We start from the raw sequence: 112,724 nt of genomic DNA on the forward strand, positions 1-112,724 counted from the left end.
GCCGAACTCACCAGCGCTCCCGTGGGCACGACAGGCACCAGGGATCCGAAGGCGACGAGCAGGAAGAGCGTGGGGCGTCGCCGTCGACGGTCCGGGGGCGACGCCTCAGTCGAACACCGACCAGCAGATCTCGTTCCGCAGCCGCTGGTCATCGCGTACGAGCTCGCGCACCGCCTCCGGGAGTTGGTCACGCTGCCACTGGCACTCGATTCGCCCTGCGGTTTCGCTCTCGCCCTCCGGCGCGGCAGCACGTACGGCCTTGATCGCATAGGCGGCCGCGCCGAGTTCGTGCGCGGCGACGTGTGCGACGGCCCCGGCCTGGCCGGCTGCGTACGCGGCATGCCGTGCCGCACCGCGGAGATCTCTGGCCGCACCCATGGCATGACCGCCCGCCGCGCGCGCCTCCATCATCCCGACCTCGCCGCGTACCCAGGCGCGGGCGTGCTCGATCGCCTGACGCGGCCGCAGGTCGTCCGGCTGATCCGACTCGAAGAGGTCGAGTACGTGCTCCGCGCATGACGCCGCCCAGAGAGCGAGGAGGTGGTGATGCGCATCCGTGAGCGTTCCGCCGCGGCGGATCGTCACGAACCGGGGGTCCCGGACCTTCGGGAGGATCATGGTGGGGACTCCTTCGCTTTGGGGGTGCAGGCCTCGCGGACGTATCGGGGCATCCCTCTCCTCTCACGGCAACTCGCGCCGGTGCGGCGGAAGTTCTTCTGCCCGAAGCGTTGACGAAACATTGGCACGGCCTTAGCTTCAACGCGTCGTACTTCGTACGTCATATATGAGACGCGATACGCCAGATCTGAGAGCGCTGATGACCTTTGCCCCGAGTCCGATCCCCTCACGGACCCAGTACGTGCAGGATGCGATCAAGCACGCGATCCTCACCGCACAGCTGGTACCGGGGCAGGCCCTTGTCGAGACCGAGCTGGCCGCCCAGTTCGGGGTCTCCAAGACGCCTGTGCGTGAGGCGCTGAAGACCCTGGCGGGGACCGGGCTCGTCGTGATGAGCCAGTACAAGGGCGTCACCGTGCGGATGGTCGACGCCGACATGGCGCGTGAGGTCTATGACGTACGGCTGCTCCTCGAACCCGAGGCGCTGCGCCGCTCCATCACCCGCAAGGCCTCCCTCGAAGCCGCCCAGGAGGCGCTCTCGCGGTCCGACTCGGCCGAGGACAAGGCCGACCGGTCCCTCGCCAACCGTGACTTCCACCGGGCGCTCTACCTCCCCTGCGGGAATCCGCTGCTGGCCCGGATGCTCGACGAGATCCGCGACCAGGCCGCCCTGGTGTCCACCGTCGCCTGGGCCGCGATCCCCTCCTGGGAGCGGGAGGCCGCCGAGCACCGGGAGATCCTGCGGCTCGCGCTCGCCGACGACGCGGAGGGTGCGGCCCGCGCACTGCACGACCACATCGCCTCGTTCGTCGCCCGGGCCTTCCCGGCCGAGGCGGACGGTGATGCGGAATGACGCACCAACAGCACATTGATGAAAGGTCGGTCCGCATGGACTCCTCACCGCTCAAGGCGGCCCTCGCAGACGTCGTGGCGATCCCCGTGACCCCGTTCGGCCCGGACGGGACCATCGACGAGACCGCCCATCGTGCGCTGCTGAGAAGGCTCCTGGATGGCGGGGTGCGGATCCTTACCCCCAACGGCAACACCGGCGAGTTCTACGCCCTCACCCCTGAAGAGCGGCGCACCGTCACCGAGTTGACCATCGACGAGGCGGGGGACCGGGCCGTCGTCCTGGTCGGCGTCGGCCACGACGTGCCCACCGCCGTCGCCGCCGCCGAGCACGCCAGGGACGCCGGCGCGCAGATGGTGATGGTGCATCAGCCCGTCCACCCGTACGTCTCCGACGAGGGCTGGGTCGACTACCACCGCGCCATCGCCTCCGCCGTGCCCGAGCTCGGCGTCGTCCCCTACATCCGCAATGCTCTCCTGCCCGGCGCGCGCCTCACCGAACTCGCCGACGCCTGCCCCAACGTCATCGGCGTCAAGTACGCGGTCCCCGACGCCTCCCGCTTCGCCGCCTTCGCGCGGGACGCGGGGCTGGAGCGCTTCGTGTGGGTCGCCGGACTCGCCGAGCCGTACGCGCCCTCGTACTTCTCCGCCGGCGCCACCGGCTTCACCTCAGGGCTCGTGAACGTCGCGCCCTCCGTTTCGCTGAACATGATCGAAGCGCTTCGATCGGGCGACTACCCGGCCGCCATGAAGGTCTGGGAGCAGATCCGCCGCTTCGAGGAACTGCGCGGCGCCAACAGCTCAGCCAACAACGTCACCGTCGTCAAAGAGGCCCTCGCCTCGCTCGGCCTGTGCCGCCGCGACGTACGACCGCCCAGCAAGCAGCTGCCCGAGTCGCAGCGCGCCGAGGTCGCGGAGATCGCCGCGGGGTGGGCGATATGACCAAATCCCCTACACAGCTTCGTAGTTATCAGTGGTACGGAACCGACGGGCTCCGCTCCTTCAGCCACCGCGCCCGCACCCGGCAGCTCGGCTACCTCCCCGAGGAGCACCTGGGCAAGCCCGTCATCGCCATCCTCAACACGTGGTCCGACATCAACCCCTGCCACGTCCACCTCCGCGACCGCGCCCAGGCCGTCAAGCGCGGCGTCTGGCAGGCCGGCGGCTTCCCGCTCGAATTCCCGGTCTCCACCCTCTCCGAGACCTTCCAGAAGCCGACCCCGATGCTCTACCGCAACCTCCTCGCCATGGAGACCGAAGAGCTCCTGCGCTCCTACCCCGTCGACGGCGCCGTCCTGATGGGCGGCTGCGACAAGTCCACCCCCGCCCTCCTCATGGGCGCCGCCACCGTCGACCTGCCCACCGTCTTCGTGCCCGCCGGACCGATGCTGCCCGGCCACTGGCGCAACGAAGTCCTCGGCTCAGGCACCGACATGTGGAAGTACTGGGACGACAAGCGCGCCGGGCTCATCGGCGACTGCGAGATGGCCGAGCTGGAGAACGGCCTCGCCCGCTCACCCGGCCACTGCATGACGATGGGCACCGCCTCCACGCTCACCGCCGCCGCCGAGACCCTCGGTGTCACCGTCCCCGGCGCCTCCTCCATCCCCGCCGTCGACTCCGGGCACGACCGGATGGCCGCCGCCTCCGGACTGCGCATCGTCGACATGGTGTGGAACGACCTCAAGCTCTCGCAGCTGCTCACACCCGCCGCGTACGAAGACGCGGTCGCCACCGTCCTGGCCCTCGGCGGCTCCACCAACGCCGTCATCCACCTCATCGCGATGGCAGGCCGCTCCGGAGTCACCCTCACCCTCGACGACTTCGACCGCATCGCCCGCACCGTCCCCGTCCTCGCCAACCTCCGCCCCGGCGGCCGGTATCTGATGGAGGACTTCCACTTCGCGGGCGGACTCCCGGCCTTCCTCGCCGAGCTGAAGGACTCGCTCCACCTGGACCGGCCCACCGTCTCGTACGGCACGATGCGCGAGCAGCTCGAAGGCGCCCAGGTCCACAACCCCGACGTCATCCGCCCCCGCACCAACCCCCTCGCCGCCGAGGGCGGCGTCGCCGTCCTGCGCGGCAACCTCTGCCCCGACGGCGCCGTCATCAAGCACATCGCCGCCGAGCCGCACCTGCTCAAGCACACCGGACCCGCCGTCGTCTTCGACGACTACAGGACCATGCAGCGCACCATCAACGACCCGGACCTCGGCATCACCGCCGAACACGTCCTGGTCCTGCGCAACGCCGGCCCCAAGGGCGGGCCCGGCATGCCCGAGTACGGCATGCTCCCCATCCCCGACCACCTCCTCAAGCAGGGGGTGCGCGACATGGTCCGTATCTCCGACGCCCGGATGAGCGGCACCAGTTACGGGGCCTGCGTGCTCCACATCGCACCCGAGAGTTACGTCGGCGGGCCCCTCGCCCTGGTCCGCACCGGCGACCGCATCACCCTCGACGTCGAGGCCCGCACCCTCCATCTCGACGTCACCGACGAGGAGTTGGAGACCCGGCGCGCCGCCTGGACCCCGCCGCCCACCCGCTACGAGCGCGGCTACGGCGCCCTCTACAACGAGCAGATCACCCAGGCCGACACCGGCTGCGACTTCGCCTTCCTGGCCAGGCCCGGAGAAGTTCCCGACCCCTACGCGGGCTGAACCCACCCTCCTGCCACCGCCCCATCTGCTCGCCGCCGCGTCCGAGGTCCCGAACACCGTTCCGCAAGCGCTTGCACCAGCAGATTCACAGAGATCGGAGAAGAGTCATGGCACAAGCCGCAGCCGTGGCCACACCCAAGAAGCCGCCCCGGCGCCGCCGCTCGGCGACGCCCCGCCGCCTCCCGTATCTGCTGATCGCGCCCGCGGGCCTGCTGATGGTGGGCTTCATCGCGTACCCCGTGATCAGCGTCTTCTACTACAGCCTGCAGAACTACAACGTCACCAAGCCCTGGCGGAACGGCTTCGCGGGCCTCGACAACTTCAAGAAGATCTTCACCGAGGACGACCAGTTCTGGACGACGCTCGCCTTCAGCGGGCAGTGGGTCGTCACCCAGATCGGACTCCAGCTCGCCCTCGGGCTCGGCCTCGCGCTGATCGTCAACCAGACGTTCATCGGACTCGGCATCTCGCGCGCCATGGTCTTCTCGCCGTGGGCCGTCTCCGGCGTGCTGACCTCCACCATCTGGATCCTGCTCTACAACTCCTCGACAGGCTTCAGCCGTTACCTCGCGGACGCCGGCATCGGCTCGTACGGCACCTCGGTGCTCTCCGACACCGGCACCGTCTTCTGGGCCGCGACCGTCGCCGAACTCTGGCGCGGAGTCCCCTTCTTCGCGATCCTCATCCTCGCCGACCTGCAGTCCGTCTCCAAGGAGCTGTACGAGGCGGCCTCCGTCGACGGCGCGGGACGGATGCGCCAGTTCTTCCACATCACGCTCCCGCACCTCAAGGACGCGATCATCCTGGCGACCCTGCTGCGCGGCGTCTGGGAGTTCAACAACGTCGACCTCCTCTACACCCTGACCGGCGGCGGCCCGGCGGGCGAGACCACCACGCTCCCGCTCTATGTCGCCAACACCGGGATCGAGGGCCATGACTTCGGTTACGCCTCCGCGCTGACCACCGTCGCCTTCGTGATCCTCCTCTTCTGCTCGATCGTCTATCTCCGCCTGAGCAAGTTCGGAGGCGAAAAGTGACCGCCGCACTCGCCGAGGAGCGCACGGACGCCCGCGCGTCCGACGCCCTCCAACCGCCGCCTCCCGTACGCCGCAAGAAGCGCGAGCGCGCCTTCGACGACGTACCGCGCTGGCAGATCTACCTCCCGCTCGGGCTGTATCTGCTGTTCACGCTCATCCCCTTCTACTGGATGGTGCTCTTCGCCGTCCGCCCGGCGAAATCCACCTCGCTGGTGCCCTGGCCGATCACCTTCGACCACTTCGACAAGGTCTGGAACGAGCGCAGTTTCGCCGTCTTCTTCCAGAACAGCATGGTCGTCGGCGTCTCCACCCTGGTGGCGACCACGGCGGTGGCGCTGGCCGGCGGGTACGCCCTGGCGCGCTTCAACTTCCGTATCAAGGGCGGCTTCATGCTGGCCCTGCTCTGCTCGCAGTTCATCCCGGGCGCGCTGATGCTGGTGCCGCTCTTCGAGATCTTCAAGAACCTCCAGCTGATCAACTCCCTGGTGAGCGTGATCATCGCGGAGACCGTCTTCCAGCTGCCACTCTCCATCATCCTGATCAGCGGCTTCATCAAGAACGTGCCGGTCTCGTTGGAGGAGGCCGCCTGGGTCGACGGCTGCGGGCGGTTCCGCGCCTTCTGCGCGGTGGTGCTCCCGCTGCTGCGGCCCGGACTGATCGCGGTCGGCTCCTTCGCCTTCGTGCACAGCTGGAACCACTTCCTGTTCGCCCTGATGTTCCTCAGCGAACAGGACAAGCAGACGATCCCCGTCGGCCTCAACACCCTCATCGGCGCGGACAGCGTCGATCTGGGCGCCCTCGCGGCGGGCGGCGTCATCGCGGCCGTACCGGTCGTGATCGTCTTCGCCTTCATCCAGAAGTGGCTGGTCACCGGCTTCAGCGCAGGGGCGGTGAAGGGATGAGCACCTCACCTGTCTCACCGACGGCACCGACCGCACAGCCTCCGCTGCCCGTCGTCCTCGCGGGTGCCCGCGGCCACGGCCGCTGGCACCTGGAGAACATCCGCAGACTGCAGTCGCTCGGCCTGGTCACCCTGGCCGGCGTCTGCGAGCTGAATCCGCTGAGCGAGGAGGAACTCGACGGCTTCGGCTCCCCGCAGCAGGCGGCCGACTTCGGTGCGCTCCTCGACTCCACCGGCGCCGCCATCGCCGTCGTCTGCACCCCGATCCCCACCCACACCGACCTCGCGCTGGCCGCCGCCGAACGCGGCGTGCACGTCCTCCTGGAGAAGCCGCCCGCCCCTTCCTACGCGGAGTTCCGGCGGATGGCCGACGGGGTGCGCGCGGCGGGCGTCCACTGCCAGATCGGCTTCCAGTCGCTGGGCTCCAAGGCCCTGGACGCGATACGGGAACTCATCGCGGCCGGCACCATCGGCGAGGTCCTGGGCATCGGCGGGGCCGGCGCCTGGGTGCGCGACGAGGCGTACTTCCGCAGGGCGCCCTGGGCGGGCCGCCGGCGCATCGGCGACACGGATGTCGTCGACGGCGTACTGACCAATCCCCTCGCGCACGCGGTCGCCACCGCCCTCGCGCTGGACGGGAGTTCACGCGCCGAGGACATCGACTCCATCGAGGCCGAGCTGTTCCGGGCCAACGACATCGAGGCCGACGACACCTCGTGCGTACGGATCACGACGCGGCGCGGGACCCCGGTCGTCATCTCCGTCACCCTGTGCGCGGACCAGCCCGACGATCCGTATCTCCTCATCCACGGCACCAGCGGCCGCATCACCTTCTGGTACAAGGACGACCGGATCCTGGTGCAGCGCGCGGGCCAGGGACCCGAGGAGTCCGTCCACGGCAGGACCGACCTCCTGGAGAACCTCCTCGCCCACCTCGCGGGGAGCGCCGAACTCCTGGTCCCGCCCGATGCGACCGGCGCCTTCATGCGGGTCGTCGAAACGGTTCGCACCGCCCCCGAGCCCACCCCGATCCCCGCCTCCGCATGGAGCGAGACCGAGGACACCGACGGGGTACGCCGCCGCACCGTCCAAGGCATCGACGGCCTGGTCGCCGCGGGCGCCGACACCCTCACCCTCTTCTCCGAACTGGGCGTTCCCTGGGCGCTCCCCAGCGAGGTGCATTCCTCATGAACGAATCGCTCCTGCTGCGCTGCGCCGGCCGCCCCGTCGGCCGCTACCTCTTCAGGCCCGAGCTGGAGGCGCGGCTCTCCCCGCGCCCGTACCTCCATCCGCTCACCACGCTCGGCGGGGTGCGCGTCACCGAGGAGATGCCCGGCGACCACCTCCACCACCTGGGCGCCGGCGTCGCCGTACCCGACGTGGCGGGCCGCAACTTCTGGGGCGGGCGCACCTACGTACGCGGACAGGGCTCCACCGAACTCGACAACCACGGCGTCCAGCGCCACACCGGCTGGAAGCTGCGCGACCCCGACGGCTTCGTCGAGGAGCTGGCCTGGACGGCGGGCCCCGGCGAGCTGCTGCGCGAGCACCGTACGGTCTCCGCCACCGAACTCTCCCCCGGCGCCTGGGCGTTGGACTTCACCTTCTCGCTGACCAACACCACGGGCGAGGACCTGTCCATCGGCTCCCCGGCCACCAACGGCAGACCGGGCGCGGGCTACGGCGGCTTCTTCTGGCGTGCCCCCAAGGAGGCCGGGCGGCCCGCCGTCTTCACCGCGGACGCGGACGGCGAGGACGCGGTCCACGGGCATACGGCGCCGTGGGTGGCCCTGGCCGGCGACGGCTGGACGCTGGTCTTCGCGGGGGCCAACGAGGAGACCCGGCGCGACCCCTGGTTCGTACGGACCGAGGAGTACCCCGGGGTCGGATCCTCGCTCGCCTGGGACGAGCGGGTGCCGGTGGCCGCAGGCCGGACGCTGGTACGGCGCATCCTCACCGTCGTCGCGGACGGGCGCCTGGAGCGCGATGCGGCAGCCGCGCTGGTGCGGAAGGCGGTCAGCGCATGAGCGAGGAGACGGCCACCTACCGGAACCCGATCCTGCACGCGGACTGGTCCGACCCCGACGTCGTACGCGTCGGCGACGACTACTACCTCACCGCATCCAGCTTCGGCCGCGTCCCCGGGCTGCCCCTGCTGCACTCCCGCGACCTGGTCAACTGGACCCTGATCGGCCATGCCCTCGACCGTCTGGAGCCCGCCTCCGCCTTCGCGTCGCCGCGCCACGACTGCGGGGTCTGGGCGCCCTCGATCCGCCACCACGACGGCCGCTTCTGGATCTTCTGGGGCGACCCCGACCACGGCATCTACCAGGTCAACTCCCGTGACATACGCGGCCCGTGGAGCGCCCCGCACCTCGTCAAGCCGGGAAAGGGCCTGATCGACGCCTGCCCGCTGTGGGACGAGGAGAACGGCGAGGCGTATCTGGTGCACGCCTGGGCGCGGTCCAGGTCCGGGGTGAAGAACCGCCTCACGGGACACCGCATGTCGACGGACGGCCGCGAACTCCTCGATGAGGGAAAGGTGATCGTCGACGCGGACCTGCTGCCCGGCTGGTTCACCCTGGAGGGCCCCAAGCTCTACCTCCGCGACGGCTGGTTCTGGATCCTCGCCCCTGCGGGCAGCGTCGAGACGGGCTGGCAGGGCGCGTTCCGCTCCCGCGACTTCTTCGGCCCCTACGTGGAGAAGGTCGTCCTGGAGCAGGGGGAGACCGAGATCAACGGGCCGCATCAGGGCGGTCTGGTCACCACCCTGGCGGGGGAGGACTGGTTCCTGCACTTCCAGTCCAAGGGTGCTTACGGACGGGTGCTGCATCTGCAGCCCGTGCACTGGCCGGAGGACGGCTGGCCGGTGATGGGCGACGCGGGCGAACCCGTACGCGTCCATGCCAGGCCCGGACTGCCGCCGCAGCCCGTCGAATCGCCCGCGACCGACGACGGTTTTCCCGGCGGGCGGTACGGCCGCCAGTGGCAGTGGACGGCCAACCCGCGGCCCGGCTGGACGGTCGCGCACGGCGGGGACGGGCTCCGGCTGACCTGTGTGCGGACGCCGTACGCGGACGATGTGCGCCGGCTGCCGAACGCCCTGACGCAGCGGATGCCCGCCGAGTCCTTCCGCGTCGAGGTCGAACTCGCCCTGGACAGCGAGGAGGTGGGCGCGAAGGCGGGCCTGGCCGTGCTGGGTGACGCCTTCAGCTGGATCGGCCTGGAGCGGACCGCAGACGGGGTGCGCCTGGTCCATCGGTACGCCGAGGCGGTCGCCGACCGCGAACGGGACGCCGCGCACGGGCGGGCGGCGCCCGAGGGCCGCGCCCGCCTCCGTATCGACGTCTCACCCGGAGCGCGCTGCCGCTTCTCCGCCGACACAGGAGAAGGCTTCCGCCCCTCCGGCCACGTTTTTGCCGCCACCCCCTGGCGCTGGGTCGGAGCGCTGCTCGGCCTCTTCGCCACCGCACCCGAGGGCACGGGGCCCGCCGGGACCGCGAGCTTCACCACGTTTTCGATCAGAGACAGCCAGACCACACCAAGCCAGACCACACCAAGAGAGACGAGCCGGCCATGACGAAGTTCTCGAAGTCCTTCGGGAGCGCGGTCGCACTGACCGCGGTCCTCGCACTGACGGCGACCGCCTGCGGCGACGACGGCAGCGGCGGCAGCGGTGACGAGGGGAAGGGGAGCGGCACGATCACCTTCTGGGACAACAACGGCGGTGTCCGTACCGCCGTCTGGACCGAGATCATCAAGGACTTCGAGAAGAAGAACCCGGACATCAAGGTCAAGTACGTTCCGATCCCGATCACCGACGTCCAGTCGAAGTACGACACGGCCATCGCCGGCGGCGGGCTGCCCGACGTGGGCGGCGTCGGGGCGGCGTACCTCTCCAACATCGTCGCGCAGAACGCCCTGGAGCCGGTCGGCGACCGGATCAAGAGCTCCTCGCTCAACGGCAAGCTGGTCCCCTCGATGGTGGACAGCGTGAAGGTCGCGGGCGGCAAGGGCGGCGAGATGTACACGGTGCCGACCTCCGCGAACAACGGCACGCTCTGGTACCGGACCGACCTCTTCAAGTCCGCCGGCCTGGACGCACCGACCACCTGGACGAAGTTCTACGCGGCCGCCGACAAGCTCACGGACGCGAAGAACAACAAGTTCGGCTACACGATCCGCGGCGGCGCGGGCTCGATCGCGCAGGCGATCGACGCGTCCTACGGCCAGTCGGGTCTCACCGACTTCTGGAACGGCGACACCACCACGCTGAACGACCCGAAGAACGTGGCGGCGCTGCAGAAGTACATCGGCCTGTTCAAGAAGGACACCCCGTCCGCCGACCTCAACAACGACTTCACCAAGATGGTCGCCCAGTGGGACTCGGGGACCATCGGGATGCTGAGCCACAACCTCGGCTCGTACCAGGACCACGTGAAGGCGCTGGGCGAGGAGAAGTTCGCCGGCATCCCCAACCCGACGCTGGACGACGGGACGCGGGTGCAGGTCTCCAACCCGGTGGACGGGCTCGGCCTGTTCAAGGGCAGCAAGAACAAGGCGGCCGCCTGGAAGTTCATCGAGTTCGCCGCCTCGCACGAGGAGAACAGCAAGTGGAACAGGTCCGCGGGCGCCATTCCGGCCAACACCGAGGCGGCCAAGGACTCGTGGATCACTGACGTGGAGCCGACGAAGCTCGCGGCCGCGGCGCTGACCGACGGCTCGACGAAGGTCGTGCAGCTGCCGTACTACCTGCCCGACTGGAACAAGATCACCAAGGCCGACAACGAGCCGGAGTTCCAGAAGCTGCTGCTCGGCAAGGTCACCGCGAAGGACTTCCTGGACAAGATGGCCAAGGAGCTCAACGCGGCGCAGGCGGAGTGGAAGCAGCAGAACAAGAGCTGACACCCGCTGATGTACGGGGTCCGGTGCGCAGGGGCGACCGCGCGCCGGACCCGTAACTCCCCTTCCTCTTCAGGACTTTCAGGAGCCGCAATGCGTACACAGAAGTGTCATGGCCGCGTCACAGGAATCATGGTCGGCTGCACCGCGCTGGTGCTCGGCATCACCGGAGCCGCCTCCGCCTCGCCCTCTCACCCGTCCTCCCACGACCTGGGCAGAGGCGTCCTCGCCGCGAAGGACGGCTGGGCGGCCGAAGGGTCGGGAACCACAGGCGGATCGGCCGCCACGCCCGACCACGTGTACACCGTCTCGACCCGCGCCCAACTGGTCGCCGCCTTCAAGGACGCCGGGGACGCCCCCAAGATCATCAAGATCAAGGGGACGCTCGACTTCAACGTGAACGACGCGGGCGCACCGCTGAGCTGCGCCGACTACGCGGCCCCCGGCTACGACTTCACCCAGTACCTCAAGGACTACGACCCGGCGACCTGGGGTTACGACACCAACCTCGACAAGGAGCCCGACGCCAGCCAGGAGGGCCTGCGCCGCACCTCGGCCGCCGCGCAACTGCTGCGGGTCGAGGTGCCGGTCCCCGCCAACACCACCGTCGTCGGCATCGGCAAGGACGCCAAGATCCTCTCCGGCGACCTGCAGATCAAGAACGTCGACAACGTCATCGTCCGCAACCTCACCTTCGAGGACGCCTTCGACTGCTTCCCGCAGTGGGACCCCACGGACGGCGACACCGGCAACTGGAACTCCGAGTACGACAACCTCGTCGTCACCGGCGCCACCCATGTCTGGGTCGACCACAACACGTTCACCGACGGGCGCCGCCCCGACAGCGCTCAGCCCTCGTACTACGGCCGGATCTACCAGCAGCACGACGGCGAGCTCGACGTGGTGAAGGGTGCCAACTACGTCACCGCGTCCTGGAACGCTTTCACCAACCATGACAAGACGCTGCTCTTCGGCAACAGCGACAGCGCGACCGCGACGGACGCGGGCAAGCTGAAGATCACCCTGCACCACAACCTGTTCAGGGGGATCACCGAGCGGGCGCCGCGGGTGCGCTTCGGCCAGGTCGACACGTACAACAACCACTTCGTGGTCACCGCGGACCAGGAGTACACGTACAGCATCGGTGTCGGCGTGAACTCGCAGATCGTGGCGGAGGCCAACGCCTTCACCCTGCCCGCGGGCATCGGCGCCGACCGGGTGATCTACAAGTGGAAGGGCACGGGCCTGACCGCGTCGGGCAACTACGTCAACGGCCGCGCGACGGACGTGCTGGCCGCGTACAACGCCGCGAACCCGACAGCCCTGCTGGGCGCCGACGCGGGCTGGGTCCCGACGCTGCGGACCAAGGTCGACAGCGCGAAGAACGTCCCGTGCACGGTGGACAAGGGCGCGGGCGCAGGCAAGCTCCGCTGAAGAAAACAAGCCTCTCCCGCGATCGAGGAGCGGGGGACCGGGGGCAGCGCCCCCGAAACCCCCGCTCCGGCCCGCACCTCACCCCGCACGCGCCACAGCGAAGGAGCATCACCATGCCCTCGCACCACCCCCAGGCACCGCACCCCGCCCGCCGCTCCCTCCTCCTGGCCGGAGCCACCGCCTTCACCTTCGGCTTCGGCCTGGGCCGCGCCCCCGAAGCAGAGGCTGCCGGCCGCACTCCCTTCGGCCGGTACGGATCACCGTCCCGCCGCCTCAATACCCGGACCCTGTACGTCGACGCGCACGGCCGCGGCGACCACACCACCGTCCAGGCGGCGGTCACCGCCGTACCCGGCGACGGCTGGACGATCGTCCTCGCCCCCGCGACCTACCGCGAGACCGTCCTCGTCCCGGCCGCGGCGACCGGCCTGACCCTGCTCGGTGCGGCCACCGACCCGCGCTCCACCGTCATCGTGTACGACAACGCGGCCGGCACCCCCAAGCCCACCGGCGGTACGTACGGAACCACAGGCTCCGCCACCGTCACCGTCCAGGCCGCCGGCTTCACCGCCCGCTCGCTCACCTTCGCCAACGACTGGCTGCGCGCGGACCACCCGGAGATCACCGGCACCCAGGCCGTCGCCCTCAAGGTCCAGGGCGACCGCTCGGCCTTCCACGCCTGCCGCTTCCTGGGCCACCAGGACACGCTCTACGCCGACACGATGGGCCTCGCCCTCTTCGCCCGCCAGTACTTCGCCGACTGCTACGTCGAGGGCGACGTCGACTTCGTCTTCGGCCGCGCCACCGCCGTCTACGACCACTGCCACTTCCACACCCTGGACCGCACCGACCTGGCCGCCGCCCCCTACGGCTTCGTCTTCGCGCCCTCCACCGCAGTCGCCAACCCGCACGGCTACCTGGTCCACGACTCCCTGGTCACCAGCGGCGCCCCGGACGCGCACTACAAACTGGCCCGCCCCTGGGTGCCGAGCTCGGACACCACGGCGCGCCCCATGCTGACGGTCCGCGAGACCCGGATGGGCGCGGGCATCGATGCCGCAGCGCCGTACACGAACATGTCGGACGCCTACCCCTGGCAGTCCCAGCGCTTCGCCGAATACCGCGACACGGGCCCGGGCGCGAGAACCGCCGACCCGTCCTCGCGCCCCCAACTCACACCCACAGAAGCCGAGTTGCACACCCGCTCCACCTATCTGGGTGACTGGACCCCCTGGAAGGGATGCTGAGATGCGCCGCCGCACGCTCCTCACCGCACTGGCGACAGGCGCCGCGCTGGCCGTCACCGGCACTCCAGCGCTCGCCTCTTCGCGCCGCACCCTGTACGTCCGCCCCGGCCGATCCGTCCAGGCGGCGGTCGACGCGGTGCGAGGCGACGGCTGGACGATCGTCGTCGCCCCCGGCACGTACCGCGAAACGGTGACCGTCCCCGCGACGGCCACCAACCTCACCCTGCGCGGCGAGACGGGCGACCCGCACTCCACCGTGATCGTGTACGACAACGCCAACGGAACGCCCAGACCCGACGGCACCACCTACGGAACGGCGGGCTCGGCCACCTTCACGTCGACGGCCGCCGGCCTCACCGTCCGCGACCTGACGATCGCCAACGACTGGCTGCGCGCGGACCACCCGGAGATCACCGGCACCCAGGCGGTGGCCGTCTACGCCACGGGCGACCGCACCTTCTTCGACCACTGCCGCCTCCTCGCCCACCAGGACACACTCTTCGCGGACACCACGGCCCTCACCACCTTCGACCGCCACTACTACCGCGACTGCCACATCGAGGGCGACGTCGACTTCGTCTTCGGCCGCGCGACGGCGGTCTTCGAGTCGACGCAGTTCCACACCCTCGCCAGGGACGTCGACTTCACCCCCAAGGGCATGGTCTTCGCCCCCTCGACCGCCCGCGCCAACCCCCGCGGCTTCCTGGCGACCCGCTGCCGCATCACCTCGTCGGCGGGTACGGGGGAGTACTGCCTGGCCCGCCCCTGGGTCCCGTCGTACGAGACGACCGCCCACCCCATGCTCACGGTGCGCGACACCTGGATGGGCCCGGGCATCCGAGCGTCCGAGCCGTACACCAACATGCGCGACGCCTACCCCTGGCAGACGATGCGCTTCACGGAGTACGCGAACATCGGCACCGGCGCGGACACGGCGATCCCGGCCAACCGCCCCCAACTCAACGCCACCGAAGCCGAGTCGCACACCACGGCCACCTATCTGGGTGACTGGCAGCCCTACGCCCGTCCCCGCACGACAGGCCCCACCACCCACCGCCCGTTCCGCATCTTCGCGACCGGCGACTCGACCGCCTCGGTCTACGCCACCGACACCGCACCCCGCACAGGCTGGGCCCAGGCACTCCCCGTCTTCGCCGGCCACGGGGTCACGGTCGTCGACCGGGCCCTGTCCGGCGCGAGCACCAAGAGCTACGAGGACTCCGGCCTCCTCGACGCGGTCCTGCGCGACATCCGCCCAGGCGACCGGCTCCTGGTCTCCTTCGGCCACAACGACGAGAAGATCACCGACCCGGCCCGGGGCACCGACCCGTACACGACCTACCAGACCTACCTCCGCACCTTCCTGGACGGCGCCCGCGCCCGGGGCGCCCACCCGGTGCTCGTCACCCCCGTCGAACGCCGCCGCTTCGACGCGGACGGCCATGCGAAGGCGTCGCACGGCGAGTACCCGGCGGCGATGCGGGCCCTCGCGGCGGCGGAGCACGTCCCGCTGATCGACCTCCAGGCCCTCAGCCTCGCCCTCTGGGACAAGCTCGGCGCCGAGGACACCAAGGCCTGCTTCCTCTACGCGGACGCGGGCACCAACCCCAACTACCCCACAGGCGTTGCCGACAACACCCACTTCCAGGCGCACGGCGCGATCGAGGTGGCCCGACTGGTCGCCACGGCCCTGCACGCCGAACGGCTGCTGCCCGCCGGGACGTGGCACGGCCTGGACCGCGACGTCCCCGACTCCGCCATCGTCTTCCCGGCCGGACTCCCGGACCTGACGTGAGACGTGCGGAGTGCCGGTCTCCGTGAAGTGCGTTGTCAGTGGGCGTAGTTAGGCTCTGGGCATGACCGATGAGACGAGCGGTGCGACGGGTGAGAGCGCGGACGACGAAGTGCTGCCCAAGTGGGGCACTGCCGAGCTCACCCTGCGCTTTCCTCCCTTTCCCGAGCCGGGCGCGCTGAGCGATCCGTATTTCGCCCCGCACGATCCGGTCCGGGCCCGGGCGGTCGTCGAGGCTCTGGGGACCGTCGCGGAGGTGCTGGAGGAGCTGCCCGACCGCCCGGAGGTGGGGGACGTGTCGAGCACCGCGGTACGGGCCGATCTCGAACTGGTCGCCGTCGGCTGCTGGGGCAATGTCGTGCATGTCCTCGACCCCGCACTGGTCGGGGACCTCCTCGCCGACCCGATGGACACCGAGGTGCTGAGACAGCGTCAACTGCACCCGGAGGCACGGATCGCCGGGTCGGTGGAGGTGGACTACGGGAACTCCTACCTTCAGGACCTGGTGGTTCTGCCGGGCGGTGAGGAGATGAACGTCTTCGGCTGGGACTGCGACGACGACTGGGACTATGTGGGCGACCCGGAGGCGGTGCTCCGCGCCCTGGGGATCGGCCGTGAAGCGGCGGCTGCGGCCGAGTTCGATCTCGACGAGGAGCCGCGCGACCGTGACTGGTCCGCTCTCGGCACCCTGGCCATATGGGGGGTGGCCACCGGCCACCACGCCGTCGACCGCCAAGTCTCCGTCTTCCGCGTCCGCCGTACGGAGAACGCCGCATTCGATCTGGAGGAGATCTGGTTCGGGCGCAGCTGATTAATGGCTGTCGCTCCGTGCGGAGCGTGGCTAGCCTTCAAGTTCTTCGTGAGTCATGAGGAGTGGAGAGTCGAGATGCCCGGTCGCCCGGGCACGCGCTGACGTCGTAGGCCGGATTCGGCCCGTCATCGCGTGCCGCCACCGATCCGCGGCACAGCGATCCTTTTCTCCGCCCGGTATCCGGGCTCTGTCCTCAGTGACTCAAGGACCTGCCGTGCCTCGTACCGTCCTCATGCGCGACCCCGCCTTCCGTCGGCTCTGGGCGGGGCAGACCGCCTCGCAGTTCGGCGCCCAGAGCAGCCAGGTCGTGCTGCCGCTGCTCGCCGTGGTGTCGCTCCATGCCGACGCCGTCCAACTCGGCGCCCTGCGCGCCGTACAGCAGGTGCCGATCCTGCTCTTCTCGCTCCTCGTCGGCGTGTGGGTGGACCGGTGGCGCAGCCGCGGCGTGATGGTCCTGGCGGACTTCGGGCGGGCTCTGGGGCTCGCCGCGATCTCGGTCGCGGCGCTTCTCGGCGTGCTGGGCATGCCGGTGCTGCTCGCCGTCGGCTTTCTCGTCGGGGCTCTCTCCGTCTGCTTCGACGTGGGCTATCAGGCTTCCCTCGTACGGCTGGTGCGGCGCGATCAGCTGGCGCGGGGCAACAGCGCGCTCGAAGGCAGCAGGTCGGCGGCGCAGATCGGCGGTCCGGCGCTGGGCGGCGCGATGGTGTCGCTTCTCTCGGCGCCGCTCGCCGCCGCCGCGAGCGGGTTCTTCTTCCTCGTGTCCGCGCTGTCGCTCCGGGGGATGCGCGGTGCCGATTCCGTAGCGCAGCATGCCGGGCGGTCCCCGCGCCTGGGACGGCAGATGCGGGAAGGGTTTCAACTGGTCTTCCACAACGCATCGTTGAGGTCCGTCGCCATCGCGAGCGGCATCTTTCAGTTCTCCTTCGCCGCCCTGATGACCGTCTATCTGCTCTTCCTGCCCCGCACGCTCCAGCTGTCGGGGGCTGCCGTCGGACTGGTCCTCGCGGCCATGGGCCCGGGCGCGTTGCTGGGATCGCTGCTCGCCTCCCGCCTGCCGGAACGATTCGGGTACGGGACCGTGATGGTCACCTCGGCGGTGCTCGCGGACGGGGCGATGCTGTGCGTTCCCGCCCTGCACGGCCCCTCCGCCACCACCGTCGCGCTGCTCATGGCGGTCAACTTCGCCTTCGGCGTCTTCAGCCAGCTCGTCGACATCACCGTCACGACCGTCCGGCAGGCGATCACCCCGGTCGGGATCCAGGGCCGGGTGGTCGCCACCATCAACTTCGCCGGCATGGGGCTGACCCCGCTCGGGTCGCTGCTCGGCGGCTGGCTGGCGGGCAGGTGGGGACTGCGTACGGGACTGCTGCTCACCGCGGTTGCTCTCGCGCTGTCCCCGGTGTTCATGGCGTCCTCCCCGCTGGCACGCCTGGGAAAGCGGCTCACGTAAAGTCCGCCGCACGATCAGAAGCGCATCACCGGGGGGGCCCGCATGTCGTCGTGGTCGGAGCATCGCCTTGTCCGTGACGGGGTGCGTCTCGTCTGCCGTGACCGGGGCGGCCCGGGGCAGCCGCTGGTGCTGCTGCACGGGCTCGCCGGGAGTGCGGGGGAGTGGGACGGGATCGCGGGACGGCTGAGCTCCCGCTACCGCGTCGTCGCCGTCGACCTGCGCGGGCACGGGGACAGCGAGCGGCGGCCCGGCGATGTGTCGCGGGCCGCCCATGTCGCCGATGTTCTCGCCGTACTCGATGCGCTGGAGCTCGAACCGGCCGTCCTGGTGGGCCAGTCGCTCGGCGGTCATACGGCCATGCTCACCGCCGCCGCGCATCCCGGGCGGGTCCGCGGGCTCGTACTCGTCGAGGCGGGTGCGGGAGGGCCGAGCCCGGATGTGGGCGCCGAGGTCGGCGGGTGGCTCGACTCGTGGCCCACGCCGTTCGCGACCAGGGAGAGCGCCGCACGGTTCCTGGGCGGGGGGCCGGTGGGCGAAGGCTGGGCGGCCGGTCTGGAGGAGCGCGACGGCGGCTGGTGGCCGCGGTTCGACACCGACATCATGGTCGGCTCCCTGGCGGAGCTCGGCCGGCGCGCGTTCTGGGACGAGTGGGAACGGGTGACCAGTCCGGTCCTGGTGGTCCTGGCGCAGTCCGGATTCATCCCGCCGGCGGAGGTCGACGAGATGTTCCTGCGCCGCCCGGCCACGGTGGGCGTGAGCGTCCCGGGGGCCGGACACGACCTGCATCTGGAACAGCCCGACACGCTGTGCGCCCGGATCGTCGACTTCGTCGAGGGGCTGGGGACGACAGAATGACACCGAACCCGAAGGGAGTTGGCGATGGCAGTGGGCCGCGTGGTACCGAATATCCAGATCCGGCAGGAGGCGGAGGCCATGGAGGAGAGCAGGGGCTTCTACGGCCTGCTCGGCTTCGAGGAGGTCATGAACCACGGGTGGATCATGACGCTCGCCTCCCCGTCCCAGCCGGCGGCGCAGATCAGCCTCATGACCGATGACAGGACAGCGCCGGTCGCACCCGACCTGAGCGTGCAGGTGGACGACGTGGACGCGGCGCACGCGGCCATGGTGGCCGCGGGCGCGGAGATCGTGCATCCGCTGCAGGACGAGGAGTGGGGCGTGCGCCGCTTCTTCGTCCGGGATCCCAACGGACGTGTGATCAACGTGCTGAGTCACCGGTGACGGACTTCGCGCTCAACGGGCCGCCGCTCGAAGGCGATCGCGTACGCCTCGAACCGCTCGACCACCGCCACGCACCGGATCTGGCCGCGGCGGCGGGGGAGGACCGGGCGTCGTACGGCTTCACCCTGGTGCCCGATCCGGCGGCGATCGGGCCGTACATCGACGCGCAGCTCGCGCGGGCGGCGGCGGGCAGGCTCGCACCGTACGCACAGATCGACAGGGCCTCGGGGCGGGCCGTGGGGACCACGGCCTTCTGGGAGCCGCGGCTGTGGCCGACGACCGGCCGGCTGCGGGCGGTGGAGCTCGGCTTCACGTGGCTCGCGACGTCGGCCCAGGGCACCGGCCTGAACGTGGAGTCCAAACTCCTGCTGTTCCGCCACGCGTTCGAGAACTGGGGCGCGGGCCGCGTCGATCTGCACACGGACGCACGCAACAGCCGCTCGCGCGCCGCGATCGAGAAGGTGGGCGCACGCTTCGAGGGCGTGCTGCGCAACTGGGCGCCGTCATCCGCCCCGGGCGAGGAGGGCCTGCTCCGCGACTCCGCGATGTACTCGATCATCGCGCAGGAGTGGCCGGAGCGGCGGGCCCTCCTGGAGGAACGCCTGGCGCGGTACCGGCCGGGGGCGGGCCTGTGAGTCGTACAACGGATGGGCAAAGAGGCTTGTGCGGTTGATGTGATGCGCGTAGATATCCAGTCACCTGCGATCCCTCCCCGGTCGGAAGACCAGAAGCGGAGTCATCCCTCCATGCGTATATCCCTGAGAGTGGCGGGGCTCGCCACCGCCACCGCCTGCGCCGTCGCCGGAACGGTCCTGTACGGAGTCGGCACGGCCGGCGCCGGCAGCGCCCAGTCCGAACACACCGCGGAGCCCCACAACATCGGCTCGCTCGTCACCGAGATCTCCCAGTACTACGGTGCCGCCAAGGACAGCGCCGGTGTGTGGCAGGCCTCGTCGAGCAGCGCGTACGCGAAGGACCTCGCACGCGTCGAGGCCAAGGCCAAGCGCACGATCGCCGACGCGGCCCGGCACGGCGGAAAGGGCAAGAAGCCGGCGGTCGTCTTCGACATCGACGACACGCTGCTGCTCAGCCTCGACTACGAGATCAAGACCAACTACACGTACAACAGCGCCACATGGGCGGCGTACGTTGCCCAGGCGGACCGCCCGGCCGTGTTCGGCACGCCGGAACTGATCGACTACGCCACCGAGAAGGGCGTGACGGTCTTCTACAACTCCGGCCTCAAGGAGTCGCAGCGGGCCGACGCGGTCGCGAACCTGAAGAAGGTCGGGATCGACGTCAACCTCGACGCCGACCACATCTTCCTGAAGGACGCGGCCAACCCGCCGGCGTACCTGAGCGACTGCGCGACGGCCACGGCCTGGACCTGCACCACCGTGCAGTACAAGTCGGGGACCCGTAAGCACATCGAGTCCGAGGGCTACAACATCGTCGCCAACTTCGGGGACCAGTTCTCCGACCTCCAGGGCGGCTACGCGGACAAGACGTTCAAGTTCCCGAACCCGACGTACTTCGTCCAGTAGAACCCCCGCACCACGCCGCCGCCCGCCGGGCCCCGAGCCCGCGGGCGGCGGAGCGGATATCGTGCGGCGGTGACCGGACCTTCGCCGCTGCCGCTTCCGCTGCCGCTTCCGCTGCCGCTGCTCTTCCTCGACGTCGACGGACCGCTCATCCCGTTCGGGGCGACACCGCAGCAACTCCCGGACGGCTACCCGGTGTACGAGCACCCCGACCGGGACGGCAATCCGCTGCTGTCGCGGCTCGATCCCCGGCTCGGCGCCCGGCTCGCGGCGCTCCCCTGCGAACTGGTGTGGGCCACCACCTGGATGTCCGAGGCGAACGAGTGCATCGCCCCGCGGCTCGGGCTGCCGTCCCTGCCCGTCGTGGACTGGCCCGATCCGTCGGACGACGACACGCACGGCGTGCCCGGCGGGCTCCACTGGAAGACGCGGACGCTCGTCGCCCGGGCCGGCGGGCGCCCCTTCGTCTGGGTCGACGACGAGATCACCGGCGCCGATCGTGCCTGGGTCGCCGCGTATCACCCCGTACGGGCGCTGCTCCACCGCGTCGACCCCGCCCTCGGGCTCACCGGTGCGGACTTCGGCGCTCTGGAGGAGTGGCTTCGTGCGGGGTGAGCCGTGCGGCCCAACTCCCTTCTGCCGGAAGCGATCACAGCGAAACAGAAAGCGCATACCATGCGGCGCAGCTACTCCATCGCTTCCGGATGAGGGGACATCGCATGCGCAGCAAGGCCCTGCCCGCACTGATGTGCGCGGCACTGATATCGGGGACCGCGGTTCTCACCGGCGCCTCTCCCGCGTCCGCAGTAAGCGCGTACTCCGCCAGTGACGACATCAGTGAGCAGCTGGCGCTGATACCCGGGCTCAGCGTCGTCTCCGTCGCCGACAAGGGCGGATTCCCGTACTACACGCTCACGTTGACCCAGCCCATCGACCACAGACACCCGGGCAAGGGCACCTTCCAGCAGCGGTTCACGCTCTGGCACAAGGCCGCAGCCAAGCCGATGGTCCTCTACACGGGCGGCTACACCCTCGCGACCTCCACCCGCGAGATCACCACCCTGCTCGACTCCAACCAGGTCAGTGTCGAGCACCGCTTCTTCGCGGAGTCCCGGCCCGCCGCCGTCGACTGGAAGGACCTCACCGTCTGGCAGGAGGCGAGCGACGAACACGCCATCGTCCAGGCCCTGAAGAGCATCTACACTGGCAAATGGCTCGGCACCGGCGCCAGCAAGGGTGGGATGACGCAGGTCTACCACGAGCGTTACTACCCGCACGACCTCGACGCCGTCGTCGCCTACGTCGCGCCGAACGACGCGAACAACAAGGACGACAGCGGATACGAGAAGTTCTTCAAGACGGTCGGCACCCAGGAGTGCCGCGACGCGCTCGACGCCGTGCAGCGCGAGATGCTCGTACGCCGCCCGGCCATGCTCCAGCGCTTCGAGGCCACGTCCGCGGAGCAGGGCCTCACCTTCCAGTACCTCGGATCCGCCGACCGGGCCTTCGAGTTCTCCGTACTCGACCAGGTCTGGAACTTCTGGCAGAGCGGATCGGCCGCCAACTGTCCCACCATCCCCGACGCCGCGACCGCCACCGACGACGAGCTCTACACCTGGTCGCTCGGCCACGGCCTGTCGATCTACTCCGACCAGGGCAACGGCGCCGAGGGAACCGGCCCGTACTACCGCCAGGCAGCCGCCCAACTCGGCTGGGCGGACCTGAAGTTCAAGCACCTCAAGGATGTCCGTCACTACCCGGACATCTACCAGCCCAACTCGGTCCTGCCCGCCTCCATGCGTACCTCGTACGACGGGCAGGCGATCTCCTCCACCGACCGCTGGGTCTCCACCCGCGGCGAACGGATGATGTTCATCTACGGCCAGAACGACCCGTGGAGCGCCGAGCGCTTCAAGCCGAGCAAGCACGACTCACGGCTGTACGAGGCCCCGGGCTCCAACCACGGCGCCCTGATCTCCAAGCTGACGCCCGCGGACCGGGCGGCCGCCGAGGCGACCGTGAAGAGGTGGGCCGGGCAGCAGTAACCGGTACTCGGCAACCGGCAACCAGCAGCCGGCAGCCTGCCAACCGGTGGGTCAACTCCGCCTGCGGCGGCGCCGTACCACCAGCAGCACCACGACAGTCGTCCCCGCGGCGGCCGCCAGCACCACAGTGCGGTTGCCGCGGGTCTGCCGTGCGGCCCTGACCGCCGTCTCCTTCACCGGTTCGGGCAGCTTGTCCTGGACCTGGTGCGCCACATCGGCGGCCATGGTCCTGAGCTCCCCGGCCTTGGCTGCCGCCTGCCGGGTGACCTCGGTGGCCTTCTCCTGGGCGCGCGCCTTGACGTCGGCCTTGGCGGCCAGCGCCTGCACCGTCCGCCCGAGGTCCTCGCGGGTGTGCTCGATCTGCTCGCGCAGTTCCTGCTGGTCGTGGTGTCGTTCGGTCATCGGTGCGCACTCCTCTTGATCTCGGCCACATCGGCCTTCACGTTCTCGACGGTCTCCGCGGGGGTGGGCGGGGCGGCCCGGGTCACCTGCTTCTTGCCGGTCAGCGCCAGTACCGTGGCGATCGCCGCCAGTACCGCGGTCATGATCAGTGCGCCCGCCCATACGGGAAGGGCCACCGCCAGCGCCGCGACGGCGGTGGCCACCGCGGCCTGGGCGGCCAGGAACCCGGCGAGTCCCGCACCGCCGAACATTCCGCCGCCCTTGCCGTACCGCCTGCCCTTGGACTTCATCTCCGCCTGCGCGAGCCTGAGTTCACCGCGCACCAGTTCCGTCAGCTGTTGCGAGGCCCGCTGCACCAGTTCGCTCACGGGTGCGTTCACCGGCTCCGTGTCCACGACGATCACCTCCTGTCTCCGTGTCCGTCCGGCGCGGGTACCCCCGATCGGCCGTTTCAGGGCGGAACATCCGAGAACAACCTGTTCACGCGACCTTCACAAGCCCCGCCGGTGCCTGCGGCGGTGAGGGGCACCCGGGGCGTGTCGTGTGGTGCTGTTCGCTGCGGAGGGCCCCGGGATCATGATCGTCGTCGCGTTTCTGCTGCTGCCGGGAATGGCCGTGCTGCTGTACGGGCTGGACCGCATGGAGGACTGGCTGTTCACGAGGGAGCACCAGACTTCGGCGTCCGGAATCGTGCCAGGGCTCGGCCGGAACCACGCTCCGAGCAGCAGCCGAACATCCGGGAGAGACGGCCTAACTCTCTTCGACCTCCCCTAGCCTGCGCCGGTCCTCCTCGTCCCATTTCCTCGTGTCGCGCGGCTCGACGTACAGCTCCGCGTCGGCAGGCAGCCCGCCGGCGATCGCCCGCTGCCGGGCGGTCTCCGCGTCGAATTCGAGCCCCAGAAGGATCGCCAGATTGCTGATCCACAGCCACACCAGGAAGACGATGACGCCGGCCATCGTTCCGTAGGTCTTGTTGTACGAGGCGAATCCGGCGACGTAGACCGCGAAGCCTCCCGAGGCGGCCAGCCAGATCAGCAGCGCCAGCAGGCTGCCCGGGGCGATCCACCGGAGGCCCCGCACCTTCGCGTTCGGGCTCGCCCAGTACAGCAGTCCGATCATGACGGTGACCAGCACGACCAGTACGGGCCACTTGGCGATCGACCACACCAGCAGGGCGCTGTCCCCGATGCCGAGCGCGGCGCCCGCCTCCCTGGCCAGACCGCCGGTGAAGACCACGATCAGGGCGCTGACCACCGCGAGGATCATCAGTACGACCGTCAGCCCGACCCGTACGGGCAAGGTCTTCCACATGGGTCGGCCTTCGGGCATGTCGTAGACGGCGTTCGCGGCCCGGATGAACGCCGCGACATATCCGGACGCCGACCACACCGCCAGGACGAGGCCGACGACGACCATGACCGAGCCGAGGCCGCTGCTGTTCTGCAGCTGCTCGACGGCCTGGGTGATGATGGTCCTGGCCGATCCGGGGGTGAGCTTCGTGAGGTGTTCCAGCACCGTGTCCGTGGCCGACCTGCCGGCGAGGCCCAGGACCGAGACCAGGACCAGCAGCGCCGGGAACAGCGACAGCATTCCGTAGTACGTGAGTGCCGCCGCGCGGTCGCTCAGCTCATCGGCCTTGAACTCCCGCACGCTGCCCCGCAGTACGGCACCCCAGGCCCGCATCGGAAGCTTCGTCGGCGAATCCGGGGCCGTCGGGCCCAGTCCGCCGAGCGTGCCGTTCTGCGCTGGAACATGTGACTTCGCCATACGGGCCGGGTACCCGCGGCCTCCCCTCGTACGCGGCACAGCGAACCGGCGGCAACCTTTTCGCGGCGGGGCGGCGACTACCGCCCGTAAGCATCGCCGAGGAAAGGAACGGCTGCTGTGAGCAGCACGACCGGACGCCATCGCAGGACCCGCACGCTCTCCATCGCCGCCGCTGTCGCCGTCGCGGCCGGCGCAGGCGGTGCCTGGCTGGGGCTCGCGCCCAAGGACGCCGGTGCGGCCGGCTCCACCGTGGTCGTCTCGACGACAGCGGCGCTGCAGAGCGCGGTCGCGAGCGCGACGGCCGGAACCACCATCCAGGTGCGCGCCGGTACGTACTACCCGACCGCCACCCTGAAGTCGACCGCCGACGGCACGTCCGCCGCCCGCATCACCCTCGCCGCGTACGGCAGCGAGAAGGTGAAGATCGACGGCTCCAAGCTGCCCGCCGGATCCTGGCTGGCCGGAATCTACGGCGACCACTGGACCGTGCAGAATCTCACCTTCCAGAGCTCGCCCGCACAGGGCTTCGTCGCCACCTCCTCCGTCGGAGGCATCTTCAAGAACCTCGTCACCGCGAACAACGGCGACTCGGGATTCACCCTGCGCGGCGACGGCACGACGGACAACCTGGTCCAGAACCTGGACAGTTACGGCAACTACGACGCGGCGACCCACGGCCAGAACGCCGACGGGCTCGCCATCAAGTTCGGCTCGGGCACCGGGAACAAGGTCACCGGCGCCCGCCTCTACAACAACTCTGACGACGGCATGGACCTGTGGCAGTGGGCCAGCCCCGTCACCATCGAGCACAACTGGTCGTTCGGCAACGGCAGGAACCGCTGGTCCGACACCGCCTTCGAGGGCAACGGCAACGGCTTCAAGCTCGGCGGAGGCGGCGCCAGCGCGGCGCACGCCGTCAACAACAACGCCGCCTGGGACAACACGCTCCACGGCTTCACCGAGAACAGCAACCCGGGCGCGATCATCCTCAACCGCAACACCGCCTACGCCAATACCGACGACGGGTTCTACTTCGCCACCTCCAAGGCGCGCCTGGCCCGCAACCTCGCCGTCTCCAACGGCACCGGCAAGGCGCAGCTCGGCTCCTCGACGGTCTCGGCCGCCAACAACTGGGACACCGGGATCGCGACTCCCGCCTTCGTCTCGACCAGCGCCACCACGGCGTACGGCGCCCGGAGCAGCAGCGGTGCGCTCCCCGCGACCACCTTCCTCACCACGGGATCCACCACCATCGGTGCGACGATGAACTAACGTACTTTGCACGCGAGTTGGCCCCCGCCGGATCCGGCGGGGGCCAACTCGCGTCCCTCACCTCACGCCAGCAGCTCGACCGTGTCGAAGGCGGTGCCGGGACTCAGGAAGCCCGACCCCGTCGAACCGCTCACCACGCTGATCTTCAGCACGTTGTAGGCGCCGGTGTCCGTCTTCCACGCCGTCGCGGGCACGGTGTAGACGAAGGTGTGGTTGTTCCCCCGGTACGACCCCGTCGTCAGCGAACGGGTCGCAGGCTGCGCGGGCGGCGAGGGAATCGGCGACACCCAGTCGTTGACCGTGATCTGCGGACGGCCGTTGATGTACGCGGTCGTCACCCCGATTCGTACCGCGTGCGCGGCCGCAGCCTGGGCGGCGGTCAGCTTGAAGTAGACCAGGATGCCGTCGTTGACGTCCTTCCAGAGGTAGCAGGGAAAGGCGGCGGCCTCGTTCCCGCTGCCGATGACGACATTGCCCGTCCAGGCGGCGGCCCTGGTGTCGGACGGATGCGCGTACGTCATGAGCTCGGCGTTCTTGAACTCACCCGGTGTGCCGTCCCAGTTCCCGATCCGCCAGATCGTGCTCGCGCTGCTGGGATCGGACGCGACGGCCAGCGTGTGCAGCGCGGTCGTGCCGCCCGCCGTCACCGTCACCGTGTCGCTGTGGACGCCGAGTTCACCCTTGTACACGGTCATCGTGTACGTTCCCGGGAGCATTCCGGGGCAGGAGAAGGCGCCCGTCGACGCGGCGGCGGACGCCCAGTACTGCGCATCGGCGTTCGCGAAGCCCACCGTGTACGCGTACGAGGTGTCGCGCCCCGAGATCCCGACGCCGGCCACCTTCCCGCGCCCGCCCGCACCGACCCAGCCCGCGATGCCCAGGCCGTCCACCCACGAGGTGTCGCGGTTCCTGGCGAAGAGCGAGGCGGCGGGCGCGCCGCCGTCGGTGAAGCCCAGGATGTAGGGCCCCTGCAGACCGAACCGCTCGGCCTCGGTCTGGCTCTGGTTGTAGTGCAGGATCTCGTACAGGCCCACGCCGCCGTCGTTGGAGTGACGGAGCAGCGAGCGGTAGAAGGGGCCGCCGGACGCCTTCTCGTGGTTGGAGCGGACCATCCACAGGCCGGTCGATCCGGTGGTGAACCCGACGTAGTCGTAGTCCATCACCCGCACGCCCGAGTAGTGCTTGGAGTGCGTCTGGCCGCCCGACCTCACCCAGACGTCGCCCGCCTCGATGATCGTGTCCGAGGCCTCGATCCAGGAATCGGCACCGGTGTTGGGGAAGATGCCGGCCTTGATCCGGGCGATGTAGCGGGTGGCGGTGAAGGAGGCGTCCGCTTTGTTCGTCCACATGTAGACGTTGTTCTGGCCGCTCCGCGCCGCGTAGTAGTGCTTCAGCGTGCCGTGCACGACGGTCACCAGGATCGTCGTCCCCGACTGGGCGATGGTGACGGTGGAGGCGCCGAGACCGGACTCGACGTGCGAGTGCTTGCCGCCGTACCCCTCGTACTCGGTCGACTTGTGGACCAGCGACGTCAGATCGCCGGTCGACTTGCCGACCTTGAAGACGAGGCTCGCGCCCGTGTCGATCACATAGTTGCTGCCGTCGTCCGTGAACCCGAACGTGGCGGCGGACGCCGAGGAGAGCAGACCGGAGCCGGTGACGACGGCCGCTCCGGTCGCGGCGACGCCCAGTGCGCCCGCGCCGATGACACGGCGGCGGGAGGGGTGTCTCTTGTGCGTATGCATCGGGAAGACCGCCCCCTACTCGTAACTGATGTCCGAGGCGGTGTACCTGCAGTACGTGCCGTCGGGGCCGCTGCCGGTCTCCTTCGGCTCGGCGCCCGTGCTGTTGCCCGTGAAGCGGGCGCAGATCTTGATCTTCTTGCTGCTGTCGCCGTGGATACGGATGTTGCGCAGCGCGACCGTGTCGCCGTAGTTGGTGTTGATGCCGGCGATCGTCTTGCCGGGCGCGGTGATGTCCACGTCGTTCACGATGATCGTGCGCTTGTACTGCTTGGAGCAGTTGCCGCAACTGCGCACCAGCTTGCCGAAGTTGGACAGCTGGAACTTGGTGATGACGAGCTTGCCCGCTCCGTTGAACTGGAACGTCTTGTCGGTGGCGCTCCTGGCCCCGCCGCCGTACACCGTGTAGACGGAGGAGGCGGAGGTGCCCTTGAAGGTGGCCGCGTCCTCGCCGACGTCCTCCCACCAGACGTTCTGCAGGGTGCAACTCCCCGCACAGTGCACGCCGTCGGCGGCCGGGGAGCCGATGATGACGTTCTTGAGGACCGCCCCGTCCTTCAGGTTGAAGATCGGGTCCTGCCCCTCCTCCTGGCCGCTGCCGCCGAGGTCGCCGGCGCCGGTGAAGCGCTTGTACCCGCCGTCGTACGTCCCCGAGACCGAGATGGTCGAGGACACCGACTGGCTGCCCTTCGCCGTAGGCCAGGCGCTTGCGGCACCCGCGGACGACAGCGAGACGCTGGTGAAGACCGCCGCTCCGGTCAGGCCGACTGCGGTGGCCAGGGCGGCAGCTGTGCGGCGGCGTGTGAGGCGCCGCTTGTGTCGACTCATGGTTCCCATTCCTTGCGTGGGGGCGAGAGCTTGCGCTCATTGGTCGCCGCCGCATCAGGATGGGTTGCCGCCCCGGAGGGGAATCTTCACGCGAAGTCGCCCTGGACCTCGGCCCGCTTCCCCGACGCCGTGCCCTGGACCGTGTACGTGTCGTCCTTGGCGTCGCGGCCGCCCTGGGCGTGGTTGTACTGGCCCGCGAAGACATGCTGTCCGGCAGGGACCGTACGACCCGCCTTCAACGTCCAGCGGTAGACGAGGAAGTGGCCCTCTTCCTGCACCGAGACGGTGAAGTCCTCCACGGGCAGATCGCGCCAGTTGCCGGTGTCGGCCACGCCGTCGGTCAGCGCGACACGCAGTTCGACGGTGAGGGCATCCAGCGGGGTGCGGTTCTTGAAGGTGATGTTGGACTGCGCCCAGTACGCGGTCGATTCGGGGTCGATCGACCCGTCGGCCAGCAGTGTCCCTGCGGGCGCCGAAGGCAGCGCCGAGACCGGCGGGGAGGCCGGCGGCGAGGAGTGCGCGGTGCCCTTCGGGCTGTGCGGCGGCTTCGCGGGCGGCACCACGTGGTGCGAGGGCCGGGTGCTGGAACTCGCCGTGGGGGAGGGCGACGCGGTGGTCGTGGACTCCTCCGGCGTCGGGCTGGTGGCCACGGTCTGCTGCGGCCCGTCGTCCTGGACCGCCGAGGCGACGGCGTACCCGCCCGCCGCGCACACACCGGCGACCACGGCGGTCGCCCCCACGGCCCGCAGCCAGGGGCCGAGACCGCGCGAGCGTTGGTGCCGGTGCGGTGCGGCGGGTTCTGGCTCGAACATGCCGCGCTCCACCCGCGCCAGCATCCGCTCGCGGTCGGGACGGTGCGCCCCGGCTGCTTCCTTGAGCTGCTTCTCCAACTCGTCCGCCATCAGTTCCTCCCTCCGCTGCGTTCCGTGGCCACCGCGGCGCGGATGCGCACCGGGGCCTGCTGTGTGCCGAGGATCCGGCCGAGTTCGGCCATACCCTTGGAAGTCTGGCTCTTGACCGTACCCACCGAGATGCCCAGTGCCTGCGCGGTGTCGCGCTCGGACAGGTCGAAGGCGTGCCGCAGAACGACGCAGGCCCGCTTGCGGAACGGCAGTTGCCGCAGCGCGTCCTGCACATCGACCACGGCCGATATGTCCGGGTCGTCGGCGCTTTCGTCGCGCTGCGACCAGAAGAGCGTGATGCGCCGCCTCTCGCGCACCGCACTCCTGATCCGGGTGCGGGCCATATTGCTGACCACCCCACGGGCGTACGCCACCGGATGATCGGCGGCGCGGACACGGTCCCAGCGGTGCCAGAGTGCGAGGAGCGCATCGGCGGCCAGGTCGTCGGCCGCATCCGCCTCGCCGGTCAACAGGTGCGCGAGCCGGGCGAGTTCGGCGTAGTGGGCCTCGAAAAAAGCATGGAACTCGGCGGCAGCGGCGTCGTCGACGGCTGTGCCCACGGGGGAACTCTCCCTGTACGAAAGCTGTGAATGCGGCCCGCCCCCCTGCGGTCCCGCCGAAGCGAGATGCGAGAGCGTACCAGCGCACGCGAAGGGCGCGAACATCTCTGTTCGCGCCCCTCGGCATCCCCATTCCGTCATGTCCCCTTTATGACGAACCGAGCGCCGCCTTCATCATCTTCTGCGCGATCGGGGCCGCCAGACCGTTCCCGCTGACCTCGGAGCGCGCCGCGCCCGAGTCCTCGATGAGGACGGCGACGGCCACCTCCTTGCCGGTGCTCGAGTCCTTGGCGTACGAGGTGAACCAGGCGTACGGCGTCTTGCTGTTGTTCTCGCCGTGCTGCGCCGTGCCCGTCTTGCCGCCCACCTCGACGCCGCTGATCTTCGCGTTGGTCCCGGTGCCCTCGTTCACGACGGTCTGCATCGCGCTCTGCAGCTCCTGCGCCGTGGACGAGGAGACGACCTTGCTGGAGGACGGGTTCTCGTACGACTGGACCGTGTCGCCGTGCGCGTCCGTGACCTTGGAGACCATGTGCGGGGTGACCAGCACGCCGTCGTTGGCGATCGCCGCCGAGACCATCGACATCTGCAGCGGGGTGGCCGTCACGTCGAACTGGCCGATGCCCGTCAGCGCGGTCTGCGACTTGTACTCCGTGGTCGGGTACACGCTCTCCGCCGCCCGCACCGGAATGTCCAGCTTCTCCGTGTTGAAGCCGAACTTCTCCGCCATCGCCTTGACCTTGGACTGGCCCAGGTCGACCGCCATCTTCGCGAAGACGTTGTTGCAGGAGTACTGCAGCGCGGTGCGGATCGAGGCGTTCTCGCAGGGCGCCGACGCGTTCTCGTTCTTCAGGACGGTGGAGGTGCCGGGCAGCGTGTAGGGGTTCGGGCTGGTCGTCCTCTCGTCGGCCGAGGAGTACAGGCCGTCCTCCAGCGCCGCCGCTGCCACCACCAGCTTGAAGGTCGAACCGGGCGGCAGCGCCTGGCGCAGGGCCCGGTTGAGCATCGGCTGGTTCTTGTCGGTGGTCAGCTTCTCCCAGGCGGTGCCGTCGGTGGAGCCGCTGATCGTGGACGGATCGTAGGAGGGCGTGGAGACCATGCCGAGGATCGCGCCGGTCTTCGGGTCGATCGCGACCGCCGCGCCCTTCGTGGTGCCGAGTGCGTGGTACGCGGCCTTCTGCACGGCCGGGTCGATCGTCGTCAGCACATCGCCCGGGTCGGTCGCCTTGCCGGTGAGGGCGTCGACCGGGTTCTTCAGCCTGGTGTCGGTGCCGGACAGGTCCTTGCCGTAGATGCCTTCGAGCTGGGTCGCCCCGTACACCTGTGAGCTGAAACCGGTGACCGCCGAGTAGAGCTTGCCGTCGGTGTAGGTGCGCTTGTACTTGAGATCGCCGCTGTCCGTCCTCTTCGATCCGGTGACCGGCGATCCGGCCACGATGATGTCCCCGAGCGGGTTCGCGTACTGCGCGATGGTGGTCCGCCGGTTGAGCTTGTCGTCTGCGAGGGCCTCGCCTTTGTAGAACTGCACATAGGTCGCCCGCCCCAGCAGGGCGAGGACCAGCAGCAGACAGAAGGCGGAGGCGCGCCTGATCGTCTTGTTCATCCCACTCAGAGGGACGAGCGGGCAGGACCGTGGCGTTCCGTGTTCCGGGGTTTCTCAGAAATCTCTCATTTGGGGTGAATGAACCCGGATTCGTACGCGGCGATCACTGCCTGTGTGCGGTCCCTCGTTCCGGTCTTCGCCAGCACCGCCGCCACATGGGATTTGACCGTCGCCGGGCCGACCTCCAGACGCGCCGCGATCTCGGCGTTGGTGAGCCCGGTCGCCATCTGCCGGAGCACCTCGGCCTCGCGGTCGGTGAGCCTGGCCGCCCAGGCCGGGGGAGCGGGCCTCGCGGAGTGGTGGAGCGAGGCCAGCTCGCGTACGGCGGCGGGGAAGAGCAACGAGTCGCTGCGCGCGACCAGGCGGACCGCCTGGACCAGGTCCTCCGCCGCGGCCCGCTTCAGCAGGAATCCCGACGCCCCCGCGCGCAGCGCGTCGTACACGTACGCGTCGTTCTCGAAGGTCGTGACCACGACGATGCGCGGCGGCTCGGCGAGGGTGGCGAGGATCTGCTCGGTGGCGCGGATGCCGTCGATCCCGGGCATCCGCACATCCATCAGGACCACGTCGGGAAGCAGCGAGCGGACCACCGAGACCGCCTCCGCGCCGGTCGCCGCCTCGCCCACGACCTCCAGATCGGGCTCGGCGTCGAGGATGACGCGCAGCGCGGTGCGGACCATGCGCTCGTCGTCGGCGAGGACGACGCGCGTGGCCTTAGCGGGGGTCATCGGGGCAGCTCCACGGTCAGCCGCCAGTGCCCGTCGTGCGGGCCCGCGACCGCCCGGCCGCCGAGCAGCGCCGCCCGCTCGGCGATGCCGCGCAGGCCCCGGCCGCCTCCGGGACGTACCACCGGGGGCTGCCCGGGGAGCGGATTGTCCATCGTGATCTCCATCGTCCGCTCCCGTACCGTGACCGTCAGCTCCACCGGCGAACCGCCGCCGTGCCGCAGCGCGTTGCTCAGCCCTTCCTGCACGATGCGGTACGCCTCCCGGGAGACGGGGGCGGCGACCGCGGCCGTATCGCCCGTCACCGTGCAGCTCACCCGGACACCGCAGTGGGACAGCAGACCGTCGAGCCCCTCCAGCGTCGGGCCCGTCGTCCCGTCCACCTCGCCCTCCCTCAACAGGCCGAGCACCGCGTCGAGTTCACCCACCGTGCGCCGGGTCGTCTCCTCGATCGCCGTGAGCGCCTCCCGCACGAACTCCACATCCGTCTCCAGGACCCTGCGCGCCGCACCCGCCTGCAGCGTCACCGCACTGAGCGCATGACCCACCGAGTCGTGCAACTCCCGTGCGAGGCGGTTGCGTACGGCCAGATCCGCCGCCCGTTTCTCGGCGGCGGCCAGCCGGTCCGACGGCGTGGGACCGAGGAGTACGGGCGCCGAGCGGGCCAGCAGCCGGCCGGCTCCTGCGGCGCACAGCGCCAGCGCGAGGAGCATGGCCACGCCCGCCGGAGGGGCCAGCAACACCCCCCAGCCGTCGAAGAGTTGGCGCACCCCGTACCGCGAGGTGCGCAGCGTGTCCGAGAACGGCAGCGCGACCAGCAGCACGGCGAACGGCGGAAGCGCGAGCGTCGCCCCGCTGAGCACCCCGCCGACCCCCAGATGCAGGGTGAACCAGCCCGCCGTGCGCACCCGGGCCGCCCGCGTCCTGGCAGGCCCGTCCGCCAGCGGTTCGCCGTCGATCCCGCACAGCGCCCGTACGGCGAAGACCGACAGCGGGCGCACCAGCGGCAGCAGAGCGGTCACCGCGGCCAGCGGCAACGCCAGGGCGAAGGTGGCCAGTTGGAGAGGGAGGGAGATGAGGGCGGAGCCGTCCTGGGCGATACCGCCCACGATCACCGAGCCGACGAGGAAGTACGGCATGAGCAGGGCGCCGCCCAGGATCAGATGGACCCAGCGCAGCCGCGCCCGCGCCCCGAGAAGCCGCTTCACGCGGCCCGGCGGGCGGTGAGGAAGCGGGTGAGCACGACTGCCCCGAGCGCGCCGACGATCATCTCGCAAGCGTAGATCAGGTACATGAAGCCCGTCTGGCGATCGACCGGGTCATGGCCGGGACTCAGCGAGGCGAGCGCGATCCAGCCGCCCCAGCAGCCCATGGCCGCGCACCCGGTCCAGGCGAGGGCGAGCGCGGTGCGCCGGTGGGAGGGGCGGAAGGCGAGGGCGAGCAGGCCGGTGGCCGCGGCCACGGCGAGCACGACGTAGACCGCGTTGAGGCTGTAGGCGTCGCTGTCGAGCTCGGCGATCCGCCCCGCGTTCAGGCCGCGGGTCCCGCCGCACGCCCAGTAGAGGTTCGTCGCGGCCGCGACCAGGGCGGCCAGGGCGCCGCCGGCGGCCGTGATCCGGTAGGGCGCCGTCATCGGCGCGGCCGCGCCGCCGCGCCACAGGTGACCCCAGCGCCGGATCGCGTACGGGACGAAGAGCACGGCCAGGGCGGCGGCCTGCACGATGAACCCGGTGTAGACGACGGTGAAGACCCAGTCGGCGAGGAACGGGGTGCGCGCCGCGCGGTGCTCCGCGCCTCCGCCGCCGCCCAGGGCGCGCGTCACGACCTGCACGGGGAAGCCGAGGACGATCGGGCCGAGGAGTCCGGTCGCGACGAAGACCGGGACGGTCAGCAGCCAGGACCTGACCCGCAGCCCCCAGTCCATGGTCAGCAGCAGCACGAGCAGGACGAGAGTCGCGTCGAGCGTCACCGAGACGATGTTGGCGACGACGAGGGAGGTGTCCGGGTGGCGCAGATCGCTGCCCTCCGGAATGCCGACGACGCTTCCGGAGATCCAGGCGACCTTGAGCGCGAGATAGGGCAGGCATGCGGCGATCGCCACGGCCCGCACGATGCGCTGATACGTACGGAGCGGTGCGCCCGCGGGAAGGGCGGGGGCGGGGGCCGGAGCGAGCGGTGTCCGTGTCATGACACCCACGCTCCAGGACCGCCCGCTCCCCGGCGTCCTGCGCTGCGACGATCCGTCTCCGCCGCGCGGCGGAGACGGGCCTCGTCCGCCTTGCTACTCCGGCAGGGCGAGCACGACCTCGTCGATCTCTTCGCCGCGGAAGTTGGCGAAGCCGCGCTCATGACCGGTGATCACGAAGCCGCACTTCTCCAGGACCCGCCGCGAGCCGGTGTTGTCGGCGGCCGCGTGGGCGAGCAGCGGGCGCTCCGTCACGATCTCCAGGAGCCCGGCCAGGGCGGCGGTGGCGATTCCCTTGCCCCAGTGGGCGCGGTCGATGAAGTACGTGACCTCGCGTTCGCCGGGAGGGCCGTACACCGAGGTGTGCCCGACGACCGCACCGTCGGCGAGCACGGTCCTGATCACGTTGGCCTCGTCGGCGCGGATCTTGGCCCAGTGGACGTCGAAGGCGGCCCGGTCGGTGGGGTCCTTGCTGGTGAAGGCGGCGATCCGGTTCGACTCGGGATCGCTCATGTGCCCGTAGAAGAAGGGAAGATCGGCGTCCTCGACCTCGCGCAGCGTTATCTCGATGGCACTCATGGGCTCAGAGCCTACGAGTGGCGAGGGTCAGCCGGTCGCGGGCGTCGAAGAGCGCGTCCTTGACCATCTGCTCATGGGCGGGGGTGAGCCGGGCGACGGGCACCGAGCAGCTGATCGCGTCGCGCGCCGGAGTGCGGTACGGGATGGCGACACCGAAGCAGCGCAGGCCCAGGGTGTTCTCCTCGCGGTCGACCGCGTACCCCTGCTCGCGGATCAGGTGCAGCTCCTCGATGAGCTTCTCGCGGTCCGTGATGGTGTGCTCGGTCAGCTGCGGCATGGTCTCGGGGAGCATCTTGCGGACCTGCTCGTCGCTGTGGGTGGCGAGCAGCGCCTTGCCGAGCGAGGTGGAGTGCGCGGGCAGCCGGCGGCCGACGCGGGTGAAGGGGCGCAGGTAGTGCTGCGACTGCCGGGTGGCGAGATAGACGACGTTCGTCCCGTCGAGGCGGGCGAGGTGGATGGTCTCGGTGGTGTCGTCCGACAGGCGGTCGAGAGTCGGCCGGGATGCCGCGACGACCTCGTCGCCGTCGATGTACGAGGTGCCGACCAGCAGGGCGCGCACCCCGATGCCGTACCGCGTGCCCGTCGCGTCCGTCTCGACCCAGCCGAGCTCCACGAGAGTGCGCAGCAGCATGTAGAGGCTGGACTTGGGGTAGCCGACCGCCTCCTGGACGCCGGCGAGGGAGTGCAGGCCGGGGCGCCCGGCGAAATATTCGAGGAGCTCCACGGTCCGCACCGCGGACTTGACTTGTGCCCCACCTGTCTCGGCAGCCGACATTGGATCTTGCCCCTCTTGTCAAGGCGGAACGCCCGTTATTAGAGTTCCAGAGTATTCACCACCAGGAACGCTGTTCAGAATACCGAACAACTCTGGCGGACGGCAGTAGATCTGGAAGGACGATCGCGGTGGCAGCAACACCAGTCTGGAGTGTCGACCCCCGAACCGGGAAGCCGCGTGAAGAGGTTGCGGTGGAGGCAACGGCTCAGGAGGTGGACGAGGCGGTGCGCGCCGCGCACGCGGTACGCGGATCCCTCGCCGACCGCAGCGTCCGTGCCGCCTTCCTGCGGGCCGCCGCCGACTTCCTCGACGAGGCGGGCGAGCACGTCATCGAGGCGGCCGACGCGGAGACCGCACTCGGCCCGGGCCGGCTGACGGGCGAACTGGCCCGTACCACTGCCCAGTTCCGCGCCTTCGCCGCCGTGGTCGCCGAGGGTTCCTTCCTCGACATCCGCATCGACCACGCCGACGCGAGCGCGACCCCGCCCATCCCGGACCTGCGCCGCTTCAAGATCCCGCTCGGCGTGGTCGCGGTCTACTCGGCCTCCAACTTCCCCCTCGCCTTCTCCGTACCCGGCGGCGACACCGCGAGCGCGCTCGCGGCGGGCTGCCCGGTCGTCGTCAAGGCGCACCCGGACCACCCGGCCACGTCCGAGCTCTGCGCGTCGGTGCTGCGCAGGGCGGCCGAGAGCGTGGGCCTGCCGGCCGACGTCATCTCCGTCGTCCACGGCTTCGAAGCAGGCGTGGAACTGGTCAAGCACCCCCTCGTCTCCGCCGCGGGCTTCACCGGATCCGTACGCGGCGGCCGCGCCCTCTTCGACGCCGCCGCGGCCCGCCTCACCCCGATCCCCTTCCACGGCGAACTCGGCTCGCTCAACCCGGTCGTGATCACCGAGGCGGCCGCGGCAGAGCGTGCCGAGGAGATCGGCACGGGTCTCGCGGGCTCCATGACGCTGGGCGTCGGCCAGTTCTGCGTGAAGCCGGGCCTGGTCCTGGCGCCCGCTGGAGACGCGGGTGACGCACTGGTCAAGTCGCTGACAGCGGCGGTCAGTTCCACCGCTGCGGGCGTGCTCCTGGACCACCGTATGCGCGACAACTTCATCGCGGGCGTACGGGAGCGGGCCGAACTCACCGGCGTCGAGGCCCCGGTGACGCCCGGCGCGGGCGGCGAGCACACGGTCAGCCCCGGCTTCCTGACGCTCCCCGCGTCGCTCCTGGCGGCCGACGGCGACCACGACCTCCTCCTGGAGGAGTGCTTCGGCCCGGTCACGGTCGTGGCGCGCTACGAGTCCCCCGACGAAGTCACCGCGGTCCTCTCCCGCCTCCCCGGCAACCTCACGGCCACGCTCCAGGTCTCCACGTCGGAGGCGGCGGGCGAAGGCGACGGCGCCGCGCTCCTCACGGAACTGACGCCGCTCGCGGGCCGCGTCCTGGTCAACGGCTGGCCCACGGGTGTAGCGGTGGCCCCCGCCCAGCACCACGGCGGCCCTTACCCGGCGACCACCTCGACCTCGACGTCGGTCGGCGGCACGGCGATCGAGCGCTGGCTGCGCCCGGTCGCGTACCAGACGACCCCCGAGGCACTCCTCCCGCCGGAGCTCCGCGAGGGCAACCCCCTGTCGCTCCCGCGCCGCATCAACGGGCTCCCGGAGTGACGCCGCAGGTCCCCGAACTCCCCTTTGAGCTGCGGGAGTTCGGCCCTTCGGCCCCCTGGTCGTACGACGAGGGAACGCTCTCGGTGACGGCGGGCCCCCGCCAGGACCGCTTCGTCCCCCCGGCCGGGGAGGCACTCGACCCCGCGTCGGACGCGCCCCGGCTGCTGGGGACGGCTCCGGCAGGCGACTTCCAGCTCCTCGCCCGGGTGACGGTGGAGTTCGCGGGCGCGTTCGACGCGGGCCTGCTCTACCTCCACATCGCGGACCGCGAGTGGGCGAAGCTCTGCTTCGAACTGTCCCCGGAACGCCCGACGATCTGCACGGTGGTGACGCGCGGCCACTCGGACGACGTCAACTCCTCGGTGGTGGAAGGCAACACGGTCTGGCTCCGGATCAGCCGTACGGGCAAGGCATTCGCCTTCCACGCGTCGGAGGACGGCGAGAACTGGACGTTCGTGCGCGTCTTCGCACTGGGCGACGCGGAGTCGGCGGCAAAGGCGCAGATCGGCTTCATGGCGCAAGCACCGGTGGGGGAGGGCTGCGCGGTGACCTGGGACAACATCGAGTACCGCGCGTACGCCCCGAAGGACCTGCGCGACGGCACGTGATGCGGGTGACCGGCTGATGTCGGGCCGGGTGGGGAAATCACCCCCGCCCGGCCACCCGCAGCCGCGCCGTGGCCACCGACGTCAGCGCCAGCAGCCCCGCACTCACCACCAAGGCCTCCCGCATCCCGGACGCGAACCCACCCGACCCCGCGACCAGCGCCCCGAACGCCGCCACGGCCAGCCCGCCCGCCACCTGCCGCCCGGCGTTCAGCACCCCGGCCGCCAGCCCCGCCCGCTCCTCCGGCACAGCGTCGAGCATCGCAGCGGTAAGCGGCGGAACGGTCAGCGCGACCCCCACGGCCAGCGGCATCATCAGCGCCGCCACCACCAAAAGCGGCGTGGAAGCAGACACGGCCAGCAGCACCAGCAGCCCCGCCACGGTCGTCAGCTGCCCCGCCAGCATCGGCACCCGGAACCCGTACCGGCTCGCGAGCTTCCCCGAGGCGATGTTCACCACCGGGATCAGCGCGGTCATCGGCAGGAACATCAGCCCGGCGCCCAGCGCCGACCCCCCGCGCACCTGCTGGAAGAAGAGACTCAGCACGAAGATCACGCCATAAAAGGCGACATTGTTCGCCGCCCCGACGGCCACCGCGACGGCCACGGTCCGATTCCGGAAGAGAGACAGCGGCACCACAGGGTGCGGCTGCCGCGACTCGACGACGAGAAACACGATCAGCGCGCCCACGGCGACGATCCCCGCCACCACCCCGGCCACTCCGCCCTCGATCACCGCGTACGTCACCGAGCCGAGCATGACCACGGCCATCACCTGCCCCGGCACGTCCAGCGGCGCGGGCCGCCGCTCGGACCGGGGCGCCCGCGCCAGCAGCACCAGCGCCGCGATCCCCGCCGGCAGATTGATGAAGAAGATCCCGCGCCAGCTCCACGCCGAGGTCAGCGCCCCACCGGCCACAGGGCCCAGCGCGACGGCCAGAGAGGCCCCGGCCGCCCAGAGCGAGATCGCGCGGGCCCGCTCCACCGGATCCCCGTACGCCCGGCGTACGAGAGCGAGCGAAGCCGGCAGCATCACCGCGGCCGCGACCCCCTGCACCACCCGCGACCCGATCAGCACCCCGAGCCCCGGCGCGAGGCCGCACGCCGCCGAGGCAAGGGTGAACAGCGCGATCCCGATGCCGTACGCCCGTCCGGCCCCGATCCGGTCCGACAGGGCCCCGGTCGAGAGCATGAGCGCGGCGAAGGCCAGCGTGTAGCCGTCGACCACCCACTGCAGCCCGGAGAGTCCGCCGCCCAGATCCGCGCCCATGGCGGGCAGCGCGACCGTCACGGCGGTCGCGTCCAGGGTGATCAGGAAGAAGCCGAGAAGCGCGGCGACGAGCATCAGCCCAGGAGCGGATCCGTGCCCGGGACTGTTCAACTCCCCACCGGAGGAAGCGGATCGGGACGAGGATGCGGCGGCTTTCGTTGTCATGCCCCCAGCCTGCCGATCATGACCGCCGTGCAATAGTGGCCCGATTGCCATACGTCCGGAGGTTCTGGCCATGTCCCTCACACGTCGCCGTATCGTCGTCGTCGCCTCCCCGCCGGTCTCGATGTTCAATCTCGCGATCCCGGAGATGATCTTCGACAAGGTGGAGGTGGACGGCGGCCCCGGCTACGAGACCGTCATCTGCGCCCCCGACCCCGGCCCGGTGGCCACCACCGGAGGCCTCGACATCCACGTCCGCCAGGGTCTGGAGGCCGTCGCAGGAGCCGACACGGTGATCATCGCGGGCGCCGGGATCCGCCAGCGCTTCGACACCCGCACCGTGGACGCGGTCCGCCGGGCCGCCGCCGACGGCAAGCGGATCGCCTCGATCTGCAGCGGTGCGTTCCTCCTCGCCGAGGCGGGCCTGCTCGACGGCCGTACGGCCACCACGTACTGGCAGATGGCGGGCGAATTCGGCGCGCGCTACCCCGCTGTCGACCTCCAGGACGACGTCCTCTACGTCCAGGACGAACAGATCCTCACAGCCTCCGGATACGCCGCCGGGATCGACCTCTGCCTGCACCTCGTACGCAGCGACTACGGAGCGGCCGTCGCCAACACCGTCGCCCGGCTCGCCCTCGTCGCCCCCGTACGCCCCGGTGGCCAGGCCCAGTTCACCGAGACCCCGCTCCCGCCCGAGCGCGGCGTCTCCTTCACCGACACCCGCGCCTGGACGATGCGCCACCTCGACGAACCGCTCACCCTCACCGACCTGGCCCGCCACGCAGGCGTCTCCGTCCGCACCCTCTCGCGGCGCTTCCGGGCGGAGACCGGCGTCTCACCGCTGCAATGGCTGCTGCACCAGCGCATCGAGCGGGCCCGCGAGCTCCTGGAGACCACGGCGCTCCCCATGGACGCGATCGCCCGCTCCAGCGGCCTGGGCACCGCCGACTCCCTGCGCACCCATCTCCTGCGGAAGACGGGCCTGACCCCCTCCGCCTATCGCGCCTCCTTCAGCCGCATTGCAACCGTGAGCTGACCTGCACGCGTCACCTACTCCATGATCCGTACAGCGCTCCCCGCCGACATCGACACCATCGCAGCCCTCCACGCGGCAGCCCGCGCCACGTACTACGAAGGCCACATACCGGAGTCCGAGTACGCGACCCCGGAGATCCACGCGCAGGTGAAGGAAGGCTGGTGCAAGGCCGTCGCCCGCGCCGACGGCGGGGTCCTGTGCGCCGAGGACGGCGGAAGGGCCGTCGCCGTCGCAGCCTTCCGGGAGATCGACGGGGCGATGACCCTCACCCAGTTCCACGTCGACCCCGCCCACTGGGGCCGCGGTGTCGGCTCGGAGCTGCACACGGCCGTCGTCGCCGCCTGGCGGCAGGCCGGCATCGGCGACGTACGGCTGACGGTGTTCGAGCACAACCTCCGCGCCCAGCGCTTCTACGCCCGCCACGGCTGGAGCGCGGAGGGCCGGGACTCCGACCACATCGCGATGCGGTTCACCGTTCCCGCCGGGGAATGACCGGATCAAGGGCGGTGTTCTCCCTCCCGGAAGACAAATCGCCCCTTTGGAGAGAAGAAGCCACATGCGCGTCGAGATCTGGTCCGACATAGCGTGCCCCTGGTGCTACGTCGGCAAGGCACGCTTCGAGAAGGCCCTCAGCGCCTTCCCGCACCGCGACCAGGTCGAGGTCGTGCACCGCTCCTTCGAGCTCGACCCGAGCCGCGCCAAGGGGGACTCGGGTCTGGTCATCCCGATGCTCGCCAAGAAGTACGGCATGAGCGAGGCGCAGGCCCAGGAGGCCGAGAACAACCTCGGCACGAACGCCGCCGCCGAGGGGCTCGACTACCTCACCGAGGGCCGTGACCACGGCAACACCTTCGACATGCACCGCCTGCTGCACTTCGCCAAGGAGCAGGGCCGCCAGGACGAGCTGATCGGCATCCTCTACCGCGCGAACTTCGCCGACGAGCGCTCCGTCTTCGACGACGACGCGCGCCTGGTGGAGCTCGCCGTCGAGGCGGGTCTCGACGCGGAGGCCGCCCGTGCCGTCCTCGCCGACCCGTCCGCGTACGCCGAAGACGTACGCACCGACGAGCGCGAGGCCGCCGAGCTCGGCGCCAACGGGGTGCCGTTCTTCGTCCTCGACCGCGCCTTCGGGCTCTCCGGCGCCCAGCCCGCCGAGGTCTTCACCCAGGCGCTCAACCAGGCCTGGGACGCCAAGCCGCGGCTGGCGACGATCAGCGGCGCCGACGGCGAGGTCTGCGGCCCCGACGGCTGCGCGGTGCCGGGCGCATAAGCGCTTCTTTGGGGTCCCCGCCAATTATTCGCAATGGACGAAGAGTTGGCGGGGCCTCAGAGTGGAGACATGGATTCTCTCGCTCCCACGGCCTTCAATCCCGGAACGACGTATCTCAACACCGCAAGCACCGGACTGCTCCCCCTCGACGCGGTCACCGCGATGCACGAAGCGACCCTGGCGGCGTCCATCGGTCTGCCGACGGACATGTTCGCCGACGTCGAGGCCTCCCGCGCCGTCTTCGCACGCCTCGCCGGAGTGCCCGTCTCCCGTGTGGCGGCAGGAGCATCGGTCGCCGTATACACCGGTCTGATCGCGACCTCGCTGCCCGCAGGGGCCGAAGTCCTGGTGGCGGACGACGACTTCAGCTCGCTCATCAACCCCTTCTTCGTACGGGCCGACCTCAAGGTCCGCACCGCGCCCCTGGAATCCCTCGCGGAGGCGGTACGCCCCGGCACCGACCTGGTCGCGGTCAGCGCGGTCCAGTCCGCCGACGGCCGCATCGCCGACCTCTCCTCGATCCGCGACGCGGCCCGCGCCCACGGCGCCCGCACCCTCGTCGACGCCTCGCAGGCGGCGGGCTGGCTGCCGATGACCGCGGCGCAGGACGACTACACGGTCGCCGTGGCGTTCAAGTGGCTCACCTGCCCGCGCGGGATCACCTTCTTCGTCGTACCCGAAGACCTCGGCGCTCTGACCCCCGTCTTCGCCGGCTGGGTGGCGGGGGAGGAGCCCTGGGACTCCTGCTACGGACCCGTGGCCGAACTCGCCCGCTCCGCCCGCCGGTTCGACGAGAGCCCGAGCCTGTTCTCGTACGCCGGGGCCCGCCACTCCCTCGCTCTCGTCGAGGAGATCGGCCCCGAGGCGATCTACGCGCACAACACCGCACTCGCCGACCGCTTCCGCGCCGGACTCGCCCGCCTGGGCCACCCGGTGATCGCGGCCCCCGGATCGGCGATCGTCTCGGCGCCGGGCCTCGGTCAACGCCAGAGCGATCTGAGCAAGGCGGGCGTCCAGCTCTCCGACCGCGCGGGCAACCTCCGCGCCGCCTTCCACCTCTACAACACGTCGCAGGACGTGGACCGGGCGCTGGACATCATCGAGGGATGAACAGCCCTTACCGGTCAGGGCAGTTGGCGGGGTCGGTGCAGAGATTCTCCTCGACCTTGTTCAGCAGCCGGGCCAGGTCGGCCCGCTCACCGGCGTCGAGGCCGACGAGGGTCAGCTCCTCCAGTGAACTCCAGGCGCGCTCGACGTCGCCCAGCAGAGCGCAGCTCTTGTCCGTCGCCTCGACCAGGACGGCCCGCCGGTCGTCCGGGTCGGGGCAGCGGCGCACATGGCCGGCCTGCTCCAGGCGCTGGAGCATCTTGGTGACGGTGGACGGGTCCACGTCCAGTGCCTTGATCAGCTCGGACTGGCGCACGGGACCCGCGTCCCAGAGATGCATCATCAGCAGCTCCTGCCCCGGATAGAGGCCCGCCTCCTTGAGTGCCCGGCCCGCGGCGATGCGGTGCAGGCGGGAGACCCGGGAGACGAGATGGCTGACGGGGCCGCCGCGCGCGGCGCTGGGCAGGCCGCTACAGACGGGGTCCGCGGACGCTTCGGAAGTCATGCCGACAGATTACCTTGGTCGGCCAAGTAATGCGCTATGGTGGTGCTCGTCGGATTACTTGGCCGACCAACTTAACGGCTTAACCTCTTTGGAGCAGTCATGACCACCGTGTTCGATCCGATCGACCTGTCAGGTACGCAGCTCGCCAACCGCATCGCCATGGCGCCCATGACCCGCAGCCGCGCCGGCGAGGGCGGTACGGCCACCGACCTCACCGCCGAGTACTACGCCCAGCGCGCCTCGGCCGGCCTCATCATCACCGAGGGCATCCAGCCGTCGGTGCTCGGCCAGGGCTACCCCTTCACCCCCGGCCTGCACAGCCCCGAGCAGGTCGCCTCCTGGCGGAAGGTGACGGACGCGGTGCACACCAAGGGCGGCCGGATCTTCGCCCAGATCATGCACACCGGACGGATCGGCCACCCGGTCCTGCTGCCCGAGGGCGAGCGCCCGGTCGGCGCATCCCCGGTCACGGCCGCGGGCCAGGTCTTCACCCACGAGGGCGCCAAGGACTTCGTCGAGCCGCGCGAGCTGACCGACGCCGAGATCCGCGCGACCATAGCCGACTTCGCGGCCGCCGCCCGCAACGCGATCGACGCAGGCTTCGACGGGGTCGAACTGCACGGCGCCAACGGCTACTTGATCCACCAGTTCCTCGCACCCGGCACCAACCTGCGCACCGACGCGTGGGGCGGTCCGGCCGAGGCCCGCATCCGTTTCGCGGTCGAGACGGTCAAGGCGGTCGCCGCCGCGATCGGGGCGGAGCGGACCGGGCTGCGCATCTCGCCGGCCAACCCGTACAACGACATCGACGAGCCGCTGGAAGACGCCGAGACGCTCTACCCCGCGCTCGTCAAGGAGATCGAACCGCTGGGCCTGGCCTACCTCCACGTCCTGGAGAACGCCGAGATCCGCGACCTGACCCTCGCCCTGCGCAAGCAGTTCTCCGGCACCTTCGTCCTCAACGTGCTGGGCGCCACCGGCCCCGACGACCACAAGGTGGTCGACGACGGCATCGCGGACCTCATCTCGTACGGCGCACTCTTCCTCGCCAACCCGGACCTGCCGGCAAGGCTGAAGGCGGGCGGCCCCTTCAACACCCCTGACTCCGCGACGTTCTTCGGCGGCGACGCGAAGGGCTACACGGACTATCCGTCGCTGGGCGAGTGACGCGCGTCAGTCCGTCTCGCCGCGCCAGTCGCCGTCGCGGCGGGCCCACCGGACGGCGGGGGCGAAGCCGAGGCCCGCGGTGGTGAAGAGGATCGCGAGGGTGATCCAGCCCGCGGTGCCGTGCTCGATGGCCGTGAGGGTGATCAGCGCGGGGCCCGCCATGGTCGCGGCGGAGAAGCCCGTGGAGTAGACGCCCTGGTAGACGCCTTGAGAACGGGCGTCGGCCAGGGCGTAGCCGAGGGTCCAGCCGCCTGCCGCCGAAAGGACCTCGGCGAGCACCTGGATCACCGCGCCGACGGCAAGGACCGCGACCGCCCAGAGCGGGGGCAGCCCGGCCGTCAGGGCGAAGACGAGGCAGGCCAGACCGAGCAGAAGCCCCGAGCGGCCCATCGCGCGCACCGCGCGCGGCAGACCGTCGATCCGGCGGGTGACCCGGACCTGGAGCAGCGCCACCAGCGCGCAGTTGAGGATCGCGATCAGCGCGACCGACCAGCGCGGGGCGTCCGTGTTCTGCGAGACCCAGAGCGGGAGGCCGATCTCCAGGAGGCTGTACTGCAGGACCAGGATTCCGTTGAGGACGGTCACCGTCAGGAAGGGGAGATCGCGGACGGCCTGCCACCGGCTCACCGGCGCGTCCGGCTCCGCGCCCGACCGGGCGACCTTGCGGCGGACCGGGAGCCGCCACACCAGGAGCGCGGCACCTGCGAAGCAGCCCGCGTTGACCAGCAGCATCACCGTGTACGCGGCCCGGGTGTCGGCCTGCAGCGCCAGCATTCCCAGCGCGCCGCCGATGCCCATCGACACATTGGTCACCATACGGAGATGGGCCCGGCCCTCCACGCGCGTCGAGGGCTCCATCACCTCCGCGTACAGCGCGCTGCGCACGCCGCTGCTCGACTGGCTGCACACCGCGAAGCAGATGACGGCGACGAGGAAGGCTCCGTACGAACCGATCAGGCTGTACGAGGCCATCACGGTGCCGCAGCACAGCCAGAGGGCGGTCAGGACCGGACGGCTGCCGAAGCGGTCGGAGGCCCGTCCGGCGACCACGCCCGCGAAGAGGCCACACCCTCCGGCGATCGTCAGGCCGATGCCGACCGCGGTGGTCGACAGGCCCACGATGCGCGTGAAGTACAGGACCATGAGCGGGAAGACCAGGCCGCGGCCGAACGCGTTGAGCAGCGTGAGCAGGGAAAGGCGGCGCAGGACCGGGTTCACCGGGAGGAAGCCGGCGAAGCGGGTGGACCGAGGTGCGGGCGTCTCAGGGGCAGAGGCGGGAGCAGGGGCAGGGGCAGGTGTGGTGGTCACGGACACATCCCAGAGCACTGCCGCCGCGCGTGGCATTGATTTAGTGTTCGGCCAAATGATCGAGTTCCTGTTCGGCGTCGACGACCTGGCCCGCACGTCGTTCGCGTACTCACCGCTCCAGGAGACCTCGTTCTCGCTGCGGGCCTGGCGTGACCCGGTGCGCTACCCCTTCCAGCGGCCCTGGCTGCGCAGGATGCGCGCCGCGTACGGGCGTCAGGACCTGGAGGTCCTCGATGCCATGGTCAGCGGGCGGCTGTGGATACCCGACTTCCTGACGCCCCGTCCCAGCCGGGCACGGCCCACGTTCGCCGAGGAACTCAACCTTCTGCGGGCGACCGAGGGCTCCGTCGTGGCCTCGGGGCTGCGCGACGCTTACGGCGACGGCGAACCGCTGCCCGCCGTCCTCGCGGGCGACCCGGTCCGGCTGCTCACCCGTATCGCCGACGCGCTGGAGTCGTACTGGACCGACTGCCTCGCGGACGCGTGGTGGCCGCGCGCACAGTCCGTCTTCGAAGGGGACCTCGCGCACCGGGGCCGGGTCCTCGCCGAGGAAGGCGTCGAGGCGCTCTTCGCGGGGATCGACCCACGGCTCGCCTGGGACGGTGAACAGGCCGTACTGCGCCTGATATCCCCTCACAAGACGGGTGGTTGGTGGCGCGACCAGGTGGCCGTCGCGGGACGCGGCATGGTCCTCACCCCGACGCTCTTCGCGCGCGGCGCCCAGCCGTTGTGCACCCCGGAGCTGCCACCCGCCCTCTTCTACCCGGCGCGCGGCCGCGCGCAGCTCGGCGAGAGCGCGCCCCCGGTGGCCGACCACGCGCTGGCCCGGCTCCTCGGAGCTCCGCGCGCCCGGATTCTGCTGCTGCTCGCCGAACCCGCCTCCACCACGGAACTCGCGCACCGGCTCGGCGTCACGCCGGGAGCGGTCAGCCAGCATCTGTCCGTGCTGTACGCGGCAGGGCTCCTCGCACGGGCCAGAGCCGGGCGCAGCGTGCAGTACCGCAGGAGCGAGCTGGGTGAAGGCCTCTGCCGTACGGGCAACTCCTGAGGAACATAAGGCGTTTGGGGGCGGCAGCCGGCGCGGCCGCCGCCCCGGTGCGCGCCTCAGGCGCGGTACGAACCGATCGACGCCAGCGCGGGCAGGGCCTTGCTGCTGTAGTCGAACAGGGCCTGGTTCTCCCAGTTGTTGCCGGACGAGGCGTTGGTCGGGTCCCAGCCGTTGCCGGTGACGGCCGTCCAGAATCCTTCCCAGTAGACATAGCCGAGACCCATGCCGTTCGGGGTGGCGGCGACGGTGTCGGCGACCGCCCGCACCCAGGCGTTCTGGCCGGCGGACGTGGCGGGATAGCCGGAGGTCAGCTGGCTGCTGGAGTTGACCAGGTTGGCGAAGCCGTCCTTGTCGGTGAGCGTCCAGGGGTAGGCGGTCTCGGCCACCAGCGCGGGGGTGCCGTAACGGGCGGTGACGTAGGAGAGGTTGGCGGCCAGATCCGTCAGGGCGCCGTGCCAGTACGGATAGAACGACATGCCGATGACGTCCCAGGCCACGCCGCGCGACTTCATGTTGTCGAAGAACCACGTGTACAGGCTCTGCGTACCGCCGTTGGACAGATGCAGGATCGTGCGGATGCCGGGGGTGCTGGCCTTGGCCGCGCTGATACCCGACTTCAGGAACGTCGCCAGGGTGTCCAGGTGGTCGTAGTCGCCGGTCGGCCAGAGGATCCCGCCGTTGGTCTCGTTGCCGATCTGTACGAGGTCGGCGGGGGTGCCCTGGGCGACCAGGGCGCTCAGCACGTCGTAGGTGTGGTTGTAGACGGCCGTGGAGAGCTGCGCCTCGGTGTACGCGGTCCAGGCGGCCGGCTTGGTCTGGTTCGCCGGGTCGGCCCAGGTGTCGGAGTAGTGGAAGTCGATGAGCAGCTTGATGCCCTTCGCCTTCAGCCGCAGCGCCAGCGGGAGGATCTTCGCCTTGTTGTTGTAGCCGTCGGCCGGGTTGACCCACACCTTGAGGCGGGCGTGCGAGATGCCGGCGGTGGCCATGAGCTGCACGGCATCGGTCTTGACACCGGCCGTCGAGTAGTAAATGCCGCCCTTTGCCTCGGACTTGGGCAGCGAGGAGATGTCGATGCCGCGGATCGAGAGGGATGTCGCGGCCGAGGCGGAGCCTGCGGTGGCGGTGAGCAGGGCGGGTGCGGCCACGGAGGCGGCGGCAGCCTTGAGCAGCGTACGTCTGCGCATGGTGATCCTCCCGGATCAAGGGTGCGGGTACGGGTACGTGCGGTGGAGCTTCGGCGGCCGGCAGCGGGCTGTCGGCCTCGCGCTGCCGGCCGCCGAGATCATCTGGGGCGGCGGAGGTCAGCCCCGGTAGTGGCCCAGGGTCCGCAGACCCGGCAGCGCCTTGTCGTCGAAGCCGAACAGCGCGAGGTTCTCCCAGGCGTTGCCGGACGTCGCGTCGGTCGGGTCCCAGCCGTTGCCCTCGCGGTACGTCCAGACGCCCTCCCAGTAGCAGAAGCCCAGTCCCTTTCCTCCGGGGATGGAGGCCTGGAGGTCGGCGACGGCGCGCAGCCAGGCGGCCTGGCCCGCCGGGGTGGCGGGGAAGCCGTCGGTGAGCTGGGAGGGGTCGTAGAGGATGTCGTTGGTGGCGTCCTCGGACTCCAGGGTGAAGGGGTACGCCGTCTCCGCGATCACGACCGGCTTGTCGTAACGGGCCGCGAGATCCGTCATGTTGGCGGCCGCCGTCGCGAGATCGCCGTGCCAGAACGGGTAGTACGACTGGCCGATGATGTCGAAGTCCAGACCGTAGGAGACGGCGTTGTCGAACCACCAGCGCGAGGTGCCGTTGTCGCCGCCCGAGGCGATGTGCAGCATCGTGCGCACCCGCGGGGTGGTGTCGCGGGCGGCGGTGAGGCCGGCCTTGAGGAACGCGGCCTGGGTGGCCCAGCCTCCGGATCCGTCACCCCAGTTCTTGCCCTCGGGCCACAGCAGACCGCCGTTGATCTCGTTGCCGATCTGTACGAGGTCGGCGGGCGTGCCCTGGCGCTTGAGGGCGCCGAGCACATCGGCGGTGTGGTTGTGGACCGCGCGCGTCAGGCCGTCCACGTCCAGGTCGTCCCAGGCGGCGGGCTTGGTCTGGTGCGCGGGGTCGGCCCAGATGTCGGAGTAGTGGAAGTCGATCCAGATGCCGATGCCGGCCTTCTTGAGGCGGCGGGCCAGCGGGAGGATCTGCTTCTTGGTGTTGTAGCCGTCGGCCGGGTTCAGCCAGACCTTGAGGCGGGCGTGGCTGACACCGGCATCGGCGAGGATGCGGATCGCGTCGTCGCGGCGGCCGTCGGCGTGGCGGTAGACGGCGCCGAAGGCCTCGTCCTTGGGCAGCGAGGAGATGTCCACGCCGCGAATTTCCAGGCCGCGGTGGTGAGATGAGCCGCTCGCGGTGCTTGCCGAGGCGGGGGCGGCCGCGAGGACCGGGGCGGCGAGAGCGGCGCCTGCGGCGGCGCTCAGCACGGTACGTCTGCGCATATCAGGTTCCCATCGATCAGGGGGTCGGCTCTGACGTGACTGGTGACGGTGCGGGGGGTGGAAGGGTGGGGCCGGGGCCGCTCAACGCGGGTCGCGGAAGACCTCGACCGCGCCGGCCGCGACGCAGGCGTGCGTGCCGTCCGGCAGGGCGACCTTCACCTCGGCGTCGGTGTGGTTGATCGCGAAGCGGAAGGTGCCCGACTCGCCTTCGCGCACGACGAGTTCGACGTCCCGGGGCAGTCCGGAGGGGGCGATGCCCGCGTCCGCGAGGGCGAGGTCGACGACGGCCGCCAGGCTGTCGCCGGTCAGCCGGGTGGCCAGATACCAGGCGGCGCCTTCGCCGAGCGTGTGCCGGGTGAGGGCGGGGTGCCCGGCCGTGCGGCCGTCGGTGAAGGAGGCGACGGTCTCGCACCCGTTCGGTACGACGATCTCGGCCCAGAGGTCCGCCTCGTGGCTCCCGCCCTCCCGGGTGGTCACGGTGACCCGCTCCCCGGGCAGCAGCGGGCTGAACTCCTCGACGGTCAGGCCGAGTACGTCGCGCAGCACGCCCGGGTACGGCCCGGGGTGCAGGGTGTCGTTCTCGTCGACGATGCCGGAGAAGAAGGAGACCAGCAGGGTGCCGCCGCGCGCGACGTAGGTCTCCAGGTCGCGTGCGATGCCGGCGGGCGCCGAGTACAGCTGGGGGACGACGAGCAGCGGATGGCGCTCGGGGTCCAGGCCCGCGATGCCCGACGGCGGGAAGAAGTCGACGCTGAGCTGGCGGTCGTACAGCGCCTCGTAGAAGGACTCCAGACGCTCGCGGGCGTCCAGGTCCTGGCTCGGGCGCCACTCCAGGCTCTGCGCCCACCAGGAGTCCCACGACCAGACCATGGCCACATCGCCGCGCGTGCGGGTGGAGCGGAGGTCGGCCAGTGTGCCGATGCGGCGGCCGAGGTCGACGACCTCCTTCCAGATCCGGGTGGAGGTGCCGCTGTGCGGAAGCATCGAGGAGTGGAACTTCTCCGCGCCGCTGCGTGACTGGCGCCACTGGAAGAACATCGCGCCCTCGGAGCCGCGGGCCACGTGGGACAGCGAGTTGCGGGCCATTTCGCCGGGGACCTTGGCCGGGTTGTACGGCTGCCAGTTGACGCCCGACGTGGCGTGCTCCAGGAGCAGCCAGGGTCCGCCGCCGGCGACCGAGCGGGTCAGGTCGGCGGTGAGGGCCAGGTTGACGTGCGTACGGCGGCCGTCGGTGACCAGATAGTGGTCGTTGGTGACCAGGTCGACCTCGTTCGCCCAGGCCCAGTAGTCGATGCTCTGGCACTGGCTCGGCGCGACCATGAAGTTGGTGGTGACGGGCACGCCGGGGGAGAGGCGGTGCAGAATGTCCCGTTCCGCACAGAAATTGGCGCGGGCCTGGGCGTCGGCGAAGCGCTGGAAGTCCAGCTGCTGGGTCGGGTTGCAGACGGTGGGTGTCGTACGGGGCGGGGTGATCTCCTCCCACGCGCCGTAGATCTGGCCCCAGAAGGCCGTTCCCCACGCCTCGTTGAGGGCGTCCAGGGTGCCGTGGCGCTCGCGCAGCCAGCCGCGGAATGCCACGGCGCAGTTGTCGCAGTAGCAGGTCAGGACGGGTGCGCCGTATTCGTTGTGGACGTGCCACAGGGCGACGGCGGGGTGGCTGCCGTACCGCTCGGCGATCTTGGTGGTGATCGAGGCGGCCGCCGCCCGGTAGTCGGCGTTGGAGTGGCAGATCGCGCCGCGGGAGCCGAAGGCGAGGCGTACGCCGTCACGGGTCACCGGCAGTGCGTCGGGGTGGGCGCGGTAGAACCAGGCGGGCGGCACCACGGTCGGGGTGGCGAGGTCCACGGCGATGCCCGCGGCGTCCAGCATCCCGATGACGGTGTCGAGCCACTCCCAGTCGTACACACCGGGCTTCGGCTCGATGCGCGACCAGGCGAAGATCCCCAGCGACACCATGGTGACGCCGGCTTCGCCCATCAGCCGTACGTCCTCCTCCCACACCTCCCGCGGCCACTGCTCGGGGTTGTAGTCACCCCCGTAGGCGAGCGGCAAGCGGTCGTGCTGAGCGGCCGATGACATGTGGTGCTCCCAGAAGATCGTCAGTCCGATGTCTGTGATTTCTGTGAGCGTGCACAGGGCTCGTTCACGCTGACATCGGCGTGCAACGAGTAGGTAACCCCACGGTTGATCCATTGACAAGAGACCGAAACAATTTTCTACTGTGCACGATCACAGAGCAGCACGGCCCTCCTGAAGCGGCCCGCTCTTCTCAGTCAGGGGAGATAAAGATGTCGATCCACCGCAACCAGATCAACAGGCGCACCGTGCTCGCCGGCGCCTTGAGCGTCGGCGCAGTCGCAGCCCTCTCGGCCTGCGGGAGCAAGGACAGCGATTCCGGCGGCAAGAGCAGCGGACCGGCCAAGCTGACCTACTGGTCGTGGGCGCCGGGCATGGAAAAGGTTGCCGCGATCTGGAACAAGAAGAACCCCGACATCACGGTGACGGTGTCGAAGCAGGCCAGCGGTGGCGAGATGATCTCCAAGCTGATCACCGCCAAGAAGGCGGGCAACGCCCCCGACCTGATCCAGGTCGAGTACCAGTCCCTGCCGACCCTCGTCTCCAACGACGTCCTCGCCGACATCGCGAAGTACGCCAAGGACGCCAAGTCCCACTTCTCCGACGGCATCTGGGGCATGGTCACGCTCGGCAGCGACGCCGTGTACGCGGTGCCGCAGGACTCCGGGCCGCTCTTCTTCTACTACCGCGAGGACCTGTTCAAGAAGCACGGCCTCAAGGTCCCCGCCACCTGGGACGAGTTCGCCGAGACCGCGCGCGCCGCCAGGAAGGCCGACCCCGACGCGTACCTGACGACCTTCTCCTCGCAGGACTCGGGCCTGTTCGCCGGACTCGCCCAGCAGGCCGGCGCCAAGTGGTGGACGGTGGACGGCGACGGCAAGTGGACGGTCGACATCGCCGGTGACGCCACCGACAAGGTCGCCGGATTCTGGGGCGGTCTCGTCGAGGAAGGCGTCATCGACAACCGGCCGATGTACACCCCGGCCTGGAACAACGCCCTGAACAAGGGCACCCACTTCGCCTGGGTCTCCGCCGTGTGGGCCCCCGGAGTCCTCGTCTCCTCCGCCCCCGACACCAAGGGCAAGTGGCGCATGGCCCCTCTCCCGCAGTGGAACGCGGGCGAGAACGTCACCGGCAGCTGGGGTGGCTCCTCCACCGGCGTCTCCACCGACTCCAAGAACGCCGAAGCCGCTGCCAAGTTCATCAAGTGGCTGAACACCAACCCCGAGGCGCTCGCCGCCCTGGTCAAGGAGTCCGGCATCTACCCGGCCGCCACCGAGGCACAGTCCGGGTCCGTCCTCGCCACGCCCGCGTTCTTCCCCAACCAGAAGGACTTCTACGACACGGCGGCCAAGATCTCGGCCACCACGGTCGCCTCCGCCTGGGGCCCGAACGTCCAGACCGCGTACGACGCGTTCACCGACAGCTTCGGCAAGGCCACCAAGGCGAAGAAGAAGTCGAAGTTCCTGTCCGCCGTGGGCGACATGCAGTCCCAGACCTTCGCCGACATGAAGAAGCAGGGCTTCAAGGTGACCGAGGCATGACCGCCACTCCGCTCGAGGGCACCGGCCGCCTCGCGGCCGGTCCCTCGGCGGACGGTGTCGCCCGTCCCGTCCGCCCCCGCCGACCCCTCCGCCGCGGCCGCTCGGCGCCGTACTGGTTCCTGGTCCCCACGCTCACCCTGTTCGCCGCCTTCACGGTCGTCCCGATCGGCTACGCGATCTGGCTCAGCCTCCACAAGGTGCAGGTCAAGGGCGCGGGCCTCGGCAAGAACGCTCGCTCCGAAGTCTGGAACGGCATCGGCAACTACACCGCCGTCTTCGAGGACTCCGAGTTCGGCCACAGCATCCTGCGCGCCTTCGGCTACGGCCTGATCGTCATCCCGACCATGCTCGGCCTCGCCCTGGTCTTCGCGCTGATGCTCGACACCCCGCTGGTGCGCGGCGCCTCCTTCACCCGGCTCGCGATCTTCCTTCCGTACGCGGTCCCCGGAATCATCGCGGCCGTGATGTGGGGCTTCCTCTACCTGCCCGACGTCAGCCCCTTCTACTACGTGCTGCGCGCGCTCGACCTCCCGCAGCCCGACCTGTTCGACGGCGGCAACCTCTACCTCTCCCTCGCCAACATCGCGGTCTGGGGCGGCACCGGCTTCAACATGATCGTCATCTACACGGCCCTGCGGGCGATCCCGCAGGAGATCTACGAGGCCGCGAAGATCGACGGCGCCTCCAACCTGAAGATCGCCCTCCGCATCAAGATCCCGATCGTGATGCCCTCCCTGGTCCTGACCTTCTTCTTCTCGGTCATCGCCACCCTCCAGGTCTTCACCGAGCCCAAGACGCTCCGCACCCTGACCAACGGCGTCTCCAACTCCTGGAGCCCGCTGCTGGCCATCTACGACAGCGCCTTCGGCCGCTCCGACATCTACGGCGCATCCGCCACCGCGGTCGTACTCGCCGGGGCCACCTTCCTCCTCTCCTTCACCCTCCTGCGCATCTCCGACCGCTTCACCCGGGAGGACAAGGCATGACCCCCCTCACCCTGACCGCGACCACAGGCCCCTCGAAGGCCAAGCGCACCGCCTGGATCCCCACGCTCGTCATGGCGATCGGCGCGATCTACTGCCTGATCCCCGTGCTCTGGGTCGTCATGGCATCCACCAAGGACCGCTCCGAGCTCTTCTCCACCTTCACGATGTCGCCCGGCACCGGCTTCCTCGACAACGTGAGCCAGCTCAGCTCCTACCGCGACGGCATCTACTGGCAGTGGATGGGCAACTCCGCCTTCTACGCAGGCGCCGGCGCCCTCCTCTCCGCCGCGGTCTCGGCCGCAGGCGGCTACGCGCTCGGCCGATTCGCCTTCCCCGGGCGGGAGTTCATCTTCAAGCTGATCCTGGCCGGAGTGCTGGTGCCGGGCATCGTCCTGGCCGTCCCGCAGTATCTGCTGATGTCGAAGATGGGCCTGGCCGACTCGTACTGGTCGATGCTGCTGCCCTCGATCCTCTCCCCGTACGGCGTCTATCTCGTCCGTATCTACGCGAGCGCGGCCGTACCCGCCGAACTCCTCGAAGCGGCCCGGATGGACGGCGCGAGCGAGTGGCGCATCTTCTCCAGGATCGCGGTCCCGATGATGATGCCGGGCCTGGTCACCGTCTTCCTCTTCCAGTTCGTCGGCATCTGGAACAACTTCCTGCTGCCGTACGTCATGCTGGCCGACGACACCAAGTTCCCGATCACCCTGGGGCTTTACACCCTTATGGCACAGGGCTCCTCGCAACCCGCTCTCTATACACTGGTCATCACCGGGTGTCTGCTGGCGGTCATCCCCCTGATCGCACTCTTCCTGGTGATCCAGCGCTTCTGGTCCCTGGACCTGCTGAGCGGCTCCGTCAAGGCCTGACCGCACAGTTCCACCCGTACCGGCACAGACGAGGGACATGACCACCAGCGCGAACGGACGCCGCAAGCCCCCCACCGTCCACGACGTGGCGAGGGAGGCGGGCGTCTCCAGGGGAACCGTCTCCCGCGTCCTGAACGGCGGCCACTACGTCTCGCCGACCGCACGCAAGTCGGTCGAGGCGGCCATCAAGAAGACGGGTTACGTCGTCAACCGCCATGCCCGCAGCCTGATCACGGGGCGCTCGGACTCGGTGGCCTTCCTGCTGACCGAACCGCAGGAGAAGTTCTTCGAGGACCCGAACTTCAACGTGCTCCTGAGGGGCTGCACCGAGCACCTGGCCAAGCACGACATCCCGCTGCTCCTGATGCTCGCGTCGAACGAGGACGAACGACGCCGCCTGACCCGCTACATCACCTCGGGCCATGTCGACGGCGTGCTTCTGGTCTCCAGCCACAGCGGCGACCCGGTCGCCGCCGAACTGCTCGACGCCGGAATCCCCTTGGTGGCCTGCGGCAAACCGCTCGGCCTCGGGACGAAGGTGAGCTACGTCGCCGTGGACGAGCGCGAAGGCGCCCACGAGATGGTCCGCCACCTGGTCTCCACCGGGCGCCGGCGGATCGGCATGATCACCGGCCCGCTCGACACCCCCGGCGGCACCGAGCGCCTCGCCGGGTACCGCGACGTCCTGGCCGAGGCCGGCCTCCCGTACGATCCGGCGCTGGTCGCCGAGGGCGACTACCGGCGGGCCGGCGGCGAGGCAGCCGCCACCCGCCTCCTCGCCCAAGCCCCCGACATGGACGCCGTGTTCGTCGCATCCGACCTCATGGCGCAGGGCGTCGTCTCCACGCTCCAGCACGCGGGGCGCGTGATCCCCGACGACATCGCGGTCGGCGGCTTCGACGACTCCCCGGCGGCCACTGCGGTCAGCCCGTCGCTGACCACGATGCGCCAGCCCTTCGACCGGATCAGCGCCGAGATGGTGCGGGTGCTCCTCGCCCAGATCGCGGGCGAGGACACGGCGGCGGTGATACTGCCGACGGAACTGGTGGTACGGGACTCCGCCTAACCGGCCACGCCCCGTACAGCAAGCGCCAGAATCAGACCGCTCGATGCGAGAGCGGTGACGAACCGCCCCCGCCTGCTCGTGAGCACCCGCCCCAGCAGCGCCCCTCCGCCGGCCAGCAGCAACTGCCAGCTGGCGGAGGCGGCAAAAGCGGCCAGCACGAAGACGCCCCCGCCGACCGCACCGGTCCCGGCGGTGTTCTGACTGCCGAGCACGAGGGCCGCGAAGTAGACGACGGTGACCGGGTTGAGCAGGGTCATGCCCAGCAGCCCGAGGTAGGCGCGCCCGGGGCCGAGGGGTGCCCCGCCGGACCCGGTCGGGCTCTGCCGCCTGCGGTACTGACCGAGCGCGACGGCCCCTCCCCGTACGGCGAGCACGACAAGCACCAGCGCGGAGACCCACTTCAGAGTCCCCATGGCGGGAGCGAGTACGGGGGCGATGGACGACCCCCCGACGGTGGCGACGAGCGCATACACCCCGTCGGCTGTCGCGACACCGAGGGCCGCGCAGGCCCCGGTCCGCCATCCCGTACGGGCGGTGAGCCCCACCAGATAGGCGCCGACCGCCCCGACCGGAAGGGCGATGCCATACCCGGCGAGCAGCCCCGCGCCCAGCGTGCCGCCCATCACCGGAGGGTGGGGATCGGCCTCCGCGGACGGCCGGGCTGCTGCTGCGCGCCGCGAGCGGGCGTCGGCAGGAACAGGGCGGCGGTGGAGGTGAAGGCGCTCATGGCCAGATCCTGGAGGCGGAGCGGCCGCACCGGCAACCCATTTACAGATCAACGGGAGTGCTGGCACCGTGGGCCCATGCCCGACGATCAGTTCACCGACTCCCGGCTCGCGGCGCTGTACGACACGTTGAACTCCTCCGAGCCGCGCGACGACTTCGCCTTCTACCTCCCCCTGATCATGTGCGCGGAAGCCGTGCTCGACGTCGGCTGCGGCACGGGCACCCTGCTGCACGACGCCCGCAGAGCAGGTCACACCGGGAGACTCGTCGGAGTGGACCCGTCACAGGGGATGCTGGAGCGGGCGCGGATGCACCCGGACATCCAGTGGATGCTGGGCGACCTCGGATCGGCCGCGTGGGACGAGGAGTTCGACCTGGTGGTCATGAGCGGACACGCCTTCCAGGTCTTCGTGGAGGACGCCGAACTGCGCAGCGCGCTGCGGGGGATCCGGGCGTCACTGAAGCCGGGCGGCCGGTTCGCCTTCGAGACGCGCAATCCGGCGGTCCGCGGCTGGGAGACCTGGCACGAGGACTACTCGGCGGTCGTCAAGGACCCCTCGGGTGCGACGGTCCGCACGGTCTGCGAGGTCGACACCCCGGTCACCGGCGACCAGGTCTCCTTCACGTCCACCTATACGGGCGCCGACTGGCCCGCCCCGATGATCAGCCGCAGCACGCTCAGATTCCTGGACCCGGAGCCGCTGGAGGCGCACCTCGCGGAGGCCGGGCTGGTCACGGAGGCGCAGTACGGCGACTGGGACCGCACACCGCTGACCGCGACGAGCCCGGAGATCATCACGATCGCCGCACGCCCGTGGTGAGCCGGGCCGGCGAAGGTCACCGGCCTTCCGTGTCCTCCCGCTCGTAGGCTGCCTCGGCGGTCTGCACCGCGCGGATCCGCTCGATGTCGAACTTCGGCTTGCGGTCGAAGTCGTAGAGGCCGTTCTCCTCCTGGAAGGTGTCGGTCAGCTGCGTGTAGCAGTAGCCGAACATGTCCGGGTCACCCAGGAGGACGCGGGTCAGGCCGTCGAACCGCTCGTGCCACTCCTCCACGCTCGCCACCCGCTGGCCGTAGCCCCAGGAGTCGGCGCGCTCGGGGTCGTCCGATGACGCCTGCTGTTCGACGAGGCGCTCCGGGTTCCACCAGATGCCGCCGTACTCGGAGACGAAGAACGGCTGGCCCTCGTACGGAAGCGACATGGCGCCGACGCCGTCGAGCCGGTTGACGAACGGCCGGCCCTCCCGCAGCCCCGACTGTTCGCGGCGAAAGGCCTCGGGATCCTGTTCGTACGAGTGCGAGTCGTAGACGTCCGCGCCGCGCACCCGGTGGGCGTAGCCGGAGGAGTCGACGACCGGGCGGGTCGGGTCCGCGGCCTTGGTGGCCAGGTACATCGCCTGGGTCACGTCGTCGAGCTGGGTGATCCGGTCGTGCATCAGCTGGAAGGTCTCGTTCAGCGGGCACCAGCCGATGATCGACGGGTGGCTGCGGTCGCGGCGCAGGATCTCCAGCCACTGGGCGACGAAGGAGGCGGTCGGCCGCTGGTTGTCGCCGGCCGGACCCTGTCCGGAGACGCCCCAGTCGCCGAACTCGCCCCAGACCAGGTAGCCGAGCCGGTCGGCGTGGTAGTAGAAGCGTTCCTCGAAGACTTTCTGGTGCAGGCGGGCCCCGTTGAAACCGGCCGCCATGGACAGCTCGATGTCCTGGCGCAGCGCCTCGTCGGTGGGCGAGGTCATGAGAGTGTCGGGCCAGTAGCCCTGGTCGAGGACGAGACGCTGGAAGACCGGGCGGCCGTTGAGGAGGATGCGGTTGCCGTCGATGGCGACCGAGCGGAGACCCGCGTACGAGGTGATCTCGTCGACGGTCCCGCCGTCGCTCCCGCCGTCGCCTACGAGTCGCAGCCGCAGACCGTACAGGTGGGGGTCCTCCGGCGACCAGAGGCGTATCCGGTCCTCCGGGACGGGCAGGGTCAGGCTCGGCCCCATGTCGTCGGCGGGGATCGAGGCCGTGCACACCTCGCCGTGCTCGTCGGTGAGGACAGCCTCAAGAGTGAGGCCCGCGGTGCGGTGCGACAGCTCGGCGGTGACGGTGAAACTGCCTGCGGTGCGCTGCGGGACGATGTTCAGCGCGCCGATGTGGGCGCGCGGCACCGGCTCCAGCCACACCGTCTGCCAGATGCCGGTGGTGCGGGTGTAGTGGCAGCCGGTGTTGGCGTACCAGGTGGCCTGCTTGCCGCGCGCCTGCGGTGCGTTGGGGGTGTCGCGGGCCCGTACGACGATCGTCGCCGTCCGGCCCGCCTCGGCGACGCCGTGCAGCGGGACGGTGAAGGAGCTGAAGCCGCCGCGGTGCCTGGCGACTTCCACGTCGTTCACCCAGACCGTCGCGTCGTGGTCCACCGCACCGAAGTGCAGCAGCACATCACGGCCTGCCCATTCGGCGGGTACCGCCACCTCCCGGCGGTACCACACGGCGTGCAGGAAATCGGTGTCCCCGATCCCCGAGGCCCGTGACTCCGGAGCGAAGGGCACGACGATACGGTCGGCCAACTCGCGCGTACGCAGGCCGCGTTCGAGGCCCGTGTCGCCGCGGTCGATCTCGAACTGCCACTCGCCGTTCAGGTTGAGCCAGTCGGGGCGGACGCACTGCGGGCGCGGGTACTCCGGCTTCGGCGGGCGGGGCGTCTGGTGCATGTTCATCCTTCGGAGCAGGGGTGGTACGGGGGATCAGGCTGCGGGAACGGAGCCGGTGGCGAAGTAGGGCTTGCAGACGGAGCCTGACCAGTCGGTCGCGATCTCCAGCAGCCCGGTGCCGTCGGTCGAGGGCAGCAGGCTGGAGCTGTAGTTGGGGCAGTAGTCGACGACGGTGGACTCGACGGCGACCGGCGCGGAGATCTCGCGCCAACTGCCCGCGCCGCCATTGCTGTTGACCCACGCGGTGCGGCCGCTGCCGGCCGCCTTGCTGCCGTCGCGGTTGTACATGACCTGGCCGATCAGGAAGAGCCGGCCCTTCGGGTTGCCGGCCTCGGGTGCCCAGGCCAGGTTCGGCGCGTGCTTGAAGTACTTGCCGTCGGCGGTCTCGGGGCGGAAACCGAGGTGGGCGGGGTCGCCCCAGTTCCAGCCGTCGGCCGAGGTGCGGTAGTGGACGACGCAGACGTACTGTCCGGCGGCCGAGCAGATCTCGTACGACATCACATACGAGCCGTCGCCGATCCTGCGGACCACGGCCATGCCGGGGCGGTCGGAGGCGAGCGTGGAGGCGATGGTGTCGTGGTGGCCGCTCCAGGTCAGGCCGTCGTAGGTGCGGGCGGCCACCAGTTTCTGGCTGTGCGCGGGGTCGGTCTCGTCGGAGTAGTGGGCGACCAGTGCGCCGGTGGCGTCGACCGAGAACTCCGGCTCCCACAGGCCCTTGTCGTTCGGGGCGGTGGCGATGGTGGAGAGGTAGTTCCAGGTGCGGCCGGTGTCGGTGCTGGCGAAGACGCGCAGTGCCATCCGGCGGTTCGCCTCGTCCTGACCCGTCGAGGAGGACCAGAGGAGCGTGCCGGCGGGCAACGAGTCGATCTGCTGCGGCAGTTCATACAGGGTGCCGCAGCACAGCCCCTGGCCCGCGGCAGCCTCGGGATCGCGGACGGTGCCGACCTCGCGGAAGGTGGCGCCGCCGTCGGTGCTCTCGTGGATGACGCCGAGGCCGTCGTTGCCCGCGCTGCCGCCGAAGGCGACGACCGAGGCGAGGATGCGGCCGTTCGCCGCTCCGCTGTGGGCGAGCCGGACGGCGCGGGGGTAGAGGCCGGTGCTGTCGCGCAGGAGCGTTCCGGTCGCGGCGGCGGCCGGCGCCGAGGACTGCACGGTGAACAGGCCTGCCAGCAGGGCGAGGAGCAGCGGAAGCACGAGAGTGGGGCGGAGCGAGCGCGGTCGTGCGGAGCGGTGCGACGACATGGAGCTCTCCTGACGGGAGGCGGGGGAAGCGGGGGGAGGCGGGGGGGGAAGGGGAAGGTCAGTCGAGGCCGGTCACTTGAGGCCGGTTCCTGCGATGCCCTCGACGATGCGGCGCTGGAACAGCGAGAACACGGTGAGCAGCGGGATGGCGCCGAGCACGGCGGAGGCCATCAACTGGGCGTAGGGGACGCCGAACACGTCCTGGACGGAGGTCAGTCCGACCGGCAGCGTCATCATCTCCGGGTCGGTGACGACGAGGAGCGGCCAGAGGAAGTTGTTCCACACGCCGACGAAGACGAAGATCGTCACGGCGGAGACGGCCGGGCGCGAGATGGGCATCACGATCTGCGCGTACGTACGGAGCCAGCCCGCGCCGTCCGCACGTGCCGCGTCGATCAGCTCGCGCGGGATGCCGTCGAAGAACTGCTTGAAGACGAAGACGGCGACGACGTTGGGGATCTGCGGCAGGATCACGCCCCAGTAGGTGTTGAGCAGACCCGCCGATTCCATCGCGAGGAACTGCGGGATCATCAGGACCTGCCCCGGGATCATGATCCCGGCGAGCAGGATGAGAAACGCGGTGCGCCGTCCCCGGAAGCGGGTCTGGGAGAGCGCGAACGCGGCGAGCGAGGCCACCACCACGGTGAGCACCGTGGTCAGGGCCGAGGTGATGAAGCTGTTCGCGTACCAGTACGGCAGCTTGCCGGCGTCGAAGATCTCTCCGTAGGCGGCGAAGGTCGGATGCGCCGTGAACCAGCCGGTCGGATGCGTGACCACCTCCTGCGCGGGCCGGATCGAGGTGGCGAGAGCCCAGACCAGCGGGGCCAGCCAGAGCACGGCGAAGGCGATCAGGGTGCCGAGGGCGACCCGGTTGAAGAGACGCTCGGCGTCGAAGCGGCGGGCGGGCCGCTCGGCGGTGGCCGGACGGCTCTCGGCAGCGGTCCTGGGGATGGTCGCGGTCATGGTCAGTTCTCCTTCTCGGTGCGGCGGACCAGGGCGAACCAGACCAGGGAGACCAGCAGGATCACCACGAAGAGCAGCAGCGAGACGGCCGAGGCGTAGCCCACCCGGCCCTCCACGAAGCCGCTGTCGTAGATCAGTTGGAGCGAGGGGCGGGTGGAGCCGTCGGGGCCGCCGTTGGTCATCATGTAGATCTGGTCGAAGACCTTGAGCGAGGAGATCACCTGGAGGACGGTGACCAGCGTCGTGGTGCGGCCCAGCATCGGGACGACGATCAGACGGATGCGCTGCCAGGGGCCTGCCCCGTCGACCGCGGCGGCCTCGTGCACCTCGCGGGGGACCTCCTGCAGACCGGCCAGGTAGAGCACGAAGTTGAAGCCGATCGTCCACCACACGGTGGTCGCGGCGATCGAGATCATCGCCCAGTCCGGGTCGCCCAGCCAGGACGGCGGGGTGTCCACGCCGAGCGCGGTGGTGACCGACTGGGCGAGGCCCACCTGGTCGGCGAAGATGAACATGAACAGCAGCGACACCACTGCGGACGGCAGTACGAACGGCGCGAAGAACGCGAAGCGGAAGAACCAGCGGCCGCGCACGAACCGGTCGGCGAGGAGCGCGAGCACCAGGCTCAGCAGGACGAGCGGGACGGTGGTCAGTACGGCGAACCACAGGGTGTGGCCCAGCGTCCGCCAGAACTCGGAATCGCCCAGGACCGAGGCGTAGTTGGACCAGCCGACGAAGTCGCCGAGGCCGGACTTGAGCAGGCTGGTCCCGAAGAATCCGGCGACCATGGTGTAGAGCAGCGGCCCCACCAGGAACACCAGATAGAAGAGGGCGAAGGGCAGCAGCATTCCCGGCCCGGCCCAGCGGTCACCCCGGCTGGTCGGTGGGGGAGGAGCGGTTGTGGTGGCCATGGGCAGGCCTTTCGGTCAAGGCGTAAGAATCCAGGGGCGGGTGGCGCCGGTTGCGGCGCTGGTGAGGGGGGTTCGGAGCGATCGGGCCGGGATCAGACCGGCGACGGCTGCGCCGCCAGTTCCCGCAGCTCGCGGCGGATGCGCTGAGCGCCTGCCGTGGGGCTGGTCGCGCCGGTGAACACGGAGGTCACCGCGTCGCCGACCACCACCTGCAGGATGCTGCCCGCACCCCCGTACCAGGCGGCCGGGTCGTAGGCGGCGCCGTCGGCGGCCGCCGCGTAGTGCGACTGGGGCGTCAACTCCCGGTACGTGCGCGAACGCTGCGTGGGAAGCCAGGCCGGCACATGACCGCCCTCCGCCCACAGATGGCTGGAGTGCAGCATCGAGGCGATGAACTCCAGTGATCCGTCCATGCGTTGGGCCTTGGCCGAGGGGGCCTTCGGCAGCACCAGCGCGTGCGAGTCGGCCGCACAGGCGTAGGCCGCGTCGTCGAAGATCCGCGGCAGCGGCCGCATGTCGAACTTCACCTCGGCGGCCTTCACCGCGAGGACCTGCCAGACGCCGTCCATCAGGAAGCCGGCCTTGCCGGTGTTGAGCAGCGTGATCGCACCGCCCGCTCCGTCGGCCGCGGCCGGCACCACCTTCTCCTTGGTGAGCCGCCGCATGTACGCGAGCGCTTCCGCGGCGGCGTCCATGTCGACGACCACCCGCCGCCCCTGGTCGGCGACCAGGTCCCCGCCGCCGAGCTGGCGGTAGAGCGACCAGAACAGCCGGAACTGGGTGGAGGCGTCCTTCACCGAGGCGATCGAGCCGCCCCACGCACCGGTCACCTCCTTGACCGCGCGCATCGCGTCGATGAAGGCGTCCGGGCCGTCCAGATTCGTCAGGTTCCCCTGCCCGTCGAGCAGTCCGGCCTTCTCCACGATGTCCGTACGGAAGTAGAGGACGAAGGGATGCGTGTCGAGGGGAATGGCGTGCAGGACGCCGTCCACCTTCGCTTTCTTCCAGGGCCGCTGGTCGAAGCGGTCCGGCGTCAGCCCGTGCCGGGCCATGGCGCTCTCGTCGATCTCGGTCAGCAGCCCTGCCTGGGCGAGTGTCGGCACCTTCGAGAGGTGCGCCACCGCGACCTGCGGCGGCCGGTCGCCGAGCGTGGCCAGGGTCAGCTTCGTGTAGTACGGGTTGCCCCATACGAAGGTCGCCGAGCGCAGGTCCACGGAACGGTGCGAGGACCGGAACTCCTTCTCCATGGCCAGCATCCGCTCGCCGTCGCCGCCGGTGAACGGGTTCCAGAAGTTCAGCCGGCCCGGCGCGGGGGCGCCGCCGGTGAACCCCTGCGCCACGGTGCTGCCGCAGCCGGCGGCGCCGAGCGCGGTGGCCCCCGCCACGCCGAGCGCCGCCGTCCCGCGCAGCACACGGCGGCGGGTCGGACCGGACGGCGGGGCGACGGGCTGAGGAGGCGGTATGCGGTCCCGCATGGGCATGTGTCCTTCCACGACAACTGTGGAGTGCAACGTTGGAATGCGAAGCGGCGAGCATCGGATTTCCCGTGCGCCGCTGCGTTTACAACGTTGTATCCAGCCGGTCATGTGGCGTCAACACTTCCGGAAGAATTTCCTGCTGGGAGAGCGGGCGGCTACGTTCGGCGACCAGAGATTCCAACGTTGCACCATGGCGTACGCTGCACCCATCGAGGAAGGCCGATGGCGGGCCGATGGAGAGAGGGTCGCGTGGCTGGAAGCCGTCTGAAGGATGTCGCGGAGCGCGCCGGAGTGTCCATCAAGACGGTGTCCAACGTCGTCCGCGGTGAGATCAAGGTCGCCGACCGGACCCGTGAGCGCGTCCTGCGCGCCATCGCGGAGCTGGACTACCAGCCGAACGCCTCCGCCCGCCATCTCCGCACCGGCCGCAGCGGCATCATCGCCCTCGCCGTGCCCGAACTCGTCTCGCCGTACTTCGCCGAACTGGCCGCACAGGTCATCGCGGCCGCGAAGAAGCGTGGCTGCACCGTCCTCATCGAGGACACCGGCGGCGATCCCGCCGAGGAGCTGAGGATCGCCTGCGGGCTGAGCGACCCGCTCATCGACGGCGTCCTGCTCAGCCCCCTCCGCCTCGACGAACAGGTGCTCGGCGCCCGCAAGCAGCGCGTGCCGCTCGTCCTGCTCGGCGAGCAGTCCTACGAGATCCCCGCCGACCATGTCCTGATCGACAACGCGGCCGCCGCCCGTGAGGTCACCGAGCACCTGCTGGCCCTCGGCCGTCGCCGCCTCGCCGTCATCGGGCAGCCCTCCGGGCTCGCGCACGCGACGACGGTCCAGCGCATGCACGGTTTTCTGGCCGCCCTGCATGCCGCCGGCGTCCCGCACGACCCCCGACTGGCCCCGGACACCCGCGAGTTCACCCGCTCGGCAGGCGCCGCCGCGATGCGCACCCTGCTCGCTCTCGAAGACCCGCCGGACGCGGTCTTCTGCTTCAACGACCTGCTCGCCGCGGGGGCCCTGCGATCGGCGTACGACCAGGGAGTGCGCGTCCCCCAGGACCTGGCCGTGGCCGGCTTCGACGACGTGGAGGAATCCCGGTACGGCACCCCGTCGCTGACCACGATCGCACCGGACAAACGGGGCATCGCTGAGCTGGCCGTGGACGCGCTGATGCGCCGTATCGAGGCGGGCGTCGCGGGGACGACGCCCCCGCACGCGCGGCACCTCGTGGGGTACGAGCTGGTGGTCCGGGAGAGCACGCGAGCCGAGGGCTGATCGCAGAGCTCGTCCCGATCGCCGTACGCCCGCGGTGAGTTACGCCAGCCAGATGCGCAGGGGCCCGATCGCCTCGAAGCCCTGCGCGAGCGCGTCGTCCAGATCGTCCCCGGACTCGTACCCGACGAGCGGGAGCGAAGGCCAGAGCTCCGCGATCGGTGCGAGCGCGCCCGGCCAGGCGCCGAAGGTGTTGGAGAAGCCGACCACCGAGGCGCTGCGGTTCGCGACGGCGCCTGCGACGAGGGTGGACCCGTCGTATCCGGCGAACACGGCGACCGTCTCGTCGCCGAGGAGGTCGGGGAGGAAGAGTCCGGTGACGCCGCCGTCCCAGGCAGCCTCCCAGGCGGCCAACTCACCGGCGGTCTCCACCCGTTGCCACTGCAGGTCCGTGGCGGGGGCCGGAGCACCGGCGGCCCGGTGGATCCACTGGGCGTCGAAGAGCACCTCGAACCCGTCCGCGGCCAGATCCAGACACCCGAAACTGTCCTTCACCGAGCACCCGCCCGAGGCGATGTCGACCCGGCCGAGAATCTCCGGGGTGTCGGCACCGGCGGTGAGCGTCACCGCGTCCGGATAGAACGGCGGCGTGCGGCGGGAGGCGGTCCAAGCGGTGGCACCGAACGCGCCCTTCACCCCATGCGTGCGGGAAACCGCGTCGCACCACTCGGCGTTGTTCAGGGCGGCTGCACGCACCAGGGCGTCGTTGTCCATGATCACGCGGGTGATGCTGCCGTACGGAACACGGGCGCGCCATCGCTTTATGCCTTGCCGCCGGCCCTCCGCCGTGCAAGCGTGACCCGTCATGAACGGTGATCATGAATGGGACGCTGCCCTGGCCGAGGCCGTACAGCTGCGTGAGCAGGGGCAGCCGGAGCAGGCGCGCGAACGGCTCCTGGTCCTGGCGCGGACCTACCCGCAGAGTGCAGAGGTCGCCTACCAGACGGCCTGGGTGCACGACGTGCTCGGCCTGGAGGCGGACGCGGTCCCGTTCTACGAACGGGCGTTGAGCGCCCCGGGCCTCACGGAGGAGGACCGCCACGGCGTGTTCCTGGGCCTCGGCTCCACCTACCGCGTCCTCGGCCGGTATACGGAGGCGCTGCGGACCCTGCGCCAAGGCCTGGAGGAGTTCCCCGGCGATGCCGCCCTGCAGGCATTCCTGGCGATGACGCTCTACAACACGGGCTCGCCAAAGGACGCGGTGAGCACCCTGCTCAAGGTCCTCGCGGCGACGAGCGAGGACCGCGGTGTCAGGGAATACCGGCGCGCGATCGAGCACTACGCGGACGACCTCGACATGGTCGAGCAGTGAGCGGACCGGCGATCGACCGTGACCGTCTGACCGGCCTCCTGAGCACGGCCTACGGAGGCCGGCGCACTCTCGGCGCGGTGAGCAGACTCAGGGGCGGCAGCAAGAAGGGCGTCTACCGGCTCGGCTTCGACGACGGATTCTCGGCGATCCTCTACGTCTGGTCCGCCGACGAGAACTACTGGCCGGAGCAGCACGCGGAGCCGGAGCCCTTCGCCGACGGCACAGGCGCCGACCTCTTCGAAGCCGCACACCGGACGCTGAACGGCCTGCGTGTACGGGTGCCGGAGCTCCATCTCCTCGACCGGAGCCGGAGCGTGTATCCGGCGGACGTCGCGCTGGTCGAGGACGTACGGGGCGGATCGCTCGAAACGCTGTTGCAGCGGGACCCGTCGCGGGGCCGGCAGACGCTGGACAGGCTCGGTTCGGCACTGCGGGTCATGCACGGGCACCTGTCACCCCGGCCGGGGAAGGTGGCGCTGGTCGAGCGGGGCGAGTGCGTACCGGCGGACTCGTGCGAGCAGGCCGTACGGGAGCGCGCGCTCCGGCACATCGCGGAGATCGCCGCCCGCGACGAGCGCGGTACGAAGGCGCGCGGGCGGCTGGAGGCAGCGGTGCGATCGCTGGCTGGGGCGGTGGAACCCCGGGCCGAATACCGTCTGATCCACGGGGAGTTGGGCCCGGACCACGTCCTGGTGACCCCCGACGGTGAGCCCGTCGTCATCGACATCGAGGGGCTGATGTACTTCGACGCGGAGTGGGAGCACGTCTTCCTGGAACACCGCTTCAAGGACGGCTACCCCGCCCTGCGCGCCCCGGACCTCGACGAGGCACGTCTGCGCCTCTACACCCTGGCCAACCATCTCTCCCTGGTGGCCGGCCCGTTGCGGCTCCTGGACGGGGACTTCCCCGACCGCGCGTTCATGACGGGGATCGCCGAACACAACCTCGCCGAGGCCCTCGCGCTGGTCGGCTGAGGCGCCGTGAACCCGGTGGCTCTTGTCGGGGTCGGATGGGTGGGCCCCCCTGCCGACCGATACCTGGAGTGTGGCGTTTCCGGCGCGGAGTAAAGGGCGCGACTGCGTCGCGTCGGCTACGCCGATTCCGCTGCGCTCCACCCTTGACACCACCCCTCCACCGCAAAAACTTGGCGGGTTATCGGAACGGCTCCGCCTTCACCTCGACACACTCCAGCGCCGCGCGCCGGGCGGTCCCGCTGAGGTGAGTCGACTCGCCGTCGGGCTACGCGAGTTGCTGGATTCCCGGATCAGCGAGGGCATCTCCCTGAGTGAGGCGTCCGCCATCCTGACCGCCCACCCCACCCACCTGATCCGCTGTTTCAAGCAGGCTTACGGTCTGCCGCCCCACGCCTATCTCACCGGCAGGCGCATCGACCAGGCACGTCGACTGCTCCTCGACGGCCGCCGCCCCGCCGATGTCGCCGCGACTGTGGGCTTCCACGACCAAGCCCACCTGAACCGACACTTCACGCGCCACGTGGGCACGACGCCCGCACGCTACCGACGGACGTCTCCGATTACGGCTGCCAAGTCCGAGCCGTTCCCCACGCGGGTCTGCACGTGACAAGTCTGCACGTGACAAGGGGCCGGGGCAGAGCCGCTCTTGGCGGCTTCGCCCCGGCCCCTTGTGCCGGTCAGCGGGTCAGCAGGTCAGCGGACCGGGGTGAAGTCCCGGGCGCCGATGAACTCCGGGCGGCGTACGGGGGCCGCGAAGGGCTCCACCGCCGCGTTCTCCACGCTGTTGAACACGATGAAGACATTGCTGCGCGCGTACGGGGTGATGTTGTCGCCCGAGCCGTGCATCGCGTTGCAGTCGAACCACGTCGCCGAACCGGCCGCGCCCGTGAAGAGCCTGATGCCGTGGCGGTCCGCCATCTTCGTCAGGGCCTCGTCCGACGGGGTGCCGGCGTCCTGCATCTGCAGGGACTTCTTGTAGTTGTCCTTCGGCGTCTCGCCCGAGCAGCCCAGGAACTGCTTGTGCGAGCCCGGCATGATCATCAAGCCGCCGTTGGTGTCGAAGTTCTCGGTCAGCGCGATCGAGACCGACACGGTCCGCATGTTGGCCAGGCCGTCCTCGGCGTGCCACGTCTCGAAGTCCGAGTGCCAGTAGAAGCCCGAGGCTCCGAAGCCCGGCTTCACGTTGATCCGGGACTGGTGGACGTAGACGTCCGAGCCCAGGATCTGACGGGCCCGGCCCACCACGCGCGGGTCGCTGACGAGCTGCGCGAAGACCTCGCTGAGCTTGTGCACCTCGAAGACCGAGCGCACCGACTGGGACTGCGGCTCGATGATCGAGCGGTCGTCGGCCCGTACGCCCGGGTCGCTGATGAGGCGGTTCAACTCGGCCTGGTAGACCGTCACTTCATCCGGCGTCACCAACTGGTCGACGGTGAGGAAGCCGTCCCGCTCGAAGCCCTGGAGGTCGGCCTGCGAGACCGGGCCCGGCGCCCCGGGCGGCGACCAGATGACCGGGTCCTGGCGCGGGGTGACGACCTCGGACGTGCCGCGGGATGGATAGAGATCGGCTCGAATGTTGGAGATGACGGTCATGGGGACTCAGACCTCCTCGGTCAGCAGCGGGTAGACACCGTTCTCGTCGTGGTCCTCCCGTCCGGTGACGGGAGGGTTGAAGACGCACACGCAGCGGAAATCGGTCTTGGGCCGCATGGTGTGACGCTCGTGGCCGTCCAGCAAGTACATCGTGCCGGGGGAGATCCAGTGCTTCTCGCCGGTCTCGTCGTTGGTGAGCTCGGCCTCGCCCTCGGTGCACAGGACGGCCTCGATGTGGTTCGCGTACCACATCTGCGTCTCCGTACCCGCGTACAGCACGGTTTCGTGGAGCGAGAAGCCGACCTTCTCCTTGGCGAGCACGATGCGCTTGCTCTCCCAGGTGCCTGAGGCGGACTTCACATGGCGGTCGGTGTTCTCGATGTCCTTGAACGAGCGGACGATCACGGTGAGTTGCTCTCTTTCTCTCGGTGCGGGGTCAGGCGGTCTCTCGTACGGAACGGGCGAGGATGCGCAGTCCCTCGTCCAGCTCCTCGGGGGTCACGGTCAGCGGCGGCAGCAGCTTGACGACCTCGCTCTCGGGACCCGAGGTCTCGATGAGCAGCCCGAGCTCGAACGCGCGGCGGGCGACCGCCGTGGCGCGCGCCTTGTCGTCGAACTCCATGCCCCAGACCAGGCCGCGGCCCCGGAAGCTCACGCCGATGGCGTCCAGCTCGTCGACGATGTCGAGCAGCGCGCGCTCGACCTGCTCGCCGCGGGCCTGGGTCTGCTTCTCCATCTGGCCGTCGGCCCAGTACGTGTCGAGCGCCGCGGTCGCGGTGACGAACGCCGGGTTGTTGCCGCGGAAGGTGCCGTTGTGCTCGCCCGGCTCCCAGATGTCCAGCTCGGGCTTGAACAGGCAGAGCGACATGGGCAGTCCGTAGCCGCTGATGGACTTCGACAGCGTGACGATGTCCGGCGTGATGCCGGCCTCCTCGAAGGAGAAGAAGCCGCCGGTGCGGCCGCAGCCCATCTGGATGTCGTCGACGATCAGCAGCATGTCCTGGCGGTGGCACAGCTCCTGCAGCGCGCGCAGCCACTCGACGCGTGCGACGTTGATGCCGCCCTCGCCCTGGACCGTCTCGACGATCACGGCGGCGGGCTTGTTGAGGCCGGAGCCCTGGTCCTCCAGAAGCCGCTCGAACCAGAGGAAGTCGGGGACCTGGCCCTCGAAGTAGTTGTCGAAGGGCATCGGGGTGCCGTGGACGAGCGGAATGCCCGCGCCCGCCCGCTTGAAGGCGTTGCCCGTGACGGCGAGCGCGCCGAGCGACATGCCGTGGAAGGCGTTGGTGAAGGAGACGACGGACTCGCGGCCCTTGACCTTGCGGGCCAGCTTGAGCGCCGACTCCACGGCGTTGGTGCCGGTCGGGCCCGGGAACATCACCTTGTACGGGAGGTCGCGCGGGCGCAGGATCACGTTCTGGAAGGACTCCAGGAAGGCCCGCTTGGCGGTCGTCGCCATGTCCAGGCCGTGCGTGATGCCGTCGCGCTCGATGTAGTCGATCAACGCCCGTTTCAGGACAGGGTTGTTGTGGCCGTAGTTCAGCGACCCGGCACCGGCGAAGAAGTCGAGGTAGGTGTGGCCGTCCTCGTCGTGGAGGTAGCTGCCCTGGGCGTGGTCGAACACGGCGGGCCAGCTGCGGCAGTAGCTGCGTACCTCGGACTCCAGTGTCTCGAAGACGCTCAGGGCGGGCGGGGTGATGGTCACAGCAGGTCTCCTGTGGTGGGGGGTGTCAGGCGGCCGGTACGGGGCTGATGCGGTACAGGACCTCTGGCTCGTGGGCGGCTCCCTCGGGGAACAGCCCGCCGTCGAAGAGGACCTCGCGGGTCAGTGACGCCCCGTGGCGTTCCGCGTACGCGGCGAACAGCCGGTCGGAGGCGGTGTTGTCCGGGGTGACGGTCGTCTCCATCTCCCGCACTCCGCCCGCCGCCGTGACCTTGGCGGTCAGCGCGTCGAGCAGCTGCCCGGCGAGGCCGCGTCCGCGGTGGGCCCGGTCGACGGCCACCTGCCAGACGACGAGGGCCTCGGGGCGCTCGGGACGTACGTAGCCGGTGACGAAGCCGATGGGCGCTCCGTCGGCGCCGCGCGCCACGACGGAGGTCGCGGCGAAGTCGCGACACCACAGCAGGTAGCTGTACGAGGAGTTGAGGTCCAGTACCTCGGAGTCGCGGGCGATGCGCCACATCGCGGCTCCGTCCTCCACTCGCGGGGTATCGATCTCCAGCTCCAGGAATTCGGTCATGGGGATGAAATTTACCCAGCAAATTCAAAAAATGCATTCTGGGGTGGGGTTGGCTGGAGAGGCTGTTCGTGTTATCGCGCGGGCGCGGGTCCTGGCCCAGGGGTGGGCAATTCACGTGGTTTGTACCGGAATTAACGGGCAAATCAACCTTCGTGTGGGGTCGGTCACACCTCCGTAACGACTGCGAAGCGCGCCCGAATTACGCAGTTCGGTCTTGTTGAAACTCTAGCGTTTAGGGTCGGAAAAACGGGGCAGAAGAAAATGGGAAGCTGTGCTGATAAAGGGCCTGTTCTGCATTTCCAATTCCAATATGTGGGATTGCGATAAACGCGGAACGGGCCTCTGTCGCGCCCCCGCCCTCCAAGGTTCGGTCAGAGTTCACGCACACCCCTGGCCTCGTCCGCATAAGTCTCGTATCCATAACGGGTCTGGACCGACGAACTCACGGATGAGCCAAGGAGCTAGCCAGCCATGTCCCTCGACGTCTCACGGCGCACCCTGCTGGGCGGTGCCGCCGGAGCTGCGGTGCTGTCCGCCCTGCCGCTGAGTGTGCGCACCGCACTCGCCGCACGCGCCACGCCAGGACGGCTCGACGACATCGAGCACGTCGTCGTCTTCATGCAGGAGAACCGGGCCTTCGACCACTACTTCGGTACCCAGCGCGGGGTGCGCGGTCTCGGCGACCGCACCGCGATACGCACCACCAACGGCAGATCCGTCTTCCACCAGCCCGATCCCTCGCGCGCCGAGGGCTATCTGCTGCCCTTCGCGATGAACGCCGCCCACACCAACGCCTACCGCCAGGGCGCCGCCGCCTTCGGCTTCATCGACTCCCAGTCGCTGTGGCGCGACGGCCTCGGCGACGGCTACGTCAACGGCCGCGGATCGGGCTACCTCGGCCAGGGCTTCTACGAGTCCGCCGACATGCCCTTCTACGCGGCACTGGCCTCCACCTTCACCATCTGCGACAACTACCACGCGTCGATGCAGACCAGCACCAACCCCAACCGCGAGTACTTCATGACGGGGACCAGCGGCGGCACCGTCAGCGACATCGCGGTCCACGACAACACCGAGACCGCCGCCGGTTACACCTGGACGACGTACGCCGAGCGCCTGGAGAAGGTGGGCATCAGCTGGAAGACGTACCAGGCCCGCGACAACTTCGACGACAACGCCCTCGCCTGGTTCAAGCCCTTCCACGACGCCGAGCCCGGCGAACCCCTCCACGACCGCGGCATGACCATGGTCGGCGACGCGGCCCACGCGGGCGACCCGCACGCGATGGGCGACGCCCTGGTCGCCGCCTTCAAGGCCGACATCGACAACGGCGCACTGCCACAGGTCTCCTGGCTGGTCGCCCCCGCCGCGCTCTCCGAGCACGCCGACTACCCGCCGCCGGACGGCGAGGACCTCACCGCGCGCCTGATCGAGGCGCTCGCCGCCAACCCCGAGGTATGGGCGAAGACCGTCTTCATCCTCAACTACGACGAACACGGCGGCTTCTTCGACCACGTCCTGCCCCCGGTGCCGCCGCTCGCCGCCGGACGCGGCAAGTCGACGGCGGACCCGGACGGCGAAGTCGTCGTACGGGTGACGACGGCCGCCGGCAGGACCCAGATGCGGGTCGTCGGCCAGGACGGCCGCTACCGCGTCAAGTCCGCCGACGGGAGCCTCGGTTGGTCCGACACCCTCCCCGCCGGCGAGAAGCTCGTCTCCGGGCCGCACGCGCTCGGCCTGGGCATCCGCGTGCCGATGATGGTCGTCTCGCCCTGGACGCGCGGCGGTGTCGTCGACTCCGCCGTCTTCGACCACACCTCGGTCATCAAGTTCCTGGAGCGCCGCTTCGGCGTCCGCGAGCCCAACATCAGCGACTGGCGGCGCTCGGTCACCGGCGACCTCACCTCGGTCTTCGACTTCACCGGTGAGGAGATCGCCTGGCCCGAACTCCCGGACACCAGCGGCAATGTGGCCAAGAGCGCGGCCGCCGCCTCCAGGCCCACCATCGCCGTGCCGAACCCACAGTTCTTCCCCCGCCAGACCCGCGGCACCCAGCCCGCACGTGCCGTTCCGTACGCACTGCGGGTGACCTCCCGCATCCGCGACGGCAAGGCGGAGCTGACCTTCCGCAACCAGGGCCGCCAGGCCGCGGTCCTCCAGGTCTACCCGGAGCCCGGCACCGCCCCCCGCCACTACACGGTCGGCGCACGCGCCTCCCTCGCCGACACCTGGACCCTCGGCCCCGACGGCGGCCACGACCTGCGCGTCCACGGCCCCAACGGCTATCTCTGGCACCTGCGCGGCGACGACACCGCGCCTCTCGACGCGCACATCGACGAAGACCACGACCGTGGCCGCCTCACCGTCGAGGTCTCCAACCGCGGCCGCCGCGCACGCACCGTCCTGATCGGCGACCTCGCCTACGGCGGGGGAGTGCGCGAACTCCGCGTCCCCGCAGGGAACTCACGGCAGATCACGGTCAAGGTGCCCGCCGAGCGCTGGTACGACATCGCCGTCACCGCCGCCGACGACCCGCACTTCCTGCGCCGCTTCGCCGCCCGCTTCGGCGACCGCAGGCCCGGCGTCACCGACCCCGCGATGGGGCTGCCCGAAGCGCTCACCGTCGAGGTCACCTCGGGCGCGGGCGACGAGCCGGTGGTCGCGCCGGGCGCCGCGACCCGCTTCACCGCCACCGTCACCAACCGGGGCGACGCCCCGCTCACCCACGTCCAGGCCGCACTGAGCGCCCCGGCCGGCTGGCGGACCAGGGCCGCGACGGGCGACGCGCCCAGGACGCTGGCCCCAGGAGCCTCGTACAGCCTGAGCTGGGACGTCACCCCGGCCGGAACGGCGAAGGCGTACGACTCCGGGCGGCTGCTCGTGGCCGTACGCGGCCAGGCCCACGACGGGCTGCGGCTGGCGGACGGCGAGGTGCAGGCCCGCATCGCCCCGTCCATGGCGGGACACCTGATCGGCGAGGACTTCCAGTCCCTCGCCGGCACGCTTCAGCCGCGTGCCGGGATCCTCGGCTGGACGGCGACCGCACCGGCCGGCTGGTCGGTCGTCAACGCCGCTCAAATGCCGCAGGGAACCAAGGAGTTGCAGGGCTGGACGTTCCTCACCAAGCGGTCCTGGGCGGCCGGCGGCCAGGACCGTGCCGCCTTCGGCAGGGCGCTGGGCATCGTCGCCGTCGCCGACCCGGACGACTGGGACGACACCGGATCGCCTTCCGCCAAGGGGAAGTTCGACTCGACGCTGGTCTCCCCGGCGGCCAGGATCCCCGTGGGTGCGACGAAGCTGTACCTCGGCTTCGACTCGCACTACCGCCAGGAGGACCCGCAGAAGGCCGAGGTGCGGGCCGTCTTCGACACCGGCCAGGAGCAGGTGCTGCTCGCTTACGGACCCGGCTCGGCGGACGCCGAGAACACCTTCGTCGCAAGGGAGTTGACGGTTCCCGAGGGCGCGGGGAGCGTGAGGCTGCGCTTCCGGATGTACGACGCCGGGAACAACTGGTACTGGGCCGTGGACCACGTCAGGCTCGGCACGGAGCCGATCACGGGCTGACCTGCCGGACGCCGGGCGGGGGAGGCCCCGCCCGGCCGCACGTCAGGCGCTCAGCCAGGCCTCGGTGACCGCGCGCCGCGCCGCTTCCAGGTCCACGACCGCCCCCGTCTCGCCGAGCGCGGCACCCAGCGCGGCGAGCGAGGAGTGCACCACGCCCTGGGTCGCGTCGGGGCCGTAGTGGTTGATACGGATCATCTCCTTGGCCAGCGCCCCGCCGCCCGCGATCAGCGGCAGCGTGGGGTCGGCGGCCAGCGCCTTGGCGACCAGCGCGGAGGCGTCGACTCCCGCAGGGGTGCGGAGAGTTGTGGCGACGGGGGCCGCGTCGGCGGCCTCGTACACGTACGGCTCGAGACCCCCGCCCAGCGCCAGCGCACCCGCACGCGTCGCCGTGGCGGCCCGTGCGTGACGCGCCTGCACCGCATCCAGGCCCTCGGCCTCGATCCGCTCCATGCACGCCTCCAGCGCCAGCATCTCCAGCTGGGCGGGCGCGTGCAGCAGCGTCTTGCGGCCGCCGTCGATCCAGCGCTGCTTCCAGTCCAGGAGCGAGAGGTACGAGGCCCGGGGCGCGGCCTCGTTCGCCGCGAACCGCGCCCACGCGCGCTCGCTCACCGACACCGCCGAGACCCCGGCGGGCCCGCCCATCGCCTTCTGCGCGCCGATGATGCACATGTCGACGCCCCACGCGTCGGGCAGCACCGGCTCGGCGCCGATGGAGGCCACCGCGTCGAGGTAGAACAGCGCGCCGTGCGCCCGTACGACCTCACCGATCTCCGCGACCGGATTGGTGTTCCCCGTCGCCGCCTCCGCGTGCACCAGCGAGACGAAGTCGATCTCCGGGTGCTCTGCGAGCGCGGACCGGACCTGGTCGGCGGTGACGGCCGTGTGGAAGGGCACCGCCAGGTCGACGACGGTGACCCCGCAGTCGCGCAGCCAGTTGCCGAAGGTCTGGCCGTAAGGACCGGTGATCACATTGAGCGCGGTCGAGCCGGGCGCGGCGCCGGAGCGGATGCAGCCCTCCAGCGGGAGCAGCGCCTCCCCCTGCATGATCACGACGTCCTGCTCGGTGGAGAGCAGGGAGGCGACCCGGCGCTCGATGCCCGCGAAGTGCGCGGCGGTGAGCGGGGCGAGGTCGAGGAGGGGGTGCGTCACGGTGGTGCTCTCTTCGCGAGTTCGTTCGGGCTGCCGTGTCGAGGGTACCTACGGCGTTCTAGGGTCGGTGCATGAGCGATCACGCGGTGCTGCATGTGAAGGGGCGGGTGCTGGTCGGCCCCGACGACGTACGGGACGAACTGTGGGTGACCGGCGGCCGGATCACCTACGAACGCCCGGCCGCCGAGGCCGTCACCGTCGAGGGCTGGGTGCTGCCCGGCCTGGTCGACGCGCACTGCCATGTCGGGCTCGGCCCGCACGGCGCGGTCGACAAGGAGACCGCGGAGAAGCAGGCCCTCACCGACCGCGACCTGGGCACGCTCCTCCTGCGGGACGCGGGATCGCCCTCCGACACCCGCTGGACGGACGCCCGCGAAGACCTCCCCAAGATCATTCGCGCGGGCCGGCACATCGCCCGTACCCGCCGCTACATCCGAGGCTTCGCCCACGAGGTCGAGCCCGGCGACCTCACCGCCTACGTCGCCCAGGAGGCCCGCAGGGGCGACGGCTGGGTCAAGCTCGTCGGCGACTGGATCGACCGCTCCACCGGCGACCTGTCCGCCTGCTGGCCGCGCGGCGCGGTCGAGGAGGCGATCGCCGAGGCGCACCGCCTCGGCGCCCGGGTTACCGCACACTGCTTCGCCGAGGACTCGCTGCGCGACCTCGTCGAGGCGGGCATCGACTGCATCGAGCACGCCACGGGCCTCACCGAGGACACCATCCCGCTCTTCGCCGAGCGCGGCGTCGCGATCGTCCCCACCCTCGTCAACATCGCCACGTTCCCCCGCCTCGCGGCGGGCGGCGACGAGAAGTACCCGCGCTGGTCGGCCCACATGCGCGACCTGCACGCCCGCCGCTACGACACGGTGCGCGCGGCCTACGACGCGGGCGTCCCCGTCTTCGTCGGTACGGACGCGGGCGGCACCCTCCCGCACGGCCTGGTCGCGGCCGAGGTGGCCGAACTGGTGAAGGCGGGCATCCCGACGGCCGACGCCCTGGCCGCGACGGCATGGTCGGCCCGCGCCTGGCTCGGCCGCCCCGGCCTGGAGGAGGGCGCCCCCGCGGATCTGGTGGTGTACGAAACGGACCCGCGCCAGGACCACCGGGTCCTCGCGGCGCCGCGCCGCATCGTCCTCAACGGCCAGGTGGTGGGCTGAGCGACCGCCCGCTCACACCGGCCCCGCTCACACCAGGCCCGGCTGCACCTCCAGCGCCGTACGCCCCACCACCAGCGTCTCGTCGTCGACGTACCCCTCCGGCCGGTCCCGGAGGGCGTCGACCAGCATGACCCGCCACAGCTCCAGGCTCTCGGGGCGCTCGGCGGCCAGGTCGTGCAGCTCCTGCGGATCCTCGGTCAGATCGAAGAGCTGCTCACGCCCGCCGCCCGAGAACCACACGTACTTCTCGCGCCCGTCCGTCAGCCACTGCATCGACTCCCCGAACAGCGTGTGCTCACCGTGCAGATACGGCCGCCACCCCGCCACCTCATCACCGCGCGCCAGCCCCAGCACACTGCGCCCGTCGAGCCCTTCAGGGACCTCAAGACCCGCACACTCCAGCAGCGTCGGCATCACGTCCCGCAGCTCGACGACCTCCGACGGCGTGCTCCCGCGCGGGAGTTCACCCGGCGGCCCCGCCAGGATCAGCGGGACGCGCGCCGAGCCCTCGTACGGATACGCCTTGCGCCAGAGCCCGTGCTCGCCCAGCATCTCGCCGTGGTCGGACGTGAAGCAGATCCAGGTGTCGTCGCCCAGGCCGAACTCCCCGAGCGCGGCGACGAAGCGCTGGATCTGCTGGTCGATGTGCGACATGTGGCCGTAGTAGCCGGCGCGCGCCCGCTGGACCGTACCGGCGTCATACGAGGCGTAGTTGGCGTCCGCGCGCGAATCGTCGCGCCACCCCTCCAGGGCGTCCGCCCAGTCCCCGCGCACGGGTTCGTACTGCGGGGCGCCGGTGTACTGCTCGAAGGCCCAGCGCGGTGGGTCGTACGGCGGATGCGGCCGGTGGAAGGAGAGGTGCAGCAGGAACGGGGAGCCGGGGTCGCGCCGGTACAGGAAGTCGATCGCCTCGCTCACCACCCAGTTGGTGGGGTGCAGCCGCTCGGGCCGGTCCCAGGGGCGGGCGACCACGCTGTTGCAGTCCAGGCCGTTCTCCGTGTAGTCCGAGCCGGGCACCTCGCCCGGCTGCCGCTCCAGCCAGGCCAGATAGTCGTCGTGGAAGCGCGGGTCGCGGCCGCGTTCGCGGGCGAAGTGCAGATAGCCGTCGTGCAGCGTCACCTCGTCGAAGCCGAGCCGGTTGCGCTCGGGGTACGTGTGGAGCTTGCCGATGGCGCGCGTCTGGTATCCGTGGCGCCCGAACTCCCCGGCCAGCGTGACCGGGTACTCCCAGGGGACCCCGTCCCGGTAGCCGGTGCGCCCGTGCGAGTCCTGGGCGAGCCCGGTGTGCAGCGCCGCCCGCGCCGGGATGCAGGACGGCACCGCCGAGTAGGCCCGCTCGAAGCGCGCACCGCGGCCTGCGAGCTGGTCGAGGTACGGGGTGCGTACGACGGGATGCCCGGCCGCGGAGAGGCAGTCGCCCCGCCACTGGTCGACAGAGATCAGCACGACATTGCGGGGGGATGCGGACACCGGGCGCTCCTTGGGCAGTTGCTGTGTTCGGCGGCATGATCGCATTGACGCGGGCGTGACGCGGAGCCGGAGTGTGTCGTTACACCTCAACGCGCGCGCCCCTGCGTATGTGTGAAACGAGGGGCCCAGAGGAACGCACGTGCCGAAAGATTCGAATACGAGCACGGAAACCCCCCTTTGGGGTGAACTCACGCCAGGTTGCTGTTCATTCACTCTCAGTGCGTAAAGATTCCCGTGTCTCAGTCACCGACCGCGCCCGTGATGTCCCCCATCGGCGGGCGCGTCGGCGGCTTCCTGTCTCTTGTGGGGGTTCCACCGCCTTGAACAGCAACACCTTTCGCATGCCCGCACGCCGTCGCGCCGCCGCCGCTCTGGTGGCCGCCGCACTGACCGCCGGCCCCGCGGTCCTGCTCGCCGCCGCCCCGGCGCACGCCACGGGCGGCGACGGAAAGGCGAGCGCTGTCGTGCTCCGTACCGGACTCGACGTCTCGCTGCTCAACAAGACCGTCGACGTCCCGCTCAATGTCACCCTGAACGACGTCCAGGCGCCCGCGAGCGCCGAGAAGACCGCGCTGACCGTGAAGTTGGACGCCGTCGACCGAAACAGGCCCTTCAGTGTTCTGCGGGCCGATGTGGCCACCGCGAAGGCAACGGTCGATGCGCACAAGGCCGAGGGATACGCCAATCTCGCGCACGCCAGGATCCACCTCCCCGGGCTTCCGCTGCTCTCCCTGATCGAGGTCGAGCAGGTCACCTCCAAGGCGGTCTGCGAGGCGGGCAAGCAGCCGTACGCCGACTCCAATCTCCTCGGTCATGTGACGGTGCTCGGCAAGAAGGTCACGGTCTCCGCAGGGGGTACGACCAAGATCTCGGTGCCCGCGGTCGGCGAGGTCACCCTCGACCTCTCCAAGACGCACACCACCTCGCGCACGGCAGCCGCCGTCGCACTGCAGCTGAAGGTGTCGGTCAACCCGCTGAAGCTCAATGTCGCCGAGGTGACCGGTGACATCACGCTCGCCGAGGCGACGTGCGAGTCGCCCAAGGCGCCCGCTCCGCACGAGGGCGGCAGCAGCAGTGGCGGCAGCGGCAGCGGAGGCACGGAACCGCAGTCCGCCAAGGACCCGGTCGCCGTCAAGACCGCCGCGAAGGAGAACCTTGCCGAGACCGGCGGCAGCTCCATGACCCCGTACATCGCGGGCGGGGCAGTGGCCCTGGTCGCCGCGGGCGGCGGCGCGCTCGCGTTCGCGCGTGGTCGCAACCGGCGCTGAAACAGACCGAGTTGAGGGCCGCCGGGGGCGGGGTGGCCCTCAACTCACCCGCATCATTCGCACGCACGTTCTGAATCCGGGGTTCCACCCGTACGCTCCCGTCCCATGGACACCATCTTTGAGCGCATAGGCGGAGCTCCCGCCGTGGCCGCGGTCGTCGACCTCTTCTACGAACGCGTGCTGGCCGACCCGGAGTTGAGCCCCTACTTCACCGGCGCCGACCTCGGCGCGCTCAAGGCCCACCAGCGCGCCTTCGTCGGCCAGGCGCTGGGCGCCACCGACCCGTACCCGGGCCGCGCCATGCGCGAGGCCCACGGCCCCCTCTCCATCAGGGGCGAGGACTTCGACCGGGTCGTCGGCCACCTCGCCTCCGCACTGACCGAAGCCGGCGTCGACGAGGCCACCATCGGCACGATCGCCGGGGCGCTCGCCCCGCTGAAGGCCGATATCGTCACCGGCTGACGTAGACCACCGCCTGGTCCAGGGCCTGCAGAAAGCGGTTCGTCGTCACCCGGTCGCGTACGGCAAGACGCAGCCACTGCGGCCCGAGCCCGGGAAAGGTGTCCCCGCGCCGGGCCGCGAAACCGAGCGCGCGCAGCCGCTCCCGCACCAGGTCGGCGCGGTCCACCCGTACGAGCACGAAAGGTCCCTGCGCCGTGTCCACGGCCCGCACCTCGTCGAACTCCGCGAGCCCCGCCAGGAGATGGGCCCGGTCGGCGGCGATCCGCAGTGCCGCGGCCTCGGCCTCCGCGAGCGCGGCCGGCTCCGAGCAGGCCTCGGCGGCGGTGAGGGCCGGGGTCGAGACGGGCCACAGGGGCTGTGCCCGCTCCAGGGCGGCGACGGTCGAGGGCTCGGCGAGTACGTAACCGATGCGCAGCCCCGCCAGCCCCCAGGTCTTGGTGAGGCTGCGCAGCACGACGAGCCCGGGCACGTCGGTGCGCCCGGCGAGCGCCTCACGCTCGCCCGGCACGGCGTCCATGAAGGCCTCGTCCACGACCAGCACCCGCCCGGGGCGGGCGAGTCGGACGATGTCCGCGGCCGGGTGCAGCACGGACGTCGGGTTGGTCGGATTGCCGACCACCACCAGGTCCGCGTCCTCGGGCACGGCCCCCGGATCGAGCCGGAACCCGTCCTCCTCGCGGAGCAGCACCCGCCCCACCGTGTGCCCGGCATCGAGCAACGCGGCCTCGGGCTCGGTGAATTGGGGATGCACGACGAAGGGCCGCCGTACGGAGAGCGCCCGCGCGATCAGCACGAACGCCTCCGCGGCCCCCGCCGTCAGCAGCACCCGCTCCACCGGCAGCCCGTGCCGCGCGGCGACCGCGGCCCGCGCCGCCCGCCCGTCGGGATAGGCGGCCAGCGAGGAGAGCGAGCCCGCGATGCGCTCGCGCAGCCAGTCCGGGGGAGTGCCGGTCCGTACGTTGACCGCGAGGTCCGTCAGATTCTGATCCCTGACCTCCACGTCGCCGTGGTGGCGGAGGTCGTGGCCGTCAGTGCGTATGTGCATGGTGGTGATTGTGGTGGCCGTCGTCGTCGGGGTGGAAGTGGGGCTGCTGTGCCAATCCCACCTTGTCCTCGAAGCCCGGCAGCGCGATGCGGTAGACGCAGGAGTCGCAGTTCATCCGGATGTCGCCCTTGACGGCTTCGCGGTACCGCTCCATGACCAGGTCGAGCAACTCATCGGTGGGGCCGATGACATCGGCGGAGCGCACCTCGGTGGCCGGATGTGTGCGGTCCCATTCCTCGGTCTGATGACGCACCCGGTCCGGCAGGATTCCGGTGAAGAGGAAGTACGGCAGCACGACGACCTTCCGTGCCCCGAGCGCCACGCACCGGTCCAGACCGCTGGGCACGTCGGGCGCGGCGAGCGAGACGAACGCCGTCTCCACGCCCGCGTAACCGCGCCCCTCCCACAGGAGCCGTGCCGCCTTGAACACCTCGGCGTTGGCGTCGGGGTCGGTGGAGCCGCGCCCCACGAGCAGCACGGTCACCTCCGCGCGCTCCAGCCCCTCGGTCACCTCGTCGATACGCCGCTCCAGTACGGCGAGCAGCCCCGGGTGCGGGCCGAGCGGACGCCCGTAGGTGTACGAGATCCCCGGGTGCCGCTCCTTCTCGCGCGAGAGCGCGGCGGGTATGTCTCCCTTGGCGTGCCCGGCCGACACGAGCATCAGCGGTACCGCGGCGAACCGCTTGACGCCCTGCTCGACGAGCTCGGTCACCGCGTCACCGAGCGGCGGCGGAGAGAGCTCGATGAAGCCGCCGGCGACGGCGATCTCGGGGTGCCTGGCACCCAGTTCGGCCACGAACGAACGGAAGGCTTCGGCCCCCGCTTCGTCCCGGGTGCCGTGTCCGGCGACGAGCAGTGCGGGCTGGGGGGTGGTCACGCGATCTCCTTGTAGAGCAGTGCGTTGAGGGCGGCGGCCGCGACCGCGGAGCCGCCCTTCTCGGAAATATTGCTGACGGCGGGCAGCCCGCTCTGGCGCAGGGCGGCCTTGGACTCGGCCGCGCCGACGAACCCGACGGGAAGCCCGATGACGAGCGCGGGCGCGGCATCGAGAACGAGCAGCTCTTCGAGGGCGGTGGGCGCGCACCCGATGACCCAGATGGCGCCTGGCCCCACCTGCTCGTACGCGAGGCGGATCGCATGGGCGGACCGGGTGAGACCGGGCGAGGCGACGCCGTCCTTGAGCCGGCAGACGACCTCACGCCGCGTGATCCCCGCGGCGACCATCTCGACATCGGCGACGACCGGGGCCCCGGCATGCAGGGCTGCGTACGCGACTTCGAGCGAGCGCTCGTCGCAGACCAGGTCCTTCGCGTACTCCAGATCGGCGGCCGAGTGGATGACCCGCTCGACGACGGCCCGGGTGAACGGCGCGAAGCCCGAGGTGTCGAGCCGCTCCCGCAACCGCCGGAAGGACTCCTGCTCGATGGGGTGCACGGTACGGGTCATTTCGCGGCCCCTGCCTGCCACCGGTAGCCGCGCGGCGTCACCATGCGGCCCGCGATCTCACGGGCCGCCGTATTGCCGACGACCACGACGGTCATCATGTCCACCGTCGTCGGGTCGAGCGTCCCCAGCGTCGTCAGCCGGCTGCTCTCGTCCACGCGCGAGGCGTTGCGTACGACACCGACCGGCGTGGTCGCGCTCCGGTGCTCCGCGAGAATGCCCAGCGCCTTCGGCAGCTGCCAGTCACGCCCCCTGGAACGGGGGTTGTAGAAGGTGACGACGATGTCCGCCTCGGCCGCCGCCCGCACCCGCCGCTCGATGACCTCCCACGGCGTGTGCAGATCGGAGAGGCTGATCGAGACATGGTCGTGGCCCAGCGGTGCGCCCAGGATCGCCGCGGCCGCCAGCGCCGCAGTCACCCCGGGAACTCCCACCACGTCGATGTCGTCGCTCGCCTCGGCCAGCGCGGGCGAGGCCATCGCGTACACGCCCGCGTCCCCGCTCCCGATCAGGGCGACCGCGTGCCCCTTGCGGGCCTCGGCGACCGCGGTACGGGCCCGCTCCTCCTCCGCGCCGAGCCCCGACTCCAGGACGGTGGTCCCCGGCCGGAGCAGATCGCGGATCTGGTCCACGTACTGATCGAGCCCCACCAGCACGGATGCCCGCCGCAACTCCTCCTTGGCACGCGGCGTCAGCAGATCCCGCGCCCCGGGCCCGAGCCCCACCACGGCGAGCCGCCCGCGCGGCACCCTGCGCACGACCGCGCAGGTCGCCATCGCGGGCAGCCCGTCGGGGCGGCTCGACTTCCGCTTCGGTACGAGGAGTTCACCGCCTCCGGCGAGCGCGGCGGCCTCCGCGACGGACGGCGTCCCGACGGCGGCCAGCGGGGCGCCCGACGGGTTGGGCACGTCGATACGGGCAAGGACGTCGGCCGCGTACGTACGCAACGGCACCCCCAGCCGTGCCGCGGCCCCGACGATCCCGGCCTCATCGGCCTTCGCGTCCACGGTCACCAGAGCGGCGACGCTCAGCGCGGAGAGCCCGGCCTCCGCGAGAGTCTCCTCGACGAGCCCGAGCACCTCCTCCACGGGCGCGCCCTTGCTCGCCCCGACTCCCACGACCAGGGAAGGCGGCCTCAACACGGCCTCCTGGGAGCCGAGTTCACCCACCCGGTCACTGACCCTCAGCACCACATCGGCGTCACCGTCGACCACCACGGGCAGCGGCGGCAGCGGCCACACCGCGTCCGCCCGCACCGCCACCGGCGCCCCGTCCAGGACGGCCCGGGTGACGGCCGCGACCGCACCCTCGACCGGCCACCCCAGCGTGTCGAGCCCGGGGATGTCGCGCGCATCGGTGGCCGTGGTCACCACGGGCGTGCACCCCAGCACGTCGCCGACCTCACCGGCCAGGACGTTCGCCCCGCCCTCGTGCCCGCCGAGCAGCGACACCGCGAAGCGGGAACCCTCGTCGACACAGACGACGCCCGGATCGGACGTCTTTCCTTCGAGCAGCGGCGCCACCAGCCGCACCACGGCACCCGTGGCGAGGAAGCACACCAGTTGCTCGCACTCCCCGAAGGCCCGCACCACGGCCTCCCGTACGGGGCCTTCGTAGACCCGGGTACGCCCGGGCCAGGCAGCGGCCAGCCGGTCGCGGGCGACCGCGCCCGCAGCCGTGGCGGAGATCAGGCCGATCACAGGTGTGCTCCTTCGACTTCATGGTCTGCGGGACGAAGCCCCCACAGAAGAAAGACCGGATTGGTGGCGGCGAGCCGCGTCACGTCCCCCGGCAGCGGCGCGAGCCGCGAGGACTGCAGCAGTACGCCGTCGGTCACCAGGCCTGCGCCCGCCAGGGCCGCCCGCACCTCGGGCACCCGGTCGAGCGCGGCCAGCGCCACCACCACACTCCGCCGGGCCCGCCGCGCGCACGCCGTCACGATGGCGGGCAGCTCGCGCCCGCCGCCGCCGATGAACACGGCGTCGGGTTCGAGGAGATCGGACAACACGGTCGGCGCGGCGCCGTGCACCGTCCGTACGTACACACCGTGCGCCTGCGCGTTGGCCTGGATCCGCTCCACCCCGTCGGCGGTCTTCTCCACCGCGACCGCGGCAGCCCCCAGCCGCGCGCACTCCACGGCCACGGAACCCGACCCGGCACCGATGTCCCACACCAGATCGCCCAGCCGGGGCCCCAGCTTCGCCAGGGCGAGCGCCCGCACCTCGAACTTGGTGATCATCGAGTCCCGGTGGCTGAACTCGCCCTCGTCCAGCGCCCATTGGCCAGGCCCGGCCGCAGGCCCTGCCACGGTCCTGGACGTCGGCGACAGGACCCGCTTCTCGTCCAGACAGAGCACCACGCTCACCGGGTCGGGCCACTCGCGCGCCAGGGCCTCCTGCGGCGACATCCACTCGACCCGCTCGCGCTCCGGATCCCCGAGCGCGGTGGCGACCACCAGGGTCCGCCCCGAGGCGTAGTACGCAAGAGGCGCCGCCAGCTCCGCGGGTCCCGCGCCGGGACCGGTCAGGACGGCCACCTTGGGATGCGCACGGCACACGTTCACGGCTGTCCGCAGATCACGCCCGTGCGCACTGACGACGACGGCGTCGTCCCAGGGCAGCCCGATGCGGGCAAAGGCGACGGCGACGGACGGCGCGGAGGGACGTACGTCCAGCGCCGCCGAACCGAAGCGCTCCGCCAACGCCCGTACGATCCCGAAGAATCCGGGATCCCCGGAGGCCAGCACGACCACCCGAGCGGCCTCGTCGCCCGCCACCTGCTCGGCCACGGCATCGAGGGCGGGCGCCAGCGGTCCGAGCACGATCCGCGCCACGCCCTCCGGCAGCCCGGCCGCCTCCAGATGACGCAGCGCGCCGACCACCAAGGTCGCCCGGTCCAGGGCCTCTTGGGCATCCGCACTCAGCGGAACCCCGGTTCCCGCCCCCAGAACGGCGATCACGAGGATGCCCTCTCGGCGCGCAGCGCGGCGCGTGCCGCCTTGTCGGCCTTACGGAAGCCGTGGAAGTGACCCGGGTGGTAGAGGTGCGACCGCGTCCCGGAGGCGGCGAGTGCGGGACCCACGAGGAACAAGGTGTGCTTCCACAGCTTGTGCTCCTTGACGGTGGCTTCCAGCGTCTCGATGGTGCACCGCAGCACCAACTCCTCGGGCCACGTGACCTGGTAGGCGATGACGACGGGCGTGGAGGTCGGATACCCGCCTTCCAGCAGCTCCTCCGTCAGCTGCCCCGAGCGGGCGGCCGACAGGAACACCGCCATCGTCGTCCCGTGCCGCGCGAACTCCCGCACCTCCTCACCCGGCGGCATCGGCGTCTTGCCGCCGCCGAGTCGGGTGAGGATCACCGACTGCGCGACCTCGGGGATGGTCAGCTCGCGCTGGGCGATGGCGGCCACGGCGGAGAACGAGGACACCCCAGGAATGATCTCGACGTCGAGCCCGATCGACGCACACCGGTCGACCTGCTCCTGCGTACCGCCCCACAGCGCCGGATCCCCCGAGTGGATCCGCGCGACCCGCAGCCCCTCGCGCACCGCCCGCTCGTACACGGCGACGACGTCCTCCAGGGACATCACCGCCGAGTCGAGGATCTCCGCGCCCTCCCGGGCGTGCTCGAGCACCTCCGCCTGCACCAGGCTCGCGGCCCAGATGACGACGTCGGCGTCCGCGATGGCCCGCGCGGCACGGAAGGTCAGCAGATCGGCGGCGCCGGGGCCGGCGCCGACAAAGGTCACCTTTCCGGTGGAGGCGGTGACATCGGCCATGGGAGGGGTCCTCTCGGGAACAACAAGACGGAGCGGGTCTGGACGTGCGGGATCGGTGCTCAATGGACTAGCAAGGGGGCATGGCGGTCTTCGTCGCGCTCGGCGCGTTCCTGATGACGCTGGTCGGCGGCTGGACGGCCCAGCGCGTCACCGACCGGCGCCACCTGGTGCTCGGGCTCGCGGGCGGCCTGATGCTCGGTGTCGTGGGCCTCGACCTGCTGCCCGAGGCCCTGGATGCTGCGGGCCAGGACGTCTTCGGCGTACCGGCCGCCCTGCTCCTGTTCGTCGCCGGCTTCCTCTTCGCGCACCTGGGCGAGCGTCTGCTCGCCGTACGGCAGGCGGCCCACGGAGCGAGCGACGAACGCGTCCCCCAGGTCGGCCTGACGGCGGCCTCGGCGATGGTGATCCACAGCCTGATGGACGGCGTGGCGATCGGCGCGGCCTTCCAGGTGGGCAACGGCATGGGCCTGGCCGTCGCGATCGCGGTGGTCACGCACGACTTCGCGGACGGCTTCAACACGTACACACTGACGAGCCTGTACGGCAACGCCCGCCGCAAGGCCCTGGCGATGCTCTACGCCGACGCGCTGGCCCCGGTGGTGGGGGCGGCCTCGACGCTGCTGTTCACCCTTCCGGAGCAACTGCTCGGCAGCTATCTCGGCTTCTTCGGCGGCGTGCTCCTCTATCTCGCAGCCGCCGAGATCCTCCCCGAAGCCCACCACGACCACCCGGCCCGCTCCACACTGCTGTTCACGATCGCGGGCGTGGCCTTCATCTGGCTGGTGGTAGGCATCGCGGGCTGACGGCGGCCTCACAGCTTGCCGCCGCGCTGCCCGTCGCGCCGGGCGGGCGCGATGAGGGTGGAGAGATACGGAAGGGCTTCGTCGCCCAGCTCGGAGGCGGGCCGTATGGACTCCTCGTCGAGACCGAGCGCGGAACCCCACACGGCGTCCTCGGTACGACCGGTCTCGCGCAGAGCGGTGGCCACCTCGCCGGCGAGCCGCCCGAACTTGTACGCGACGACGGTCCCGGGCCCTTCGAGAGCCTGCTTCAGAACGGCGGCCCCCGCGGTCACGGGCACCAGCGTCAGAGGCTCGGTCCCCTCGGTCAGCACCGCGCCACTGCGTGCGGCGAGATCCTGCATGGCGGTGATGCCGGGCACGGTCTCGACGACCAGCCCCGGGGTGGCGACGGTCTGCGCGAGATAGGTGAAGGTCGAGTACACGTTGGGGTCGCCGATGGTCGCGAAGGCGACGACATCGTGCTGCTCCAGCAACACCCGCACCCGCAGCCCGGCGGCATCCCAGGCGGCTTCACGGCGCGCACGGTCGGACCGCTCGTTGAGCGCGAAGACGACGCGCAGGACCTTCTCGGCCCCGACGTAATGCAGGACGGTGGCCTCGGCGCGCCCGCGCTCTCCGCTGTCCATGACGGGCACGACGACCACATCGGCGCCGCGCAGCGCGTTGACGCCCTTGACGGTCACCAACTCCGGGTCACCGGGCCCGACTCCGACGCCTATGAGCTTGCTCATCCCGCACACCTCTCGACGCTGTGTCTTCCCGGGGGACGACCCCCGGACCCCCGGCCTTCCAAGCAGGCCGCATCCGGCGACCCGCTCACTTCCTGCACCCCTCGACCAGACGCCGTGCAATGCCGGGCCGGGAGGCCCAGTGCGTATGCAGATAGCTCGCATGCACGCCCTGCTGTACGAACCCTTCGACCCGGCGCTCGGGCTGATGCAGCCCCCAGGCGGGCTGGGCCCCCGCACCCGGCTCCAGAACGGTCCGGTGAAATTCATGCCCCTGCATCCGCGTCCCCGCGACGGCCAGCGAACTGTCCGACACGGCAACGGCCTCGCGATACCCGAGCGTGAGCCGTTCCGACATCCGCCCCTCACCGTCGAGGACCCCGCACATCGGCTGCCCGTCGAGGGACCGCGACAGATAGAGCAGCCCGGCACACTCGGCGGCGACGGGAGCCCCGGAAAAGGCAAGCTCGGCAACGGCCTTACGGAGGGGCTCATTGGCGGAGAGCTCAGGAGCGAACACCTCAGGGAACCCGCCGCCGATGACCAACCCCCGTGTCCCGTCGGGCAGTTGCTCGTCGCGCAACGGATCAAAGGTGACGACATCGGCCCCGGCGGCGGAGAGGAGCTCGGCATGCTCGGCGTAGGAGAACGTAAAGGCGGCCCCGCCGGCGACAGCGACGACGGGCCGAGCGCCCCGCGGTTGCGAGCCGGTATCGGCAAAATCAAGCCCGTCCGGCGATTGAGGACCGGGGTCTGGGGCGGAGCCCCCCACGCGGCGGAGCCGCACAGTGTCTCGCCGGGAAGGGGCGGGTAGGGGAAATCCCCCGTCCCCGACCCCGGCCTCCCACGCCGCCCCCGCCAAGGGAGGCGCAGTACGCGCCAACGCCAGCACAGCCTCCAGATCGCACCCCGCCCGCACCTGCGCGGACAGAGCCCGTACCGCCTCGACCGCAGAAGCCCGCCGCTCGGCAACCGGCACAAGCCCCAGATGCCGCGAGGGAGCAGCGACGGACTCCACCCGCCGCAACACCCCAAGGACCGGCACCCCGGACTCCTCCAGAGCCTCCCGCAGCAACGCCTCATGCCGATCGGAGGCGACCTTGTTCAGGATCACGCCCCCGATCCGCACCTGCGGATCCCAGGAGGCGAACCCGTGCACCAGCGCGGCCACCGACCGCGACTGCGACGACGCGTCGACGACCAGCACCACCGGCGCCCGAAGCAGCTTCGCGACGTGCGCGGTCGATGCGAGCTCCCCACGCCCCGCAGCCCCGTCGTACAGCCCCATGACACCCTCGACGACCGCGAGATCGCACCCCGCCGCCCCATGGGCGAACAGCGGCGCGATCAACTCCTCGCCGCACAGAAAGGCATCAAGATTCCGCCCCACCCGCCCCGTGGCGAGCGAGTGATACCCGGGATCGATGTAATCGGGACCGACCTTATGAGGGGAAACAGCAAGCCCCCGCCCCGCGAAAGCCGCCATCAACCCCGTCGCGACCGTCGTCTTCCCGCTCCCCGAAGCCGGCGCCGCGACAACAATCCGAGCTACCACTCGATACCCCTCTGGCCCTTCTGACCGGCATCCATCGGATGCTTGACCTTCGTCATATCGGTCACCAGATCGGCGAGCTCAACCAACGGTTCAGGCGCACCCCGCCCCGTGATGACGACATGCTGAGTCCCGGGCCGCCCCCGCAGCACTTCCACCACCTCATCGACGTCCACCCACCCCCACTTCATCGGGTAGATGAACTCATCGAGGACGTACAGCCGATAGGTCTCCAGGGCCAGATCCCGCTTGACCTGCTCCCACCCTTCCCGGGCCGCGTCCTCGCTGCTCTCGATGTCGCGCTGGACCCAGGACCACCCCTCGCCCATCTTGTGCCAGGCGACGGTCCCGCCCTCGCCGCTCGCACCCAGTACGCGCAGCGCCCGCTCCTCGCCGACCTTCCACTTCGCGGACTTCACGAACTGGAAGACCCCGATGGGCCACCCCTGATTCCAGGCGCGCAGGGCGAGCCCGAAGGCAGCGGTGGACTTCCCCTTCCCGACCCCGGTGTGCACCACGACGAGCGGCCGGTTGCGCCGCTGCCTCGTGGTCAGCCCGTCGTCGGGTACGGACTCCGGCTGTCCCTGCGGCATTAAGCGGCCCTCCGATGGCTGCGGTTGCTGTCCTGCACATCCCTGACGAGCCCGGCGACAGCCTCGGCCCGCAATTCCCCCAGCGTCACGGCGGTCCCTCCGAGGTGCCGGGCAAGGTCCCCGGCGAGCCCGAGCCGCACGGGGCCCGACTCGCAGTCGACCACCACGGACGCCACACCCTCGGCCTCGTGCAGCCGCGCCGCACGCGCGGCGAGAGCGACCGGCTCGGGCCCTCCGGTGGCGCGCCCGTCCGTGACGACGACGAGCAGCGGCCGCCGCGAGGGATCGCGCATGCGCTCCACACGCAGTACGTCATGAGCCTTCAACAGCCCGGCGGCGACAGGCGTACGCCCCCCGGTGGGCAGCATTTCGAGCCGAGCGGCAGCAGCATCGACGGACGAGGTGGGCGGCAGCGCGACCTCGGCGTCCGCCCCCCGAAAGGAGATGAGCCCCACTTTGTCGCGCCGCTGATAGGCATCGAGCAGCAGCGAGAGCACGGCCCCCTTCACGGCGCTCATCCGCTGCCGGGCGGCCATGGACCCGGACGCGTCGACGACGAACAGCACCAGGTTCCCCTCGCGCCCCTCACGGTTGGCCTGCCGCAGATCGTCCCGCCGTACGACGAGTCCGCGCCCGGACCGCCCGCGCGCCCGCTGGTGCGGGGCTGCGGCCTGGATGGTCGCGGCCAAGTGGAGCTTGGTGAGGGCCCCTTGGGGCCGCCGGGCCCCAGTGGTCCGGCCGTGCTCGGTCCGCGCCCGGGACCGCCGCCCGGAGGCGCCTTCGCCCAGCCCCGGAACGCTCAGCGCCTTCGTACGAAACGGCTCCCCGGCCCGAACAGGACTCTGCTCCCCGGCGCCGGGCTGCCCACCAGGCGTGTCGCCCTGCTCCCCGCCACCCTGTGACGGCGTGTCGTCGCCCCCCTGCGGAGACTGCCCGCCACCGCCGGGCCCATCAGGATCGGGATCGGGCTCGTCGTCCCCACCCTCGCCATCGCCCCCGCTCGACTCCTGCAGAGTCTCGTCGAGCTTGTCCTCGTCAAGTCCCGGCGCATCAAAGGGATTGCGTCGACGCCGGTGCGGAAGGGCGAGCAGCGCGGCCTGCCGCACATCCTCGGCGATGACGTCCTCACGCCCGGCCCAGGCGGCGAGCGCACTCGCGGTACGGGCCATCACGATGTCGGCCCGCATCCCGTCGACCTCGAAGGCGGCACAGGTGGCGGCGATCTGCCGCAGGGCAGGATCACCGAGCCGTACGGCCGGAAGAAGCGCCCGCGCCGCGACGATCCGCGCCCTCAACGCCTCTTCCTCATCGGCCCACTTCAGGCCGAACGCGACCGGATCGTCGTCGTAGGCCAGCCGCCGCCGTACGACTTCCACCCGCAGATCGGGCTCGCGCGAAGCAGCCACCTCGACGGTCAGCCCGAACCGGTCGAGCAACTGCGGCCGCAATTCGCCCTCTTCGGGATTCATGGTCCCGACGAGCAGGAACCGGGCGGCGTGGCGTACGGAGACGCCCTCGCGCTCGACGTACGAGGCGCCCATGGCGGCGGCGTCGAGCAGCAGATCGACCAGATGATCGTGAAGGAGATTGACCTCGTCGACGTAGAGGATGCCGCGATGGGCATCGGCCAGCAGCCCCGGCTCAAAGGCCTTGACGCCCTCGGCGAGAGCACGCTCGATGTCGAGGGCCCCGACGAGCCGGTCCTCGGAAGCCCCCACAGGCAGCTCAACGGTCCGCGCCGCACGCGCCGCGCCATCGCCACCGTCGTGAGGCCCGTCGGGACAAGCGGGATCTGGGGAGTGGGGATCGCAGGAGAACCGGCACCCGGAAACAACGGAAACCTCAGGCAGCAGAGCGGAGAGGGCACGCACGGCGGTGCTCTTGGCGGTCCCTTTCTCGCCCCGTACGAGGACACCGCCGACCCGCTCGGAGACGGCATTGAGCAGCAGGGCAAGCCGAAGGTCGTCCTGCCCGACGATGGCGGTGAAGGGATAGGGGGTGCTCATGCGGTGGCCTCCTTGAGCAATGGGGGTGCATTTTCAAGCCGTCCGGCGATTGAGGATCGGGGGTCCGGGGTCAGAGCCCCCGGAGCGGGGGCGCAGGGGGCGCAGCTCACGCGTCACCCTCCAAGTCACCCTCGAGCTCCAGATACGTCTCCCGCAGCCGAGCCAGCGTCTCCGCCTCGGGCTCCGCCCAGAGCCCCCGCTCGGCCGCCTCCAGCAACCGCTCCGAAATGCCCCTCAACGCCCAGGGATTGGACGTCTTCATGAACTCCCGGTTCTCCGGATCGAACACGTACTCCGCCGACAACTTCTCGTACATCCAGTCGTCGACGACCCCCGCAGTCGCGTCGTACCCGAACAAGTAATCCACGGTGGCGGCCATCTCGAAGGCCCCCTTGTACCCATGCCGCCGCATGGCCGCCATCCACCGGGGATTGACGACCCGCGCCCGGAACACGCGATGGGTTTCTTCCCCCAGGGTCCGCGTCTTGACCTGATCCGGCGTCGCACTGTCACCCACGTACGCCTCGGGCGACTCCCCGGTCAGATGCCGCACCATGGCGACCATCCCGCCGTGGTACTGAAAATAGTCATCAGCGTCCACAAGGTCGTGTTCCCGCGTATCGACATTCTTCGCAGCGACCTGAATCCGCCGGAAGGCGGTCTCCATGTCGCCCCGCGCATTGCGCCCCTCCAGGCCGCGCCCATACGCATAGCCGCCCCACACCGCGTACACCTCGGCCAGATCCGCGTCGGACCGCCAGTTCCGCGCATCGATGAGAGGCAGCAGCCCGGCCCCGTAAGCCCCGGGCTTGGACCCGAAGATCCTGGCCGTGGCCCGCCGCCGGTCCCCGTGCTCGGCGGTGTCCTCATCGGCGTGAGCGCGTACGAAGTTGAGGCCGGCGGGCTCATCGAGCTCGGCCACCGCCCGCACCGCGTCGTCGATCAGCCCCACCACATGCGGGAAGGCGTCCCGGAAGAACCCCGAGATCCGCACGGTCACATCGATCCGGGGCCGCCCCAGCTCCTCCAGGCCCACCACCTCGAACCCGGTCACGCGCCGTGAGGCGTCGTCCCACACGGGCCGGCACCCCAACAGGGCGAGGATCTCCGCGATGTCGTCCCCCTGGGTCCGCATCGCCGACGTACCCCACACCGTCAGCCCGACCGACTTCGGGTACTCGCCGCTGTCCTCCAGGTACCGCGCGATCAGCGAGTCGGCGAGCGACTGCCCGACCTCCCAGCTCAGCCGCGACGGAATCGCCTTCGGGTCGACCGAATAGAAGTTCCGCCCGGTCGGCAACACATTGACCAGCCCGCGCGTGGGCGACCCCGACGGCCCGGCCGGTACGTACCCACCGTCCAGGGCCAGCAGGATGTGCCCGATCTCGTCGGTGGTCCGAGCGAGCCGGGGCACGACCTCCTCGCAGGCGAACCTCAACACGGCAGCGACGCCCGGCAGTTCGATGCCCCCCAGCACCTCACCCACCAGCGGAGCCACCGCACCCCCGTCCCAGCCCCGCGCCTCCATGCCCTCGGCGAGCCGCCGGCACAGCTGCTCCAGCAGATCGATCGCGTCGGCACCGCTCCGCGCGGGCCCGTCGACCAGCGCGCTCAGCTCGACCGGCACCTTCACCGCCGCGCCGGGCTCGCTCAGCAACTCCTTCTCGACCAGCCCGAAGTGCTCGGCGAGGCAGGCCCGCAGCCCCGGCAGTGCGTTCGCGGTGCCACCCCACACCTGCGAGGCACGCAGCACGGCGAGCACCAGATTGACCCGGGCCTCACCTTCGGGCCCGCCACCCAGCACATGCAGCCCGTCGCGGATCTGTACGTCCTTGATCTCGCACAGATAGCCGTCGATGTGCATCACAAACGAATCGAAGTCGCCGTCGTCCGGCTGCTCGTCGACATGCAGATCGTGATGAAGTTCGGCCGCCTTCACCAGAGTCCAGATCTGCGCCCGCACAGCCGGAGCCTTCGTCGGATCCAGATCGCTCACGAGCGCGTACTCGTCGAGCAGCTGTTCCAGCTTCGCCAGATCCCCGTACGTGTCGGCTCGCGCCATCGGCGGCACCAGATGGTCCACCACCGTCGCGTGCCCGCGCCGCTTGGCCTGTGTCCCCTCGCCCGGGTCGTTGACGATGAAGGGGTAGATCAACGGCAGCTCGCCGAGCACCGCATCGGGCCCGCACCCGCGCGAAAGCCCAAGTCCCTTCCCCGGAAGCCATTCCATGGTCCCGTGCTTGCCCATATGAATGACGGCGTCCGCGCCGAACGAATTCTCCAGCCACCGATACGTCGCCAGATAATGATGGGAAGGCGGCATGTCCGGATCATGGTAAATAGCAATGGGATTCTCACCGAATCCACGCGGCGGCTGAATCAGCACCACCACATTCCCGAACTGCAGCGAGGCCAGCACGATGTCGTCCCCGTCGACGTACAGCTGCCCGGGCGGCGGGCCCCAATGCTCCAGCATGCTGTCCCGGAGCCCGGCCTCCACCGTCGCGAACCACTCCTCGTAGTCGGCGAGCGGCACCCGCGCCGGAGCCGCCGCCAACTGCTCCTCGGTCAGCCACTCCACGTCGTGCCCACCGGCGTTGATCAGCCGGTGGATCAGCTCATCGCCCTCGGCAGGGTGCCCCTCCACCCCGTAGCCGGCATCACGCAGTGCATCCAGCACGCGTACGGCGGACGCAGGGGTGTCGAGTCCCACCGCGTTCCCGACCCGTGAATGCTTCGTCGGATAGGCGGTGAAGACCACGGCGATCCGCTTCTCCGCATTGGGCTTGTGCCTCAACTGCGCATGCCGTACGGCAATTCCGGCCACCCGCGCCGCCCGCTCGGGGTCGGCCACGTACACCGGAACCTCCCCCTCGCCCTGTTCCTTGAAAGAGAACGGAACAGTGATGATCCGCCCGTCGAATTCCGGAATCGCCACCTGCATGGCAGCGTCCATCGGCGACAGCGCGGCGTCCGACGCATCCCACACGGCCCGCGAGGACGTCAGACACAGCCCCTGCAGTACGGGCACATTCAGCTCGGCCAGCGCCCCGATGTCCCAGGCCTCGTCGTCCCCGCCCGCGGAGGCGTCGGAGGCCCGTGTGCCGCCCGCCGCCAGCACGGTCGCGACCAGCGCATCCGTCCGCCCCAGCAGCTCGTACAGCGCAGGATCCGCACCCCGCAGCGAACCGCAGTACACCGGAAGGGCGTTGGACCCCCGCGCCTCGATCGCGTCGCACAGCACATCGACGAATCCGGTGTTCCCCGACAGCTCATGAGCGCGGTAGAAGAGCACCCCCACCGTCGGCCGCCCCTCGACCCGCTCGCGCGCCCCGTGGACCCCCCACTCGGGCATCTTCTGCGGCTCGGCGAAGCCGACTCCCGTCAGCAGCACGGTGTCGGAGAGGAACCGCGCCAGCTCCACCAGGTTCCCGGGACCGCCCTCCACCAGATACCGCAGCGCCTCCGCGACGACCCCCGCGGGCACCGACGAATCGGCCATCAACTCCGCGTCCGGTACGGTCTCGCCGCCCAGCAGCACGGTGGGTATCCCGCTCGCCCGCAGCACCGCGAGCCCGTCCTCCCAGGCCCGCTTTCCGCCCAGCAGCCGTACGACGGCGACCGAGGCGCCCTCGATCAGCCCGGGAAGCTCCTCGCTCACCTCGATCCGCGTCGGATTCCCGATCCGGTACGGAGCGCCGGAGGCCCGGGCCGCGAGCAGATCCGTATCGGCGGTCGACAACAACAGCACTGTGGTCATTCGGGCGCTCCAGGTGCGATGAAGGGAAGTCCTGACGGTGCGCCCGACTCGATGAGTGCGAGCAGCGCGTCCGTGTCCGCGTGTTCCTCGATGAGATCGCCCAGGCGATCCAGCTGCTCCTCGCGGAGCGCTCCAAAACTCGTGTCGGGCGCGGGAACGAACCGCCGCCCCGCGGCCGCCGCGACCTCCCGAAGGAAGGCCCGCCGGAAGCCGTCGCTCTCCAGCGACCCGTGCCAGTGCGTGCCCCATACGGCACCGACCCGGCACCCCTCCAAGAAGGTCTCTCCGCCCAGCACTTGGGCCACCCCGTGATGGATCTCGTACCCCTCCACCCGTTCACCCAGCGCCTCGCCCACCGGCCGATCCAGGGTCTTCTCCACGGCGAACCGCACCCGCACGGGCAGCAGTCCGAGCCCGTCGACGGCCCCGGCCCGCGACTCGACGTCGTCCTCGATGTGCTCCCCGAGGACCTGGAAACCGCCGCAGATCCCCAGCACGGGCAGGCCTGCCGCCGCCCGCCGCAGCAGCGCGTCGGCGAGCCCGCGCTCCCGCAGCCACTCCAGCGCCCGCACCGTGCCGCGCGTCCCCGGCACGATGACCAGATCCGCGTCGACGAGCTCCTCGGCCCGGTCCACGAACCGCACCACCACACCCGGTTCTGCGGCCAGCGCGTCCACATCGGTGAAGTTGGACATCAGCGGTACGGCGCACACGGCGACCCGCAGCACGTCCTCGCCGAACGGCGGCGCGACGACGGACTCCCGTACGGCGCCGCGCATCGAGACGCGCAGCCCGTCCTCCTCGTCGATGCCGAGCCCGTGCGTGTACGGCAGCACGCCGTACGTACGCCGCCCGGTCAGCCCCGTGAGCATGTCGATCCCCGGCTCCAGGAGCGAGACGTCCCCCCGGAACTTGTTCACCAGGTACCCGGCGACGAGCTCCTGGTCCTCCGCGCTCAACAGGGCCGTCGTCCCGAAGAACGAGGCGAAGACACCACCCCGGTCGATGTCGCCGACAACGACCACGGGGAACCGCGCGGCCCGCGCGATCCCCATGTTCACGATGTCGGTCCGGCGCAGATTGATCTCGGCCGGACTGCCCGCCCCCTCGCAGATCACGGCGTCATACGTGCCCCGCAGTTCCTCCAGGCACTCCACGACGGTCCCGAGCAGCGATTCCTGCCGCCCCCCGTGGTAGCCCCTGGCACTCATCTCCCCGACCGGTTTGCCCATCAGCACGACCTGGCTGCTGCGGTCGCTCCCGGGCTTGAGCAGCACCGGGTTCATCAGCGCGGTCGGTTCCACCCGGGCGGCCTGCGCCTGCATGGCCTGCGCGCGCCCGATTTCCGCGCCTTCCCGCGTGACGAACGAATTGAGCGACATGTTCTGCGCCTTGAAGGGGGCGACCTTCACGCCCTGGCGCACCAGCCACCGGCAGATCCCGGCGGTCACGACGCTCTTGCCCGCGTCGGAGGTGGTTCCCGCGACGAGAAGCCCGCCGCCCTTGCCTCTGCTTGTCATGCCCTGTTCCTCCTGGCTCCGTACGCCCAGCGCACGGCGACGCACGTCACCAGTGCCAGTGCGTTCACCCGACGCGACAGCCGTACGGCCCGCTCGATGTCCTGTGTCCCGACCTCGCGGGCACCGCCGTTGAGCACGGCGCGGTGCTCGATCCGGCCGCCGTACGACAAGGTCCCCCCGAGCCGTACGCCCAACGCCCCAGCGAACGAGGCCTCCACCGGCCCCGCGTTCGGGCTCGGGTGCTTGCCGGCGTCCTCGCGCCAGGCCCGCACCGCACCCCGCGCGTCATCGCCCGCGAGCACGGCGAGCGCGGCGGTCAGGCGCGCCCCCGGCCAGCCGGCGAGGTCGTCGAGCCGGGCCGAAGCCCACCCGTAGCGCCGGTACTTGGACGACTTGTGCCCGACCATCGCGTCGAGGGTGTTCACGGCCCGGAACCCGACCAGACCCGGCACCCCACCCAGCGCGCCCCACACCAGGGCGCCCACCACCGCGTCGGAGGTGTTCTCGGCGACGGACTCCACGACCGCACGGGCGATCTGCTGCGCGTCGAGCTCTGAGGGATCGCGCCCGCACAGATGCGGCAGCCGCTCCCGGGCGACCTCGATGTCGCCGGTGGCCAGCGCGCCGCCGACGGCCCGCGCCTCGCGCCCCAGCGAGGTCCCGCCGACAACGGCCCAGGTGGCGGCGGCAGTCAGCGCCACGGCAGCGGCGGGCCGGCCACGCAGGGCACGCTCCGCCACGGCGGCAGCGGCGACGGCACCACCGGCACAGACCACGGCATGCAGTGCGCCCCACCCGCGGTGGTCACGCCACAGACGCCCCTCGACAGCGGCAGCGGCCCGCCCGAACACGGCGACCGGATGCCCCCGGCGAGGATCACCGAGCAGCAGGTCGCCGAGAAGTCCGGCCGTTGCGCCGTACGCGAAGACTCGCTCGGCACGCATGGTTCAACAGAGGGGAGAAGAGACCGGCAACAGGCAGCCGTACGCAACGCTCATGGCGAAAAGTCCTCACTCAGGGTGTCCGCGCCCTGGTTCGACGTGATCGGCGGCGAGAGTTCCTGGCTCCCGGGGGATCAACCCCCGGTGACAGTGGCGGGACCGCGCCGGATTCGCACCGGACTTCCTCTCCATGCCGCCGTATTGGCTTCGGCAGTCCACCACGGTCGGAGAACACCCGTCAACTCACTCTTGACCTGCGAAGGAAGAGTGTGTTGGGGCACACAGAAGACCGCCCCGCACGGATGCGCGGGGCGGTCGGGGACGGTGAGGTCCGTCAGGCGACGATCAGGTAGATCCCGTACGCGACGGCCGCCGCGCAGAGCGCGAAGCAGACGTACGCACCGGAGCGCGCCACCAGGGTCGGACCTGCGGAACCGGCCGTGCCGGAAGTGCCGGAAGTGCCGGAGGTCTCCGCGGACTTGGACAGTCCGACGATGCCGAGGGTGAACAGACCCACCAGCCCGACGGTCGCCACGAGGCTGACGCCGAAGACGGTGCCGAGTGCTTGCCAGTCGATGTGCATACCGCTGATTCCTTAACCGTGTCCGGGACTCAGACCGTGGCCGGTCGGGTCGGCTCGGGGGTTGCGCCCCCGGGCGACGGGATGGTGGTCCTGAGCCCTTCGGCCGGGGCGCCGGCCGGGGGAGGCGGGGTGACGGCCGCGATCGCGGTGGTCACGACGCCTGCGGGCTCCGCGTCCGCGTCGGGGACGACGCTGGTGTGGTCGACCGGCTTGCGGCGCGAGAGCGACCAGATGACGCCCGAGCCCGCGACGAGCAGGACGGCGACCGAGGCGATGCCGATGTTGCCCTGGCGGGTGAGGAACTCCGCACCCGCGCCGACGACCGCGGCGGCCGGCAGGGTCAGACCCCAGGCGACGAACATCCGGGTCGCGGTGGACCAGCGGACCACCCCGCCCCTGCGGCCGAGGCCCGCGCCCATGACCGAGCCCGAGCAGACCTGGGTGGTGGAGAGCGAGAAGCCGAGGTGCGAGGAGGCCAGGATGACCGTGGCCGCACCGGTCTGGGCGGCGAAGCCCTGCTGCGGGCGGAGCTCGGTGAGGCCCTTGCCCATGGTCTTGATGATGCGCCAGCCGCCCAGGTACGTACCGAGGGCGATGGCCAGACCGGCCGAGACGATGACCCACAGCGGCGGGTTGGCGCCGGGGGCGAGGACGCCGCCCGTCACCAGCGCCAGGGTGATGACACCCATGGTCTTCTGCGCGTCGTTGGTGCCGTGGGCGAGGGAGACCAGACCGGCGGAGGCGATCTGGCCGGCCCGGTAGCCCTTGGCCGTGGCCTTGTCGTCCGTACGGCTGCCGATCTTGTACGTCAACTTGGTGGCCAGGTAGGCGGCCAGGCCGGCGACGAGCGGGGCGGCGACCGCGGGGATCAGCACCTTGGTGATGACGGTGTTGCCGTTGACCCCGGAGGTGCCCACGGACATCAGCGTCGCGCCGATCAGGCCGCCGAAGAGAGCGTGGGAGGAACTGGACGGCAGGCCGAGGAGCCAGGTCAGCAGATTCCAGAGGATGGCGCCGACGAGCGCCGCGAAGATCACTTCCGTGCTGATGCCTTTTTCGTTGATGATCCCGCCGGAGATCGTCTTGGCGACCTCCACGGACAGGAACGCACCGACGAGATTGAGCACTGCGGACATGGCCACCGCAGTCTTGGGCTTGAGAGCGCCGGTCGAGATGGTCGTCGCCATCGCATTGGCGGTGTCGTGGAAACCGTTCGTGAAGTCGAACACGAGAGCGGTAACGATCACGATCCCAAGGAGCAGGGTCAGGTGTTCCATTTACCTGGGCAATCGCTCGAGGTCATTGACTCTTGGAAGGTAGGGAACCCGAGTGAACGGAAGATGAACTGAGGCGGGCGTTGTGGTGACCCCAAACGGGGGAGCGCCACTCCGGTTGTGTTCACGCCGTCACCGGAGCGGCCGCCCGGCCGTGCGGGCACCGGGATTTCTACCCCTTTGCGAACCGCTGGAGCCGGCTGACCGACCCGTTGAAGAGATTCTGATCACCCGGCAGCGATCCGCTGCCGTTGTCGTACTGCCAGATCGTCCAGTACGACCACCCGGCGGGCAGTTCCCCGGGCGTCGTGTTGTACCGCGCCAGCCACAGGTCGTGGGTCGGGGCGAAGGCCCGGCTCTTGCCGGTGCAGCTGTTCCACCACCGCGTGGTGGTGTAGATGACGGGCCGGTGACCGGTCCTGCGCCGCACCTCGTCGCTGAAGGACGTGATCCAGCCGACCATCTGCGCCTTGCTCAGCCCGTAGCAGATGTCCTTCCCGTACGGGTTGTGCTCCAGGTCGACCGCGGGCGGCATGGTCCAGCCGTCGCGGTGCCACCAGCCGCCGTACGTCACGAAGTAGGCGGCCTGTGCCTTCCCGTTCCCGGGCGACTCGGCGGGGACGGCGAAGTGATAGGCGCCCCTGATGATCCCGGCCTTCCGCGCGCCGTCGTACTGCTGCGAGAAGTAGGGATTGCGGTACGTCGTGGACTCGGTGGCCTTCACGTAGACGAACCGGGCGCCCTCGGCCCTGGCCTTCTTCCAGTCCACGTTCTTCTGGTGCGAGGAGACGTCGTGTCCCCGTGGCTTGTCCGCGCCCGATGCCGGAAGGCCGGCGAGCGCGGTACCCCCCAATACGGTCAGTGCCGCCACGGACACGGTGAGTGTCCGTACCCGGGCACGTTGAAGGAACGGTGTGTTGTCACGGGCCATGCTTTCCCCCCGATGGCGTCGTGCGTGACGAAGCCCGCCAGAAGCTACCGCAAGATCCGTACATCTCCGGCGCTCTCCGGCCAACTCCGGCATCAACGGAGGACCGGCGTCCGCCGGCCGCCTGGCACGATCCTCCTCATGACCTCACAGGACGCGATCGCAGAAGCCTGGGCCGAGCTCGTCGCCACCGCCCGCAGAACTGCGGCGGAGGGACTGGTCGTCGGCACCTCGGGCAATGTCTCCGTGCGGTCGGGGGACCTGATCCTGCTCACCCCCAGCGGCGTCCCCTACGGCCGGCTCGGCCCCCAGGACACCGTCGCCGTCGATCTCTCCGGCCGCCAGGTCATCGGCACCCTCGCCCCGACCAGCGAGCTTCCCCTCCACCTCGCGGTCTACGGCAGCACCGACGCGACGGCCGTCGTGCACACCCACGCCGTCCACGGGACCGCCGTCTCCACGCTCGTCCCCGAGCTCCCCCTGGTCCACTACATGGCCGCGGCGCTCGGCGGCCCGGTGCGCGTCGCGCCGTACGCGCTCTACGGATCGGAGGAGTTGGCCGAGAATGTGCTGCGCGCCCTTGCCGGGCGCACGGGATGCCTGCTGCAGAACCACGGCACCCTCACGTACGGAACCACCCTCTCCCAGGCGTACGACCGCACGGCCCAGCTCGAGTGGATGTGCGAGCTCTGGCTGAAGGCGAGCGCACTCCCCGGCCGGGACCCGCACCTGCTGACCACGGCCCAGCTGGAGAAGGTCACCGAGAAGCTCCGCGGCTACGGCCCGCAGCGCCGATAGGCACGCCGGGCCCCGTTGGGCCCCCGCCCACTGGCCGCGGAGGCCGCCCGCACCGACACTGGAGGCGTGCGCCCGGCTACAGCGACGGCAGCGGCCGTCACCACCCTGATCGGCGTCGGCGCGGCTGTGGTCGCCGCCGGACGCTACGCCAGCGATGCCGCCCTCAAGGCGCCGCGCGGCCGACCACTGCCCGCCGACCCACGGCTCACCCTGCACGCCACGGCGCCCGGCCAGGTCACCCTGACCCGCAGCCTGGCCTCGGTGCGCCCCGGTACGTACGGCCTCGAGAACCCCGACGTCCACGCCGTCGTCGGACCCGTCCTCGACGAGGTCCCGCACAGCGCGGACACGGTCGTGCGCCGCCTGGAACGCGTCACGCACGGCTCCCTGGAGCCCGGCGCCCGGCTCCGGCTGACCCCGCAGCTCCACCAGGGGAATCCGTACACGGCGCTCGGCCTCGACCACAGCGACGTCGTCATCACCGGTGAACTCGGCGCGCTCCCCGCCTGGTTCGTGCCCGCGATCCGTTCCACCTGGGTCATCACCGTGCACGGACTCGGCACCACCAGGGAGCACCCCATGAACGTCATGGACTTCCTGAACCGGCAGCGGTTCCCCGTCCTCGACCTGACCTACCGGGGGGACCTGGGCGCCCCGCGCCCGCCGGACGGACTCGGCCACCTGGGCGAATCCGAGTGGCGCGACGTGGACGCCGCGATCCGGTACGCGGTGCGCGGCGGCGCCGACCGCATCGTGCTGTACGGCTGGTCCACCGGCGCCACGATGGCCCTGCACGCCGCGTCCCGGTCCGCCTTGCGGCACCACGTCAGCGGCCTCGTCCTGGACTCCCCGGTCCTCGACTGGCAGACCACGCTCCGGGCGCTCGCCGCGACCCGCCACACCCCGGCCGCGCTCCTCCCGCTGGCGGTCCGGGCAGCCGAGGGCCGCACCGGTCTGCACTCCGGAAGCTACTTCGAAGTACCGGTCCCCACCCTGATCCTGCACGGCCCCGGAGACCACGTCGCGCCCTGGGGGCCCTCCAGGGAACTGGCCGCGAGGCGGCCGGAGTTGACCACGCTCCACCAGGTTCCGGATGCTCCTCATGCCGCCATGTGGAATGCGGACCCCGGAGCGTACGAGGAGGCGCTTCGCCGCTTCCTCACCCCTCTCATGTGACCCCTCAGGTGCGCGCCGCCGATTCCGTTTGGGCTTTCGGGGCGTCAGCGGAGAGACTGACCTCCGTGACGACCCGGAAGCCTGATGAGAAGTTGGCGCGCGACTCCAGACTGCGACTCGTCCGCCCCCGGCCCCTTGCCACGGCCCGCCGGGCCGTGACGAACCGGCGCACGCGTCCCACCCCCCGCCCGCCCGAGGGCACCCCGGCCCCCGCAGAGCTGGCCCGTCAGGCGAGGCAGGTGCTGGCCGACGCGGTACGGGTCGCCCGCTGGGCCGCCGACACCCTGGCCGCCCCCGAGCCCGAACAGACGGCCCATGAACTGCAGTTGACCCCCGGCCAGGTGCGCGCGGGCTGGGACCGTGCCCGCCTCGCCGGGCTCGTCGAACTCCACGACACCACCGTCCGCCCCGGCTGGCGCCTGCGCGCCTGGGACCGCGACGACTCGGCCGTGCTGCGCGGCTGGGTCGCCCTCTTCGACGCCTGGTCGATCGTCCACCCCGCCGACCGTGACGTGGCCCCCGCCGCGGTCGCCGAAGTCGTCGAAGCCGTGCCCCAGGTGCTCTCCCTCCTCCAGCTCTCCGCGGGCCCCGTGACCTTCCCCGCCCTTCTGGACCTCCTGGAGCAGCGCGTCGCGGAACTCCGCGAGGAACGCTGCGAGGTTCCGTACGGCCCCCAGCCGCAGGAGACGCAGCCCCCCGCCGCACCGGCGCCCCTCCCGCCCCTCCTGGGCTGGGCCCTGCGCGGACTGGCAGCCGTGGGCGCGCTGACGCTGGGCAAGGACCAGGCCACCCTGACCCCGCTCGGCAACTGGGCGGTCTGGGTCAAGCTCGAACAGATCTGTGTCGCGGCCCAGAGCCCCGCGGGCAACATCGAGCAGCCCGCCGAGGACATGCTGCACGGCTGCGCCGGACTCACCCCGGGCCCGGCCCGCGCCGAGTACCGCGCCTGGCTCGCCGCCCGCCCCGTCGGCAGCGCGGTCGCCGAGCTCCTCTCCGTCGCCCGCGGCGACGACGCCCTCCTGCGCGGCCTGGCCTTCGAGGCGCTGCGCGTCGTCGGCGGCCCCGCGGAGCCCGTGGTGCGTGCCGCGGCAGGGGAGCGCACCCTGCGCCCGTACGCCGTCCTCTGGCTGGCCGAGTACGAGGGCGCGGACCCCGAGGACGCCGCCGACGCCCTCACCCGCGAGGAAGCGACCTGGCTCTGGGTGGACACCGCCGCGGCGGTCTCCGACCACGGCGAGAGCCCGCTCCTGGTCCGCCACCTGGAATCAGCGGTCCAGGGCACGGTCCCCGCGCTGCTCGACGAGGTACGGGCCGTGGGCCACCCGCGCACCGTCCAGGTCCTGGTCGCCCTGGCCGCCGCCCACCCCGACCCCGCCCTGGCCAAGGCGGTGCGCCGGGCCGCCTTCCAGGTCCACACCGGAGGCGCGTAGCGCGCAGCGCGCGGCCGCTACCCGGCGGAGCCCCCGGGCGCATACGTACCGAAGCTCCAGACATTGCCCTCGGCGTCACGCGCCATGTAGTCCCGCCCGCCGTACTCCTGGTCCGTGGGCGGCATCAGGATCTCCACCCCGTGATCCCGGGCCTGCTGGTGGTGTGCGTCGACGTTCTCGACGACGACGTACACCCCGACAGGGCCGCCGTCCGCCAGCGCTTTGGCGAACGCGCCCTCCCGCCCCTTGGAGCCGAGCATCACCGCGCCGTTGCCGTAGGTCAGTTCCGCGTGGACCACAAGGCCGTTCTCGTCCTCGAAGACGCCCACCTCGCTGAAGCCGAAGGCGTCCTTCAGCAGCTGGACCGCTGCTTTCGCGTCGTCGTACAGAATCGTCGGACTGATGCTGCCGGTCATGCCCATCACCCCTCAACTCGGCTGATTTCCCCGTGCGATCCAGTCTTGCACCGGGCACTGACAACGCCCTATCGGAAGGTGTTGCACCGGCTCATGTCACCGGTGCGGTAACCGGTGTAGAACCACTGCTGGCGCTGCGCGGCCGAGCCGTGCGTCCACGACTCCGGGGTGACCCGGCCCTGGAACTTCTCCTGGATCCGGTCGTCACCCACCGCCGCGGCCGCGCTCAGCCCGTCCTCGATGTCGGCCTGCGTCAGCGAGCTGATCAGCGGCCGCCCGGTCGACTCGTCCGGCGTGCTCGTCGCGTGATGCGCCCATACGCCGGCGTAGCAGTCGGCCTGCAGTTCCACCTTCACCGCGTTGCTGTCGGCGCCCTGCCGCCCGTCCTGCGACTTGCTCAGCGTGCCCATCAACTGCTGCACATGGTGGCCGTACTCGTGCGCCACCACATAGGCCTGGGCGAACGCGCCGCCGCTGGAGCCGAACTTGGTCCGCAGCTCGTTGAAGAACCCCAGGTCCAGATAGACCTTGTTGTCGCGCGGGCAGTAGAAGGGTCCGACCGCCGAGGTCGCCGCCCCGCACGCGGTGGTGACCCGGTCGGAGAACAGGGTCGTCTGCGCGGGCGAATAGCGCGCACTCCGCCGGGTGAACTCCTGCCGCCAGAAGTCCTGCACGCTGTTGACCACCGCGACGATGCGGCAGTCCTCCTTGGCGTTGGCGTCCGTCCCCTTGCGGCAGGTCTGCTGGACCTGCGCCACGGACGACGCGCTCGCCGACGTCCCTCCGGTGTCGCCCGAGGACAGCCCGAGCTGTTCGGGACCCACCCCGAAGAACAGCCCCATGATCAGCGCGATGATGCCCGCGATACCGCCGCCGATGGTGGCCTTGCCGCCGGGAACGCGACTTCCGCGCACGTCCTGGACCTCGGAGGTGTCCAGATTGGCGTCGTCATCGAATTGCATGGTCCGAGTATCGACCGATTGATTGCGGTACGCGCTTTTTGTGGCCGAGGGAGTTACGCTCTGCGGCCCATGAGAACCATTGGCCGGGGCACGCGCCTCGCCGTCTCCGCCGTCGCCGCCGTGTGCGCACTGCCGCTGCTGACCGCCGCCCACAACGCACGCCCTCTTCCCTACGGAGACCGCCTCACCGTCCGCACCGGACCGGCGGGCCCTGCGGCGCCCGCCGGGCTGCGGACCCGGGGCACCGCGGTGGAGGCGTACGACAGCGACTCGGGCCGCACCCGCTGGACGTACCGCCGCGAGGGCCGCCGTCCGCTGGACCTGCTCACCGCTCCCGGCCACGCCTTCACGCTCTGGAGCGACGGCATGGTCACCGACACCGCCCGCTCTTCGGTGCGCTGGCACCGCGCCGTCCCGTACCCCGGGCACCGTACGACCGGAGTCCTGCGGTCCCTGGACCCCGGGACCCGGATGCTCGCCGTCGTCACCCCGGAGCGGATCATGGCGTACCGCGCCCAGGACGGCGATCTGCGCTGGGTCCTCCCGGCCGCCGAAGGCTGCGCCTTCGCACCTGACCGGACCCTGGGGGCCGGCGGTTCCCTGCTGGTCGCCCAGCCGTGCGGTCCTGGTGCCGCCTGGACCGAGGAACTGATCGCGGTGGACGGCCTGGGCCGGATCGCCCCGGGCCGCACCCCCCTGGGCAACGAACGTCCCCACCCCCGGGCCGGGCAGGCCTGACCCCTGCGGCGGCAGGGTCCGGGCGCGGCACCGTTAGACTGGGGTCATGGCATCTCTCCTTGTGCACTAGCCGGCGTCGATGCTGGGCGCCTGCCTCCGCCCTCCGCCTGCCCTTCCGCCGTCCATACCGCCCTGGAGTTTTACCGTGATCACCGCTTCCGGCATCGAGCTGCGTGCCGGCGCCCGCATCCTCATCGAGAACGCCTCTTTCCGCATCGCCAAGGGCGACCGCATCGGCCTCGTCGGCCGCAACGGAGCGGGCAAGACGACGCTCACCAAGTGCCTCGCCGGTGAGGGCACGCCCGCAGGCGGCACCATCACCCGCTCCGGCGAGGTCGGCTACCTCCCCCAGGACCCGCGCACCGGCGACCTCGAGATCCTCGCCCGCGACCGCATCCTCTCCGCCCGCGACCTCGACTCCGTACTGCGCAAGATGCGCGAGAACGAGCAGCGCATGTCGACGGGGCAGGGTGCCACGCGCGAAAAGGCGATGAAGAAGTACGAGCGCCTGGAGACGGAGTTCCTCACCAAGGGCGGTTACGCCGCCGAGGCCGAGGCCGCCACCATCGCCGCGGCCCTGGGTCTGCCCGACCGCATCCTCGGCCAGCCGCTGCACACGCTCTCCGGCGGTCAGCGCCGCCGCGTGGAGCTGGCCCGGATCCTCTTCTCGGACGCCGACACCCTGCTCCTCGACGAGCCGACGAACCACCTCGACGCCGACTCCATCGTCTGGCTCCGTGACTACCTGAAGAGCTACCGCGGCGGCTTCGTCGTGATCTCTCACGACGTCGAGCTGGTCGAGACGGTCGTCAACAAGGTCTTCTACCTGGACGCAAACCGCACCCAGATCGACGTCTACAACATGGGCTGGAAGCTCTACCAGCAGCAGCGCGAGGCGGACGAGAAGCGCCGCAAGCGCGAACGCCAGAACGCCGAGAAGAAGGCCGCGTCCCTCAACTCGCAGGCCGACAAGATGCGCGCGAAGGCCACCAAGACGGTCGCCGCCCAGAACATGGCCAAGCGCGCCGACCGGCTGCTCGCCGGTCTCGAAGCGGTCCGTGTCTCGGACAAGGTCGCCAAGCTGCGCTTCCCCGACCCCGCGCCCTGCGGCAAGACCCCGCTCATGGCGGAGGGCCTGTCGAAGTCGTACGGCTCGCTGGAGATCTTCACCGATGTCGACCTCGCGATCGACAAGGGTTCTCGCGTCGTCATCCTCGGCCTCAACGGTGCGGGCAAGACGACCCTGCTGAAGCTGCTCGCGGGGGCCGAGAAGCCCGACACGGGCGAGGTCATCGAGGGCCACGGCCTGAAGATGGGCTACTACGCCCAGGAGCACGAGACGCTCGACCCGGAGCGCACGGTCCTGGAGAACATGCGCTCTTCCGCACCCGACCTGGACCTCGTCCAGGTCCGCAAGACGCTGGGATCCTTCCTCTTCTCCGGCGACGACGTGGACAAGCCGGCGGGTGTGCTCTCCGGCGGTGAGAAGACCCGGCTCGCGCTCGCGACCCTGGTCGTCTCCTCGGCCAACGTCCTGCTTCTCGACGAGCCCACCAACAACCTCGACCCGGCCAGCCGGGAAGAGATCCTCGGCGCGCTGCGTACGTACAAGGGCGCGGTCATCCTCGTCACCCACGACGAGGGCGCGGTCGAGGCGCTGGAGCCCGAGCGGATCATCCTGCTCCCCGACGGCGTCGAGGACCTGTGGGGCCCGGGTTACCGGGATCTGGTCTCGCTCGCCTGATCGTCCGCCTGATCCACTTCGGATGGATCATTCGGCTTACAGGTGATCCTTCATCTGGGTGAGTCTCTCTCGTACCACGGCGTGGCATCCGCACAATTGCTGCCCTGACCACGCATTGCGTGGGTGCGGCGCTGACCTGGCGGTTCCCGCGATCACGCGCTCGGAATCCTGTATTCCGTTCAGTTCGCCGGGCTTCCGTCCGCAAAAGGTTGTCGTACGGACCTTGCCGAATGGGTGGCCAGGAAGCTCATGAGGGGTGATCATGAGAGTCCAGAGCGCACTTCCGCTGAGGAGGCACGGGTGGCCGAAACTCTGAAGAAGGGCAGCCGGGTAACCGGCGCCGCGCGCGACAAGCTCGCGGCAGACCTGAAGAAGCAGTACGACTCCGGGGCGAGTATCCGGGCGTTGGCCGAATCAACCGGCCGCTCCTATGGATTCGTTCACCGGATGCTCAGTGAATCCGGCGTGACGCTGCGAGGCCGCGGCGGAGCGACGCGAGGCAAGAAGGCTGCCTCGGCCTGAGTGAAGGGCATGGTCCTGGGCTCACCGGTTTCGGCGGTGCCCACCCGGTCGATCGCGAGGTTGGCCGGGTGGTTACTGTGCAGTCACTTAACTGTCTGCATCCGAACCGGAGGCGTCCCATGACCTCGCTCGACAACGTGCTCGACAAGGATGGCGTACGGCTCACCGTCGAGGACGCCATTGCCACGGTGACACTGACCAACCCGGAGAAGCGCAACGCCCAGTCTCCCGCTCTGTGGCGGGCGTTGACGGAAGCGGGTCGGTCACTTCCGGGCAGTGTGCGTGTCGTGGTGCTGCGCGGCGAGGGCAAGTCCTTCTCCGCCGGCCTGGACCGTCAGGCGTTCACGCCTGAGGGTTTCGACGGTGAGCCGTCCTTCCTTGAAATGGCGCGCGGTGGCGACGCCGAGCTCGACGCGGTTATCGCCGAGTACCAGGACGCTTTCACCTGGTGGCGCCGTAATGACCTGATCACCGTCGCGGCCGTTCAAGGCCATGCGATCGGTGCCGGATTCCAGCTCGCCCTCTCCTGCGACCTCCGGGTCGTCGCCGAGGACGTGCAATTCTCCATGCGCGAGACCAGCCTCGGGCTGGTCCCCGACCTGACCGGCACCCATCCGCTGGTGGGCCTCGTCGGGTACGCCCGCGCGCTCGAAATCTGCGTCACCGGACGATTCGTCGGTGCGGCCGAGGCGGTCGGCTGCGGCCTCGCCAATCTCTCCGTACCCGCTGATGAACTCGACGGCGCCGTAAGGGACTTGGCGGGCGCCCTGCTGGCCGCACCCCGCGATGCCGTGGTCGAGACCAAGGCGCTGCTGAGCGGCGCCTCGGGCCGCACCTTCGAGGAGCAGCGCACCGCCGAGCGCGCCGCCCAGGGCCGCCGCCTGCGCGATCTCGCAGGCCTGTCCGACTGATCCTCGTCCTGGCTCCGGCTGGGGGCCCTAGGAAACCCGCTGCGCGCGGTGCTTGACCGCGCGCAGCCGGACCACGGCCGGGAGCGCCGTCAGCCCGGCCGACGCGCGGGCGTGCTCCAGTGCTTCCGAGGTGAGGTCGGCGACCGCGGCGGCGGGCTGGGCGTGGGCCTCCAGGAGCAGGCCGATCCGCGCCTCGGGTGCGGTACGGCGCCCGGTCAGGGTGACGTTCGCACGGTCGACCCCGTGCAGCGCCTCCGCCTCGCTCGCCAGTACACCCTCCAGCGCCCGGCCCCTGAGCCGCGCTCCGTCGCCGTCCCCGCTGTCCACCAGGACTTCGGAGAGGCGTGAGCGTCGCAGCTGGGCCAGCAGCCACCACAGGGCAAGGAGCACCACGACCGCCAGCGCGGCGATGACGGCGGGCCACCACCAGCCGTTCTCGCGCCACCGGGTCCGGTCCGCCGTGCTCAGCAGCACGTCATGACGCCCGTCCCAGGGCCACCACGAAGGCACCGACCAGCCGAGACCTGTTGCCAGGACCGCGCCGCCCACGAGGAGCAGGACGAGTCCCGCGAGAGCGAGCAGCACCCGGTTCGCCGACTTCAGCATCGCGTCCACACCCCTACTTCTTCTTGGCCGGACGGCCGACGTGCACGGAGAGGCCGGGAGGTTTCGCGAGTCCCAGATCCGTGATGCCCGCACCCAGTGCGGTGTCCAAGTCGGCCCGGACGTCGTCGAGTTCACGGAAGTGCGACAGCGCGCGCACCGTGACCTTGGAGCGCTTCATGCGGATGCGTACGGACTGCACACCGGACACCTCCATGGCCCGGTCGCGCAGCACCAGCGCCGCGGCCTCCCGGTCGAGCCCGGCCCGTACGTCCGCAGTGGTGCGCCGCATCGGCAGCACCGAGCGCAGACCGGGCGTCGCCGCCAGGACGATCAGCCACAGACCCAGCGCGGCCGCGACGCCCGCGCCGGCCAGCACCCAGGTGTCGTCCAGCGGCCGGGTCGCCAGGTCGTCGGCGACCACCTTGCGCCAGTGCATCGCGGGGCGCCCCGCCCGGACCGCGGAGATGTCGTACAGCAGCAGCCCGGCGCCACCGATCACCACGAGGGCGAGCAGCAGGGCGGGGGTGCGGCGCGGCGACCAGAAGCGGTGGGCGCGGACGCCTCCCGGGTCGGTCGCCTCGTACGCCGCCGAAGAGGCGGACTGGTCGAGGTCCGGTGACCCGGACGCCTCGGGCGTCCGCTCGATGACCGGCAGGCGCTGCGTACCGGCCGTGCCGCCCTCGGGTTCGTACTCGCTCATCGGATCCTCCCCAGGCCCGTCCCGCGTGTCTGTGCGGAGTGCAGCCGCTCGACCTCCACCGTCACCTCGGGCACTTCCATGCCCGCCAACGCCTTGATGCGCAGGGCGACTTGACGGCGCACCGCGCCGCACTGGCCACCGATGTCGGACGGATAACCGAGCTCCAGACCAACGCGTACCCGCGCACGGTCGTCCTGCACCGTCACGGTGGCATGAGGTGGTGCGCCGTCGGCCGGAACCGCACCGTCCAGCGCCTCGCGCGCCGCCTGGGCGGCGATCTTGGAGACGACCCGGTCGGCGATCCGGGTCGCCCCGCGCTCCGCGGGCTCCACCGTGCCGGTCATCGCCGCCGGTCGCTGTCGCGGCTGTCGCGGTTGCGGAAGAAGTCGCCGGCTTCGATGTCGCCGTCGAGGAATTTGCCCGCCACGAAGCCGATCGCGCCGAGTGCGGCCACGAGCAGGAATGCTCCGAAGCCGCCGAAGTACCCGGCGAAGCCGAGTGCCATGCCGGCCATCAGGCCGACCACAGCCATACTCATCGTGCGCTCCTCTACTGACGTACTGACGGTTACTGCAGACGGGGTTCGGGCTCTTCGTCCTCTTCGTCGGGCAGCTTCACGTCGCTGACCGCGATGTTGACCTCGACGACCTCGAGGCCCGTCATCCGCTCGACCGCAGCGATGACGTTCTCCCGCACGTCGCGTGCGGTGTCCGCGATCGAGACGCCGTACTCGACGACGATCTCCAGATCGAGTGCCGTCTGGACCTCGCCGACCTCGGCCTTCACGCCGCGCGAGACGGACTTGCTTCCTCCGGGCACCCGGTCGCGCACCGCGCCGAAGGTACGGGAGAGGCCGCTGCCCATCGCGTGGACGCCCTCGACGTCACGGGCCGCGAGGCCGGCGATCTTCTCGACCACGCCGTCCGCGATCGTGGTGCGTCCCCGGGAGGCGGGGTCGCCGCCCCCGCGCTTGGTCACCGGGTTCTTCTTGGGCTCTTCGCCCACGGATTCCTTCTGCAGTGCGGTGTCGCTCATCGCCGTCTGTCCCTTTCTGATTGCGAGCGGTAGTGGACTCCGCTGACCACATTAGGTGCGCTTGCCCGGTCCAGCGCCGCAGATGCGGCAGGCTGGAGCGATGACGGACAGCTGGACGCAGGCGGTACGGACCCGGCTCGGCATCGGCAGACTGCTGCCGCTCGGCGGGGAAGCGGATGGGGCGTGGGTGACGGAACGGGCGGCTGCGGCGGTGCTGCGGGCCGCCGCCACAGAGGTTCCCGGGGTGGTGGCGGGG

108 protein-coding genes, 1 pseudogene and 1 riboswitch (1 of these 110 running past the window's edge) are annotated in these 112,724 nt (G+C 70.5%); of the genes and pseudogenes, 53 read left to right on the forward strand and 56 right to left on the reverse strand.

Annotation, left to right across the window (positions count from 1 at the left end; genetic code table 11):
* Positions 1-105: 105 nt before the first annotated feature.
* Positions 106-618 carry a putative immunity protein gene (locus AB0H78_RS32575; protein ID WP_363238331.1) on the reverse strand — a complete coding sequence of 171 codons (513 nt, stop codon included), beginning with the start codon at positions 616-618 and terminating at the stop codon, positions 106-108.
* 199 nt (positions 619-817) lie between these two features.
* On the opposite strand from AB0H78_RS32575, the gene AB0H78_RS32580 reads away from it, so the two are divergent.
* From AB0H78_RS32580 to AB0H78_RS32680, 21 genes and pseudogenes are all read left to right on the forward strand, one after another.
* Entirely contained in the window at positions 818-1,471 is a 654-nt protein-coding gene (locus AB0H78_RS32580) for a GntR family transcriptional regulator (RefSeq protein WP_363238332.1), read from the forward strand.
* A gap of 35 nt (positions 1,472-1,506) precedes the next feature.
* Positions 1,507-2,409: a dihydrodipicolinate synthase family protein gene (locus tag AB0H78_RS32585; protein WP_363238333.1), complete on the forward strand. Its 903-nt coding sequence runs from the start codon at positions 1,507-1,509 to the stop codon at positions 2,407-2,409.
* A complete protein-coding gene (araD, locus tag AB0H78_RS32590; RefSeq protein ID WP_363238334.1) occupies positions 2,406-4,127 on the forward strand; it encodes an L-arabinonate dehydratase in 1,722 nt (573 codons plus the stop codon). The genes AB0H78_RS32585 and araD overlap by 4 nt, the downstream gene beginning before the upstream one ends.
* A gap of 107 nt (positions 4,128-4,234) precedes the next feature.
* Positions 4,235-5,164, forward strand: a complete 930-nt coding sequence (locus AB0H78_RS32595; protein ID WP_363238335.1) for a sugar ABC transporter permease — start codon at positions 4,235-4,237, stop codon at positions 5,162-5,164.
* Entirely contained in the window at positions 5,161-6,066 is a 906-nt protein-coding gene (locus AB0H78_RS32600; protein ID WP_363238336.1) for a carbohydrate ABC transporter permease, read from the forward strand. Before AB0H78_RS32595 ends, AB0H78_RS32600 begins: the two co-directional genes overlap by 4 nt.
* On the forward strand, positions 6,063-7,256 hold the full coding sequence (locus AB0H78_RS32605; protein ID WP_363238337.1) for a Gfo/Idh/MocA family oxidoreductase: 1,194 nt from the start codon (positions 6,063-6,065) through the stop codon (positions 7,254-7,256). Before AB0H78_RS32600 ends, AB0H78_RS32605 begins: the two co-directional genes overlap by 4 nt.
* A complete protein-coding gene (locus AB0H78_RS32610; protein WP_363238338.1) occupies positions 7,253-8,092 on the forward strand; it encodes a PmoA family protein in 840 nt (279 codons plus the stop codon). Before AB0H78_RS32605 ends, AB0H78_RS32610 begins: the two co-directional genes overlap by 4 nt.
* Positions 8,089-9,645, forward strand: a complete 1,557-nt coding sequence (locus AB0H78_RS32615) for a family 43 glycosylhydrolase (RefSeq protein WP_363238339.1) — start codon at positions 8,089-8,091, stop codon at positions 9,643-9,645. The genes AB0H78_RS32610 and AB0H78_RS32615 overlap by 4 nt, the downstream gene beginning before the upstream one ends.
* On the forward strand, positions 9,642-10,970 hold the full coding sequence (locus AB0H78_RS32620; protein ID WP_363238340.1) for a sugar ABC transporter substrate-binding protein: 1,329 nt from the start codon (positions 9,642-9,644) through the stop codon (positions 10,968-10,970). Before AB0H78_RS32615 ends, AB0H78_RS32620 begins: the two co-directional genes overlap by 4 nt.
* A 90-nt stretch (positions 10,971-11,060) precedes the next feature.
* Positions 11,061-12,401 carry a pectate lyase gene (locus tag AB0H78_RS32625; RefSeq protein ID WP_363238341.1) on the forward strand — a complete coding sequence of 447 codons (1,341 nt, stop codon included), beginning with the start codon at positions 11,061-11,063 and terminating at the stop codon, positions 12,399-12,401.
* 113 nt (positions 12,402-12,514) lie between these two features.
* Entirely contained in the window at positions 12,515-13,648 is a 1,134-nt protein-coding gene (locus AB0H78_RS32630) for a pectinesterase family protein (RefSeq protein WP_363238342.1), read from the forward strand.
* A 1-nt stretch (position 13,649) separates the two neighbouring features.
* Positions 13,650-14,672 (forward strand): annotated as a pseudogene (locus AB0H78_RS32635) (pectinesterase family protein); the annotation flags it as partial.
* A gap of 42 nt (positions 14,673-14,714) precedes the next feature.
* Positions 14,715-15,443 (forward strand): rhamnogalacturonan acetylesterase, encoded by a 729-nt coding sequence (locus AB0H78_RS32640; protein WP_363238489.1) that lies wholly within the window; start codon positions 14,715-14,717, stop codon positions 15,441-15,443.
* 61 nt (positions 15,444-15,504) lie between these two features.
* Positions 15,505-16,251: a DUF6333 family protein gene (locus tag AB0H78_RS32645; protein WP_363238343.1), complete on the forward strand. Its 747-nt coding sequence runs from the start codon at positions 15,505-15,507 to the stop codon at positions 16,249-16,251.
* 232 nt (positions 16,252-16,483) lie between these two features.
* Positions 16,484-17,701, forward strand: coding sequence for an MFS transporter (locus AB0H78_RS32650; protein ID WP_363238490.1), 1,218 nt, complete (start codon positions 16,484-16,486; stop codon positions 17,699-17,701).
* Positions 17,702-17,743: 42 nt separating this feature from the next.
* Positions 17,744-18,556 (forward strand): alpha/beta hydrolase, encoded by an 813-nt coding sequence (locus tag AB0H78_RS32655; protein WP_363238344.1) that lies wholly within the window; start codon positions 17,744-17,746, stop codon positions 18,554-18,556.
* A 24-nt stretch (positions 18,557-18,580) separates the two neighbouring features.
* A complete protein-coding gene (locus tag AB0H78_RS32660) occupies positions 18,581-18,940 on the forward strand; it encodes a VOC family protein (protein ID WP_363238345.1) in 360 nt (119 codons plus the stop codon).
* Positions 18,937-19,575, forward strand: a complete 639-nt coding sequence (locus AB0H78_RS32665; RefSeq protein WP_363238346.1) for a GNAT family protein — start codon at positions 18,937-18,939, stop codon at positions 19,573-19,575. Before AB0H78_RS32660 ends, AB0H78_RS32665 begins: the two co-directional genes overlap by 4 nt.
* Before the next feature lie 111 nt (positions 19,576-19,686).
* Positions 19,687-20,484 carry an HAD family acid phosphatase gene (locus AB0H78_RS32670; protein WP_363238347.1) on the forward strand — a complete coding sequence of 266 codons (798 nt, stop codon included), beginning with the start codon at positions 19,687-19,689 and terminating at the stop codon, positions 20,482-20,484.
* 69 nt (positions 20,485-20,553) lie between these two features.
* On the forward strand, positions 20,554-21,096 hold the full coding sequence (locus tag AB0H78_RS32675; protein WP_363238348.1) for an HAD domain-containing protein: 543 nt from the start codon (positions 20,554-20,556) through the stop codon (positions 21,094-21,096).
* Between the two features lie 104 nt (positions 21,097-21,200).
* On the forward strand, positions 21,201-22,526 hold the full coding sequence (locus tag AB0H78_RS32680) for a S28 family serine protease (protein ID WP_363238349.1): 1,326 nt from the start codon (positions 21,201-21,203) through the stop codon (positions 22,524-22,526).
* Positions 22,527-22,577: 51 nt separating this feature from the next.
* Here the strand turns inward: AB0H78_RS32680 and AB0H78_RS32685 are convergent, their stop codons facing one another.
* A complete protein-coding gene (locus AB0H78_RS32685; protein ID WP_363238350.1) occupies positions 22,578-22,928 on the reverse strand; it encodes a DUF3618 domain-containing protein in 351 nt (116 codons plus the stop codon).
* Entirely contained in the window at positions 22,925-23,296 is a 372-nt protein-coding gene (locus AB0H78_RS32690; RefSeq protein WP_363238491.1) for a phage holin family protein, read from the reverse strand. The genes AB0H78_RS32685 and AB0H78_RS32690 overlap by 4 nt, the downstream gene beginning before the upstream one ends.
* A gap of 175 nt (positions 23,297-23,471) precedes the next feature.
* On the opposite strand from AB0H78_RS32690, the gene AB0H78_RS32695 reads away from it, so the two are divergent.
* Complete coding sequence (locus AB0H78_RS32695; protein WP_363238351.1) at positions 23,472-23,702, forward strand: hypothetical protein; 231 nt, start codon at positions 23,472-23,474, stop codon at positions 23,700-23,702.
* On the opposite strand, the gene AB0H78_RS32700 is transcribed toward AB0H78_RS32695, so the two are convergent.
* Positions 23,679-24,695, reverse strand: a complete 1,017-nt coding sequence (locus tag AB0H78_RS32700) for a YihY/virulence factor BrkB family protein (RefSeq protein WP_363238352.1) — start codon at positions 24,693-24,695, stop codon at positions 23,679-23,681. The two genes, AB0H78_RS32695 and AB0H78_RS32700, sit on opposite strands and share 24 nt — an antisense overlap.
* A 117-nt stretch (positions 24,696-24,812) precedes the next feature.
* Here AB0H78_RS32700 and AB0H78_RS32705 point away from each other — a divergent pair, with 117 nt between their 5' ends.
* Entirely contained in the window at positions 24,813-25,967 is a 1,155-nt protein-coding gene (locus tag AB0H78_RS32705) for a right-handed parallel beta-helix repeat-containing protein (protein ID WP_363238353.1), read from the forward strand.
* Between the two features lie 62 nt (positions 25,968-26,029).
* On the opposite strand, the gene AB0H78_RS32710 is transcribed toward AB0H78_RS32705, so the two are convergent.
* From AB0H78_RS32710 to AB0H78_RS32755, 10 genes are all read right to left on the reverse strand, one after another.
* Positions 26,030-27,712, reverse strand: a complete 1,683-nt coding sequence (locus tag AB0H78_RS32710) for a rhamnogalacturonan lyase B N-terminal domain-containing protein (protein WP_363238354.1) — start codon at positions 27,710-27,712, stop codon at positions 26,030-26,032.
* A 15-nt stretch (positions 27,713-27,727) separates the two neighbouring features.
* Positions 27,728-28,537 carry a pectate lyase gene (locus AB0H78_RS32715; protein WP_363238355.1) on the reverse strand — a complete coding sequence of 270 codons (810 nt, stop codon included), beginning with the start codon at positions 28,535-28,537 and terminating at the stop codon, positions 27,728-27,730.
* A gap of 86 nt (positions 28,538-28,623) precedes the next feature.
* Positions 28,624-29,439, reverse strand: coding sequence for a hypothetical protein (locus AB0H78_RS32720; RefSeq protein ID WP_363238356.1), 816 nt, complete (start codon positions 29,437-29,439; stop codon positions 28,624-28,626).
* Entirely contained in the window at positions 29,439-29,999 is a 561-nt protein-coding gene (locus AB0H78_RS32725; RefSeq protein ID WP_363238357.1) for a SigE family RNA polymerase sigma factor, read from the reverse strand. The genes AB0H78_RS32720 and AB0H78_RS32725 overlap by 1 nt, the downstream gene beginning before the upstream one ends.
* Positions 30,000-30,147: 148 nt before the next feature.
* The gene (locus AB0H78_RS32730; RefSeq protein WP_363238358.1) at positions 30,148-31,602 is read right to left on the reverse strand and encodes a penicillin-binding transpeptidase domain-containing protein; all 1,455 of its coding nucleotides are present in this window, start codon (positions 31,600-31,602) and stop codon (positions 30,148-30,150) included.
* Between the two features lie 65 nt (positions 31,603-31,667).
* A complete protein-coding gene (locus AB0H78_RS32735; RefSeq protein WP_363238360.1) occupies positions 31,668-32,330 on the reverse strand; it encodes a response regulator transcription factor in 663 nt (220 codons plus the stop codon).
* Positions 32,327-33,535, reverse strand: coding sequence for a histidine kinase (locus tag AB0H78_RS32740; protein WP_363238361.1), 1,209 nt, complete (start codon positions 33,533-33,535; stop codon positions 32,327-32,329). The genes AB0H78_RS32735 and AB0H78_RS32740 overlap by 4 nt, the downstream gene beginning before the upstream one ends.
* Entirely contained in the window at positions 33,532-34,515 is a 984-nt protein-coding gene (locus AB0H78_RS32745; protein WP_363238362.1) for a hypothetical protein, read from the reverse strand. Before AB0H78_RS32745 ends, AB0H78_RS32740 begins: the two co-directional genes overlap by 4 nt.
* Before the next feature lie 93 nt (positions 34,516-34,608).
* Positions 34,609-35,091, reverse strand: a complete 483-nt coding sequence (locus AB0H78_RS32750) for a GNAT family N-acetyltransferase (protein WP_363238363.1) — start codon at positions 35,089-35,091, stop codon at positions 34,609-34,611.
* A 4-nt stretch (positions 35,092-35,095) separates the two neighbouring features.
* A complete protein-coding gene (locus AB0H78_RS32755) occupies positions 35,096-35,866 on the reverse strand; it encodes an IclR family transcriptional regulator (RefSeq protein ID WP_363238365.1) in 771 nt (256 codons plus the stop codon).
* Positions 35,867-35,994: 128 nt separating this feature from the next.
* Here AB0H78_RS32755 and AB0H78_RS32760 point away from each other — a divergent pair, with 128 nt between their 5' ends.
* A complete protein-coding gene (locus AB0H78_RS32760) occupies positions 35,995-37,521 on the forward strand; it encodes an aldehyde dehydrogenase (NADP(+)) (protein WP_363238366.1) in 1,527 nt (508 codons plus the stop codon).
* Complete coding sequence (locus AB0H78_RS32765) at positions 37,518-38,129, forward strand: DUF1349 domain-containing protein (RefSeq protein WP_363238367.1); 612 nt, start codon at positions 37,518-37,520, stop codon at positions 38,127-38,129. Before AB0H78_RS32760 ends, AB0H78_RS32765 begins: the two co-directional genes overlap by 4 nt.
* A gap of 37 nt (positions 38,130-38,166) precedes the next feature.
* Here the strand turns inward: AB0H78_RS32765 and AB0H78_RS32770 are convergent, their stop codons facing one another.
* Positions 38,167-39,561 carry an MFS transporter gene (locus AB0H78_RS32770; protein WP_363238368.1) on the reverse strand — a complete coding sequence of 465 codons (1,395 nt, stop codon included), beginning with the start codon at positions 39,559-39,561 and terminating at the stop codon, positions 38,167-38,169.
* A 70-nt stretch (positions 39,562-39,631) separates the two neighbouring features.
* Here AB0H78_RS32770 and AB0H78_RS32775 point away from each other — a divergent pair, with 70 nt between their 5' ends.
* From AB0H78_RS32775 to AB0H78_RS32790, 4 genes are all read left to right on the forward strand, one after another.
* Positions 39,632-40,597 (forward strand): helix-turn-helix domain-containing protein, encoded by a 966-nt coding sequence (locus tag AB0H78_RS32775; protein ID WP_363238369.1) that lies wholly within the window; start codon positions 39,632-39,634, stop codon positions 40,595-40,597.
* Positions 40,598-40,618: 21 nt separating this feature from the next.
* The gene (locus AB0H78_RS32780; protein ID WP_363238370.1) at positions 40,619-41,089 is read left to right on the forward strand and encodes a GNAT family N-acetyltransferase; all 471 of its coding nucleotides are present in this window, start codon (positions 40,619-40,621) and stop codon (positions 41,087-41,089) included.
* A gap of 64 nt (positions 41,090-41,153) precedes the next feature.
* Positions 41,154-41,867: a DsbA family oxidoreductase gene (locus tag AB0H78_RS32785; RefSeq protein WP_363238371.1), complete on the forward strand. Its 714-nt coding sequence runs from the start codon at positions 41,154-41,156 to the stop codon at positions 41,865-41,867.
* A 33-nt stretch (positions 41,868-41,900) separates the two neighbouring features.
* Positions 41,901-42,977, forward strand: coding sequence for an aminotransferase class V-fold PLP-dependent enzyme (locus AB0H78_RS32790; protein WP_363238372.1), 1,077 nt, complete (start codon positions 41,901-41,903; stop codon positions 42,975-42,977).
* A 7-nt stretch (positions 42,978-42,984) separates the two neighbouring features.
* On the opposite strand, the gene AB0H78_RS32795 is transcribed toward AB0H78_RS32790, so the two are convergent.
* A complete protein-coding gene (locus tag AB0H78_RS32795) occupies positions 42,985-43,479 on the reverse strand; it encodes a MarR family winged helix-turn-helix transcriptional regulator (protein WP_363238373.1) in 495 nt (164 codons plus the stop codon).
* A 99-nt stretch (positions 43,480-43,578) separates the two neighbouring features.
* Between AB0H78_RS32795 and AB0H78_RS32800 the strand changes: the two genes are divergently transcribed.
* Positions 43,579-44,646: an alkene reductase gene (locus tag AB0H78_RS32800; RefSeq protein ID WP_363238374.1), complete on the forward strand. Its 1,068-nt coding sequence runs from the start codon at positions 43,579-43,581 to the stop codon at positions 44,644-44,646.
* A gap of 6 nt (positions 44,647-44,652) precedes the next feature.
* On the opposite strand, the gene AB0H78_RS32805 is transcribed toward AB0H78_RS32800, so the two are convergent.
* Entirely contained in the window at positions 44,653-45,954 is a 1,302-nt protein-coding gene (locus tag AB0H78_RS32805; RefSeq protein ID WP_363238375.1) for an MFS transporter, read from the reverse strand.
* Between the two features lie 55 nt (positions 45,955-46,009).
* On the opposite strand from AB0H78_RS32805, the gene AB0H78_RS32810 reads away from it, so the two are divergent.
* Positions 46,010-47,002, forward strand: coding sequence for a helix-turn-helix domain-containing protein (locus AB0H78_RS32810; protein ID WP_363238376.1), 993 nt, complete (start codon positions 46,010-46,012; stop codon positions 47,000-47,002).
* A gap of 56 nt (positions 47,003-47,058) precedes the next feature.
* Here AB0H78_RS32810 and AB0H78_RS32815 read toward each other — a convergent pair whose 3' ends face one another.
* The 3 genes from AB0H78_RS32815 to AB0H78_RS32825 form a co-directional block, all read right to left on the reverse strand.
* Positions 47,059-48,186, reverse strand: coding sequence for a glycosyl hydrolase 53 family protein (locus AB0H78_RS32815; protein WP_363238377.1), 1,128 nt, complete (start codon positions 48,184-48,186; stop codon positions 47,059-47,061).
* Positions 48,187-48,303: 117 nt separating this feature from the next.
* Entirely contained in the window at positions 48,304-49,464 is a 1,161-nt protein-coding gene (locus AB0H78_RS32820; protein WP_363238378.1) for an arabinogalactan endo-1,4-beta-galactosidase, read from the reverse strand.
* A gap of 81 nt (positions 49,465-49,545) precedes the next feature.
* The gene (locus tag AB0H78_RS32825) at positions 49,546-51,543 is read right to left on the reverse strand and encodes a beta-galactosidase (RefSeq protein WP_363238379.1); all 1,998 of its coding nucleotides are present in this window, start codon (positions 51,541-51,543) and stop codon (positions 49,546-49,548) included.
* 209 nt (positions 51,544-51,752) lie between these two features.
* On the opposite strand from AB0H78_RS32825, the gene AB0H78_RS32830 reads away from it, so the two are divergent.
* From AB0H78_RS32830 to AB0H78_RS32845, 4 genes are read left to right on the forward strand one after another with little or no spacing between them, the layout of a single operon-like run.
* Positions 51,753-53,084 (forward strand): extracellular solute-binding protein, encoded by a 1,332-nt coding sequence (locus AB0H78_RS32830; protein WP_363238380.1) that lies wholly within the window; start codon positions 51,753-51,755, stop codon positions 53,082-53,084.
* The gene (locus tag AB0H78_RS32835; RefSeq protein WP_363238381.1) at positions 53,081-54,070 is read left to right on the forward strand and encodes a sugar ABC transporter permease; all 990 of its coding nucleotides are present in this window, start codon (positions 53,081-53,083) and stop codon (positions 54,068-54,070) included. Before AB0H78_RS32830 ends, AB0H78_RS32835 begins: the two co-directional genes overlap by 4 nt.
* A complete protein-coding gene (locus AB0H78_RS32840) occupies positions 54,067-54,939 on the forward strand; it encodes a carbohydrate ABC transporter permease (RefSeq protein ID WP_363238382.1) in 873 nt (290 codons plus the stop codon). Before AB0H78_RS32835 ends, AB0H78_RS32840 begins: the two co-directional genes overlap by 4 nt.
* Before the next feature lie 37 nt (positions 54,940-54,976).
* The gene (locus AB0H78_RS32845) at positions 54,977-56,005 is read left to right on the forward strand and encodes a LacI family DNA-binding transcriptional regulator (protein ID WP_363238383.1); all 1,029 of its coding nucleotides are present in this window, start codon (positions 54,977-54,979) and stop codon (positions 56,003-56,005) included.
* Here the strand turns inward: AB0H78_RS32845 and AB0H78_RS32850 are convergent.
* Complete coding sequence (locus tag AB0H78_RS32850; protein ID WP_363238384.1) at positions 56,002-56,628, reverse strand: LysE family transporter; 627 nt, start codon at positions 56,626-56,628, stop codon at positions 56,002-56,004. The genes AB0H78_RS32845 and AB0H78_RS32850 overlap by 4 nt on opposite strands.
* A gap of 180 nt (positions 56,629-56,808) precedes the next feature.
* On the opposite strand from AB0H78_RS32850, the gene AB0H78_RS32855 reads away from it, so the two are divergent.
* Positions 56,809-57,552 carry a methyltransferase domain-containing protein gene (locus AB0H78_RS32855; protein WP_363238385.1) on the forward strand — a complete coding sequence of 248 codons (744 nt, stop codon included), beginning with the start codon at positions 56,809-56,811 and terminating at the stop codon, positions 57,550-57,552.
* A gap of 16 nt (positions 57,553-57,568) precedes the next feature.
* Here the strand turns inward: AB0H78_RS32855 and AB0H78_RS32860 are convergent, their stop codons facing one another.
* From AB0H78_RS32860 to AB0H78_RS32880, 5 genes are all read right to left on the reverse strand, one after another.
* Complete coding sequence (locus AB0H78_RS32860) at positions 57,569-59,419, reverse strand: sugar-binding domain-containing protein (RefSeq protein ID WP_363238386.1); 1,851 nt, start codon at positions 59,417-59,419, stop codon at positions 57,569-57,571.
* 33 nt (positions 59,420-59,452) lie between these two features.
* Entirely contained in the window at positions 59,453-60,661 is a 1,209-nt protein-coding gene (locus AB0H78_RS32865) for a sialidase family protein (RefSeq protein WP_363238387.1), read from the reverse strand.
* 72 nt (positions 60,662-60,733) lie between these two features.
* Positions 60,734-61,624, reverse strand: a complete 891-nt coding sequence (locus AB0H78_RS32870) for a carbohydrate ABC transporter permease (RefSeq protein ID WP_363238388.1) — start codon at positions 61,622-61,624, stop codon at positions 60,734-60,736.
* A 2-nt stretch (positions 61,625-61,626) separates the two neighbouring features.
* On the reverse strand, positions 61,627-62,535 hold the full coding sequence (locus AB0H78_RS32875; RefSeq protein ID WP_363238389.1) for a sugar ABC transporter permease: 909 nt from the start codon (positions 62,533-62,535) through the stop codon (positions 61,627-61,629).
* Between the two features lie 92 nt (positions 62,536-62,627).
* Positions 62,628-64,010 carry an extracellular solute-binding protein gene (locus AB0H78_RS32880; RefSeq protein WP_363238390.1) on the reverse strand — a complete coding sequence of 461 codons (1,383 nt, stop codon included), beginning with the start codon at positions 64,008-64,010 and terminating at the stop codon, positions 62,628-62,630.
* A 252-nt stretch (positions 64,011-64,262) separates the two neighbouring features.
* On the opposite strand from AB0H78_RS32880, the gene AB0H78_RS32885 reads away from it, so the two are divergent.
* The gene (locus tag AB0H78_RS32885) at positions 64,263-65,288 is read left to right on the forward strand and encodes a LacI family DNA-binding transcriptional regulator (protein ID WP_363238391.1); all 1,026 of its coding nucleotides are present in this window, start codon (positions 64,263-64,265) and stop codon (positions 65,286-65,288) included.
* A 39-nt stretch (positions 65,289-65,327) separates the two neighbouring features.
* Here AB0H78_RS32885 and AB0H78_RS32890 read toward each other — a convergent pair whose 3' ends face one another.
* Positions 65,328-65,999: a hypothetical protein gene (locus AB0H78_RS32890; RefSeq protein ID WP_363238492.1), complete on the reverse strand. Its 672-nt coding sequence runs from the start codon at positions 65,997-65,999 to the stop codon at positions 65,328-65,330.
* Positions 66,000-66,090: 91 nt separating this feature from the next.
* On the opposite strand from AB0H78_RS32890, the gene AB0H78_RS32895 reads away from it, so the two are divergent.
* The 3 genes from AB0H78_RS32895 (at position 66,091) to AB0H78_RS32905 (ending at position 68,178) form a co-directional block, all read left to right on the forward strand.
* Complete coding sequence (locus AB0H78_RS32895; RefSeq protein ID WP_363238392.1) at positions 66,091-66,597, forward strand: tetratricopeptide repeat protein; 507 nt, start codon at positions 66,091-66,093, stop codon at positions 66,595-66,597.
* Positions 66,594-67,571: a phosphotransferase gene (locus AB0H78_RS32900; RefSeq protein ID WP_363238393.1), complete on the forward strand. Its 978-nt coding sequence runs from the start codon at positions 66,594-66,596 to the stop codon at positions 67,569-67,571. The genes AB0H78_RS32895 and AB0H78_RS32900 overlap by 4 nt, the downstream gene beginning before the upstream one ends.
* Before the next feature lie 244 nt (positions 67,572-67,815).
* A complete protein-coding gene (locus tag AB0H78_RS32905; protein WP_363238395.1) occupies positions 67,816-68,178 on the forward strand; it encodes an AraC family transcriptional regulator in 363 nt (120 codons plus the stop codon).
* Positions 68,179-68,264: 86 nt separating this feature from the next.
* On the opposite strand, the gene thpD is transcribed toward AB0H78_RS32905, so the two are convergent.
* The 4 genes from thpD to ectA are packed head-to-tail and all read right to left on the reverse strand — an operon-like array spanning position 68,265 to position 71,404.
* Positions 68,265-69,164 (reverse strand): ectoine hydroxylase, encoded by a 900-nt coding sequence (gene thpD / locus AB0H78_RS32910; RefSeq protein ID WP_363238396.1) that lies wholly within the window; start codon positions 69,162-69,164, stop codon positions 68,265-68,267.
* Positions 69,165-69,170: 6 nt separating this feature from the next.
* Positions 69,171-69,569, reverse strand: a complete 399-nt coding sequence (locus AB0H78_RS32915) for an ectoine synthase (protein WP_363238397.1) — start codon at positions 69,567-69,569, stop codon at positions 69,171-69,173.
* Positions 69,570-69,600: 31 nt separating this feature from the next.
* Positions 69,601-70,869 (reverse strand): diaminobutyrate--2-oxoglutarate transaminase, encoded by a 1,269-nt coding sequence (gene ectB, locus AB0H78_RS32920; protein ID WP_363238398.1) that lies wholly within the window; start codon positions 70,867-70,869, stop codon positions 69,601-69,603.
* Positions 70,870-70,894: 25 nt separating this feature from the next.
* Positions 70,895-71,404 (reverse strand): diaminobutyrate acetyltransferase, encoded by a 510-nt coding sequence (ectA, locus tag AB0H78_RS32925; RefSeq protein WP_363238399.1) that lies wholly within the window; start codon positions 71,402-71,404, stop codon positions 70,895-70,897.
* Between the two features lie 471 nt (positions 71,405-71,875).
* Here ectA and AB0H78_RS32930 point away from each other — a divergent pair, with 471 nt between their 5' ends.
* Positions 71,876-74,968, forward strand: coding sequence for a phosphocholine-specific phospholipase C (locus AB0H78_RS32930; RefSeq protein ID WP_363238400.1), 3,093 nt, complete (start codon positions 71,876-71,878; stop codon positions 74,966-74,968).
* A gap of 42 nt (positions 74,969-75,010) precedes the next feature.
* On the opposite strand, the gene AB0H78_RS32935 is transcribed toward AB0H78_RS32930, so the two are convergent.
* Positions 75,011-76,117, reverse strand: coding sequence for an aminotransferase class V-fold PLP-dependent enzyme (locus AB0H78_RS32935; RefSeq protein ID WP_363238401.1), 1,107 nt, complete (start codon positions 76,115-76,117; stop codon positions 75,011-75,013).
* Positions 76,118-76,188: 71 nt separating this feature from the next.
* Here AB0H78_RS32935 and AB0H78_RS32940 point away from each other — a divergent pair, with 71 nt between their 5' ends.
* Complete coding sequence (locus AB0H78_RS32940; RefSeq protein WP_363238402.1) at positions 76,189-77,274, forward strand: amidohydrolase family protein; 1,086 nt, start codon at positions 76,189-76,191, stop codon at positions 77,272-77,274.
* Between the two features lie 27 nt (positions 77,275-77,301).
* On the opposite strand, the gene AB0H78_RS32945 is transcribed toward AB0H78_RS32940, so the two are convergent.
* Positions 77,302-78,744 (reverse strand): arylsulfatase, encoded by a 1,443-nt coding sequence (locus tag AB0H78_RS32945; RefSeq protein ID WP_363238403.1) that lies wholly within the window; start codon positions 78,742-78,744, stop codon positions 77,302-77,304.
* 320 nt (positions 78,745-79,064) lie between these two features.
* Between AB0H78_RS32945 and AB0H78_RS32950 the strand changes: the two genes are divergently transcribed.
* Entirely contained in the window at positions 79,065-80,012 is a 948-nt protein-coding gene (locus AB0H78_RS32950; protein WP_363238404.1) for an SCO1860 family LAETG-anchored protein, read from the forward strand.
* Positions 80,013-80,117: 105 nt separating this feature from the next.
* On the forward strand, positions 80,118-80,474 hold the full coding sequence (locus AB0H78_RS32955) for a group 1 truncated hemoglobin (RefSeq protein ID WP_363238405.1): 357 nt from the start codon (positions 80,118-80,120) through the stop codon (positions 80,472-80,474).
* On the opposite strand, the gene cobC is transcribed toward AB0H78_RS32955, so the two are convergent.
* The 6 genes from cobC to cobM are packed head-to-tail and all read right to left on the reverse strand — an operon-like array spanning position 80,464 to position 86,742.
* Positions 80,464-81,519, reverse strand: coding sequence for an Rv2231c family pyridoxal phosphate-dependent protein CobC (gene cobC / locus AB0H78_RS32960; RefSeq protein WP_363238406.1), 1,056 nt, complete (start codon positions 81,517-81,519; stop codon positions 80,464-80,466). The genes AB0H78_RS32955 and cobC overlap by 11 nt on opposite strands.
* Positions 81,503-82,396 carry a sirohydrochlorin chelatase gene (locus tag AB0H78_RS32965; protein ID WP_363238407.1) on the reverse strand — a complete coding sequence of 298 codons (894 nt, stop codon included), beginning with the start codon at positions 82,394-82,396 and terminating at the stop codon, positions 81,503-81,505. Before AB0H78_RS32965 ends, cobC begins: the two co-directional genes overlap by 17 nt.
* Positions 82,393-82,965 carry a precorrin-8X methylmutase gene (locus tag AB0H78_RS32970; RefSeq protein ID WP_363238408.1) on the reverse strand — a complete coding sequence of 191 codons (573 nt, stop codon included), beginning with the start codon at positions 82,963-82,965 and terminating at the stop codon, positions 82,393-82,395. Before AB0H78_RS32970 ends, AB0H78_RS32965 begins: the two co-directional genes overlap by 4 nt.
* A complete protein-coding gene (gene cobJ, locus AB0H78_RS32975) occupies positions 82,962-84,662 on the reverse strand; it encodes a precorrin-3B C(17)-methyltransferase (RefSeq protein ID WP_363238409.1) in 1,701 nt (566 codons plus the stop codon). The genes AB0H78_RS32970 and cobJ overlap by 4 nt, the downstream gene beginning before the upstream one ends.
* Entirely contained in the window at positions 84,659-85,921 is a 1,263-nt protein-coding gene (cbiE, locus tag AB0H78_RS32980) for a precorrin-6y C5,15-methyltransferase (decarboxylating) subunit CbiE (protein WP_363238410.1), read from the reverse strand. The genes cobJ and cbiE overlap by 4 nt, the downstream gene beginning before the upstream one ends.
* Positions 85,918-86,742: a precorrin-4 C(11)-methyltransferase gene (gene cobM, locus AB0H78_RS32985; protein WP_363238411.1), complete on the reverse strand. Its 825-nt coding sequence runs from the start codon at positions 86,740-86,742 to the stop codon at positions 85,918-85,920. The genes cbiE and cobM overlap by 4 nt, the downstream gene beginning before the upstream one ends.
* Positions 86,743-86,822: 80 nt before the next feature.
* Here cobM and AB0H78_RS32990 point away from each other — a divergent pair, with 80 nt between their 5' ends.
* Positions 86,823-87,545, forward strand: coding sequence for a ZIP family metal transporter (locus tag AB0H78_RS32990; RefSeq protein WP_363238412.1), 723 nt, complete (start codon positions 86,823-86,825; stop codon positions 87,543-87,545).
* An 8-nt stretch (positions 87,546-87,553) separates the two neighbouring features.
* Here the strand turns inward: AB0H78_RS32990 and cobI are convergent, their stop codons facing one another.
* The 10 genes from cobI to AB0H78_RS33040 form a co-directional block, all read right to left on the reverse strand.
* Positions 87,554-88,276, reverse strand: a complete 723-nt coding sequence (gene cobI / locus AB0H78_RS32995) for a precorrin-2 C(20)-methyltransferase (protein WP_363238413.1) — start codon at positions 88,274-88,276, stop codon at positions 87,554-87,556.
* A gap of 85 nt (positions 88,277-88,361) precedes the next feature.
* On the reverse strand, positions 88,362-89,828 hold the full coding sequence (locus AB0H78_RS33000) for a cobyrinate a,c-diamide synthase (RefSeq protein WP_363238414.1): 1,467 nt from the start codon (positions 89,826-89,828) through the stop codon (positions 88,362-88,364).
* The gene (gene cobO / locus AB0H78_RS33005; RefSeq protein ID WP_363238415.1) at positions 89,822-90,418 is read right to left on the reverse strand and encodes a cob(I)yrinic acid a,c-diamide adenosyltransferase; all 597 of its coding nucleotides are present in this window, start codon (positions 90,416-90,418) and stop codon (positions 89,822-89,824) included. Before cobO ends, AB0H78_RS33000 begins: the two co-directional genes overlap by 7 nt.
* Positions 90,418-92,424: a putative cobaltochelatase gene (locus AB0H78_RS33010; protein ID WP_363238416.1), complete on the reverse strand. Its 2,007-nt coding sequence runs from the start codon at positions 92,422-92,424 to the stop codon at positions 90,418-90,420. Before AB0H78_RS33010 ends, cobO begins: the two co-directional genes overlap by 1 nt.
* Before the next feature lie 106 nt (positions 92,425-92,530).
* On the reverse strand, positions 92,531-96,184 hold the full coding sequence (gene cobN, locus AB0H78_RS33015; protein ID WP_363238417.1) for a cobaltochelatase subunit CobN: 3,654 nt from the start codon (positions 96,182-96,184) through the stop codon (positions 92,531-92,533).
* Entirely contained in the window at positions 96,181-97,704 is a 1,524-nt protein-coding gene (locus AB0H78_RS33020) for a cobyric acid synthase (RefSeq protein WP_363238418.1), read from the reverse strand. Before AB0H78_RS33020 ends, cobN begins: the two co-directional genes overlap by 4 nt.
* Positions 97,701-98,648, reverse strand: coding sequence for a cobalamin biosynthesis protein (locus AB0H78_RS33025; protein ID WP_363238419.1), 948 nt, complete (start codon positions 98,646-98,648; stop codon positions 97,701-97,703). Before AB0H78_RS33025 ends, AB0H78_RS33020 begins: the two co-directional genes overlap by 4 nt.
* Positions 98,649-98,737: 89 nt before the next feature.
* A riboswitch (cobalamin riboswitch) is annotated at positions 98,738-98,873 on the reverse strand.
* Positions 98,874-98,979: 106 nt separating this feature from the next.
* Positions 98,980-99,228, reverse strand: a complete 249-nt coding sequence (locus AB0H78_RS33030) for a hypothetical protein (protein WP_363238420.1) — start codon at positions 99,226-99,228, stop codon at positions 98,980-98,982.
* Between the two features lie 29 nt (positions 99,229-99,257).
* Positions 99,258-100,505 (reverse strand): inorganic phosphate transporter, encoded by a 1,248-nt coding sequence (locus AB0H78_RS33035; RefSeq protein ID WP_363238421.1) that lies wholly within the window; start codon positions 100,503-100,505, stop codon positions 99,258-99,260.
* A 169-nt stretch (positions 100,506-100,674) separates the two neighbouring features.
* Positions 100,675-101,433: a lysozyme gene (locus AB0H78_RS33040; RefSeq protein ID WP_363238422.1), complete on the reverse strand. Its 759-nt coding sequence runs from the start codon at positions 101,431-101,433 to the stop codon at positions 100,675-100,677.
* A gap of 138 nt (positions 101,434-101,571) precedes the next feature.
* Between AB0H78_RS33040 and AB0H78_RS33045 the strand changes: the two genes are divergently transcribed.
* The 3 genes from AB0H78_RS33045 to AB0H78_RS33055 all read left to right on the forward strand — a co-directional run bounded on the left by AB0H78_RS33045 (position 101,572) and on the right by AB0H78_RS33055 (position 104,834).
* A complete protein-coding gene (locus tag AB0H78_RS33045; RefSeq protein ID WP_363238423.1) occupies positions 101,572-102,228 on the forward strand; it encodes a class II aldolase/adducin family protein in 657 nt (218 codons plus the stop codon).
* A 66-nt stretch (positions 102,229-102,294) separates the two neighbouring features.
* Positions 102,295-103,404: an alpha/beta fold hydrolase gene (locus AB0H78_RS33050; protein ID WP_363238424.1), complete on the forward strand. Its 1,110-nt coding sequence runs from the start codon at positions 102,295-102,297 to the stop codon at positions 103,402-103,404.
* A 155-nt stretch (positions 103,405-103,559) separates the two neighbouring features.
* Positions 103,560-104,834, forward strand: coding sequence for a hypothetical protein (locus AB0H78_RS33055; protein ID WP_363238493.1), 1,275 nt, complete (start codon positions 103,560-103,562; stop codon positions 104,832-104,834).
* Between the two features lie 17 nt (positions 104,835-104,851).
* Here AB0H78_RS33055 and AB0H78_RS33060 read toward each other — a convergent pair whose 3' ends face one another.
* The gene (locus tag AB0H78_RS33060) at positions 104,852-105,256 is read right to left on the reverse strand and encodes a VOC family protein (protein ID WP_363238425.1); all 405 of its coding nucleotides are present in this window, start codon (positions 105,254-105,256) and stop codon (positions 104,852-104,854) included.
* Positions 105,257-105,318: 62 nt separating this feature from the next.
* Entirely contained in the window at positions 105,319-106,212 is an 894-nt protein-coding gene (locus tag AB0H78_RS33065; RefSeq protein ID WP_363238426.1) for a neutral zinc metallopeptidase, read from the reverse strand.
* 69 nt (positions 106,213-106,281) lie between these two features.
* Here AB0H78_RS33065 and AB0H78_RS33070 point away from each other — a divergent pair, with 69 nt between their 5' ends.
* From AB0H78_RS33070 to AB0H78_RS33085, 4 genes are all read left to right on the forward strand, one after another.
* Entirely contained in the window at positions 106,282-106,950 is a 669-nt protein-coding gene (locus AB0H78_RS33070; protein ID WP_363238428.1) for a hypothetical protein, read from the forward strand.
* Positions 106,951-107,095: 145 nt separating this feature from the next.
* Positions 107,096-108,694 carry an ABC-F family ATP-binding cassette domain-containing protein gene (locus tag AB0H78_RS33075; RefSeq protein ID WP_363238429.1) on the forward strand — a complete coding sequence of 533 codons (1,599 nt, stop codon included), beginning with the start codon at positions 107,096-107,098 and terminating at the stop codon, positions 108,692-108,694.
* 300 nt (positions 108,695-108,994) lie between these two features.
* Positions 108,995-109,216 (forward strand): helix-turn-helix domain-containing protein, encoded by a 222-nt coding sequence (locus tag AB0H78_RS33080; protein WP_329115282.1) that lies wholly within the window; start codon positions 108,995-108,997, stop codon positions 109,214-109,216.
* A gap of 119 nt (positions 109,217-109,335) precedes the next feature.
* Positions 109,336-110,127, forward strand: a complete 792-nt coding sequence (locus tag AB0H78_RS33085) for an enoyl-CoA hydratase-related protein (protein ID WP_363238430.1) — start codon at positions 109,336-109,338, stop codon at positions 110,125-110,127.
* A 27-nt stretch (positions 110,128-110,154) separates the two neighbouring features.
* Here the strand turns inward: AB0H78_RS33085 and amaP are convergent, their stop codons facing one another.
* From amaP to AB0H78_RS33110, 5 genes are read right to left on the reverse strand one after another with little or no spacing between them, the layout of a single operon-like run.
* A complete protein-coding gene (gene amaP / locus AB0H78_RS33090) occupies positions 110,155-110,733 on the reverse strand; it encodes an alkaline shock response membrane anchor protein AmaP (protein ID WP_363238494.1) in 579 nt (192 codons plus the stop codon).
* Between the two features lie 13 nt (positions 110,734-110,746).
* On the reverse strand, positions 110,747-111,433 hold the full coding sequence (locus AB0H78_RS33095) for a DUF6286 domain-containing protein (protein WP_363238431.1): 687 nt from the start codon (positions 111,431-111,433) through the stop codon (positions 110,747-110,749).
* Entirely contained in the window at positions 111,430-111,777 is a 348-nt protein-coding gene (locus AB0H78_RS33100) for a hypothetical protein (protein WP_363238432.1), read from the reverse strand. Before AB0H78_RS33100 ends, AB0H78_RS33095 begins: the two co-directional genes overlap by 4 nt.
* On the reverse strand, positions 111,774-111,971 hold the full coding sequence (locus AB0H78_RS33105) for a hypothetical protein (protein WP_206963187.1): 198 nt from the start codon (positions 111,969-111,971) through the stop codon (positions 111,774-111,776). Before AB0H78_RS33105 ends, AB0H78_RS33100 begins: the two co-directional genes overlap by 4 nt.
* A gap of 29 nt (positions 111,972-112,000) precedes the next feature.
* Positions 112,001-112,468 (reverse strand): Asp23/Gls24 family envelope stress response protein, encoded by a 468-nt coding sequence (locus AB0H78_RS33110; RefSeq protein ID WP_363238433.1) that lies wholly within the window; start codon positions 112,466-112,468, stop codon positions 112,001-112,003.
* Between the two features lie 100 nt (positions 112,469-112,568).
* Between AB0H78_RS33110 and AB0H78_RS33115 the strand changes: the two genes are divergently transcribed.
* Positions 112,569-112,724 carry the beginning of a hypothetical protein gene (locus AB0H78_RS33115; protein WP_363238434.1) on the forward strand. 501 nt of this gene lie beyond the right edge of the window, so 156 of the gene's 657 nt are visible here — the first part of the coding sequence; its start codon is at positions 112,569-112,571; its stop codon lies beyond the right edge, outside the window.

This window comes from Streptomyces sp. NPDC050738, from assembly GCF_040654175.1.
Classification (GTDB): domain Bacteria; phylum Actinomycetota; class Actinomycetes; order Streptomycetales; family Streptomycetaceae; genus Streptomyces.

Excerpts from the sequence above, each read along its gene's own strand:
- AB0H78_RS32575 (WP_363238331.1), bottom strand. The coding sequence starts at position 618 with ATGATCCTCCCGAAGGTCCGGGACCCCCGGTTCGTGACGATCCGCCGC.
- AB0H78_RS32580 (WP_363238332.1), top strand. The coding sequence starts at position 818 with ATGACCTTTGCCCCGAGTCCGATCCCCTCACGGACCCAGTACGTGCAG.
- AB0H78_RS32585 (WP_363238333.1), top strand. The coding sequence starts at position 1,507 with ATGGACTCCTCACCGCTCAAGGCGGCCCTCGCAGACGTCGTGGCGATC.
- araD (WP_363238334.1), top strand. The coding sequence starts at position 2,406 with ATGACCAAATCCCCTACACAGCTTCGTAGTTATCAGTGGTACGGAACC.
- AB0H78_RS32595 (WP_363238335.1), top strand. The coding sequence starts at position 4,235 with ATGGCACAAGCCGCAGCCGTGGCCACACCCAAGAAGCCGCCCCGGCGC.
- AB0H78_RS32605 (WP_363238337.1), top strand. The coding sequence starts at position 6,063 with ATGAGCACCTCACCTGTCTCACCGACGGCACCGACCGCACAGCCTCCG.
- AB0H78_RS32610 (WP_363238338.1), top strand. The coding sequence starts at position 7,253 with ATGAACGAATCGCTCCTGCTGCGCTGCGCCGGCCGCCCCGTCGGCCGC.
- AB0H78_RS32615 (WP_363238339.1), top strand. The coding sequence starts at position 8,089 with ATGAGCGAGGAGACGGCCACCTACCGGAACCCGATCCTGCACGCGGAC.
- AB0H78_RS32620 (WP_363238340.1), top strand. The coding sequence starts at position 9,642 with ATGACGAAGTTCTCGAAGTCCTTCGGGAGCGCGGTCGCACTGACCGCG.
- AB0H78_RS32625 (WP_363238341.1), top strand. The coding sequence starts at position 11,061 with ATGCGTACACAGAAGTGTCATGGCCGCGTCACAGGAATCATGGTCGGC.
- AB0H78_RS32630 (WP_363238342.1), top strand. The coding sequence starts at position 12,515 with ATGCCCTCGCACCACCCCCAGGCACCGCACCCCGCCCGCCGCTCCCTC.
- AB0H78_RS32645 (WP_363238343.1), top strand. The coding sequence starts at position 15,505 with ATGACCGATGAGACGAGCGGTGCGACGGGTGAGAGCGCGGACGACGAA.
- AB0H78_RS32650 (WP_363238490.1), top strand. The coding sequence starts at position 16,484 with ATGCGCGACCCCGCCTTCCGTCGGCTCTGGGCGGGGCAGACCGCCTCG.
- AB0H78_RS32655 (WP_363238344.1), top strand. The coding sequence starts at position 17,744 with ATGTCGTCGTGGTCGGAGCATCGCCTTGTCCGTGACGGGGTGCGTCTC.
- AB0H78_RS32660 (WP_363238345.1), top strand. The coding sequence starts at position 18,581 with ATGGCAGTGGGCCGCGTGGTACCGAATATCCAGATCCGGCAGGAGGCG.
- AB0H78_RS32670 (WP_363238347.1), top strand. The coding sequence starts at position 19,687 with ATGCGTATATCCCTGAGAGTGGCGGGGCTCGCCACCGCCACCGCCTGC.
- AB0H78_RS32680 (WP_363238349.1), top strand. The coding sequence starts at position 21,201 with ATGCGCAGCAAGGCCCTGCCCGCACTGATGTGCGCGGCACTGATATCG.
- AB0H78_RS32685 (WP_363238350.1), bottom strand. The coding sequence starts at position 22,928 with ATGACCGAACGACACCACGACCAGCAGGAACTGCGCGAGCAGATCGAG.
- AB0H78_RS32700 (WP_363238352.1), bottom strand. The coding sequence starts at position 24,695 with ATGGCGAAGTCACATGTTCCAGCGCAGAACGGCACGCTCGGCGGACTG.
- AB0H78_RS32710 (WP_363238354.1), bottom strand. The coding sequence starts at position 27,712 with ATGCATACGCACAAGAGACACCCCTCCCGCCGCCGTGTCATCGGCGCG.
- AB0H78_RS32715 (WP_363238355.1), bottom strand. The coding sequence starts at position 28,537 with ATGAGTCGACACAAGCGGCGCCTCACACGCCGCCGCACAGCTGCCGCC.
- AB0H78_RS32720 (WP_363238356.1), bottom strand. The coding sequence starts at position 29,439 with ATGGCGGACGAGTTGGAGAAGCAGCTCAAGGAAGCAGCCGGGGCGCAC.
- AB0H78_RS32730 (WP_363238358.1), bottom strand. The coding sequence starts at position 31,602 with ATGAACAAGACGATCAGGCGCGCCTCCGCCTTCTGTCTGCTGCTGGTC.
- AB0H78_RS32735 (WP_363238360.1), bottom strand. The coding sequence starts at position 32,330 with ATGACCCCCGCTAAGGCCACGCGCGTCGTCCTCGCCGACGACGAGCGC.
- AB0H78_RS32745 (WP_363238362.1), bottom strand. The coding sequence starts at position 34,515 with ATGACACGGACACCGCTCGCTCCGGCCCCCGCCCCCGCCCTTCCCGCG.
- AB0H78_RS32750 (WP_363238363.1), bottom strand. The coding sequence starts at position 35,091 with ATGAGTGCCATCGAGATAACGCTGCGCGAGGTCGAGGACGCCGATCTT.
- AB0H78_RS32755 (WP_363238365.1), bottom strand. The coding sequence starts at position 35,866 with ATGTCGGCTGCCGAGACAGGTGGGGCACAAGTCAAGTCCGCGGTGCGG.
- AB0H78_RS32770 (WP_363238368.1), bottom strand. The coding sequence starts at position 39,561 with ATGACAACGAAAGCCGCCGCATCCTCGTCCCGATCCGCTTCCTCCGGT.
- AB0H78_RS32775 (WP_363238369.1), top strand. The coding sequence starts at position 39,632 with ATGTCCCTCACACGTCGCCGTATCGTCGTCGTCGCCTCCCCGCCGGTC.
- AB0H78_RS32780 (WP_363238370.1), top strand. The coding sequence starts at position 40,619 with ATGATCCGTACAGCGCTCCCCGCCGACATCGACACCATCGCAGCCCTC.
- AB0H78_RS32785 (WP_363238371.1), top strand. The coding sequence starts at position 41,154 with ATGCGCGTCGAGATCTGGTCCGACATAGCGTGCCCCTGGTGCTACGTC.
- AB0H78_RS32790 (WP_363238372.1), top strand. The coding sequence starts at position 41,901 with ATGGACGAAGAGTTGGCGGGGCCTCAGAGTGGAGACATGGATTCTCTC.
- AB0H78_RS32795 (WP_363238373.1), bottom strand. The coding sequence starts at position 43,479 with ATGACTTCCGAAGCGTCCGCGGACCCCGTCTGTAGCGGCCTGCCCAGC.
- AB0H78_RS32800 (WP_363238374.1), top strand. The coding sequence starts at position 43,579 with ATGACCACCGTGTTCGATCCGATCGACCTGTCAGGTACGCAGCTCGCC.
- AB0H78_RS32810 (WP_363238376.1), top strand. The coding sequence starts at position 46,010 with ATGATCGAGTTCCTGTTCGGCGTCGACGACCTGGCCCGCACGTCGTTC.
- AB0H78_RS32815 (WP_363238377.1), bottom strand. The coding sequence starts at position 48,186 with ATGCGCAGACGTACGCTGCTCAAGGCTGCCGCCGCCTCCGTGGCCGCA.
- AB0H78_RS32820 (WP_363238378.1), bottom strand. The coding sequence starts at position 49,464 with ATGCGCAGACGTACCGTGCTGAGCGCCGCCGCAGGCGCCGCTCTCGCC.
- AB0H78_RS32825 (WP_363238379.1), bottom strand. The coding sequence starts at position 51,543 with ATGTCATCGGCCGCTCAGCACGACCGCTTGCCGCTCGCCTACGGGGGT.
- AB0H78_RS32830 (WP_363238380.1), top strand. The coding sequence starts at position 51,753 with ATGTCGATCCACCGCAACCAGATCAACAGGCGCACCGTGCTCGCCGGC.
- AB0H78_RS32835 (WP_363238381.1), top strand. The coding sequence starts at position 53,081 with ATGACCGCCACTCCGCTCGAGGGCACCGGCCGCCTCGCGGCCGGTCCC.
- AB0H78_RS32840 (WP_363238382.1), top strand. The coding sequence starts at position 54,067 with ATGACCCCCCTCACCCTGACCGCGACCACAGGCCCCTCGAAGGCCAAG.
- AB0H78_RS32845 (WP_363238383.1), top strand. The coding sequence starts at position 54,977 with ATGACCACCAGCGCGAACGGACGCCGCAAGCCCCCCACCGTCCACGAC.
- AB0H78_RS32850 (WP_363238384.1), bottom strand. The coding sequence starts at position 56,628 with ATGGGCGGCACGCTGGGCGCGGGGCTGCTCGCCGGGTATGGCATCGCC.
- AB0H78_RS32855 (WP_363238385.1), top strand. The coding sequence starts at position 56,809 with ATGCCCGACGATCAGTTCACCGACTCCCGGCTCGCGGCGCTGTACGAC.
- AB0H78_RS32860 (WP_363238386.1), bottom strand. The coding sequence starts at position 59,419 with ATGCACCAGACGCCCCGCCCGCCGAAGCCGGAGTACCCGCGCCCGCAG.
- AB0H78_RS32865 (WP_363238387.1), bottom strand. The coding sequence starts at position 60,661 with ATGTCGTCGCACCGCTCCGCACGACCGCGCTCGCTCCGCCCCACTCTC.
- AB0H78_RS32870 (WP_363238388.1), bottom strand. The coding sequence starts at position 61,624 with ATGACCGCGACCATCCCCAGGACCGCTGCCGAGAGCCGTCCGGCCACC.
- AB0H78_RS32875 (WP_363238389.1), bottom strand. The coding sequence starts at position 62,535 with ATGGCCACCACAACCGCTCCTCCCCCACCGACCAGCCGGGGTGACCGC.
- AB0H78_RS32880 (WP_363238390.1), bottom strand. The coding sequence starts at position 64,010 with ATGCGGGACCGCATACCGCCTCCTCAGCCCGTCGCCCCGCCGTCCGGT.
- AB0H78_RS32890 (WP_363238492.1), bottom strand. The coding sequence starts at position 65,999 with ATGGACAACGACGCCCTGGTGCGTGCAGCCGCCCTGAACAACGCCGAG.
- AB0H78_RS32895 (WP_363238392.1), top strand. The coding sequence starts at position 66,091 with ATGAACGGTGATCATGAATGGGACGCTGCCCTGGCCGAGGCCGTACAG.
- thpD (WP_363238396.1), bottom strand. The coding sequence starts at position 69,164 with ATGACCGTCATCTCCAACATTCGAGCCGATCTCTATCCATCCCGCGGC.
- ectA (WP_363238399.1), bottom strand. The coding sequence starts at position 71,404 with ATGACCGAATTCCTGGAGCTGGAGATCGATACCCCGCGAGTGGAGGAC.
- AB0H78_RS32930 (WP_363238400.1), top strand. The coding sequence starts at position 71,876 with ATGTCCCTCGACGTCTCACGGCGCACCCTGCTGGGCGGTGCCGCCGGA.
- AB0H78_RS32940 (WP_363238402.1), top strand. The coding sequence starts at position 76,189 with ATGAGCGATCACGCGGTGCTGCATGTGAAGGGGCGGGTGCTGGTCGGC.
- AB0H78_RS32955 (WP_363238405.1), top strand. The coding sequence starts at position 80,118 with ATGGACACCATCTTTGAGCGCATAGGCGGAGCTCCCGCCGTGGCCGCG.
- cobC (WP_363238406.1), bottom strand. The coding sequence starts at position 81,519 with ATGCACATACGCACTGACGGCCACGACCTCCGCCACCACGGCGACGTG.
- AB0H78_RS32970 (WP_363238408.1), bottom strand. The coding sequence starts at position 82,965 with ATGACCCGTACCGTGCACCCCATCGAGCAGGAGTCCTTCCGGCGGTTG.
- cobM (WP_363238411.1), bottom strand. The coding sequence starts at position 86,742 with ATGGCCGATGTCACCGCCTCCACCGGAAAGGTGACCTTTGTCGGCGCC.
- AB0H78_RS32990 (WP_363238412.1), top strand. The coding sequence starts at position 86,823 with ATGGCGGTCTTCGTCGCGCTCGGCGCGTTCCTGATGACGCTGGTCGGC.
- cobI (WP_363238413.1), bottom strand. The coding sequence starts at position 88,276 with ATGAGCAAGCTCATAGGCGTCGGAGTCGGGCCCGGTGACCCGGAGTTG.
- cobO (WP_363238415.1), bottom strand. The coding sequence starts at position 90,418 with ATGCCGCAGGGACAGCCGGAGTCCGTACCCGACGACGGGCTGACCACG.
- AB0H78_RS33010 (WP_363238416.1), bottom strand. The coding sequence starts at position 92,424 with ATGAGCACCCCCTATCCCTTCACCGCCATCGTCGGGCAGGACGACCTT.
- cobN (WP_363238417.1), bottom strand. The coding sequence starts at position 96,184 with ATGACCACAGTGCTGTTGTTGTCGACCGCCGATACGGATCTGCTCGCG.
- AB0H78_RS33020 (WP_363238418.1), bottom strand. The coding sequence starts at position 97,704 with ATGACAAGCAGAGGCAAGGGCGGCGGGCTTCTCGTCGCGGGAACCACC.
- AB0H78_RS33025 (WP_363238419.1), bottom strand. The coding sequence starts at position 98,648 with ATGCGTGCCGAGCGAGTCTTCGCGTACGGCGCAACGGCCGGACTTCTC.
- AB0H78_RS33030 (WP_363238420.1), bottom strand. The coding sequence starts at position 99,228 with ATGCACATCGACTGGCAAGCACTCGGCACCGTCTTCGGCGTCAGCCTC.
- AB0H78_RS33035 (WP_363238421.1), bottom strand. The coding sequence starts at position 100,505 with ATGGAACACCTGACCCTGCTCCTTGGGATCGTGATCGTTACCGCTCTC.
- AB0H78_RS33040 (WP_363238422.1), bottom strand. The coding sequence starts at position 101,433 with ATGGCCCGTGACAACACACCGTTCCTTCAACGTGCCCGGGTACGGACA.
- AB0H78_RS33045 (WP_363238423.1), top strand. The coding sequence starts at position 101,572 with ATGACCTCACAGGACGCGATCGCAGAAGCCTGGGCCGAGCTCGTCGCC.
- AB0H78_RS33060 (WP_363238425.1), bottom strand. The coding sequence starts at position 105,256 with ATGGGCATGACCGGCAGCATCAGTCCGACGATTCTGTACGACGACGCG.
- AB0H78_RS33065 (WP_363238426.1), bottom strand. The coding sequence starts at position 106,212 with ATGCAATTCGATGACGACGCCAATCTGGACACCTCCGAGGTCCAGGAC.
- AB0H78_RS33070 (WP_363238428.1), top strand. The coding sequence starts at position 106,282 with ATGAGAACCATTGGCCGGGGCACGCGCCTCGCCGTCTCCGCCGTCGCC.
- AB0H78_RS33085 (WP_363238430.1), top strand. The coding sequence starts at position 109,336 with ATGACCTCGCTCGACAACGTGCTCGACAAGGATGGCGTACGGCTCACC.
- amaP (WP_363238494.1), bottom strand. The coding sequence starts at position 110,733 with ATGCTGAAGTCGGCGAACCGGGTGCTGCTCGCTCTCGCGGGACTCGTC.
- AB0H78_RS33095 (WP_363238431.1), bottom strand. The coding sequence starts at position 111,433 with ATGAGCGAGTACGAACCCGAGGGCGGCACGGCCGGTACGCAGCGCCTG.
- AB0H78_RS33100 (WP_363238432.1), bottom strand. The coding sequence starts at position 111,777 with ATGACCGGCACGGTGGAGCCCGCGGAGCGCGGGGCGACCCGGATCGCC.
- AB0H78_RS33105 (WP_206963187.1), bottom strand. The coding sequence starts at position 111,971 with ATGAGTATGGCTGTGGTCGGCCTGATGGCCGGCATGGCACTCGGCTTC.
- AB0H78_RS33110 (WP_363238433.1), bottom strand. The coding sequence starts at position 112,468 with ATGAGCGACACCGCACTGCAGAAGGAATCCGTGGGCGAAGAGCCCAAG.